The sequence below is a fragment of the Paenibacillus humicus NBRC 102415 genome (genome assembly GCF_004000905.1).
In the GTDB taxonomy this organism is placed as follows: domain Bacteria; phylum Bacillota; class Bacilli; order Paenibacillales; family Paenibacillaceae; genus Paenibacillus_O; species Paenibacillus_O humicus.
In genome coordinates this window covers 1-90303 of record NZ_BIMD01000019.1, presented here as the reverse complement: position 1 = coordinate 90303, position 90303 = coordinate 1, and the positions used below count along the sequence as shown (strand labels likewise).

The 90303-nt window shown below is 58.3% G+C and carries 80 protein-coding genes, 3 tRNA genes, 1 pseudogene and 1 riboswitch; of the genes and pseudogenes, 54 read left to right on the top strand and 30 right to left on the bottom strand.

Going from position 1 to position 90303, the window contains the following annotated elements:
- The first annotated feature begins 182 nt into the window (after positions 1-182).
- The 12 genes from PHU01S_RS13550 (at position 183) to PHU01S_RS13500 (ending at position 16454) form a co-directional block, all read left to right on the top strand.
- On the top strand, positions 183-1487 hold the full coding sequence (locus tag PHU01S_RS13550) for a putative glycoside hydrolase (RefSeq protein WP_232316984.1): 1305 nt from the start codon (positions 183-185) through the stop codon (positions 1485-1487).
- 178 nt (positions 1488-1665) lie between these two features.
- Positions 1666-3123 carry an IMP dehydrogenase gene (gene guaB / locus PHU01S_RS13545; RefSeq protein WP_048745941.1) on the top strand — a complete coding sequence of 486 codons (1458 nt, stop codon included), beginning with the start codon at positions 1666-1668 and terminating at the stop codon, positions 3121-3123.
- Between the two features lie 147 nt (positions 3124-3270).
- A complete protein-coding gene (locus PHU01S_RS13540; protein WP_232312970.1) occupies positions 3271-4596 on the top strand; it encodes a D-alanyl-D-alanine carboxypeptidase family protein in 1326 nt (441 codons plus the stop codon).
- A gap of 244 nt (positions 4597-4840) precedes the next feature.
- Positions 4841-5722: a pyridoxal 5'-phosphate synthase lyase subunit PdxS gene (gene pdxS, locus PHU01S_RS13535; RefSeq protein WP_048745943.1), complete on the top strand. Its 882-nt coding sequence runs from the start codon at positions 4841-4843 to the stop codon at positions 5720-5722.
- Positions 5723-5758: 36 nt separating this feature from the next.
- On the top strand, positions 5759-6349 hold the full coding sequence (pdxT, locus tag PHU01S_RS13530; RefSeq protein WP_127508007.1) for a pyridoxal 5'-phosphate synthase glutaminase subunit PdxT: 591 nt from the start codon (positions 5759-5761) through the stop codon (positions 6347-6349).
- Between the two features lie 76 nt (positions 6350-6425).
- The gene (serS, locus tag PHU01S_RS13525; RefSeq protein WP_048745940.1) at positions 6426-7709 is read left to right on the top strand and encodes a serine--tRNA ligase; all 1284 of its coding nucleotides are present in this window, start codon (positions 6426-6428) and stop codon (positions 7707-7709) included.
- 113 nt (positions 7710-7822) lie between these two features.
- A tRNA-Ser gene (locus PHU01S_RS13520) sits at positions 7823-7911 on the top strand.
- A 192-nt stretch (positions 7912-8103) separates the two neighbouring features.
- Positions 8104-8451 carry a hypothetical protein gene (locus PHU01S_RS13515; protein WP_021879958.1) on the top strand — a complete coding sequence of 116 codons (348 nt, stop codon included), beginning with the start codon at positions 8104-8106 and terminating at the stop codon, positions 8449-8451.
- Positions 8452-8469: 18 nt separating this feature from the next.
- Positions 8470-8643: a hypothetical protein gene (locus PHU01S_RS25785; protein WP_021879957.1), complete on the top strand. Its 174-nt coding sequence runs from the start codon at positions 8470-8472 to the stop codon at positions 8641-8643.
- A 28-nt stretch (positions 8644-8671) separates the two neighbouring features.
- The gene (locus PHU01S_RS13510; RefSeq protein ID WP_048745939.1) at positions 8672-8827 is read left to right on the top strand and encodes a small acid-soluble spore protein P; all 156 of its coding nucleotides are present in this window, start codon (positions 8672-8674) and stop codon (positions 8825-8827) included.
- 186 nt (positions 8828-9013) lie between these two features.
- The gene (locus PHU01S_RS13505; RefSeq protein WP_048745937.1) at positions 9014-10084 is read left to right on the top strand and encodes a hypothetical protein; all 1071 of its coding nucleotides are present in this window, start codon (positions 9014-9016) and stop codon (positions 10082-10084) included.
- 238 nt (positions 10085-10322) lie between these two features.
- Positions 10323-16454, top strand: coding sequence for an alpha-amylase family glycosyl hydrolase (locus tag PHU01S_RS13500; protein ID WP_127508005.1), 6132 nt, complete (start codon positions 10323-10325; stop codon positions 16452-16454).
- A 76-nt stretch (positions 16455-16530) separates the two neighbouring features.
- On the opposite strand, the gene PHU01S_RS13495 is transcribed toward PHU01S_RS13500, so the two are convergent.
- The 6 genes from PHU01S_RS13495 to PHU01S_RS13470 all read right to left on the bottom strand — a co-directional run bounded on the left by PHU01S_RS13495 (position 16531) and on the right by PHU01S_RS13470 (position 19853).
- Positions 16531-17640: a TFIIB-type zinc ribbon-containing protein gene (locus tag PHU01S_RS13495; RefSeq protein ID WP_127508003.1), complete on the bottom strand. Its 1110-nt coding sequence runs from the start codon at positions 17638-17640 to the stop codon at positions 16531-16533.
- Between the two features lie 6 nt (positions 17641-17646).
- On the bottom strand, positions 17647-18723 hold the full coding sequence (locus PHU01S_RS13490) for an SPFH domain-containing protein (RefSeq protein ID WP_049868659.1): 1077 nt from the start codon (positions 18721-18723) through the stop codon (positions 17647-17649).
- Positions 18724-18856: 133 nt separating this feature from the next.
- Positions 18857-18933: transfer RNA gene (locus tag PHU01S_RS13485), tRNA-Pro, on the bottom strand.
- Positions 18934-19020: 87 nt separating this feature from the next.
- Positions 19021-19398, bottom strand: a complete 378-nt coding sequence (locus PHU01S_RS13480) for a PH domain-containing protein (RefSeq protein WP_021881280.1) — start codon at positions 19396-19398, stop codon at positions 19021-19023.
- 130 nt (positions 19399-19528) lie between these two features.
- Positions 19529-19605 (bottom strand) — tRNA-Arg (locus PHU01S_RS13475).
- A 50-nt stretch (positions 19606-19655) separates the two neighbouring features.
- On the bottom strand, positions 19656-19853 hold the full coding sequence (locus PHU01S_RS13470; protein WP_048745202.1) for a hypothetical protein: 198 nt from the start codon (positions 19851-19853) through the stop codon (positions 19656-19658).
- Positions 19854-20070: 217 nt separating this feature from the next.
- Between PHU01S_RS13470 and PHU01S_RS13465 the strand changes: the two genes are divergently transcribed.
- From PHU01S_RS13465 to PHU01S_RS13455, 3 genes are all read left to right on the top strand, one after another.
- Positions 20071-20487 (top strand): GntR family transcriptional regulator, encoded by a 417-nt coding sequence (locus tag PHU01S_RS13465; RefSeq protein ID WP_021881282.1) that lies wholly within the window; start codon positions 20071-20073, stop codon positions 20485-20487.
- The gene (locus PHU01S_RS13460) at positions 20484-21587 is read left to right on the top strand and encodes a DUF1648 domain-containing protein (RefSeq protein ID WP_049868665.1); all 1104 of its coding nucleotides are present in this window, start codon (positions 20484-20486) and stop codon (positions 21585-21587) included. The genes PHU01S_RS13465 and PHU01S_RS13460 overlap by 4 nt, the downstream gene beginning before the upstream one ends.
- Before the next feature lie 162 nt (positions 21588-21749).
- Entirely contained in the window at positions 21750-21962 is a 213-nt protein-coding gene (locus tag PHU01S_RS13455) for an aspartyl-phosphate phosphatase Spo0E family protein (RefSeq protein ID WP_021881284.1), read from the top strand.
- Between the two features lie 58 nt (positions 21963-22020).
- Here PHU01S_RS13455 and tadA read toward each other — a convergent pair whose 3' ends face one another.
- The gene (tadA, locus tag PHU01S_RS13450) at positions 22021-22497 is read right to left on the bottom strand and encodes a tRNA adenosine(34) deaminase TadA (RefSeq protein WP_127508001.1); all 477 of its coding nucleotides are present in this window, start codon (positions 22495-22497) and stop codon (positions 22021-22023) included.
- A gap of 476 nt (positions 22498-22973) precedes the next feature.
- On the opposite strand from tadA, the gene PHU01S_RS13445 reads away from it, so the two are divergent.
- Both PHU01S_RS13445 and rluF read left to right on the top strand, forming a co-directional pair.
- Entirely contained in the window at positions 22974-25175 is a 2202-nt protein-coding gene (locus PHU01S_RS13445; RefSeq protein ID WP_049868666.1) for an ATP-binding protein, read from the top strand.
- Between the two features lie 87 nt (positions 25176-25262).
- Positions 25263-25985: a 23S rRNA pseudouridine(2604) synthase RluF gene (rluF, locus tag PHU01S_RS13440; RefSeq protein WP_049868667.1), complete on the top strand. Its 723-nt coding sequence runs from the start codon at positions 25263-25265 to the stop codon at positions 25983-25985.
- Positions 25986-26143: 158 nt separating this feature from the next.
- Here rluF and motB read toward each other — a convergent pair whose 3' ends face one another.
- Positions 26144-26983, bottom strand: a complete 840-nt coding sequence (gene motB, locus PHU01S_RS13435) for a flagellar motor protein MotB (RefSeq protein ID WP_049868668.1) — start codon at positions 26981-26983, stop codon at positions 26144-26146.
- Positions 26967-27770 (bottom strand): flagellar motor stator protein MotA, encoded by an 804-nt coding sequence (gene motA / locus PHU01S_RS13430; protein ID WP_048745204.1) that lies wholly within the window; start codon positions 27768-27770, stop codon positions 26967-26969. The genes motB and motA overlap by 17 nt, the downstream gene beginning before the upstream one ends.
- A 209-nt stretch (positions 27771-27979) precedes the next feature.
- On the opposite strand from motA, the gene PHU01S_RS13425 reads away from it, so the two are divergent.
- Both PHU01S_RS13425 and PHU01S_RS13420 read left to right on the top strand, forming a co-directional pair.
- The gene (locus tag PHU01S_RS13425) at positions 27980-28273 is read left to right on the top strand and encodes a hypothetical protein (RefSeq protein ID WP_048748768.1); all 294 of its coding nucleotides are present in this window, start codon (positions 27980-27982) and stop codon (positions 28271-28273) included.
- 254 nt (positions 28274-28527) lie between these two features.
- Entirely contained in the window at positions 28528-29757 is a 1230-nt protein-coding gene (locus PHU01S_RS13420) for an EAL domain-containing protein (RefSeq protein WP_127507997.1), read from the top strand.
- A 170-nt stretch (positions 29758-29927) separates the two neighbouring features.
- Here the strand turns inward: PHU01S_RS13420 and PHU01S_RS13415 are convergent, their stop codons facing one another.
- Complete coding sequence (locus PHU01S_RS13415) at positions 29928-30428, bottom strand: GNAT family N-acetyltransferase (protein ID WP_048748761.1); 501 nt, start codon at positions 30426-30428, stop codon at positions 29928-29930.
- 132 nt (positions 30429-30560) lie between these two features.
- Between PHU01S_RS13415 and PHU01S_RS13410 the strand changes: the two genes are divergently transcribed.
- The 3 genes from PHU01S_RS13410 to PHU01S_RS13400 all read left to right on the top strand — a co-directional run bounded on the left by PHU01S_RS13410 (position 30561) and on the right by PHU01S_RS13400 (position 36238).
- Positions 30561-32093, top strand: coding sequence for an MFS transporter (locus tag PHU01S_RS13410; protein ID WP_021882135.1), 1533 nt, complete (start codon positions 30561-30563; stop codon positions 32091-32093).
- Between the two features lie 381 nt (positions 32094-32474).
- Positions 32475-33524: a sulfurtransferase gene (locus PHU01S_RS26670; protein ID WP_246029227.1), complete on the top strand. Its 1050-nt coding sequence runs from the start codon at positions 32475-32477 to the stop codon at positions 33522-33524.
- A 344-nt stretch (positions 33525-33868) separates the two neighbouring features.
- Entirely contained in the window at positions 33869-36238 is a 2370-nt protein-coding gene (locus PHU01S_RS13400; protein WP_164763066.1) for an SIR2 family protein, read from the top strand.
- 253 nt (positions 36239-36491) lie between these two features.
- Here the strand turns inward: PHU01S_RS13400 and PHU01S_RS13395 are convergent, their stop codons facing one another.
- Positions 36492-36857 (bottom strand): DoxX family protein, encoded by a 366-nt coding sequence (locus tag PHU01S_RS13395; RefSeq protein WP_127507993.1) that lies wholly within the window; start codon positions 36855-36857, stop codon positions 36492-36494.
- Between the two features lie 141 nt (positions 36858-36998).
- On the opposite strand from PHU01S_RS13395, the pseudogene PHU01S_RS13390 reads away from it, so the two are divergent.
- Positions 36999-37387 (top strand): annotated as a pseudogene (locus PHU01S_RS13390) (winged helix-turn-helix transcriptional regulator).
- Positions 37388-37454: 67 nt separating this feature from the next.
- Here the strand turns inward: PHU01S_RS13390 and PHU01S_RS13385 are convergent.
- A complete protein-coding gene (locus PHU01S_RS13385; RefSeq protein WP_127507991.1) occupies positions 37455-38438 on the bottom strand; it encodes a diaminopimelate dehydrogenase in 984 nt (327 codons plus the stop codon).
- Between the two features lie 207 nt (positions 38439-38645).
- Here PHU01S_RS13385 and PHU01S_RS13380 point away from each other — a divergent pair, with 207 nt between their 5' ends.
- The 3 genes from PHU01S_RS13380 (at position 38646) to PHU01S_RS13370 (ending at position 42921) form a co-directional block, all read left to right on the top strand.
- Entirely contained in the window at positions 38646-39362 is a 717-nt protein-coding gene (locus PHU01S_RS13380; protein WP_127507989.1) for an ABC transporter ATP-binding protein, read from the top strand.
- Positions 39346-40944: a hypothetical protein gene (locus PHU01S_RS13375; RefSeq protein WP_127507987.1), complete on the top strand. Its 1599-nt coding sequence runs from the start codon at positions 39346-39348 to the stop codon at positions 40942-40944. The genes PHU01S_RS13380 and PHU01S_RS13375 overlap by 17 nt, the downstream gene beginning before the upstream one ends.
- A gap of 222 nt (positions 40945-41166) precedes the next feature.
- Positions 41167-42921 (top strand): methyl-accepting chemotaxis protein, encoded by a 1755-nt coding sequence (locus tag PHU01S_RS13370; protein ID WP_164763065.1) that lies wholly within the window; start codon positions 41167-41169, stop codon positions 42919-42921.
- Between the two features lie 146 nt (positions 42922-43067).
- Here PHU01S_RS13370 and PHU01S_RS13365 read toward each other — a convergent pair whose 3' ends face one another.
- The 5 genes from PHU01S_RS13365 to PHU01S_RS13345 form a co-directional block, all read right to left on the bottom strand.
- Entirely contained in the window at positions 43068-44600 is a 1533-nt protein-coding gene (locus tag PHU01S_RS13365) for a carboxypeptidase M32 (RefSeq protein ID WP_127507982.1), read from the bottom strand.
- Positions 44601-44878: 278 nt separating this feature from the next.
- Positions 44879-46291 carry a GNAT family N-acetyltransferase gene (locus tag PHU01S_RS13360; RefSeq protein ID WP_084781567.1) on the bottom strand — a complete coding sequence of 471 codons (1413 nt, stop codon included), beginning with the start codon at positions 46289-46291 and terminating at the stop codon, positions 44879-44881.
- A gap of 393 nt (positions 46292-46684) precedes the next feature.
- Positions 46685-48586, bottom strand: coding sequence for an S-layer homology domain-containing protein (locus PHU01S_RS13355; RefSeq protein WP_127507980.1), 1902 nt, complete (start codon positions 48584-48586; stop codon positions 46685-46687).
- Between the two features lie 222 nt (positions 48587-48808).
- Positions 48809-49723 carry a class I SAM-dependent methyltransferase gene (locus PHU01S_RS13350; RefSeq protein ID WP_127507978.1) on the bottom strand — a complete coding sequence of 305 codons (915 nt, stop codon included), beginning with the start codon at positions 49721-49723 and terminating at the stop codon, positions 48809-48811.
- Between the two features lie 138 nt (positions 49724-49861).
- Entirely contained in the window at positions 49862-50056 is a 195-nt protein-coding gene (locus tag PHU01S_RS13345) for a GtrA domain-containing protein (protein ID WP_021879471.1), read from the bottom strand.
- A 286-nt stretch (positions 50057-50342) separates the two neighbouring features.
- Positions 50343-50424, top strand: a riboswitch (ZMP/ZTP riboswitch).
- Between the two features lie 62 nt (positions 50425-50486).
- Here PHU01S_RS13345 and PHU01S_RS13340 point away from each other — a divergent pair.
- Entirely contained in the window at positions 50487-51344 is an 858-nt protein-coding gene (locus PHU01S_RS13340) for a bifunctional 5,10-methylenetetrahydrofolate dehydrogenase/5,10-methenyltetrahydrofolate cyclohydrolase (RefSeq protein WP_127507976.1), read from the top strand.
- A 54-nt stretch (positions 51345-51398) separates the two neighbouring features.
- On the opposite strand, the gene PHU01S_RS13335 is transcribed toward PHU01S_RS13340, so the two are convergent.
- Both PHU01S_RS13335 and PHU01S_RS13330 read right to left on the bottom strand, forming a co-directional pair.
- On the bottom strand, positions 51399-51794 hold the full coding sequence (locus PHU01S_RS13335; protein ID WP_048744951.1) for a transporter: 396 nt from the start codon (positions 51792-51794) through the stop codon (positions 51399-51401).
- Between the two features lie 38 nt (positions 51795-51832).
- Positions 51833-52156, bottom strand: coding sequence for a hypothetical protein (locus tag PHU01S_RS13330; protein ID WP_021878787.1), 324 nt, complete (start codon positions 52154-52156; stop codon positions 51833-51835).
- A gap of 413 nt (positions 52157-52569) precedes the next feature.
- On the opposite strand from PHU01S_RS13330, the gene PHU01S_RS13325 reads away from it, so the two are divergent.
- Both PHU01S_RS13325 and PHU01S_RS13320 read left to right on the top strand, forming a co-directional pair.
- A complete protein-coding gene (locus tag PHU01S_RS13325; protein WP_049868682.1) occupies positions 52570-53364 on the top strand; it encodes a TerC family protein in 795 nt (264 codons plus the stop codon).
- Positions 53365-53527: 163 nt separating this feature from the next.
- Positions 53528-55099 (top strand): ABC-F family ATP-binding cassette domain-containing protein, encoded by a 1572-nt coding sequence (locus PHU01S_RS13320; RefSeq protein WP_048744948.1) that lies wholly within the window; start codon positions 53528-53530, stop codon positions 55097-55099.
- Between the two features lie 178 nt (positions 55100-55277).
- Here the strand turns inward: PHU01S_RS13320 and PHU01S_RS13315 are convergent, their stop codons facing one another.
- Complete coding sequence (locus tag PHU01S_RS13315) at positions 55278-55601, bottom strand: 2Fe-2S iron-sulfur cluster-binding protein (protein WP_048745628.1); 324 nt, start codon at positions 55599-55601, stop codon at positions 55278-55280.
- Between the two features lie 148 nt (positions 55602-55749).
- Between PHU01S_RS13315 and PHU01S_RS25780 the strand changes: the two genes are divergently transcribed.
- Positions 55750-55902: a hypothetical protein gene (locus PHU01S_RS25780; protein ID WP_157053987.1), complete on the top strand. Its 153-nt coding sequence runs from the start codon at positions 55750-55752 to the stop codon at positions 55900-55902.
- A 7-nt stretch (positions 55903-55909) separates the two neighbouring features.
- On the opposite strand, the gene PHU01S_RS13310 is transcribed toward PHU01S_RS25780, so the two are convergent.
- Positions 55910-56482, bottom strand: coding sequence for a GNAT family N-acetyltransferase (locus PHU01S_RS13310; protein WP_049868683.1), 573 nt, complete (start codon positions 56480-56482; stop codon positions 55910-55912).
- A gap of 250 nt (positions 56483-56732) precedes the next feature.
- Complete coding sequence (locus PHU01S_RS26330) at positions 56733-56987, bottom strand: hypothetical protein (protein ID WP_021878780.1); 255 nt, start codon at positions 56985-56987, stop codon at positions 56733-56735.
- A gap of 257 nt (positions 56988-57244) precedes the next feature.
- Between PHU01S_RS26330 and PHU01S_RS13300 the strand changes: the two genes are divergently transcribed.
- The 8 genes from PHU01S_RS13300 to PHU01S_RS13265 all read left to right on the top strand — a co-directional run bounded on the left by PHU01S_RS13300 (position 57245) and on the right by PHU01S_RS13265 (position 64453).
- On the top strand, positions 57245-58237 hold the full coding sequence (locus PHU01S_RS13300; RefSeq protein ID WP_246029226.1) for an ABC transporter substrate-binding protein: 993 nt from the start codon (positions 57245-57247) through the stop codon (positions 58235-58237).
- A 167-nt stretch (positions 58238-58404) separates the two neighbouring features.
- Entirely contained in the window at positions 58405-59481 is a 1077-nt protein-coding gene (locus PHU01S_RS13295) for a FecCD family ABC transporter permease (protein WP_049868684.1), read from the top strand.
- 3 nt (positions 59482-59484) lie between these two features.
- Positions 59485-60513, top strand: a complete 1029-nt coding sequence (locus PHU01S_RS13290) for a FecCD family ABC transporter permease (protein ID WP_049868685.1) — start codon at positions 59485-59487, stop codon at positions 60511-60513.
- Between the two features lie 267 nt (positions 60514-60780).
- A complete protein-coding gene (locus PHU01S_RS13285) occupies positions 60781-61089 on the top strand; it encodes a hypothetical protein (RefSeq protein WP_048744150.1) in 309 nt (102 codons plus the stop codon).
- Positions 61090-61315: 226 nt separating this feature from the next.
- Positions 61316-61771: a hypothetical protein gene (locus PHU01S_RS13280; protein ID WP_021878775.1), complete on the top strand. Its 456-nt coding sequence runs from the start codon at positions 61316-61318 to the stop codon at positions 61769-61771.
- Between the two features lie 531 nt (positions 61772-62302).
- Positions 62303-63205, top strand: a complete 903-nt coding sequence (locus PHU01S_RS13275) for an aldo/keto reductase (RefSeq protein WP_127507972.1) — start codon at positions 62303-62305, stop codon at positions 63203-63205.
- An 83-nt stretch (positions 63206-63288) separates the two neighbouring features.
- Positions 63289-63864: a hypothetical protein gene (locus tag PHU01S_RS13270; RefSeq protein ID WP_218032450.1), complete on the top strand. Its 576-nt coding sequence runs from the start codon at positions 63289-63291 to the stop codon at positions 63862-63864.
- Positions 63865-63913: 49 nt separating this feature from the next.
- A complete protein-coding gene (locus PHU01S_RS13265) occupies positions 63914-64453 on the top strand; it encodes a DUF2062 domain-containing protein (protein WP_164763064.1) in 540 nt (179 codons plus the stop codon).
- A 73-nt stretch (positions 64454-64526) separates the two neighbouring features.
- Here the strand turns inward: PHU01S_RS13265 and PHU01S_RS13260 are convergent, their stop codons facing one another.
- Positions 64527-65225 (bottom strand): ArsR/SmtB family transcription factor, encoded by a 699-nt coding sequence (locus tag PHU01S_RS13260; RefSeq protein ID WP_127507966.1) that lies wholly within the window; start codon positions 65223-65225, stop codon positions 64527-64529.
- A 91-nt stretch (positions 65226-65316) separates the two neighbouring features.
- Between PHU01S_RS13260 and PHU01S_RS13255 the strand changes: the two genes are divergently transcribed.
- Both PHU01S_RS13255 and PHU01S_RS13250 read left to right on the top strand, forming a co-directional pair.
- Complete coding sequence (locus tag PHU01S_RS13255; RefSeq protein ID WP_127507964.1) at positions 65317-66267, top strand: DMT family transporter; 951 nt, start codon at positions 65317-65319, stop codon at positions 66265-66267.
- Positions 66268-66513: 246 nt separating this feature from the next.
- Entirely contained in the window at positions 66514-67011 is a 498-nt protein-coding gene (locus PHU01S_RS13250; RefSeq protein ID WP_049868693.1) for a DinB family protein, read from the top strand.
- 827 nt (positions 67012-67838) lie between these two features.
- Here the strand turns inward: PHU01S_RS13250 and PHU01S_RS13245 are convergent.
- The 3 genes from PHU01S_RS13245 to PHU01S_RS13235 all read right to left on the bottom strand — a co-directional run bounded on the left by PHU01S_RS13245 (position 67839) and on the right by PHU01S_RS13235 (position 70696).
- Positions 67839-68834 carry an N-acetylglucosamine kinase gene (locus PHU01S_RS13245; RefSeq protein ID WP_021878768.1) on the bottom strand — a complete coding sequence of 332 codons (996 nt, stop codon included), beginning with the start codon at positions 68832-68834 and terminating at the stop codon, positions 67839-67841.
- 21 nt (positions 68835-68855) lie between these two features.
- On the bottom strand, positions 68856-70127 hold the full coding sequence (locus tag PHU01S_RS13240; RefSeq protein ID WP_232312741.1) for a 6-phospho-beta-glucosidase: 1272 nt from the start codon (positions 70125-70127) through the stop codon (positions 68856-68858).
- A 284-nt stretch (positions 70128-70411) separates the two neighbouring features.
- Positions 70412-70696 carry a hypothetical protein gene (locus tag PHU01S_RS13235; protein WP_127507962.1) on the bottom strand — a complete coding sequence of 95 codons (285 nt, stop codon included), beginning with the start codon at positions 70694-70696 and terminating at the stop codon, positions 70412-70414.
- On the opposite strand from PHU01S_RS13235, the gene PHU01S_RS13230 reads away from it, so the two are divergent.
- From PHU01S_RS13230 to PHU01S_RS13185, 10 genes are all read left to right on the top strand, one after another.
- Entirely contained in the window at positions 70671-71534 is an 864-nt protein-coding gene (locus PHU01S_RS13230) for a MurR/RpiR family transcriptional regulator (RefSeq protein ID WP_048743915.1), read from the top strand. The two genes, PHU01S_RS13235 and PHU01S_RS13230, sit on opposite strands and share 26 nt — an antisense overlap.
- Positions 71535-71834: 300 nt before the next feature.
- Positions 71835-72749 carry an N-acetylmuramic acid 6-phosphate etherase gene (murQ, locus tag PHU01S_RS13225; protein ID WP_048743914.1) on the top strand — a complete coding sequence of 305 codons (915 nt, stop codon included), beginning with the start codon at positions 71835-71837 and terminating at the stop codon, positions 72747-72749.
- Positions 72750-72811: 62 nt separating this feature from the next.
- Positions 72812-74251 (top strand): ABC transporter substrate-binding protein, encoded by a 1440-nt coding sequence (locus tag PHU01S_RS13220; protein WP_021878764.1) that lies wholly within the window; start codon positions 72812-72814, stop codon positions 74249-74251.
- 175 nt (positions 74252-74426) lie between these two features.
- Positions 74427-75335 carry a carbohydrate ABC transporter permease gene (locus PHU01S_RS13215; protein WP_048743911.1) on the top strand — a complete coding sequence of 303 codons (909 nt, stop codon included), beginning with the start codon at positions 74427-74429 and terminating at the stop codon, positions 75333-75335.
- 18 nt (positions 75336-75353) lie between these two features.
- Entirely contained in the window at positions 75354-76214 is an 861-nt protein-coding gene (locus PHU01S_RS13210) for a carbohydrate ABC transporter permease (protein WP_048743910.1), read from the top strand.
- Positions 76215-76292: 78 nt separating this feature from the next.
- Positions 76293-77258 carry a GNAT family N-acetyltransferase gene (locus PHU01S_RS13205; RefSeq protein ID WP_127507960.1) on the top strand — a complete coding sequence of 322 codons (966 nt, stop codon included), beginning with the start codon at positions 76293-76295 and terminating at the stop codon, positions 77256-77258.
- Between the two features lie 2 nt (positions 77259-77260).
- The gene (locus PHU01S_RS13200) at positions 77261-77968 is read left to right on the top strand and encodes a PIG-L deacetylase family protein (RefSeq protein WP_127507958.1); all 708 of its coding nucleotides are present in this window, start codon (positions 77261-77263) and stop codon (positions 77966-77968) included.
- Positions 77969-78050: 82 nt separating this feature from the next.
- A complete protein-coding gene (locus PHU01S_RS13195) occupies positions 78051-79193 on the top strand; it encodes an exo-beta-N-acetylmuramidase NamZ family protein (RefSeq protein ID WP_127507956.1) in 1143 nt (380 codons plus the stop codon).
- 120 nt (positions 79194-79313) lie between these two features.
- Positions 79314-80261 (top strand): N-acetylglucosamine kinase, encoded by a 948-nt coding sequence (locus tag PHU01S_RS13190; RefSeq protein ID WP_127507953.1) that lies wholly within the window; start codon positions 79314-79316, stop codon positions 80259-80261.
- Positions 80258-81445, top strand: a complete 1188-nt coding sequence (locus PHU01S_RS13185; protein WP_246029225.1) for an anhydro-N-acetylmuramic acid kinase — start codon at positions 80258-80260, stop codon at positions 81443-81445. The genes PHU01S_RS13190 and PHU01S_RS13185 overlap by 4 nt, the downstream gene beginning before the upstream one ends.
- Positions 81446-81741: 296 nt before the next feature.
- Here PHU01S_RS13185 and PHU01S_RS13180 read toward each other — a convergent pair whose 3' ends face one another.
- Positions 81742-83325 (bottom strand): ATP-binding protein, encoded by a 1584-nt coding sequence (locus PHU01S_RS13180; protein WP_164763063.1) that lies wholly within the window; start codon positions 83323-83325, stop codon positions 81742-81744.
- A gap of 239 nt (positions 83326-83564) precedes the next feature.
- Between PHU01S_RS13180 and PHU01S_RS13175 the strand changes: the two genes are divergently transcribed.
- The 4 genes from PHU01S_RS13175 to PHU01S_RS13160 all read left to right on the top strand — a co-directional run bounded on the left by PHU01S_RS13175 (position 83565) and on the right by PHU01S_RS13160 (position 87710).
- Entirely contained in the window at positions 83565-83717 is a 153-nt protein-coding gene (locus tag PHU01S_RS13175) for a DUF1540 domain-containing protein (RefSeq protein ID WP_083436549.1), read from the top strand.
- Positions 83718-84202: 485 nt separating this feature from the next.
- Positions 84203-84613 (top strand): VOC family protein, encoded by a 411-nt coding sequence (locus PHU01S_RS13170; RefSeq protein WP_049869785.1) that lies wholly within the window; start codon positions 84203-84205, stop codon positions 84611-84613.
- 131 nt (positions 84614-84744) lie between these two features.
- Positions 84745-85683 (top strand): 3'-5' exonuclease, encoded by a 939-nt coding sequence (locus PHU01S_RS13165; protein WP_069202493.1) that lies wholly within the window; start codon positions 84745-84747, stop codon positions 85681-85683.
- Positions 85684-85874: 191 nt separating this feature from the next.
- The gene (locus tag PHU01S_RS13160; RefSeq protein WP_021881365.1) at positions 85875-87710 is read left to right on the top strand and encodes a DUF2339 domain-containing protein; all 1836 of its coding nucleotides are present in this window, start codon (positions 85875-85877) and stop codon (positions 87708-87710) included.
- Positions 87711-87831: 121 nt separating this feature from the next.
- Here PHU01S_RS13160 and PHU01S_RS13155 read toward each other — a convergent pair whose 3' ends face one another.
- The 3 genes from PHU01S_RS13155 to PHU01S_RS13145 all read right to left on the bottom strand — a co-directional run.
- Positions 87832-88614: an exodeoxyribonuclease III gene (locus PHU01S_RS13155; protein WP_049868702.1), complete on the bottom strand. Its 783-nt coding sequence runs from the start codon at positions 88612-88614 to the stop codon at positions 87832-87834.
- Between the two features lie 78 nt (positions 88615-88692).
- Positions 88693-89982 (bottom strand): ABC transporter permease, encoded by a 1290-nt coding sequence (locus PHU01S_RS13150; protein WP_127507949.1) that lies wholly within the window; start codon positions 89980-89982, stop codon positions 88693-88695.
- A gap of 2 nt (positions 89983-89984) precedes the next feature.
- Positions 89985-90303: ATP-binding cassette domain-containing protein (locus PHU01S_RS13145; protein ID WP_127507947.1), on the bottom strand; the 319-nt coding region annotated here is incomplete at its 5' end.

Genomic DNA, 90303 nt, shown 5'->3' with positions numbered 1-90303 from the left:
TCGCCAAGCACAGAGAGAAGCCTGATCTGCGAGCAATCGCCGGTCAGGCTTTTTTTTCTATTCAGAATAAGCGCATGTGTGTTGGACAGAGGCGCATTTCGGACAAACCGTCTTTGCCCGATTATTTCCCTTCAATCCGCTCATACTAATCATCACCAAATCGGTCATTGGAGGTGAAGCAGATGAAGGGGAATCGAAGCATTCGAGTCGCATTGGCGTTCGCCGGAATCATGATGCTGGGGCTTGCCATCCCCGAAGGAAATGGAATTGCACCCGGAGCGCATATGCTGACGGCTTCCGAAGGTTGGAACACCGGTATCGAGAAACACCCGGATAATCTCCAAAAGCAGATTGATCACGCCCATTCCGTTGCTGAAAATACTTTAAAGACGCTTAAGGAACCTTTCAAAGTCAGCAGCACAGCCGCGGCAGCTGGTGCGAAGGAGCCGACCGGAATCGGTCAAAGGGCGGATTCGGCCAAAGGGCCTGTTGCCGAACCCGTCAGAGGCATCTACGTATCCGGCTACGCGGCAGGAAGCCCGAAGGCGATGGGAAGGCTTCGCGATCTGGCGAAGCGGACAGAAATCAATGCCATGGTCATCGATGTCAAAGATGATTACGGCTTGCTGACTTATCCTTCGAAAGTGCGGCTGGCTCATCGAATTGGAGCCGATCGCAGGCCTCTCATGGCTCAGCCTACGCAATTGATCGACGAGCTCCATGCCGAAGGGCTCTACGTGATCGGAAGGCTGGTCGTTTTCAAGGATGCCTGGCTGGCCAGCCGTGTACCGGATTGGGCACTGCATGAGCAGAGCGGCAAGGTATGGAGGGATTCCAAGGGGAAGGCCTGGATCAATCCTTATCGAAGCGAGGTATGGAATTATAATATTGCGATCGCCCAGGAAGCCGCCGAGCTGGGATTTGACGAGATTCAATTCGACTACGTCCGCTTCCCCGCCAATGGAAAGCGGGCAGAGGCGGTCATTGATTATGGCTCGCACGGGACAAACAAATCGGAAGCGATCGGGCAATTCCTCGGCCGTGCGAGGGATAAGCTGCATGGAAAGCCGATATCCGCGGATGTATTCGGCCTGGTTACATCCTCTTCGGATGATATGGGGATTGGCCAGACGTGGCGTTCGGTAGCTTCGAGCGTGGATGCCATTTCGCCGATGGTCTATCCTTCGCATTACTCGGCGGGCATGTATGGAATTCCACAGCCCGATCTCAATCCATCCGCTGTCATCCGGAAATCGATGAGCGACGCGGCTGCCCGCAACCGCTATCTGATCCAGAGCGGAATCAAGCCCGCTCAGATCAGGCCTTGGCTGCAAAGCTTTACGGCGACATGGCTGCATCCCCACCTTGCCTATGGAGAGAAGGAAATCCGGGAGCAGATTCGGGCCGCCCGCGAAGCAGGGGTCGATCAATATCTGCTCTGGAGTCCGCGCTGCATCTATCCTTTGACCGATGAACACCAAGGATGATCGGCATCTGCCTATTGCAGGCATACATCCAAGAGACACAAGGTCTGGCAAGAGGTGGAAGCGCCTCTGAAAATGACTATGAAAGCAAGATTCCGCTAGGTTGACAGCCCTATACCCCTCTGCTAAGATGGTCAATAATATATTTCGGCAAGCCATAACAAATAGGAGGAAATCATTCGTGTGGGAATCGAAATTCGCTAAAGAAGGCCTCACGTTCGACGATGTGCTGCTTGTACCCCGCCGCTCGGAGGTGCTGCCGCGCGCAGTCCAGGTCGGTACCCAGCTGAGCGACAGCGTCAAGCTGAACATCCCGCTGATCAGCGCGGGCATGGATACCGTAACGGAGGCTGCCTTGGCGATCGCGCTGGCGAGAGAAGGCGGCATCGGCATCATTCACAAGAACATGACGATCGCCCAGCAGGCGGAAGAGGTCGACCGCGTCAAGCGCTCCGAGAGCGGCGTCATCACGAACCCGTTCTCCCTGACTCCCGAGCATCATGTGTACGACGCGGAAGAGCTGATGGGCAAATACCGCATTTCCGGCGTGCCGATTGTCAACGAAGAGGGCAAGCTGGTCGGCATTTTGACGAACCGCGACCTTCGTTTCGTACATGATTACTCCATGAAAATCAAAGAAGTGATGACCCACGAAGAGCTGGTAACGGCTCCTGTGGGAACGACGCTGCAAGAAGCGGAAGTCTTGCTTCAGAAGCATAAGATCGAGAAGCTGCCGCTCGTAGACGAGACGAATACGCTTAAAGGCCTCATCACGATCAAAGATATCGAAAAGGCGATTCAATTCCCGAACGCAGCCAAGGACAAGCAGGGCAGGCTCTTATGCGGAGCTGCCGTCGGCATCTCCAAGGACACGGAAGAGCGCGCTGCGGCGCTCGTCGAAGCAGGCATCGACGTTCTGGTCGTGGACTCCGCGCACGGGCATCATATTAATATCATCGAAGCCGTCCGCAATTTGCGGAGCATTTACCCCGAGCTGACGATCATCGCGGGCAACGTCGCCACGGCCGAAGCGACGAGAGACCTGATCGAAGCTGGAGCCTCGGTCGTCAAAGTCGGCATCGGCCCCGGCTCCATCTGTACGACACGCGTCATCGCCGGCATCGGCGTGCCGCAGGTAACGGCGATCTATGACTGCGCCACGGCGGCACGCGAGTACAATGTGCCGGTCATCGCCGACGGCGGAATCAAGTATTCCGGCGACATCACCAAAGCGATCGCAGCCGGCGCCAGCGCGATCATGATCGGCAGCCTGTTCGCCGGAACGGAAGAAAGCCCGGGCGAATCGGAGATCTACCAGGGCCGCCGCTTCAAGGTATATCGCGGCATGGGCTCACTCGGCGCGATGAAGGAAGGCAGCAAGGACCGCTACTTCCAGGAGAACGAGAACAAGCTCGTGCCGGAAGGCATCGAAGGCCGCTTGCCTTACAAAGGGCCGCTGGCCGATACGGTCCACCAGCTGATCGGCGGCTTGCGAGCAGGAATGGGCTATTGCGGAACGGCGACCATAGAAGCGCTCAAGAACGATACCTCGTTCATCCGCATTACGGGCGCAGGTCTTCGCGAGAGCCATCCGCATGACGTGCAGATCACGAAGGAAGCCCCGAACTATTCGCTCTAGGAACAAGGATTAGATTTTTCTAAGAAGCAGTCCGCGCCGCGCGCGGACTGCTCTTTTTGCATGTCGGATAAAGCAAAAACATCCCCCGCCTCGTTAACGGTATGGTACAATAAAACCTGATTAATCCATGGTGAAGGAGAGAACAAATTGAAAGCAAGATTCGCTCCGGCTCTCGTGAAGCCGGTTGTCTCCGCCATCGTGGCGGCTACTCTCATTGCAGGCTCTTATATCGCTCCGGCTATTACTCCCGCGGCATCCGCGGCACCCAATACGAGCAGCAGCAACGCCCCGGCAGTCAGCAAAGACAATCCGCTTGGCCTGGCTGCCGATGCGGCCATCCTGATCGATGCCGACACGGGACAAGTCCTCTATTCCTATAACATTGACAAGCCTCTGCCTCCGGCAAGCATGACCAAGATGATGACGGAATATATGGTCCTCAACGCCGTCAAAAGCGGCAAGCTTAAGTGGGATCAGGAAATATCGGTCAGCAAGGAAGCGGCAAGCACGCCGAAGGACGGATCCCAGATCTATCTGGCGGAAGGCGATACCCATACGGTCAAGGAACTGTACACCGCTATGTCGGTCGCGTCGGCCAATGATGCGACTGTCGCGCTGGCTTCCTTCCTAGGAGGATCCGAGGCCGGCTTCGTCACCGAGATGAATGCCAAGGCTCAGGAGCTCGGCCTCAAGACGGCTCAGTTCACGAGCGCGACAGGTCTTCTCGATACGACCGTCATCGCAGCCAAGGATATGGCCAAGCTCGCCATGATCATATTGAAGGAAACTCCGGAATTCCTGGACTACTCCAAGATTCCTTCCGTCAAGTTCCGGGAACGGGACGCCAAGCCGATGATCAACAACGATTGGATGCTTGAAGGCAACAAAGGCAACACCAACTTCAAGCAGTATGTCTATGACGGCGTGGACGGCATGAAGACCGGCTATCTCAGCGCAGCGGGTTACTGCTTCACGGGAACGGTCAAGCGCGGCGACACCCGCCTGATCAGCGTCGTGTACCATACCAAGACGAAAGGCGCCCGTTTCCTCGAGACGCGCAAGCTGTACGACTGGGCTTTCAGCAACCTGGAGCGCAAAACGATCGTTCAGCCGAAAACCGTAGTAGAATCCGCCGCGGAGGCTACAATAACAAAAGGCAAAGCGAAAACCGTAGGCCTGGTGACGGAATCCGACTTCACGCTTATGGTGAAGAAAGGCGCGGCAGTCGAGCCGAAGATCATTGCCACGTCGATCCCCAAGACGGGCGAGCTTGTCGCTCCGGTCGCACAGGGACAGAAGATCGGAACGGTTACGTATAAGTATACGGATGCCGACACCGGCACAGCGGTTACGAAAGAGATCAATCTCATCGCCGCGGAAGGCGTGGAGAAGGCAGGCTGGTTCAAGCTGATGCTGCGCGGCATCGGAGGATTTTTCTCCGGGCTGTTCAAGGGCATCGTCGATTTGTTCTAATACGAACGGTTATAGCGGGATAAGCATGCTCAGCCGAACTGCGCGGAGCGCGGTCATACGGGTCTCGCTGACCGCGGGAGGAATCCGCCGGGAACGGGCAATAACACCTGAGGCTTTCCTGCAATAGTTTCATGCATGAGTTGTCGCCGCTTGGCGTACATGATAGAATTTGGGATAATCAACTCGGAAAAGTTGTCATCGCCCCGTCTTGGGCGAACAGACTATAGGAGGCTTTCAGACCATGTTGGAAACAGGAACATCGCGAGTTAAACGAGGTATGGCGGAAATGCAAAAAGGCGGCGTCATCATGGACGTCATGAACGCGGAGCAGGCCAAGATCGCCGAAGCGGCAGGCGCTACGGCAGTCATGGCCCTTGAGCGCGTGCCTTCGGATATCCGCGCCGCAGGCGGCGTAGCCCGCATGGCGGACCCGACTGTCCTCGAAGAGGTGATGAAGGTCGTTTCCATCCCGGTCATGGCCAAAGCCCGCATCGGCCATTATGTGGAAGCGCGCGTGCTGGAAGCGCTCGGCGCCGACTATATCGACGAGAGCGAAGTGCTCACGCCGGCCGACGAAGTGTTCCATATCGACAAGCGCGAATTCACGGTTCCGTTCGTATGCGGAGCCAAGGATCTGGGCGAGGCTCTGCGCCGCATCCAGGAAGGCGCATCGATGATGCGTACCAAGGGCGAGCCGGGAACGGGCAACATTGTTGAAGCCGTTCGCCACATGCGCCTGATCACGGGCCAGATCCGCAAGATCAAAGGCCTGTCCAAGGACGAGCTGTATGCGGAAGCCAAAAACCTGGGCGTCAACTACGAGCTGCTGCTCGACGTGCACGAGACGGGCAAGCTTCCGGTCGTCAACTTCGCTGCAGGCGGCGTGGCTACGCCATCCGATGCGGCTCTGATGATGCATCTGGGCGCTGACGGCGTATTCGTCGGCTCCGGCATCTTCAAGTCCGACAACCCGGAGAAATTCGCCCGCGCCATCGTGGAAGCGACGACTCACTATACGGACTACAAGCTGATCGCCGAAGTATCCAAAAACCTCGGCGGCGCGATGAAAGGCATCGAGATCTCCAAGCTGGCGCCGCATGAGCGCATGTCCGACCGGGGCTGGTAAGCGGCTGGCGGCAGAAAGAAAGAAGGCCTTAGCGAAATGACCCAGAAGATCGGTGTACTGGCGCTGCAGGGCGCCGTAGCAGAGCACATTCGCAGTCTCCAGGCTGCCGGCGCGGAAGCGGTCGCGGTCAAGCGAGTCGAAGATCTGGAGCAGCTGGACGGGCTTGTCATCCCTGGCGGCGAGAGCACGACCATCGGCAAGCTGATGCGCAAGTACGGCTTCATCGACGCGCTGCGCAAGTTCCATGAAGCGGGCAAGCCGCTGTTCGGAACGTGCGCAGGGCTTATCGTCTTGGCCAAGACGATCCAAGGGGGCGAGGAGCCTCATCTCGGCTTGATGGACATGACTGTCGTACGCAACGCATTCGGCCGCCAGCGCGAAAGCTTCGAGACGGAGCTCGCCATCCAAAGCATCGACAATCCGGTGCGAGCCGTGTTCATCCGCGCTCCATTGATCGGCGAGGTAGGCAGCGGCGTCGAGGTCCTCTCGACGCATAACGGCGAGATAGTCGCTGCCCGCGAAGGAACGCTGCTGGCGGCATCGTTCCATCCGGAGCTTACCGATGATTACAGCCTGCACGCCTACTTCGCGAACATGGTTCAAGAAGCGGCGCAGGTGAAGCGATAATCAATCCGTCAGGGTGGACGTTATAACGTCCGCCCTGATGTCTGTTTTTCAAGAATCAGAGAGGGGTGCCCCGACCGTGCTTGACGTACGACTGCTTAGAAATGAATATGACCGGGTAGCCAAAGCGCTGACCGACCGCAAGAAACCGCTGGACCTCATCTCCTCCTTCCCGGAGCTGGACGCGAAGCGCCGCGGAATATTGCAGGAAGGCGAAACGCTGAAGAACCGCCGCAACACGGTGTCTCAGGAAGTAGCCAAGCTGAAGAAAAACGGCGGCGACGCCGAAGCCCTCATCGTGGAGATGCGCGAGGTCGGCGACCGCATCAAGGAGCTCGACGAAGAGCTGCGCGTGCTGGACGAGGAGCTTGAGGCTCTTCTGCTCGCGATTCCGAACATGCCGAATGATAGCGTGCCCGTCGGCGGCGGCGAGGAAGACAACGTGGAAATCCGCCGTCATGGCGAGCCCCGCACGTATGAGTTCGAGCCGAAGGCCCACTGGGATCTGGCTGAAGGACTCGGCCTTCTCGACTTCGAGCGTGCGGCCAAGGTCACCGGCTCCCGGTTCGTCTTCTACACGGGTCTGGGCGCCCGCCTGGAGCGTGCTCTCCTCAACTTCATGATGGATCTGCACAGCGACCAGCACGGCTACTCCGAGGTGCTGCCTCCGCAGATCGTGAACCGCGACAGCCTGGTCGGAACCGGACAGCTGCCTAAGTTCGAAGAAGATTTGTTCAAAATCAAGGACAGCGAGTACTATCTGATTCCGACGGCGGAGGTTTCGGTAACGAACCTGCACCGGGAAGAAATCCTTGCCGCGGATGACCTTCCGAAGCGTTTTGTCGCCTTCAGCGCCTGCTTCCGTTCCGAAGCCGGAGCGGCAGGACGGGACACGCGCGGCCTGATTCGCCAGCATCAGTTCAACAAGGTGGAGCTCGTGAAGCTGGCCAAGCCCGAGGAATCCTATGACGAGCTCGAGTCCATGACGCAGAACGCCGAGCGCGTGCTGCAGCTGCTGGGCCTTCCCTACCGCGTGCTGCAGCTCTGCACCGGCGACATGGGCTTCTCGGCCGCGAAGACCTACGATCTCGAAGTTTGGCTTCCAAGCGCCAATACGTACCGCGAAATCTCCTCCTGCTCCAACTGCGAGGATTTCCAGGCGCGCCGTGCCGGCATCCGCTTCAAGCGCGACGCCAAGAGCAAGCCGGAGTTCGTGCACACGCTGAACGGCTCCGGTCTTGCGGTAGGCCGTACGGTCGCCGCAGTCCTGGAGAATTATCAGCAAGCCGACGGAACGATCCTCGTGCCTGAGGTGCTTCGTCCTTACATGGGCGGCATTGAGGTTATCGGTCCGCGCGGTTGATTGACTCTCTTCATGCTTGGAGCGCCATTCCTTCCAGGAATGGCGCTTTTTTTGCCTTGAATCGGTTGCCTAGAGGGAAACGGCTATGGTACAATGCTCAGGTATTGAACGATGGAGAGATACCGAAGCGGTCATAACGGGGCGGTCTTGAAAACCGTTAGGGTGCAAGCCCACGTGGGTTCGAATCCCACTCTCTCCGCCAATTCATTTCAACTAAAGCTCAAGCCCGGACAGGAATGTCCGGGCTTTTTTATTTTTGCTGCAGCAGGAGCCGATTGTCGTTCAGCCGTCAGGAAACATTTTGCAAGCATCTTCGTCATCCGCCGTATTAGGCCGTATCGAGGCATAGAAAACCTGATTTCGATGCAACCTACGGGATGGAGGTGGAAGGCCAATGAGCAATCCCGATATGCTTCAGCTGGACCAGTCCCGCTTGGTCGAGGCCTGGAATGAAACGCTCCCGACAACGATGAATGAGACCGACCGCTGCGAAGTCCATGCCGATGAAGAGGATCCGCGATCGCTGCGGGTCACGATCTTCGGCGCCGGGCATCAGATGTACTCGTACGACTTCAAGGTTACCTATGTGGACAGCCGGGAAGTTCAAGTGACGCTGATCGATGTCGATCAGGACAAGCAGACGATCGACGAGCGCAAGGAGCTCGTACAGGAGCAGGTAGCCGACTATATCCGGCATTTGCATGAATGCGCCCAGGCGCTGCATCGCTTGACCAAAGTCTGAGCAAAGGGGGAATGGAGCTTGACGAAGCAAAAAGGACCGGATAAAAACCTGCAGAATGTGGCCAAGGATCTCGAAATGGAGCCGGTGAACGCGCATAATGCCAACCAGCTGCAGCGCCAATCGGAGGACCGCAGGCATCAGGACAATCTGAACCATGGCGACGAGACCGATCTGGATCATCAATTGACCTGACCTTAGACAGCAAAAGGAGGAGAAGCCGATGAGCAAGCCGGACAGCATTCCGGTTCCCAATCCGGATGAAGACCGCAAGGCATCCCGCGACCGGGACCACGGACAGCCGCAGCAGCCGATGTCGGGCAGCAAGACGGTCAAAAACCGCAATCATGTCGACCATCACAATCCCGAGGGCAGTTAAGCCGGAAGGAACAGCGGGTGGGATCGAGGCCGTTCCCGTAGTGCGGGAGCGGTTTTTTTGATATGCAAATCATTACTCGAATTGAATAATTTTTTGATTACTTGTTCTCCCCCTTATTCAATTCCCATCGACAATGGTAGAATACAAAGAGTAGATTTCACGCAGGATTTCAAAGGAGGAAATACATTGAACGCGAAAAACCGGCCCTGGAAGCAAACGCTCGCAGTCCTGTCCGCTGCGGCGCTTGTAGCGGCCGCCGGATGCAGCAAATCCCCATCTCCGAAGGCAGAGCTCGAATCCGCCCTTGCGAGCATCGCAGCGGCTTCCTCTTACGCTTTCCATTCGACTGTTAATTTTGACGATCTTCAGCTCCCTTCCGGTCAGGCTGCAGGCGCAGCAACCGGCGAAGCCGCCAGCCTGCTGAAGGGAATGAACATAACGATGGACGGCGTCTACCAGAAGGATCCGATGCGCACGGATGCCAACGTCCAGCTGGCGCTTCCCGGCAATCCTCAGATGAATCTGACGCTGCCGATCATCATGACCGGCAGCAAGCTGTATGTGAAGGTTCCGTCGATACCGGCCCTGCCTGCGACCGCGCAGCTGGCGGACAAGTATGTCGTCATCGACACGGACAAGCTGGCCGAGGAGCAGGGCGAGCAAGCCGCGGCGCTGGATCCTGCGGTGCAGCAGAAGCTTATGCTGGAAGCCGGAGCTGCTTTCATCAAGCCTTTTGAAGAGAAGACCTACTTCAAGAGCTTGAAAGCGAAAGACGTGCAGGGTCTTCCTGAAGGCCTGGAGCCGGACTCCGTCTCCCAGTTCCTGATCGATTCCTCCAATGCCGAGGATGCGAAGGCGACTGCGGCGCAGAAGGCGATTCCTGCCGTGCTTGACGTGGTGCTCGGCAACGAGCAGTACCTGAAGGCGCTCGGCATGGACAAGGCGGAAGCGGAAGACAGCAAGAAACAGCTGCAAGATCCGCAATCGGAGCTGTCCAAGAAGCTGAAGGAACAGCTGAAGCTCAGCGAGGTCAAGGTGCTCGGAGCGGTCAAGGACGGCAAAATGGCCTACGAAAGCGTCGACGCCAACATCGAGTATGCCGGGGGCAAATCCGGTCCGCTCAAGCTCGTCATGCATTCCACGACATCATACAGCAAAGTCGGCGAGAAGGCTGCCTTTACGGGCGCCATTCCGACAGATGCGATTCCGGTCGAGCAGCTTGAAGCGGCGCTGCAAGGATCGGCCGCCAGCAAATAAAAACAGGTCTGAAGCCTTGCTTTAATCGACCCTGGAACCGCCTCGGCCCGAGGCGGTTTTTTTATGAAAAAAATCGAAAAGAGAAATCGTCTGGAATAAAAATGGAAGCGATTACTTTTTTCATTGACAGAGGAAAAACAGGAATGATATGCTAAATAATAGAAACATGCGCAAACGTTTGCACTATCGTTATCCTTTGGCCTTATTTAGGCCCTATTCTAATCTGGGGGGAAACAAGATGAAATGGCAGCGGATCATCCGCAACCGGAGCATAGGGGCCGTCATGGCCTGCCTGCTTGTTCTGCAACTGTTGGCCGGCATGGGACAGGCATCGATTGTAAGCGCTAACAGCGAGGTGTCTGTTCCTCCTGCATCATCCAGCATCTATCAGGATCAGCCGGGCGGCACGTCCAGCTGGTATGTCGCCGGTACTGTGAACGACTGGAACAATGCCGACGCCAATTGGAAGTTCAAGCATCTGACGGGCTGCTTGTACGCCTATACGGCGGCGCTCGCTGCCGGCGATTACGAGTTCAAGCTGACCAAGAACGGCACCTGGGACGGCTTCGGCGACAACGGGAACAACTTCAAGCTTAAGCTGGACCAAGCGGAATCGGTCACCTTCTTCGTCAACGACGAAATCGGACAAGCCCGTATCTCGGTGCCTGGGGTGCACGGCCTGGCCCAATACGTTCCATCCCTGGACGATATGAAATGGCCTCGTCTGGTCGGAACCATGCAGAAGAAGCTCGGCGATCCCGCGGATTGGGATCCGGCCGGCGCGACATACCGGTTCCTCGACTACAACCTGGACGGCAGCGTGTACAAGCTCCAAGTCCAGCTGCCGGAAGGCCGGTATGAGGCCAAGGTTGCCTTTGGCCCGAGCTGGGAGGAGAACTACGGCGCGACAGGTCCAAACGGCGGCAATCTGAATATTGTCGGAGGCGACGATCTGTACGCCATCTTCAGCATCGACTACAAAGGAGATCAAAAGCTGAAGGCCGACACATTCCTTGCCGGCGGCGGTTCGAACGGCAAGATCAACAAGGACGCCATCCAGTTCGACAGCCGCTCGCTCACCTTCAAGAAGCCGTTCGGCGCCATCGCCGAGAACGGCGCGGACCTCACGCTCCGCGTGGCCGCTGCCAAGGACGACGTGCAGATGGCGCGGGTGGAGCTGACGAATGCAGAGGGCCTCGCATCGACGCACGAAATGCGCAAGGTGACGACCGTGGACGGCAAGGACTACTGGGAAGCGATCATTCCGAAGTCCGTCTTCACCGGAATCGGCATCTGGGGCTATAAATTCATCCTCATCGACGGCTCGGCCAAGCTGGAGCTCGGCGACGACAAGAACGGCACGTCCAGCCGCGGCGGGACGGGCATGGCCGCGGAGGACGGCGCCGTACCATTCGATCTGACGGTATACAAAGCCGATTACAAAACTCCGGACTGGATGAAGAACGCCGTCGTGTACCAGATCTTCCCGGACCGCTTCTTCGACGGGAATCCGGACAACAACCGCGCCAAGCTGGTGGACGGCTACCGCGGGGATCGGAACGAGAATCGGGTCGACAAGGACGCTCCGATCAAGTCGCTGCCTTTGCAATACTTTGACGGCGGAGTAGCGAACGACCCTGCTCCCGGACAAGTCGCGGGACAGTGGAGCGACGTGCCGGAAAATCCGGACCGCGTGAAGCCGGAGAACAAGCCGTATTACCCGAACGCGACTTCGGACGGCACCTGGACCAACGAATTCTACGGCGGGGATATCCAGGGCATCGGGATGAAGCTGGATTACCTGCAGTCTCTCGGCGTGACGGCGATCTACCTCAACCCCGTCGCATGGGCGGCATCCAACCACAAATACGATGCCACCGACTACAAGCATCTGGACCCGATGTTCGGCGAGCCGGTGTACAACAAGCCTGGCGATCCGGCCTCAGGCCTCAACTATGAGGAGACGCGCAAGGCGTCGGACAAGGTGTTCATCGACTTCTCCAAGGCCGTCAAGGCCAGGGGCATGCATCTCATCACGGACGGCGTGTTCAACCACGTCGGCGACGACAGCATTTATTTCGACCGCTACGGCAAATATCCGGAGATCGGCGCTTACGAGTATTGGGCGAAGGTCTACGACTTGCAAAACGCGGCAAAGGATAAAGGAGAGAGCCTCGACAAGGCGGCAGCCGAGCAGCAGGCCCGTGCTTTCTTCACGGGCAAGGTGAACCCCGCGACGGGCAAGAACTACGAATACCCGGCCGACTTCGGCTTCATCGACTGGTTCACGGTCGAGAACGTGAAGGTGGCGGACAAGGACAGCACGAGCACGCATTACAAATACGACGCCTGGTGGGGCTACGATTCCCTGCCGGCGATGGATGCCAAGACGCCGCAGCCTGGCGACGCGGACGCGATCGGCTCCTCCGAGGAGCAGCATGAATGGAACAATATCGGCTACCGCGAAGCGGTCATCGGCCACGACTTGAGCGGCAAATCCGCCGAGGATGCCGAAGCGGCCATGCAGAACGTCGTCTCGCAGCGCTGGCCTTGGATGGGCTCCGGCGGCTGGCGGCTGGACGTCGCTCCGGACGTATCGACCGGAACCTGGCAGAAGTTCCGCGAAGCCGTCAAGTCGACGGCGGGCCTCAAGGACGCAGGCGGCAACGATATCGAGGATCCGATCATTTTGGGCGAGGAGTGGGGCGTGGCGACTCATTACCTGCTCGGAGACCAATTCGACTCCGTCATGAACTATCGCTTCCGCGGCGCGCTGCAGGCGTTCCTCATCGGCGGCGATGCCAAAACCTTCAACGATACGCTTGAGTCCATCCGCGAGGATTACCCGGAGCAGGCATGGCAGGCGATGCTCAACCTGGTGGATTCCCATGATACGACGCGTTCCATCACGAAGCTGATGTTCCCGAACTACGAGGAGGAGCATCTGGTCATCGCCAAGGATGCGGACGACAAGGCGCTCAAGCAGCAGGCGCTGGTCGCTCTGTTCCAGATGGGCTATCCGGGCGCGCCGACGATCTATTACGGCGACGAGGTCGGAGTGACCGGCACGAAGGATCCGGATTCCCGCCGTACGTTCCCGTGGGAGCGGGTCGTGGAGAGCGAAGGTCCTGACGGCAAAAGCTATTCGGCAACCGGCTCTTATGCCGGACTGCTGGACTCCTATCAAAAGGCGGCCAAGCTCCGCGAGTCGGAGGCGGTGCTGAGAACGGGCGATCTGAAGGCGGTCTACGCTACCGGCGACGCCATCGCTTACGCCCGCAAGAACGACACGAAGGCCGCGCTCGTCTCCATCAACCGCGGGGATGCCGCGCAGAAGATCATGGCCGACGTGACGGGCTACCTGCCGGACGGCCTGACGCTTGTCGACGGCCTGGGCAGCGGCATCAGCGCCGTCGTAACCGGAGGCAAGCTGGAATACACGCTGCCGGCTCTCTCCGGCGTCATGATGATTTCCGAAGGCGCTCTGTCGCCTGTCGCGGAAGTCGGCGGCCTGCTGGCCAAGGCGGGCAACGGCAGCGTCGAGCTTTCCTGGAATGCCGTTGACGGCGCCGAGGGCTACCGCGTCTACCGTTCGCTGATCGACGGCGGCAAGCTGGAGCTGGCCGGTACAAGCACGGAAGCGGCATTCACCGATACGGCCGTAACCAATGGAACGAAGTACTATTACAGCGTTGCTGCCTTCCAAGGCGCTTCCGAAGGCTTGCCGGGCCCGACCGTGTCGGCGACCCCGGCCTATCCCATCACGGAAGTGTCGGCCGTATCGACCGTCGCTGCGGACGTCTATCTCGGCGTAGGCCGGACGACGGGCGAGCTGACCGTATCCGTGAAGGCTCCCGGCCTGACGGACCGGGGAGACGGCCTGCAGCCGGCCGGTCTCATCGGCAAGCTGATGTATTTCCCGGACGGCTCGGCCAAGGCCGAGGCGGCTTCCAAGCCGCTGAAGTTCAAGGCGGACGGAGCCGACGGGGACAAGGTGTACGCGGCTTCCTTCGAGCCGCTGCAAGCGGGCGTGTACCATTATTACGCCGCCTTCTCTGCCGATAACGGAGAGACCTGGACGGAATCCACGGGGCTGTCGCATGTCACGGTGTTCCCGAATGAGGACACGGATGCGCCGGCACCTCCGGCGCTCGCCGCCATTACGGTGGAATCCAGCCGGGCGGTGCTGAACTGGACGAGCGAAGATGACTCCGTCTATGGCTTCGAAATCTACCGAGCTGCCGGAGCGGATGGCTCCTTCGTCCGGATCGCCTCGGTTACGGGCGGCAAGCGCAGCTATACCGACTTTACGGTGAGCAACGATACGACCTATCGCTACAAGGTCGCGGCCTATGACATGGCGTACAACCGCAGCTTCTCGGAAGAGCAGAGCGTGACGCCGAAGCTGGTCATGGTGGATGTGACGCTCCGTCTCCATCTGCCGGATTATACGCCAAGCACGGATGACATCACCATCGCCGGCGATTTCAACGGCTGGAACGTGACGTCGACGAAGCTGAACGTGCCGAGCGGCGCGACGAACCGCAGCGTGGTGGAATATACGTTCAAGATGATGGCCGGCAAGTCGATCCAGTACAAATACGCCCGCGGCGACTGGGACAAGGAAGCTCTCACCAGCCACAAGCATCTTGCCGGGGATACGACGGATCCGGGGAACTGGGCCTACAGCTCCACCGATACGAATATGCAGCTTCAAATTTCCAATCAGGGCGGCAACCGAATGGTCGTCGACGACTACGTCCTCCGCTGGGTGGACATGCCGTTGATGGTTCTGCAGCCGCGCATTTCCTACGGGGAGGACATTCGCTACTCCACGGATGAGAACCATTGGACGCTTAGCGCCAACGTTCCGTACGGCGTAGCCTTCACGATCAACAACCAGCCGATCGCGGACGGAGCTATGGATGCACAAGGCAATGTGTACCTGAAGAACATTCCTCTGATGCCTGGAGAGAACAAGTTCGTGCTCCATATCGAACCGACTCAAGAGACTCTGAACCTGCCGTTCTACACGGATAAAGGGCGGGCAAGCCAAGCAACCAAGACGATCAATGTCGTCATTGACCGCTCTTCGGGCGAAGCGACGCCAAGCGCGAAGCCGAGCGAGGCGCCAAGTGCGACGCCGAGCGAGTCGCCAAGCGCAACGCCGAGCGAGTCGCCGAGTGCGACGCCAAGCCCGAGCAGCCCGCCTTCGACGCCGGCACCGACTGCTGCTCCCAGTGCTTCTCCGTCTCCAACGCCGGTCGGGCAGACCTTCTCGATCTTGGCTGCCGACCTCAAGCCGGATACAGGCGGCGAAGTGAACGTGACGCTGGGCGAGGCCGTCCAGACGGTGCTGATCCCTAGAGAAGCCGCCGGTCTGGCCGCAGGCTCCGTGCTGCGGATCCATAAGGGCACAACCACGATCGTGCTGCCGCAGGAGCTGTTGGCCGCAGCGGCTGCGGAAGGCAAGGGCAGCCTTGTCCTCCGTTTGGATGAAGTCTCCGGCACAGAGGCGGACGCTCTTCTGGCCGGGCTCAAGAAGCAAGGCCGATTCGGCAGCCTCGCGGCGATCGGCTCTGCCATTAAGGCCAGACTGCTCGTCCAGAACGGAGATTCCGAGCAGGCGGTATCCGCAAAGGGAATGAAGCTGAGCTTCAAAGCGGCTTCCGCGGCGGACGGGAAGACGGCCAACGTATACCGGATCGACGGAACCGGAACCGGGACCTATGTCCGCGGAACGTGGAACGGCGCCGACGGCAGCTGGACCGTTCCGGCCGACGGCAGCTCCGCTTATGCGCTGCTGCATGCCGGCCGCGAATTCGCCGATCTCCCTGCCGGACATTGGTCGGCAGCCGCCGTCCAGTTCCTGGCGGCCCGCGAGCTCGTGAACGGCGTCTCGGAGCAGCAGTTCGCTCCGAACAAGGCCGTCACCCGCGCGGAATTCGCCGCCATGCTCGCCCGAATCCTGGAGCTGAAGCCGGGCAGCGCCAAGCCTTTCGCGGATGTAGGCGAGAACGCCTGGTACGCGGATTCCGTCAGCGCCGCCTATGACGCCGGCATCATTGGCGGCAGGGGCCGTGATGCCTTCGCTCCGGGAGCGTCCGTTACCCGCGAGGAAATGGCCGTCATGCTGATGCGCGCTTATGCATACGGAATCAAAGAAGGCATTCTGACGGCTGTGCCGTCGAATCCGTCCGTTCCATCCTTCAAGGACGAGTCCGCCATCAGCGGCTGGGCAGCGAAGGATGTCCTTGCAGCCGCAGGCCTTGGACTGCTCGGAGGACGGGACAACGGCTCCTTCGCTCCGGGCGATCAGCTGACCCGCGCAGAAAGCGCGGCGGCGCTCTACCGCTTGCTGAGCCGATAAGATCAAAAAAAGAGGCTTGGGGATCATCCCAAGCCTCTTTGCCATTCATTCCATCCAGCGGCCGGCAGGTTCCGCACTATCCTTGTCCTTGGCGGCTCATCACGAGCAGTACGACTGCGGCGAGGACGGCCAGGCAAGCCAGTGTAAAAAAGGCGATTTTCCAAGGGCTGCGCGGAGCGTGGCCGGATACAAGCCCGGTCTGCCCGTTGACCATGAAGCGGTACGGCTTGGATTTGTACGTATAGGTCGCGTTCCATACCGGCAGCAGCAGATGCTTGTAGGTCTGGTTGGCGTACCGGGTGCTGATGCTCAGATTGCTGATCTCGTCACCTCCGATCTGGGAGCGGACAGCGCTTTCCACCGAGGAGGCGATTCTCGCCTTGGCCAGCTCCCAGCCCCGGGAGCGGCCGATCGAATACCGCTCGGCGACATAACCGCTGAGATAGTCCGGCTTGTAGCCGAGCAGTCCGTCCAGACGGAAGTCGCCGAGCCGGTCCAGCAGCTTGGCGTCGTATTGGCCGGAAGCGGGAATGAGGACATCGTCGAAGAAATGGTCGTAGCTGCCGCTTACGAAATGCCAGACCGTATAGCGCTCCTGCTCGGTATACGTTTCGGTTTTGCCGTCTACCGTCCGGGTGCGGGTCACAGTCCGGTAATGATAATCGCCCCGCTGGGCGGAGTAGGAGGAGTCCGTGTCCGTATCATACGTCCAATAGGGGATATAGATTCCCGTCAGCCTGGCGGCCGTGCGCTCCCGCTTGAAGGCATTGGGCAGAAACCAGCGCTTCTTCTTCCAGGACCGGAAGGAAGCCTCCGCAGCAACGCTGTCGACATGGAAGGGAATGAGCGATTCCGGACGTATGCTCGCCGTCTCCGGCTGCGGCAGCACCTTGGGAGAGCCGCAAAACGCGCATACCGTCGCCGTCTGCTGCGCGGGAATGAGGCTCTCGCCGCCGCAATTGCCGCATTTGACCGCGACCTGGGCGATGCCCCAGTCCGTGTCGGCATCGTCCTTGCCGTCCTCGAGATCATGCTCGCTGGGCGGGGTGCGGTCTTCTTCGATTTCCTGCAAGCGGCCGCAGTATTGGCATTTGAGCTGCTGGCTGCCGACATCGAACAGCATGGGACCTCCGCATCCGGCGCAAGGAAAAGCAACGACCTCCGGAACCTTGACTTCTTCGGCCATCGGAATCTACACCTTGGTTCCGCAGTTGGAGCAGAACTTCGCGCCGGGCGCGAGCGGCTGGCCGCATTCGGAACAGAACTTCTTGCTTCCGGGAGCAGAGCCTGAATCCGTCGCCGCGCCGCTCGCGGCGGAGCCGCCTCCGGAGGAGCTGGTCCCTGCGGCGCCGCTTGCGCCGCCTCCAGCGTGACTGCCGCCCGCTGCCGAAGGGCTGCCGGAGCTTTCTTCGCCTTGCTGCGACAGCATCCGGCCCATCGCCTGGCCCATCGCCATTCCGGCTCCGAGGCCGATGCCGGCGCCGGCGCCTCCGTCCGGGTTGTTGGCCGCCTCCCGGATCGCTTCGGCGGATTGGTACTTCATATAGGTGTCCAGATTGCCCACGATTCCCATGGACGATCTGCGGTCGATGGCGCGCTCCACTTCTTCGGGGAGCGACAGGTTCTCGATCGTGAGGGCGGTGAGTCCGAGCCCCATGGAGGCGAATTGGGGCTGCAGCTTGGCGGCCGCGGCGCTGCCGAGCTCGTCATACGATGCGGCGAGATCGATGACGGGAATCCGCGATTCGCCCAGCAGGTCGCTGATTCCGGACACGATGACGGATTTCAGGTAGCTCCCGACATTTTCCGCCGAGAAGGCCGCTTGGGTGCCGAAGATTTCCCGGAGAAACACCGCCGGATCATGGACCTTCAGGGCGTAGTTGCCGAAGCCGCGCAGCCGCACCATGCCGAACTCCGCATCCCTCATGATGACCGGGTTGGAGGTCCCCCACTTGAGCTGCGTGAAGTTGCGCGTGCTGACGAAGTAGACGTCGGCCTTAAACGGCGAGTTGAAGCCGTACTTCCACGATTTGAGGGCGGTCAGAACCGGCATGTTCTGCGTGCTCAGCGTATAGGTGCCGGGGCCGAAAACATCGGCGATCTGGCCTTCGTTGACGAAGACGGCCGCCTGCGACTCGCGCACGACGAGCTTGGCTCCCATTTTGATGGCATTGTCGTAGACGGGGAAACGGTAGACCATGGAGCCGGTGTCATCCAGCCACTCGATCACTTCGATGAATTGGCCCTTCAGAAAATCGAAAAGTCCCATGCGACGCCTCCGATCGGTAAGGTTTTACCCTATTATAAACGCTGGATGGGCCGATTCGACACCGTTTGGTAAAAAGAACGGAGGGAACAACAAAAAAACCGCTGCCTCAGGCACCGGTTGTAAGGGTTTGTGATGGTCGAGACGACAGGATTTGAACCTGCGACCTCTTGCTCCCGAAGCAAGCGCTCTACCAAGCTGAGCCACGTCTCGAAAACTTTGCAAAAAAATAATAGCATGGATGCAAAGGAGCTGTAAAGATGGAAGAAGCCCTTCATCCAAAGGACGAAGGGCTCACGCTCATTTGCACACGTATTCGGTCAAAACGGCTTGAAGCTCGTAAATATTGAGAGACTTGTTGAACGTCTTCGAGACCGGCGTCGGACTGCCGGATACCCAGAACTTCAGCTCGGCGTCCAGATCGAAGTGGCCGGCGGTCTCGACAGCGAAATGCGTAATGCTTTTGTACGGGTACGAATGGTACTCCGTCTTCTTGCCGGTCAGTCCCTGCTTGTCGATGAGGATCAGCCTGCGGTCGGTGAACAGGAACATGTCTCGTATCAGCTTGTAGGCTTTCTCCACGCGTTCGTTCCGGCCCAGCATATGCTGGAATTCCTTCTGCACCTCGGCAGGAGCAAGCTCGGATGCATTTCCCATCAGCCCGTCGAATAAGCCCATTGATCATCGCCCTTTCCTTCATTCCGCTTTCCCCTTCTAACGCGCCATGAGGGAAAAAGTTCCATTTATACGGGGAAGGAAATAAAAAAGAACCGCACAAGCGTACGGTTCCCGATCATTTAAGTAGAAATGGCGCGCCCGATACGATTCGAACGTACGACCTGCAGTTTAGGAAACTGTCGCTCTATCCTGCTGAGCTACGGGCGCGCATCGGATTTACTATACCATGGTTGACGGCGTCCCTGCAACCGGAGGCGTCAATCCGACACGGCCATCAGGTAGGACGGGCGCAGCGACTCCTTGCGGACCGCAATCGGATAGTTGACCCCTCTCCAGGTCCGGAATGCCGTGTTGAACACGTACAGCCGGTCATCGGCAGCCAGCAGGCGATGCGTGTCGAGGCAGTACACCATCCTGGCGTCCGCGGCGAATTGCTCCTTGCGTTTCTTTTCCATCCTCATTCATCCATCCTTCCGCTTTCGTTCCTATCAGCTTTCCCGTCGAGCGAGCCCGCCAGACCTGTTCTCTGTCTCTATTTCTATGAGGATGGGACGAGATTCAGAACTTGAAGCCGGCAAGGAGTATGGCGGAAGCTTTATTGCTTCGTATCGTTCTATCTGTTATGCTTTGTGTATAACAAACATACGGTAATAAAGGGAGGAGGATGCCGCCATGATCGTCTCCATCGACTACGAGTCCGACACTCCGCTCTATACGCAGCTATATGACGAAATCGTCCGAGGCATCGCATCGGGCCGGCTGGAGTCCGGGGAGAATCTGCCCTCGGTCCGCAGCCTCGCCGGCGACCTCGGCATCAACCTGCATACGGTCAACAAGACGTACCAGCTGCTGAAGCAGGAGGGCTTTGTCCATATCCACCGGCAAAAGGGAGCGGTCGTGCAGCCGGCCGGCTCGCTGCCAGTCACGGATGCTTTTCGAACGCGGATGGAGCGGCAGCTGGAATCGCTTGCCTCGGAGGCGTTATGCCGAAGCATGCGGGAGGAAGAGTTTCTGGAGAGATGCCGAAGCGCCTATCGGAGCATCCGGCCTCAAGCAAGAGATACGCATGAAGGGGGAAGGGAGCGATGAACATGTCTTTGTACGGATTCGGCTTGACGATGGGGGCTGTCTATGTGCTGGTCCTGGCCGTGGCGGCTTTCCAGCCTTCTCTTGCTCCGCGGAATATCCTGTTCGGAATCTCAATTCCGAAGTCGGCCGTCGACGATGATGCCGTCCGCAAGCTTCGCCGTTCCTATACGGGTCAGGTGATCGGGTACGGCCTCGCATTCGGCATCCTGGTTGCCGCGGGAATCCTTTGGAAAACAGGCGGGACGATGCCTGCCGATGACACGCAATGGCTGGCGACGCTGCCGGTCGGCGCTCTGCTGGCGCTGTTCGGCATTTCGGGAGGCCTGTTCGTCGCTTTCCATCAGAAGGCGGAGCGCCTGAAGCGCGAGTCAGGCTGGCAGGAGGAGAGAAGGACCGCCGCCAGCCTGTCGCTCCGCAAGGAACGGCTCCACTACCCGCTCTATGCCTTTGCTCCCCATCTGCTCGTTATCCTTATTTCTGCCGGAGCCGCTTGGCTGCTGTACGACAAAATACCGGACAGCATCATTACCCACTACAACGCTCGAGGAATTCCGGACCGGATTCAGGACAAATCCTACGGCACTGTGTTCGAGATGAATCTCGTCCAGCTGTTCATGCTGGCCATATTCATCTTCGTCAACTATACGACGGGGGCAGCCCGGATGAAGATCGATCCGGCCGACCCGGAGCGCTCGGAGGAGCAGCAGCGCCGCTATCGCAAGGGAATGTCCTTGCTGATGCTCCTGCTGGGCCTGGGCATGGTGATCTTCATGGGATTCCTGCAAGCCTTCATGCTGTACGGGGGAAGCCGGATGAATGGAGTCCTGATCGGGGCGGCGGGCATTGCGCCGCTTGTCATGTCGGCGGCTGCCGTCGTCAGCATGATGAAGCTCGGCAAGGGCAGGATGGAGGCTTCGAGACCGGGGGAGGATGCGAAATGGAAGGCGGGAGCTTTCTATTGGGACCGGTCGGACTCCGCTATTTTCGTCGAGAAACGGACGGGCATCGGATTTACGCTCAACTGGGGCCATCCGGTTTCGTGGGTGATCCTCGCCATTATCCTTGGATTTGCCTTGGCCCCCTTATATTTGAATCCTTAGTCCTATTCAAATGAGCCTAAAGTCCTGATCTGAAACCGGATTTGTCGAATATTTCCACCATTTATCGTTATTTTGTCGACAAGTTATTACAAACAAATCCTCCCCATACGGGTATAATAAAGAACAGCCCGACGGAAGAAGCATCCAGGTGAGGAGCGTAGCTTGAGCGACGATATGATGAGGAACGAACGATTGGAGAGGCTGCAGGAGCTGCGCAGAAGGCTATACCAGGCAGCGGAGGAACGGGGAAGCCTCACGGATCCCGAAGTTCTGGCCATCAGCGAGGAAGCGGACCGCTTGATTGTCGAGCTGCAGCAGCAGCAGCGCGAGTTCAAGCTCGAACGAATATGGAAACAAGGGCCTGCGGCCCGGTGAGCAAGAGAGCGGATGATGCCTCCCTTGAGAACCGGAGCTGCAGGCCCTTACTTTGTTCTTACCGGGTGGAACGGGATTTGCGCAGACGTCTGAAAAAATCGGTGAGCAGCGAAGCGCACTCCTCTTGCAGCACCCCGGACGTAAGCTCGGCTTCATGGTTGAACCTCGGCTCATCCAGAAGATTCATCAGCGTGCCGGCGCAGCCGGCCTTTGGATCGGGAGTGCCGTACACAACCCGCTTGACCCTGGATTGGACCAAAGCTCCGGCGCACATCGGGCAGGGCTCAAGCGTGACGTACAGCGTGCAGTCCAGCAGCCTCCACGCGGCAAGGCTCCGGCTCGCTTCGCGGATGGCCAGCATCTCCGCATGCGCGGTGGAGTCGGGGATCGATTCCCTCAAGTTGTGGCCGCGTCCGATGATCTTTCCCTCATGCACGATGACGGCGCCGATCGGCACTTCTCCGATCGCTTCCGCTTTTCGGGCCTCGGCGATCGCCTCGCGCATCCAGCGTTCATCTTCTTCCTGACGAAGCAAATCAATCTTTCCTTCCTGAAGCGGGTTTATGGACTTATTGTCCCCGATACCCGTGGCGGATGCAAGCCGCTTGTCAACAGAATCTGTGCATAAAAGGCCGAAGCAAGCTTGCCCGCCCGTTCCTGCCGTCAAGCAGTGACTTTCGACAGAGAGGGAATGTCGAATAATAGCGTTTTATGCTACGAACAAACATTCTTTTGTTAACATGTTGTGCACAATTTTGTGGATAACTATAAATTATTAGAATCTTCCCGCAAACTATCCACTGAAACGCTGTGTACAACTCCCCGAAAATGTTGATAAGTCATCATTTTTGTGGACAGAGCTGTGAATACATCCGAAAAAGAGAAGAAGAGGACGTTGAACTGTGGATCAAAAGTCCTTTTATGCCGTTTGACCCTGAACAGAAGAGGCCGCAGTCTGGGTATATGTGGTATCATCTGGATATTGATCCTCTTATAAGGATGTGTCCGGCATTGTCCGTCAAAACCAGGCTTTCCCTTATCATTTCCTTGCTGGTCAGCGTGATGCTGGTCCTGAATGTTTTCATCAACGAGCACTTTATCCGTCGGGAACTGAATTCGCAGAATGCCATGTTCTCGGAGACGGTAGGCCGTCAAACATCGGTATTGGTGGAAGACTTTCTGGAAGGAAGAGAGAAGGAGCGCGAGAAAGCGGCGACGATACTGCGCCATGCCATCGAGGGCGCGGCATCTCTGGTAGGGGGAGCGGAGAACGTGGCCAGCCTGAGGAAGGTTGCCAAGCTGACAGGAGCCGAAAAGCTGGAGCTGCTGAAGCCGGTGTCCGGAGGCTACCGGGTTACGGCTTCTAGCGACGCAAGCCGGATCGGCCAGATGGCGCTCAAAATGAGCGACCTTCCTGCGGAGTGGGCAGGCGGACCTCCTGCAAGCGGGGAGCGCTATCTCATGAAGGACACTTTTTCCGATGGAGACAAGGTGCCCGTATCGTGGGGCTATTACGCCGATTCCGAACATCCTTACATACTTGCATTGACAATCTATTCACACGGATACTCTCCGGACACGCTGATCGAGCAAGTCAGGACCTATCAGCCCGAGGTGCTTGAGATCGGCATCTGGAGCATGAGCGGGCAAAAGGGGGTTGACGCCAGCGCCTTGAAATACGGAAGCGAGCAGTACACTTCCGATTCGCGCGGCATCGAGCTGATGAAGCTGGCGGAAGCCGGCAAGGCACAGTCGGAACAGGCGGTCATCGGGGGCAAGTCCGTGCTCCGGTCCTGGTATCCTTTCGAGGAAGCGAAGAACAGCAATTACGTCATCTCTGTCGTTGTCGACCGGACGCAGATTGAGAATCTCTCCTCCATGCACCGGCGCAACCAGATCGGCAGCTCGCTGCTCATTCTGGCCGCGACGCTGATCGGGACATGGGTCATCATCCAACTGCTCCTGCGGCCTCTCAAGGGGATTCTGCACAAAGTCAACGAAGTCGCGTTCGGCAGGTTCGACCGGGATATCGAGGTGAAGCGCAGCGATGAGATCGGGGAACTGGCGAGCCGCATCAACCATATGTCGGGAAGCTTGAAATCGTATACGGACAAGCTGAAGGCGGCTGTCAATGAAAATGCGCTCATGAAAGAAGAGCTGGAATCGATCTTCAACAACACGGCCGATTCCATCGTCATCATCGGCTTGGACGGGAACCTGCTGAGGGTCAACGAATCCTTCCTCCATACATTCGGGTATTCTCCTGCGGACATTTCCTCTTTGCGCATTACGGATGTGGTCCATCCCGTCGAGCATGCCTACAAGCATCCGGAGCTTGCCCGCATGCTCCAGGGGGAGGCGCTGCCTCCCGGAGAAGAGAAGTGGCGCCACAAGGATGGGGATTACCTGACGGTGGGCGTGACGATGTCCGCCGTCCGCAACTCGCAGGGGGAGGTGTGGAGCCTGGTGGCGGTCGCCCGCGACGTCACCTCCAGAGCGAAGATGGAAGAGCTGCTGCGGCAGTCGGAGAAGCTGACGACGGTCGGCCAGCTCGCTGCCGGCGTCGCCCATGAGATCCGCAATCCTCTGACGACACTGCGCGGTTTTCTCCAGCTGCAGCAGCAGAGCGGCAGGCTGAATCTGCAGCATAACGACATCATGCTGGCCGAGCTTGACCGGATCAATCTGATCGTAAGCGAATTCCTCATCCTGGCGAAGCCTCAAGCCGCCAAGTTCGAGATCAAGGATGTTCGGTACACGCTGGGCGACGTCATCTCGCTGCTGGACAGCGAGGGCCATCTCAAAAATGCCGTCTTCCATACCCGCTTCACGACGGACAGCTGCCTGATCTCCTGCGAGGAGAACCAGCTCAAGCAGGTATTCATCAATGTCATCAAAAACGCGATCGAAGCCATGCCGCAAGGCGGCAACGTATACTTCGACATCCAAAGGGAAGAGCCGCATTCCGTCCTGGTCCGGATCACGGATGAAGGGATCGGCATTCCGGAGGATATCATCCCCAAAATCGGGAATCCTTTCTTTACGGGCAAAGAAACCGGAACGGGGCTCGGCATCATGGTGAGCCAGCGGATCATCCAGAGCCACAAAGGCCGCATGGAAATCCAAAGCAAGCTGGGCCAGGGCACATCCATCCTCATTACGCTGCCCATGTCTCCCGATCGGCGCAGCGGCGGAGACGGAGCGGCTTCTTGAGAGCGGCTGAGGGTGTGGTACAATGGTACCATTGAAGCTGCTGCCGAAGCGGCGCTTAGGCAGGCAGCAAGAGCCGAGGTGGATCGATTGCGTATCAATAAATGGATCAGCGAAACGGGGTTCTGCTCCCGCAGGGAAGCGGACAAGCTGGTAGAAGGCGGACAGGTTACGATCAACGGCGCGCTTGCCGTCCTGGGATCCCAAGTCCAGGACGGCGACGAGGTCCGGGTGAAGGGCGAGCTGGTATCCGCCCACCGGGGCCACGTCTATCTGGCTCTGAACAAGCCGGTAGGCATTACGTCGACGACGGAGTCCCACATCGAGGGCAATATCGTCGATTTTGTCGGCCATAAGGAACGGATCTTCCCGATCGGACGCCTGGACAAGGATTCCGAGGGGCTGATTCTGCTCACCAACGACGGAGATATCGTCAATCGGATCCTCCGCGCGGAAGGGCGCCATGAAAAGGAGTACGTCGTGACCATCGACCAGCCGGTCACGCCGATGTTCCTGAAGGGAATGAGCGAGGGCGTCCGCATCCTCGGCAGCATGACGCTGCCCTGCAAGGTGGCCAAGGTCGGAGAGAGGACATTCCGGATCATTCTCACCGAGGGCAAGAACCGGCAGATTCGGCGCATGTGCAGCGCTTTCGGCTACAAGGTGCGCCGGCTGCAGCGGCTGCGGATCATGAACATCCAGCTCGGCAGCCTGCCGGTCGGCAAGTGGCGCGATCTAAGCCGCGAGGAGCTGCAGCAGCTGTTCTCCGATCTGGACTACGAGCCGGCTTCGCCCGCAGGAAGCCGGAGCTGAACCGGCGGCAGGGATCAAGCTGCCGATGGAGCCGGCTGAGGGGGGGCCGGAGATGTCTGCGAGCCCCTGGCGCCGCCGCCGAGCGCTGCTCGTGCGAGCCCTGCTAAAAAGAAAAGCCCCGCTTTCTCCGGTTCGACCGGCGAAAGCGGGGCTTTTGTCTACTTGAACACTTCCGATACTTCGCTTTTGGCTGAAGGCTCGGCGTAGTTGCGGATGATGGACACCTCGACCCGCCGGTTCTTGGCTCTGCCGACATCGGTGTCGTTGGTGGCCAGAGGCTTGTACTCGCCGTAACCGACGGCGCTGAAGCGCTTGGGATCGAGGTTCGAATTGAGCAGAAGGACGTCCATGAAGCGGACGGCGCGCATCGTGCTCAAATCCCAGTTGGAGCTGAATTCGGAATTGTTGATCGGCTGGTTGTCGGTATGGCCCGACACCATGATCTCGTAATTGGGATACTTCTGCAGCATGCCGCCGATGAAGGTGCCGAGCTTGCGGGATTCGGGCTTCACCGCCGCGCTGCCGGAAGGGAACAAGGCGCGGTCGCTGATCGTAATCATCAGGCGGGACTGGTTGAGCTTCGTCTCCAGCTGGGTGCTGAGGCCGTTGTCCTTGATGTACTTGTCCACCTGGCGCTTGAGCTTCTCGAGATCCTCCTGCTCCTTGCGCATCAGCTCCTGCATCGCCTTGTCCAGGCTCTGGGAGTCCTGGGTCGACTGCGACGACTGGGAGGAGGACTGTCCCTGCTCCTTTTCCTTCTTGTCGGATACCATCGCCTGGGCGTCGATCGACTTGTAGCTCTCGAGGACGCCGTTGCCTCCGCTGAGGGCGATGTTGAAGGCGCGGCTCATCTGCTCGAACTTCTTGGCGTCGACCGAGCTGGAAGCGTAGAGAACGATGAAGAGGGCGAGCAGCAGGGTGAGCAGGTCGGCATAAGGGATGAGCCAGGACTCGTCCACATGCTCTTCGTGGTCGTCGTGCTTATGTTTCTTGCTCAATGAGCTTCCCTTCTTTCGATTCCTGCATTTGGATTCGTTCCTTCGGCGTCAGGTAGACCGACAGCTTCTGGTTGATGGCGATCGTGGAGACGCCGGACTGGATGGAGAGGAGGCCTTCGACCATCATGAGCTTGAGCTGGATCTCGCGCTTGGAAATCCGCTTCAGCTTGTTGGCGATCGGATGCCACAGCACGTAGCCGGTGAAGATGCCGAGCAGCGTCGCGATGAACGCGCCGGCGATCGCATGAGCCAGCTTCTCCATGTCGCTCATGTCCGAGAGGGCCGCGATGAGGCCGACTACGGCTCCGAGAACCCCGAGCGTAGGGGCGTAGGTGCCGGCTTGGGTGAAGATGAGGGCGCCGGCCTTGTGCCTGTCCTCCGTCGCCGCGATGTCCTCGAGCAGCACCTCGCGCACGAAGTCCTGGTCGTTGCCGTCGATGATCATGCGCATGCCGTTCTTCAGGAACGGATCCTCGATGTCCTCGACTTTGGTCTCCAGAGCGAGAAGTCCTTCGCGGCGGGTTACGGAAGCCCAGTCGGCGAACATGCCGATCAGATTTTGGCGGGAGAGCAGCTTGGGACTGAAGAAGACGAGCTTCAAGAGAGTCGGAAACTTGGCGATCTCCGACATCGGGAAGCCGATGAAGAGCGCCGCGGCCGTTCCGACAATGATGATCATAAATGCCGCCGGGTTGGCGAGATTGTGGAGCGGAGCTCCCTTAAGCACCATGCCGACCAATACGGCGGCAAAACCCAGTACAATACCGATGAATGTGGATTTTTCCATAATACACCCCGTCCAAAAATGGTTGATGACAGGCTCTCCAAGCGCCGAGGCGATGCGGAGCCGAGCCCTTTGTGTCCTATATATCGACTTCTCGGCTGGTTGCGATTAGAGAAATTTTGGCTTTTATTGTGTCACCAGGCGTTAAGGCCCCACATATCCGTGTACAATAGGAAAATAGATCCGTATTTACAGGAAGGATGGCGGAAGGCATGGGCGTAAAGCATGCGAGGGAATACAAGGAAATTTTGGAAGATCTGACGGTCGCGGTGAGCGCGATTCGCGATAGTTACTCCTTTTTCGATATGAGCCAGGAGGATTGGAGCGAGCTTGGCGACCAGGAGAAGCATGAAGTGATGGAGGCGCTGGCGGACGATGTCTTCTACGGTCTCGGCGAGGAGCCGATCCTGCATGTGGGCGAGGGCGTCGTCGCCTACAAGCCGAAGTTCCATGTCATCGAGGTGCTGGTGGACGGCAAGGAAGCCCGCATCGTGCGGCTGATCTGAGCGGCCGCTCCGCGCGAATGGGTCAGCCGAGAGCGGGCAGGAGCGCGCCGGCGAAAACTGCCGATACAATAAAACGACCAGCCGGATGCGCATCGCATGCCGGCTGATCGCGATGCGCGAAAGATGGCTGGGGAAAGGGCTGCCGGCTCTCCTGGAGCTCTTCCAAAGCTTGTCACGCAAGGGAGAGTCCGATACAATAGCAATTAATGTCAGATTATCTTACATAATTGACCGGTACAGGAGAGGCCCCAGCGATGACGATGGATTCAAGCGAGCGGCCGGAGGCGGACCAGCCGTCCCGCCCGCAGAACCCGAGAGCCTACTATCAGCCGATCCTGGCCCTGGATACCCGGATCGTAACCGGATACGAAGTCCTTGGAAGAGATTGCGGAGCCTCCGGAGCGCGCAGCCTGGGGGCTTATTTCAGCCATCCCGGCGTTTCCGAGAAAGCCAAGAGGGAGCTCGACGCCTTCATCCGGGAGCAGGCCGTGCGGGAGCATGGCCGGCTGGGACGGACCGAGAAGCTGTTCATCAATCTTCAGCCGGGGTGGCTGTCCGGCGGGTCCTCCGGGAGCGTGGACAGCTCTGTCCTTCCGATGTTGAAGCTGCTGGAGCAGTGCAAGGTTGATCCAAGCCTGATCTGCATCGAGGTGACGGAGGAGGATTTCGACGGAGAAATCGAATGCCTGGTCGGAGCGGTGCGTGAATTCCGCCGGGCGGGCTGCAGCATCGCCGTCGACGACGTCGGGAGCCGGTTCAGCAACCTGGACCGGATCGCGCATATCCAGCCGGATATGCTCAAGGTGGATATGAATATGGTATCCCGGAGCGCCCATCACGAAGGCTTCCACGGGGTGCTGCGATCGCTCTCGGCCATCGCCGACGGCATCGGCGCCTCCCTGCTCATGGAAGGGGTCGAGACCCGGCAGGATCTGCAGCGGGCGATATCGGCCGGGGCGCGCTACGTGCAGGGCTATCTGTTCTCGGGAGCGGAGGCTGCCTTCGGCAGCCGGGACCGGTATAAGCGTCTGCTGGACTCGGAGCTGCTGGACACCAAGCGGAAGCAGGCGGGAGAGGAAAGCGGACGCTGGAGGCAGGCCGAGGAGCTCGCCCGCGAGGCGGAGCGGCTGCTCCGGGACAGCGGAGGGGAGGGCGGCGAAGAGGCTTTCCTGGCGCCGCTGCTCCGCAAGCTAGATGCTGGCTGCATGCGCGCCTACCTGTGCCGGTCCGACGGCATTCAGCTCTCCGCCAACTACCAGCGGACGGAGGGCGGATGGATTCGGGAAGAACATTACCGGGGCTCGGATTGGAGCTGGCGTCCCTATTTCGTCTACAGCAGCGTGGAGCTGCTGTCCGGACGGCGCTTCGCTATCTCCAGGCCGTACACGGATCTGGACCGGGGCGGCCGGGTGCGTACCGTGTCCGTGCCGGCGGGACCGGACATGTTCCTGCTAGTGGATGTCCGGGAGGATGAGCTTGGCTGACGGGAGTACATATGGCGGCTCCAGCGAGTTTGAGCTGCTGGAAGGAATAGAGGCTGATGTCCATCCAGGCGCTGGAATGAATAGAGCTGGTATCGATCCGGGTGGCAGGATGAATAGAGGATAGTGCCGCAGGAAGAAATAGAACCGATCTCAATCCGGGCCGCAGACGGTCAGCGGCCCTTGTACACCATGCAGTGGAACATTTTCGGTCCTTCCGGCGTCCCGCGCTCGTAGGTGTCGGTCAGGCGGAACCCGGCTTTCTCGTAGGCCCGCTTCGCGCGGTGGTTCCATATGAGCACTTCGAGGTCGATTTCGTCTCCAGGCTTGCGACGCTTGGCTTCCTGGACAAGCAGCGAGACGAAGGCCGGGCCGAGCCCGTCTCCGCACAGATCGGGCCGCATCGCCAGACCGAGGCGGGTGACGCCCTGGATGGGAAAAAACTGCGCGTAGCCCATCAGCTCGCCGTCCTCCGGGTCGACCACGGCTGCATACTGCTCCTGCCTGAGCTTGGGATCGCCGATCTCGATCTCCAGCTTCCTGAGCACTTCCCAAGGATCGTTATTGTAGACGTCATAGGGGGGCTCGAAGCGCCAGCCGCATACTTCCTCGGCATGCCGCTCCGTCATGGGCACGACCTGCCAGCCCAGCCCGCCGTCGGGTTTATTCGTCATAGAGGGGTTCACTCCTTCGGCCGTGATAACGGTTGCCCGGCATGGCCATTATACCATTCCCGATTGCTCTCATGATATGATGGGGAGACAACAGGAACTCATCATGTAAAACTTGCACCTGAGGGAGCTGCGATGCGAAAACTGATTTTGCTAGGTTGCCTGTCCTATTTCGTCATAGGGCTTGCCCATGTCGTCGCCGGGGCGCTGCTGGAGCCGGTCATGAAGGAGTATGCGCTTGACTACAGCTCGGCAGGGCAATGGATCACCAACCAATTCATCGGGTTTCTGATCGGCGTTCTGGCGGCGCCGGCTCTCTCCTCGCGGATCGGCCGCAGGAGCACGCTGGTGCTTGCTATGGGAGCGCTGACAATTGCCGAAGCGGTATACAGCACTTTGCCGCCTTGGGATATCATTCTGCTGGTCGCGCCGGTGGCCGGGTTCGGCTTCGGCATGACGGAGGCCGTCGTAGGCGCCCTGATCATGGACGTATTCGTCAAGGGGAAAGCTTCCGCGATGGGCTGGCTCGAAGTCTGCTTCGGCATCGGAGCGCTCGTGATGCCCGGAGTGGCTTCCTTGCTCATCCAGGGCGGAATCTGGCCCATGAGCTTCCCGGTGCTCACCGCGCTGGCCGGCATCTGCCTCCTGCTCTGGATGACGCTGTCGTTCGGGGAGGCGGAAGAGGCGGTGGCCTATGTTCCGCGCCGGCCCGCACTCCTTGAAGGCTCGCCTGGCGAAGCGCCTGCGCCGGGCCTGGATGGTCCGGTCATGGTCAAGCAGAGGACGGATGGCGAAGACGCCGGGGGAACGGGCGCTGTGACCGCCGGAGCTGCAGGCGAAGACGGAGGACTTGCCGGAGAAGGGCTGGCTTCTTCCGCAGCGCCTGCTGCCGGATCCGGCAGAGCTTCGGCTGTTAGGGCCGATGCAAGAGGGGAGAACGGGCATCCATCCCATGGAACGGCTGCAGCGAGGCAAGGTCTCGCCCATCCGGCCGGCAGCGTCGGCGGCTCCTCGCCGGAGCCTGCGGAAGGGCGGGCAACCGACCGGCCTTTCCGTCCCCGCTATGCAAGAGGCTCGATGCCGCTGTTGACGGCAGGCATGCTGTTCTTTTTCCTCTATGTCGGCATGGAGATGGTGTTCGCGAACTATCTGCCCTCGGTCATGACCGCGCAGGCTGGACTCAAGGAAGCGGAAGCATCGGCCGTTCTCAGCCTGTTCTGGGGAACGATGGTGGCTGGACGTCTCTTCATCGGAGCGGCGACCAAGGCTGCGGGCTACCGGACTTATCTGCTTGTATCCGTTGGAGCATCGCTCGTATCTCTCGTTCTGATGTCGGGCGTATCGGAGTCGGGCTTGTCCTGGATGCTGGTGCTGGTCGCGCTCGCCGGATTGTTCATGGCGGGGATTTTCGCGGTCGCGCTCATCTACGTCAACGAGAAGCTGCCGGGCATGACGGATCGCACGACGAGCCTCATGGTCGCCTGCGGCGGCCTTGGCGGAGCGCTGTTCCCCAAGCTGGCAGGCTGGATTCTCGACGCCTATGACTGGAATGTCCTGCTGCAGATGACGGCGGCGATGGCCGCCATTCTGCTCTTGCTGCTGCTCGCGCTTCTTGCGATGCGGGGCGGCGAGCGGAAGAGCGGGAAAGGTCCGGCTGCTGCGGAGTGAGCCGGCCGGGTTGGAAGCGCAATAGATGGGGAAACTGCATCGGGGGCTGGATAGAGCGCCGAGCAGTTGAATAGAAGAGGCTAACATTGGCATTCTGCTCGGATGAACAGCCTGGGTACTTGCAGAACAAGCTCTGGAAGCGTGGTGAAAAAGTGACCGGAGGGTCGGAATGGAGTCGAAAAAGCGTCAGCGTTCTCCTTTGTCGTCTGATTTCAACTGCTAATCCCTTATTCAATGAAATCAGAACGGCAACAGCGATTGGAGACCCATACCGACCGCAGGCCACCTATTTTTCAACACGCTTCTAGAATCGCTGGAACCGATCACGGCGCAGGCTTGGATCGGAGCCAAGCCTATTCGCTTATGAGGAGGATTTCGTCCATGGGAACCATCGTATCGCCGAAATGGCTGCTGGCCCGAATGTATGAACCTGATCTCGTCATCGCGGACTGCCGGTTCGCTCTAGGCAAGCCGCTGTCGGGGCGCTCTGCCTATGAGGAAGCCCATATTCCCGGCGCCGTGTACCTGGACCTGGAGCAGGATTTGTCCGCTCCGGTCGGAACGCATGGCGGGCGCCACCCGCTGCCGGAGCCGGAAGCGCTGCAGGCGGTGTTCCGCCGCGCGGGCATCGGCCCGGACTCCCGTGTCGTCGCGTACGACGACCAGGGCGGGGCTATGGCCTCGCGCCTGTGGTGGCTGCTGCGCTGGCTCGGTCATGACGCGGTCTACGTCATGGACGAAGGCTTCGGCGCCTGGCAAGCCGCAGGCTTTCCCGTGACGGCCGAGACGCGGATCGTCGTCCCGGGCGGCTTTGCCGCCAGGCCGCAGCCGCATCGGCTCGCGGGCCTGGAGGAAGTGCGCGCCGCCTCGTCTGCGGCGGCGCCAGGGTCTTGGGCCGCCGGCGTCAGCGGCGGCCATGCCGGGACGGATGCGGCCGGCGGGCACGCATCCGTGGAGGCGGTCCAACCGGGGAATCTGGCCCCGGTTGACCGCCTCGGCTTCGAGGCCTCCGTCGTAGACGGCCTCGAAGCGGCGTTCGGCTCGATAGAGGAGCCGAACGAGGCAGCGGAAGGGGCGAGCGAAGCCGCCGCCCCGCTGCTGATCGACTCCCGCGACCCGATCCGGTATGCGGGCATCGAGGAGCCGCTTGACGCCAAGGCCGGGCATATTCCCGGCGCCGTCAATCGGTTCTGGAAGGGCGTGCAGGACGAGCAGGGCCGCTGGAAGTCCGGCGCCGCTCTGGACGAGGCTTTCGCCGGCATTCCGAAGGACCGCGAGCTGATCGTCTACTGCGGCTCCGGCGTAACGGCCACGCCGAACGTGCTCGCGCTGGAAGCGGCAGGCTTCACGAATGTGAAGCTGTATGCGGGCAGCTGGAGCGATTGGATCAGCTACTCTTCTAATCTAATCGTAACAGAAGATCAAGAATAGCCGAGGGGCGATTAGCAGTGTATTCATTCTGAAAAAAGAGCATGGTGATTTTGAAGCCATGCTCTTTTTTTAAAAACATATTAATAATTCCATAATTTAATAATTATTTTTAAATTTAATAAAAAATTTAACCGAAATATAAATTCAAACATATTCTACAATGTTCTTACACCGTAGGGGTCACAAGACAAGATAAATCCCCTGTAGATATTTGTTATAAAAAGTTGAAAACAATTGTTTTTCTGGGGAGTTAATGTTTAATAAATGATGTCGAAAAAAGACTTTTATTTCCTTGAAAAGTGCATTAGGATGGATATAATTTATATTCAAATATGGAGGTAAATATGAATTATTTAAATTTCAATGAAGAGCTATTTAGAATGACACAACTAGCTGCCGAAGGTAAACTCATTCCTCTTATAGGAAGTGGATTTACGCGAGGTTTAAAGAGTAAGCGTGGCATTGTACCTGATGGAAATGAAGCAAATGAAATTATGAAAAAAATTATTATAGCTTCTTGCCCAGAAATATCTGAGGATAGTATTCATGATTATGAATTAGATAATACGTCATCGGTTTTCTTTTCTAGAGAGGTTCCAAAAGATAAACAACGCGATTTTCTTACAAATTACTTTACAAAAGTTGTTATTGACAAAAGTGATGCTAGGCATAGTTTTGTGAATCTTGATTGGCCTTATATTTATACTTTAAATATTGATGATGCAATTGAAAAGAACACAAATTTCGAAAAAATTGTTCCATACAAAAAAATATCAAGTTCGATTTTCAAACACAAAAAGCCTGTTTTTAAACTACACGGTGATGCAAATTATGAAGTTGAATATGAGGATGCTGAAAACTTAATATTCAGTCCCTCTCAATATGAACGCTCATTAGCAAGTGAAGAGAATAAGACCATGAGAGACTACATACGTGCAGATTTCGGTACCAAAAATATAATATTTGTTGGGTGTAGTTTATTAAAAGAGTTTGATATAGGGTACATTTTAAAACTTATTCCTGAAAATGATTTACAATATAACAAGCGTATTTTAGTAAGAACATCTAAACCTGATAAGGCACAAGAAATAGCTCTCTCTAATAAGGGGATAACAGATATACTTCTTGTTGAGTCATATGATATTTTTTATTCTGAATTTTCTAAAAAACTTCAGGAGATTCAAGGGAAAGATAGATTCGGAAAATATAAATATAAGAACCCATCATTTGAAAGAGTTGAAACAAGTAATTATAAAAGGCAACTTGATCTCTTATACGGCGAAAAAATGTTTGAGATTAATGCCAATGTATTTAGCAAAGCGGAATTTTATATTCAAAGAACACTAGCAAGCAAAATTGTAAGGGAATTATCTGATAAAGTAATAGTCTGTATTAAAGGAAGACGATTTAGCGGTAAGTCCTACTTGCTCGCCAATATCACTGAAATGTTACCAGATAGAAGTATTTATTATTTTCCATCAAATATCACAGTGGATGATATATTAATTCAAAGTTTGGTAAATGAGCAAGATTGTATCTTTCTTTTTGATTCCAATTCAATTATTTATAGTGCAAGTAGATTATTGCTCGACCTTCAATCGCGGTTGATAGAAAATAGGATAAAGATAATAATTGCAACAAATTCAAGTGATGGAATATGGTCACGATTTGATAATAAAGACGAGTACTATGTAAGAAACTATTTCTCAATAGATGAACTTAAAGCATTTAATCAAAGTGCATCGAAATTGGGTTGGATAGATAGAATATCCACACAGACAAATATTGATTACATTTTTTACTTGAATAGTGTTCAAAAGGTAGGTGATTCCAAAAAATTTCAAGCGACAGGTACACTTAGTGAAAAAGAATTAGCTGCTATAATAATTGTTGCTTCCAGAGATAAAGCGTATTATGGAGAATTGCTTTCTATCGGGTTTGATACAAATCAAATTGAACAATTAACTAGGAAAATGTCTTTATTAATAGAAACTGAAGAAACTACTCGTGAAGAACAAGAGTATCATTCAGGAAGGAAATTGGTTCACAATAGTAAAGGTGCATTGATTAATTATTTAAGTTCAGGTATCGGAAATCAAAAAATTATCAACGCAATAAGCCTAGTCGTGAAAAAATTAGCAGGTAACCCTCGCTATAATGAAACATCAAAAACAATAATGTTGTATGACACATTAAATCAACTTTTTAGTTCAAAAGAGGTTTCAGGAGTAAGTTCTTTAATACTTAACTTATATTCTGAGTTAGATGTTATTCTTTCGAGTGACATGCATTATTGGTTGCAAAGAGCCAAAGCTCATTACAATATAAGGGGTAAGGATAAAGAGGCTTTATCAAGGGCATTTACTTTTGGAATAAAGAGTTACGACATGGCTAAAGAAAATGAAGATCATAAGCTCAAATGTGCACTTACCATTTCTTTAATCTGCGGTCGTCTTTGGTCATTGGAGTCGATTTTGGAAGAAAAGATAAAGATGATGGACAAGGCAATAGAATGGTATTTTAAGGCTTTTTGCTCAGGCAAGGAGTATGATAAATATATTAATAAAAACATAGAGAATGCTAGCAAGTGGCCGACTGAGAACGACTTTGCAAAATTATTAAGATATTCTATGCTACAAAAAGACAAGCTTAATCATATTAGAATAAAAGAATTGGAGAAATTAGTGAATATATCAAATCGTGCATTGATTTGATTACGTTATTGCATATTTTTTTGACACCATGAGCGATTTTTTAAAGATTGATTCTAGCGCTCAACTTGTCAAAGTAAACACGTGAAACCATTAAGAGTTGCCAATCCGGTCATAAAATCCAGCAAGACAATACAACCTTTAGACCCATCAGCTACACCAAAAAGGCCCCGCAAATTAATCTGCAGGGCCTTTCCGCCTTATCGTTCCTCCCGAAAATCTCCCCAGCTCCACTCAGGCCTTATCCGCTCTCTCCCTAGTATCCCCAGACTCTGCGGCCTAGCGCTACAAATAGAAGCAGCGCAAGGAAAACCACGTTTACGCCAATCTCTTTGAATTCTTTGCGCCTGACATGGAATATGGCCCCCAACAGCACAATAACGCCAAGCCCGCCGGCGGCCAGGGGCGTCAGGACCGATGCGGTATCCGTCGCTTGAGGCAGAATTAAGCCAAGCACCCCAAGCAGTTCGACGATACCGATAAAGACTACGAATCCTCTCGAAACGTCTTTGACCCAAGACCAGGACGATTTTGCCTTTTCATGCTGGAACGCCTTCATCCAGCCGGAAAAAATAAATCCTGCCGCCAATAGTCCTTGCACAATCCATAACGTCATATTCATGATGGGGCAGCTCCTTTATTTGTGCATTCACAGCTCCTAGGACTATAGTATTTTGTAGGCTGCTTTAGCGGAAGTAGGCACTTGAAATAGACCTGGGATACAAAAGTATACCTGGATGGAATAACGGATCGGAGGATAGGAATGACGGCTTATTGCAAATTTGAAAAGACTTTGGAAATATTCATAGGAAAATGGAAGCCTGTCATTCTGCTGCGCCTTTTTGCGAATGGCACGATGAGGTTCAGCGAGCTTCAAAAAGCGATTCCGGACATCACCAAGAAAATGCTTGCGAAACAGTTGAGGGAATTGGAGCATCACGATATCATCCATCGCGAAATCTATCCCAAATTCCTCCCAAAGTCGAATATTCGATAACGGTATACGGTCAACGCCTGACGCCTTTATTGAAGGCAATGAATGATTGGGGAATCGAGCTCATCGATCATTTGAATGCGCTGTATGGGAAAGACCCATTTGCAGATTCAATCGAGCAATATGAGAATCATCTAGCGAATAGGCATAGTCTATGAAAAGAAAAAACGGCACTGCCAGGGCAAAGTTGCCCGGCAATGCCGTTTTTTATATCGGAGGAAACGGCTACAGAAGCTCGCGCCGCAGCTGCTCGGCCGACTTCGGCGACAAATAGCCGATCGGAAGGTCGAACAGGGTTTTCGCCCCCTTATTTCCCTCTTGGCTCAAACGATGCCCCGCTCTCGCGCATGCGACCAGAACGCTTGCCGTGAATTCCGGATTGCTTTCGAGCTTCAGGCCGAACTCCATAATCTGCTTCGTTCCGGTACCGGTCACACCGCTGCGGATGACAAAACCGCCATGCGGCATGCCTTGATGCTCCGCTTGCAGCTGTTCTTCGGTAATGAAGGTTACGGTCGTATCGTAGTCGGAGAAGTAGTTCGGCATGGTGACGATCGTCTCGGCAATCGCCTTTTTATCCGCGCCTTCCTCCGCAACGACAAAACATTCCCTTACATGCTTGTCCCGCGTCGCGAGCTCCGGCGTTTGACCCGAACGAATCTGGTCGATGACTTCTTGAACCGGCACGGTATATTGAACTCCCGCCTTGACGCCAGGTATCCGGCGAATGGCATCGGAGTGGCCTTGGCTGACGCCTTTGCCCCAGAACGTGTACTCTTGGCCTTGGGGAAGAATGGCTTCCGCCAGGAGACGATTGAGCGAGAATAGACCCGGATCCCAGCCTGTCGAGATAATGCTGAGCGTGCCTGACTGCAAGGCAACGGCATGGACCTTTTCAAAGAATTCCGGAATTTTGGCATGGGTATCGAAGCTGTCGACGGTGTTGAACATACCCGCAATCGCGGGAGTCTGCTCAGGCAGGTCGGTGGCGGAGCCCCCGCATAGAATCATGACATCGATAATGCCCTTGTATTGCTCTACGGCCGAAATAGGTTCGAAGCGGACGCCTTCTCCGCCGATCATTTCATCAGGCTGTCTGCGGGTAAAAATAGCCGCAAGCTCCATGTCCGGATTTTGAGCGATCGCTTTCTCGACGCCTTTTCCGAGGTTTCCGTAACCTACGATGCCTATTTGGATTGTCTTTTGCACCAAAATCCCTCCCCATTGGGTTCATTATGTATATCCATCCAGTATATATAGAGGTTACATGAAGTGTAAATTAGTTGATGAAAAAAGAGGATTCGGGAGAAGCCCTCCGAATCCGTCCCGTTCCCATTTTGAGACCTCTCCGCGGTTGGTCCGTATAGTACGGCTAACACAAAAATCCGTTTTTTGGAAAAGATGGAGGAACTGCGAATGCGATTGCGGATCGATGGAGTCGTCAAGGAATTCGACGGCAAAAAGGTGCTCCAGGGAGCGTCCTATACGTTTGAGAAAGGGAAAATCTACGGCCTGCTCGGACGCAACGGCGCGGGCAAAACAACGCTGTTCAACTGCTTGAGCGGAGAAATGGGGATGGACGGAGGGAAAGTGCTTCTGGAGGAAGACCGTCAGGCACGGGAGCTGGACGAGCAGGACGTCGGCTACATCTATTCGCTGCCCATCCTGCCCGAGTTCCTGACCGGCTACGAGTTCGTCCGGTTTTTCATGGACATCAACCGGGGCAGGCTGCAGATGGACCGGACCATTGATGAATACTTTGACATGATGAGCATGACCGAGGAGGATCGGCATAAGCTGATCAAAGGTTATTCCCACGGCATGAAGAACAAGCTCCAGATGCTGCTGTTCCTCATCACCAAGCCGCTGGTCATCCTGCTGGATGAGCCTCTTACTTCCTTCGACGTCATCGTGGCGCTGGAAATGAAAACCATGCTGCGGGAAATGAAAAGGGACCATATTCTCATCTTCTCCACGCATATCCTGCAGCTCGCCTCCGATCTATGCGACGAGCTGGTCGTTCTGAGCAAGGGCAGGCTGTCCTCCGTGCCTGCCGATCTGCTGCGCAGCCCGGAGTTCGAGCAGAGCGTCATCGATCTGCTGAAGGACGAGAGCCATGCAGAAAACGCTTAGCACCCTGATCGCGATCCGCACCTCGTCCATGGCGAATCTAGTCGTCTACTACCTTCAGAAGCTGCCGCTTGTCGGCAAGCGGATTCCAGACAGGCTCTACGCCAAGCTGGGCGCGAAGAAAATCTTGTCGGCAGCGGCATTCCTCCTCAGCCTGCTCGGGAACTTTGCCGGCAAGCTGGCGTTTGTCGGACTATTTCTCTATTTGCCGGTGTCGGCCGTGCCGGATCTATCCGGGGATGAGCGGTGGACGCTGTTTCTTCATCTGTTTTTCCTGACCAGCTTTGTCGCGGCGGGCGTCAGCGCAGCGACCATTCTGGAGCCCAAGCGGGAGAAGTACGTCGCGGTCAAGCTGATGAGGCTGTCTCCGGCCCGATACATGAAGGCAGCACTGGCATACCGCTATGCGGCTTATTTTGTTTTTTATGTGCCGGTCCTGATCATTTTCGCTCTGGCGCTAGGGGCTGGCGCGCTGGATGCCATCCTGCTCGCAGCGGCGCTGACCCTGTGGCGGATTTTCATGGAATATCTTCATCTGCTGCTGTATGACCGCAAGGGAATCATCCTGATCAAGAAAGTCGGGCTGGTCTGGATCGTCATCTGCCTCTCGTTCGCGGCTGCATATGCGCCGCTCCTGAGCGATGCCGTACCCGCAGCCGGAGCCTGGATGCTCAGCCGGCCCATTCAGCTTGTAATGGCGGCGGCCGGCTTGCTTGCGGCCGTCCGGCTGTGGCGCTACAAGCAGTACAGAAGGACGGTCGATGCCGCCGCCAAGCGGGATGACCCGCTGCTGGACGTCGGACGCATGATGTCGGAGGCGCAGAAGACAAGCGTCCAATCAAAGGACAGCGACTATACCCTGCAATCAAGAAGCAAGCTGGAAGGACTGGAAGGCTACCGCTATTTGAATGCGATCTTTTTTGCCCGCCATCGCAGCCTGCTCGTAGCCCCAGTCAAAATGCGCCTGATCGTCATTGGAGCGGGGGGAGCCTTGCTGGCCGCAGCCGCGCTGGCATTTCGCGAGCAGCTCGACGGGCTCGGGCTGGAGCTGGCGATGGTATACCCGTATCTTTTGCTGGGCTTCAACTTCATCGCGGTCGGAGAAAAAATGTGCAAGGCCATGTTTTACCACTGCGACCTCAGCCTGATGCGGCACAGCTTCTACCGGTCGGCCGCGAGCCAGCATTTTCGCCTTCGCCTTGTCCGGATCGCAGCCTTCAACCTGCTGATCGCCGCGGCTCTCGGAACGGTCCTTGCCATCCTGCAAGCCGCAGCGGGCAACGATTGGCTGGGGATGGAGATTGTGCTGTTATGGATATCTGTCTTGTTCCTGTCGCTCTTCTATTCCGTCCATCATCTGTTCATGTACTACTTCTTCCAGCCCTACTCTACGGAGCTCAATGTGAAAAATCCGCTGTACTTCATCTTCAGCTTGTTCATTTCCATGCTGGGAGGAGCCTGCATCGTGCTTAAGCCGGCAGCGGGAACATTCGCCTCCTTGGCGGCAGGCTTGGCGCTGGTGTATCTGGCTGCCGCGCTGCTGATCATCCGCCGCAGCGGCCAACGCACTTTCCGCGTGAAGTGAAGGAGAGAGCGGCCATGTGCTTCCCCATAGGGGGAGAGTTCGCCCGCTTTTAGATGAGTTTGGGAGTCCAAGCGGGGGACATGATTCCTCGGCATTCATTTATGCCCTCTATTCTAAACATGCCCTCGGCTGATTCCGATATAAGGATGATCCCTTCATTTCCGGGGGACCTATGGAAACAGGACCGATTTCGCAAACGATATCAAAGGGAGCATGGACTGCATGTTTAGATTTAGAAGCCGCCTGGTATTCAAGCTGTCGATCATGATTTTGTCGACCCTCGTCATCCTGTCCTCCGCCTTGATCTACCTGCAGATACGCAGCACCAAGAAGGCAAGCGAAGAAGCGATAGGCAGCTTCAGCATGCACACAGCGGAGGCTTATGCGGGGCAATTCGATTTGAAATCCTATGAAACGTACCTGAAGGATGCCGGGGAGAATGATCTCTATTGGAGCCTTCGCGAGGAATTGAACCGCTACCGGCTGCAGATCGGGGCGCAGTACGTCTATACGGTGAGAATCGACGATAAAGGGCAGCCCCTCATTGTCATCGACGGTCAGCCGAAGGGATCGGACTCGGCTTCGCCGATCGGCGAAGTAACCGATGTGCCCAAGGAAGCGGTTGAAGCGATCCTGAAGGGACAGACAGCCAAAACCGGCATCATCGAGAATACGGAGTACGGCGATTACATTTCCTCTTATGCACCGCTTCTCGATTCGGCGGGAACGGTTATCGGCGCGATTGGAATCGATACGAATGTGTCGGTGTCCAATACGATCTATCGGGAAGTCATGCATAAAAGCATGCCTGTGTTCGCCCTGATGGGAATTCTGACGTTGGCTGTGTTTCTGCTCATCGCGCTGTTCATGTCCCGGGCATTGCGGCCCTTGGGAATGATCGTTAAAGGTGCGGAAGCGATGGCCCGGGGGGATCTCGCGGAGGCGAAAAGCCATCTGGATATTCGGCGGGCAAGCTCGAAGGACGAGATCGGACAAGCTTATTCGGCCATGATGAAGATGACCGAGAGATTGGGCGTCACGCTCGGGGATGTCGTCCGCGATGTCAAGATGACCACGCATGATCTCGTTCATTCCACGGATCAGTTCCGGACGGAAGCGGACCGGATGGTGGCTTTGAACGTGCAGCTCGGACAATCGATCGCGGACATGGCCGAGGGAGCGGAGCATCAGCGTTCCGGGGCGGAGGAAAGCGCAAAATCGATGGAGGAGATTACCCAGGCCATCCAACGGGTGTCGGAAGCTTCATCCAGCGTGTCGATCGCTTCCAGTGGAGCGCTGGAAACAGCGGAGCAGGGCAGAAGCTCGATTCTCTGGCTGAGAGAGCAGGTCGCATCCATCTCCGATGTGGCGGAGCAGACGACGAATTCCGTGCAGGTGCTGAACAGGTACATGCATGAGATAGAACCCGTGCTCTACGCGATAACGGCCATCGCCGAACAGACCAAGCTATTGGCTCTGAACGCCTCCATCGAGGCTGCGAGGGCGGGAGAGCATGGAGCGGGCTTTGCGGTCGTGGCCGGCGAAGTCCGGAAGCTTGCGGAGTCGTCTTCCGTGTCCGTGACGCAGATTACCTCGCTCCTGCAGCAAATCCAGCAGGAGTCGGCTCTGATCGGCGAGAGGATGGCGGAGGAAGCCGAGGAAATGGTCAGAGGGACAGAGCTTTCCAGCCAGGTGGAGGCGCTGTTTGTCGATACGGTGGATCGGTTCCATTTTGTGAACAGCCATATCCAGGAGATTTCCGCCGCTGCGGAAGAGGTGCTGGCGGGCTCCGAGGAGGCCGCCGCATCGGTAGAGCAGATCGCCCGGATTACAGCGGCAACGGCGGAGAACGCGGCCTCGATCCAACGGATGTCGACGATTCAGCTGGAGGCGGCAAAGCGGATCACCGATACGACGGAGCTGTTGAAGAAAAGGAGCTCCACTCTGGAAGCGGCTGTAGAAAGGTTCAATTTGTAACCGGATCAGGCACGCAGAGCCTGGGGGAACAATCACCTCGGCTCTGTTTTTTAATGCGGACCTGACAAAGAAAGATGGAGGATCCCTCATGGATCCTCCATCTTTCCTTGTTGAAGCGATATGCCGCTGCCTGTCTTGCGCCTGAGCTAGAGACCGTAGATGCGGCTGTACTTCTCTTCCAGGTAGTCCACCAGATAGTCGGCCTTCAGATCCTCGCCGGTGACCTGGCGGATCAGCTGCTCCGGCGTGTAGAGCTTGCCATGACGATGAATTTTATCCTTCAGCCATTCCTGGATGCCTTCGAAGCGGCCGGCTTCGATGTCGGCATAGAAGTCGGGCTTCTCGCGCAGAATCGTGTTCAGCAGCAGGGCTGCGTACAGGTTCCCGAGGGAGTAGGAAGGGAAATAGCCGAAGCCGCCGAAGGACCAGTGGACATCCTGCAGGACGCCCTCCGTATCATTGGCAGGCGTAATGCCGAGGTATTCCTGCATCTTCTCGTTCCAGATCGCCGGCAGCTCCGCCACCTCGATGTCTCCGTTGATCAGCGCCTTCTCGATCTCATACCGGATCATGATATGGAGGTTGTACGTCAGCTCATCCGCTTCCACCCGGATCATCGTCGGCTGCACGCTGTTGATCGCCCGGTAGAAGTCATGCTGGCTGACGCCTTCCAGCTGCTTCGGGAAGTGCTCCTGGAGCTTGGGATAGAAGTACGTCCAGAACGACTCGCTGCGGCCGATCATATTTTCCAGGAAGCGGGACTGGGACTCGTGGATGCCGAAGGATGCTCCGCTGGATAGGACGGTTTCTTCGAAACGCGGATCGATGTTCTGCTCATAAATGCCATGTCCTGCCTCGTGGATCGTCCCGAATACCGCAGATCGCACATTATTCTGGAGATATCGGGTCGTAATCCGGACATCCCCGGTGTTCATGGACTGGGCGAACGGATGCACCGTCTCGTCCAGCCGTCCCGCGTTCATGTCGAAGCCGAGGATCGGAAGGAAGTAGTGGTTGAATTTTTTCTGCTGGTCCACCTCGAATGCTTGCTCGAAGACGGCTGTCGAAGGCTTGTTGCCGGAGCGGTTGATCCTCTCCAGCAAGCCCACGCTGCTCTCCCTCAGCTTGGCGAACAACGGATCCAGTACCGCCACGCTTAAACCCGGCTCGAATTCATGCAGAAGCGCATCATAAGGATGCTGATCATAGCCGAAAATCTCAGCCATCTTGCGGTTGAAGTCCACGATCTTCTCCAAATAAGGCTGGAAGAGGGAAAAGTCGCTTCTCTCTCTGGCTTCTTCCCATGCATGGTTGGCTTTGGAGGTGAGGACGACATAATCGCGGTACATGTCTTCGGGAATTTTCTTGAAGCGCTCATATTCTGCAGTGCGTTCCCGAAGCTGCGCCTGCGTAATTTCGTCCAGGTCGGCCTGTACCTCGGGAGCGGACAGGAGGCGGAGCAGAGAGCCCATCTCCTCCGATACGGATAATTTGAACTGCTCCGTTCGGAAGGTCCCGATCGCTTTGGCGAACAAGTCTCTCCCTTTCTTGGGAGCAGTTACCTTCTGGTCCCATCCGACCAGACTCGAAATCATGCTTAGATGAGCGATCTTTTCTTCCAATGCTTTGTACTGTTCGACAGCTGTCCGAATGTTGGGATCGAGGGATTTCAGTTCCATGCCAAAAGCCTCCCATTAGAAACGATTGTTGTTTCCCCGCAAAAAAGACTGGTCAGTCTATTTTATTTAATCACTTTTTTTTCCTGTCATCAAGTAAATTTAGGAATCGGAATCCGAATCCGAATCCAGCATCAAGAACCCGCGTCCGGCTCGGGTTCTTGAGGTCTTCCTCGTTAATCAATCGTCGCCACTTTCCACTCGCCTTGTTTGCTCTTGAGCAGCGAAATGAGGCCGCTGTCCTTCGCCAGGCAACCGTAGGCTTCCCCTTCACGGAAAGATCAGGGCTGGAATCTCCATTCCCGCACCACTTCGCGCTCATCCCGGCTAATCTCCGCAAAGCCGAGAGAAGCATATAGGCGTGATGCCCGCATGTTGTCGCACCGATGGCCGAGCTTGATCGTGCCGCCCCATTGCTTGTCCTCGATATAACGCATAAGCTCTTTCATCCCGGAGCGTCCAAGCCCTCTTCCTTGGAACTTGCGATCCAGCATAAAAGCCATGATCCAGCAGCTTCCGTCAGCCGGATCGACAGCGTACACCGCGAATCCCGCGAGTTGTTCATCCGTGTACATCGCGAGAGGGGTGAACCCGCAATAGGCGGACTCAGCGAGCCAATAGACCGCAGGTACAGGAAATACGTCCTTCTGCTCGTCCGTGACTTCAAGCCGGGTGCAAGCGTGCCAGTTAGTTGAATCGATGGGTCGCAGTTCTACGGTCGGCCTCAAGCGTTCCCGCAGCCGATCGCACGCCTTCAAGAGCTTGATCCGAAGCTGAAGAGCCCACTCGGGCGACCGATGGATATCCATATTCTCCACGCTGCGGAGGAGACGTGCGAACGCATACAGGTCTGCAAACCTCTGAAAAAGAGGAAACTTCTGCACGCAGCGTTCATCCAACGGCTTAATCGACCGATATCCGGTTAGAAAGTGCTCGATTTTCCGCTGGGCGCCGGCATCCTCTTGCTCCGCCAGATCCCTCAGGGCGGATGCTGCATCCATTCCGTACCAGTGGATCATGGCATCGTCAAAATCGATGGCGGAATAGCGGGATTGCTCCTCGTCATAAAAAATATTGTCCGTTTCGAAGTCATAATGAATCAGGCCCATATGTCTCTCGTCAGTCGGAAGCTTGGAGAGCTGTTGACGGATGCGTTCAAGCTCGTGCCGAGCCGTTTCCTCCGAGGGATGCCGCTGCAATACGGAGGCGATGAAGGTTAGGGCGTCCATCCAGCTTGGTCGGGATGACGGCACAGCCGAATAAGACTCGGATAAAAGATGCAGCGAAGCAAGCGATCTTCCCCACTCTTCGGCATGCCGATCCGTCATGAGATCCAGCGGAATAGGGTTTCCCTTGGCTTGTTCAAATACAACGCCGAAGTACGATCCATCTGCCGTTTGGATCGTTTCGATCCAGTTGCCGTATCGGGATAGGACAGGAGCGGCAGCCGGATAGCCGGACGATATCAGATACAGGATGAAATCAAGCTCTGCCTGAATATTCTCGAGACGGTTGTCCTCTTCATGGACATAACGTAGAAATTGCCGAACGCCGTTTCTTTCCGACAAGTAGACAAAATTGCTGCTTGCTCTCCAAAACGTCAGCGTGCCGGCATCATGCTCCCAACATGAAATCAGTTGTTTGGCCGCGGAATCGGTTTCCGTTCCCCGTACCATGTTTTTTAGCGACATCATTTCCGGTTGCCTCCCATGGCCTAATGAGAGGTGCAAGGGTTACCATAGCGGCCTCTCACAGGTTGATTTGCATGTTCGTTCGTTTTCAACCACCATCACTCCTCAAGGTCGCAGTAGGGATTTAAGGTGTAAATTTAGAGCGGATTAAATCTATCCCTCGTGAAATATGGTTGAATATAGTTTCAGTAGGATCAAGGGGTAATTTAGACTAAAAAGATTTATACGAAGCGAGCCGGGGGGCGGCTGTCGTCCCCTCGAAACGGCGGCTTGCCTTGAAGCCGAGGCCGGGGAAGAGCCCTCAGGGGCTTTCCGTTCACGTCGAAAGGGACACCTCGCGAGGTGTCCCTTAGCGCTTTCATGCAGGATCCGGAGCCTGGAGCCCGGGCAGCGGGCCTAGTCTCTCACGAATCGTTCGAACGTTCTCTGGAAAATCTGAATCGACTGCTCCACCGTCAAATTGCCCATCGGGTTGAAGCGGTTCTGGCCGACGCCCTGCATCAGGCCGAGACCGACGGAGCGGTATACGTCCGCCTTCGCCCACGAGGCGATCGCCTCGTCATCTGCGAACGGGCCGGTTGGTGCGGCGGAACCCGGCGGCTTTCCGGCAACGCTCGCCAGCTTGCTCTCCAGCCGGGTCAGCAGGGCCGCGGCCTCCTGGCGGGTAATCTTCGCCAAGGGAGCGAACTCGGTCGGGGAGACGCCGCTGATCAGTCCGGCAGACACCGCCTTGGAGACGTTGGAGTCGCTCGTATCCTGAAACGGCTTCCGGTCTGCCGGAAGACTGCTTCCCGTGGTGTTTTCATAAACCCCGACGAGCATGCGCACGAAATCAATGCGGCGGATCGGCGTCTGGTACTGCGTGTCCAGGGAATAGGGGATGAGACCGGCGCCCTTCGCCTTCGCATAGGCTTCCTTCGCCCAGCCGCTCGGGGCATCGCCCGGCGCTGCCGGTCGCACGGTGACGTAGAGCGAGTTCTCCTGGCCCAAATAGTTGCTGTAGCGGATATAAGCGGCGCCCGCCTTCACGCCTCGCAAGACGCCGGAGGAATCCACCGATGCAATGGAAGGATCGCTCGATTCCAGCTGTCCCGCCATTCGGCCTGCCACCGCGCCTTCGCCCGTGGAGTAGAGGCGCAGCGGCACGCTCTCGCCCGGTGTTATCGCGATCGCGTCGCTGCCGAACCGTTTCATTTCCGTCATGCGGAAGAAGACCGTATCGTACTCGATCGACGTTTCCGCGCCGGCTTTGGAGCGGATGCCGTCTATGCGCACGTGGAAGCGGTCATCTTCCTTGATATCCGAGATTCCGCCCGGCCGGAAAATAATGCAGACCGGAATGCCGCCATAACCGCCTTTGTCGACACGGAAGTATTCGCCGGATTTGTCCGTATCCGATTTGTCCAGCGTCCATTGCCTGCCGTCGCTTTGGCGGGTCACCGTTACGGTGATGGAATCCGTGTTGTTTTTGTCGTACCGGTCCGTATTCAGCGATACCGACCAGGCATCCGATGGCGAGAAGGCTTCGGACGGGAAGTACCCGGCGGCCGGCCAGCCGATGTAATCGTACTCGACGCTGCCAGCGGTCCTTCCTTTGTCAAAAACGTACATGGAGGAGTACGGCGACCCGTAACCGCCCGTCTCGGCTGCTCGGACATAGCCGAACATCGTCCGGGTCATCGCCGGATTCAGAATCCATCTGCGGTGGCCGACCCGGTCGATGTTGCTTGGATCGCTGTCCGACATGTAGCCGAGGACGCTGCTGTACAGCGTCGGGCTGCCCATATACAGGTTGCTGCTGCCCGCTCCGGCGTAGCCCAGCTTGTAAGCCTCCTCCTCCATTCCAGCCGGCTTGGTCGGAGAATGGCTGAGCCGATCGTTCAGCGCATTGATCAGCGATGCGCTCTGCTGCTGCCGGTGCAGGCTCCAGTCCGGCTGCACGTCATCGGGGACTCCGGCCAAATACCGGACGAAGTTCGTCGCCCGCACGCCGTCTTCAATATACTCGGCTTTTAATTTGCCTTCCTGGAAAGGAGCTGTCAGACTCGGCAATTGCTCGTAAATGTCGTTCCCGCTCATATAGGCAAAGGACCTCTTCATGGGCAGGTAGCTCTGCATCCATTTCTCGACGATCTCTTCCTTCGTTCTCGCAGCGGTTGTTTTCCCTATGCTGTCTGCGGCTTCGGCTGTCTGGGGCCATACGGCCAGCATGCCTGCGGCCAGGGCGCCTGCGCAGAAGGCGGCCGTCGTCCTCGGCATCCATTCGCGAGGTTTCAAAGCGGTTTGATTGCGATTCATTTGTTCCCACCCTCTTCTCTCTACTTCATCTCATGCCCTTCACCTCGTTATCGGCGGCAAAGGAGAGAATCGGTAGACCGCAAGCCCAGTGGAATGCGATTGCGCGAAGATAGAAACCGCCAGCCTGAAGACGGCAGCGGGCAGGCGGTTTCAAAGCAGGGCATGAATGCCGGTTGTTCCCGGGCACAAGGAAGGGCAGGATAGAGACGGGCTCTCTTCCGGCTACCTTTTGACCGCCAAGCAATAGTTCACATGATCGAAGGCCTCGATCGGGTGCTCGGGCTGGCTCTCATTATAGGCGTGAAACAGCAGCTTGGTAATTTCCTCCGGATTCAGATGCTGATCAATCCGCAAGTCCATCTCTTCGAGCATCCGCTCCAGCTCGGAGCAGGAGTAGCCTGCCTGCATCGGCTCGCCCGCACGCGCGACCATCATGAGCTGCTTCTGCGCCCGCTCGCCTGCCTGAGGAGTGAAGGTCTGCTCATCCGGATAATCGAAGACGATGCCGCTGCCGGCCGGAAGCAGGGAAACGATGCCGGACAACAGCTGCCGGAATTCCTCTTTGGCGAGGTAATAGCTGATGCCGAGCAGGCTGCAGAAGCTGACCCGATCGGGATTGAACCCGGGGCTGGCCAGCACATGCCTCTGCCAGTCCGGCTCGCGAAGGTCGGCGGAGATGAAATAAAGATTGGGAGGCGGATCCATGCGCATGCCGGATAAGCGGGCCTGTTTGTCGGCGGCGGTAACGGGATGGTCGATCTCGAAGATGTCGAGCTGGGAGGCCCATTCCGGCTGGCGATAGGCGAACGTATCGTAGCCTGCGGCGAAGATCAGGTACTGCCTGGCTCCAAGCGCGGCGGCCGCAGCCAGCGCCCGCTCGGCAAATGCCGCCCGGCCGAGCGGAGTGGGCGAAAGCTGACGGTCGACAACCTGGCGGAGGGCCTGCTCCTGCGTCCCCGAGAACCCGGGCTGGAAAAACGCGATCGCCCGCGACATGTTGGCGGAGATGCTGTCGTACTCTTCATCGGTCAGCAGCTGCCTGGCGATCCGGTCGTCGAAGATTTTGACCGGATTGTGCTCGGCGTGGTAGGCGCGCGAGAACGCGCTGACAAGTGCGGTCAAGCTTTTTGATTCCATGATCATCACCTCGATTCCGTTGTATCATTGGGGGGAGTGAAGAAACAACACTTGACTTTATTGTAAATTTATGTTATAATATAAAGTTCATTTTTGCATATTTCACTGTTTCGTCACATTTGGGGCGATTTCTACCATTCAGTCATACACAAATCTTCGCTGCGCCCGATAGCTGATCAGGAACAAGGAAGCTTCCGTCATCAGCTTGGCGGCGACGAGCGGAATGCCGATGCCGGAGTGGAACAGGAGCATCATGCCGTAGTTCAGCAGGACGAGCGAGAAGTACCGGGGCAGCGATTTTGTTCGCGGCTTTTTGCCGTGAGTGAAAACCATGCGGTTGGCCAGGGCGGTCAGGACGTTCGCGGTGCCCGTAATTTCACGTCGGCGACGAAGTAAGTGACGGCATCGGAGCCTGAGCCGGTCTGGACTTTCCGGATGCTTATCGTCTGGTCGTCATCTTTTGCGCCGGAAGAACATGGCCGATCACTCCTTCAAGGGGTTGTTGCCGTTATCTTAGAGCCGCTACCTGTAATGAAGCTTGAATGGGGGTGCCGATCCGGCCGGCCGCAGAAAATGCATTTACAATCCTTCCTGATTTCAGTATCATCAAAAGTAAATTCCGACTGTGCGTGACTGGCGGAGCATGGGTCCAACCATGAGGGAGCGCATGGATACAGCAGCCGTACGCCTGGGCAGAGGTAAGGGGGGATACCCCTTGCCTCTTTGCGTTTTTAAGCGGACAAAAAAAAGGAGAGCTGCAGAAATGCCGGAGCAAACGCTGATATTGGATGGGGCCCGAGTGGCCGGGGAAATCAAGGAGCAGTTGGCCAGAAGAGTCGAGGCGCTTGCCGCAAAGGGAGTCGTGCCGTGCCTGGTTACGATTCTGGTGGGGGATGATCCGGCTTCGGAGACGTACGTCCGCATGAAAGGCAATGCCTGCCGCAAGCTCGGCATGGAGTCCAAGAGGATCCATCTCGATTCGGGAACGACGACAGGCGAGCTGGTGGACGTAATCCGCGGACTGAACGAGGATCCTGCCGTTCATGGCATCCTGCTGCAGCATCCCGTACCGGAGCAGATCGACGAGAGAGAGGCGTTCGAGGCCATCGCGATCGCCAAGGATGTGGACGGGGTCACGGCGCTCGGCTTTGCGCAAAACGCCTTCGGCTACGCAGCCTACCCATCCTGCACGCCTGCCGCTGTCGTCGCCATTCTCGACTATTACGGCCTTCCGATCGAGGGCAGGCATGCCGTCGTCGTCGGACGCAGCCCGATTCTTGGCAAGCCGGTGTCGCTCATGCTCCTGAACCGCAACGCGACCGTGACCGTCTGCCATTCCAAGACGCAGCGGCTGAACGAGATCGTAGCGCTTGGAGATATCGTCGTGGCGGCCGTCGGCAAGCCGAAGTTCATTCAGGGAGAATGGATCAAGGCAGGCGCCGTCATTCTCGATGCCGGCTACAACGAAGGGAATGTCGGCGATGCCGACTACGAGGCCTGCGCCGTCAAGGCGAGCGCGATTACCCCGGTTCCCGCGGGCGTAGGTCCGGTTACGATTGCGATGCTGCTCAAGCATACGGTGGATGCGGCGGAGAAATCGACCGTTGAGGGCAAGCTGTAGGAATGGAAAAAAGGACTGCCGAGTTTCGCTCGGCAGTCCTTTTTTTCTTCCTCATTAACAGGTGAAGGACTCGACGCTCTGCAAATCCAGGCCGGAGAACGCCCAGCTGAACCCGGTCCAGCGGAAGCCTGCGACGGATGTGCGGCCGACAAAAACGGGGTAGAACCAGAAGCCGGGCCCGAACCGGGGCCAGATGTACGTGAAGCGGAAGGAGCAGCCCGAGATGGCGCCGGGATCAACGGCGAAGGCCGAAGCAAGCGGCTTTTGCGGCACTCCTTGAGGCGGAGGCGAAGAGGGAGGCTGAGCTCCGCCCGCCCCGGGAACACCGCCCGGCGTACCGCCCGGGAATCCCCCCGGGAAACCTCCCGGCGAACCGCCCGGAAACCCGCCCGGCGCACCTCCGGGGAAACCGCCCGGAAATCCCGGGGGCGTAGGAAGCATGAAACCCATGGTCAAAACTCCTTTCTGACGATGCCGACAGCATGAGGCTACAGCAAGGTGATGGCGAGCAGATCGAACAGCACAAGCGGCAGAATCACATTGTTGTAGTACGGGTTGACCGGTCCCGGCAGGAAGGCGCGGCTGCAGCCTTCATTGGAGAGACGGATGCAAAGGATGCTCTTGTGGCAATGGACGATGTAGCCTTCAAAGACGTCTCCGTCGATCGTCTCCACCTTGACGAGCCGATTCGCATGCTGCGAGCAGAGCTGATGCAGATGGCTCTTGACCGAACGCAGCGTATGGTCGACGTGGGCTTCGCATTTGTAGAACGGCGCCGCCGCCGCTTCCGTGTGGGAATAGGATGAGCTCATGAGGATGACCCTCCTTTGATTAAACCTGGGTTATCCTATGCAGATGCCTATGGCGAGGTTACGGGCAGACAGGAAATCCGGCATTCGGTCAGCCATTCGGCTTGCTCCGGCGATGGCGGATCCGAGCCTTGCCGGGCCCGTGACATTTTCCGAATAAAAAAGAAACCATCCGGGCCCATCCCCGTACTACAACAGACCAATCATTAAAAGCTGTTCGAACACGCAAAAGATAACCGGACTCCGAAGGGGAGTAGCTGCCACAGTAAAGTCGTCAATACGAGAGCCCGCTCTCCGGCTTTACTGGCAATGCCGAACCGCATTGTTAGCGAGACCTTTGTGCATCCGAGGCTTTCATGTCCTCGGGAGACAAGGGTCTTTTTGCGTTCGGCCCGCTCATCTGGAGGAGGAAGAAGATGGATTTCGCTTTATTGATGGAATATGGATGGGTGCTGCTCGTCCTCATTGCCCTGGAAGGACTGCTGGCGGCCGACAATGCGCTCGTGCTGGCGATCATGGTGAAGCATCTGCCGGAGAAGGAACGCAAGAAAGCTCTCTTCTACGGCCTCGCCGGAGCGTTCGTGTTCCGCTTCGCGTCCCTGTTCGTCATCTCGTTCCTCGTGGACGTATGGCAGGTGCAGGCGATAGGAGCGTTGTACCTTCTGTTCATTGCCCTCAATCATATTTTCCGTAAAGTCATGGTCAAAAAAGGCGAGCGGAACGCAGAGCCGCATACCGGAGCCAAGCCCAAGAAAGCCGGGTTCTGGCCGACGGTCATCAAGGTGGAGCTGGCGGATATCGCCTTCGCCGTCGACTCCATCCTGGCTGCCGTGGCGCTGGCCGTGGCGCTGCCGGCGACGAATCTGCCGAAGATCGGCGGCATGGACGGCGGCCACTTCGCCGTCATCTTCCTGGGCGGCTTCATCGGCCTCCTGATCATGCGCTTCGCTGCCAACTGGTTCGTCAAGCTGCTGGAGAGCAGGCCGTCGCTCGAAGTCGCCGCCTTTGTCATCGTCGGCTGGGTGGGCGTCAAGCTGGCGGTGCACACGCTGGCGCATCCCGCGCTGCATGTCATCCCGCATGACTTTGCCGAATCGACAGCCTGGAAGCTGACGTTCTATATCGTGCTTGTGCTGATCGCGGCCTGCGGCTGGTTCTTGTCCGGCAAGGCCAAGACGGAACGGCAAGCGGAGACGGGAAGCTCGATGTAACGCGACATTCATTCCGAGAGGCAAGGCCGGACCCCCACAGCGGCGTCCGGTCCTTTTTTTTCCTCATCGCGGCGGCCGCTCGGGAATATTCTCGCCTTCGCCGCCATTGCTGGTAGAATGAAGGGAGAGTCTCTAGTCGGGGGAATGGGAAAGAGGGGAAGAGATGAGCGTCATACGGCTTGAAAATGTCACGAAGAAATACGAGGATGCTCTTATATTCCGCGAAATTTATTTTCGCGTGAGCCAGGGCGAGCGCGTCGCCGTCATCGGGCGCAACGGCGCCGGCAAGTCGACGCTGTTCAAGCTGATCATGGGCAAGGATGAGCCGACATCGGGCAAGGTGGAGGTCGATCCGAAGGCGCGGATCGGCTACTTCTCCCAATTTTCGGAGATGAGCGGCAGCCTGTCCGTCCAGCAGGAGCTGGAGCTGTGCTTCGAGCAGGTGGCCCTGATCGAGCGGGAGCTGCAGGAGGTGGCGGAGAAGCTGGGCACCGTCACGGATGACGGCGAGATGGACCGGCTGCTGACGAGGCAGGCGGAGCTGTTCGAGCAGATGGAGCACCTGGACGGCTGGAACGTGTCCGTGGAGATCAACACGGTGCTGACGAAGCTCGGGTTCAACGACCGCTCGCGCCATCAGCCGGTGGACGAGCTGTCGGGAGGCTGGCGCAACCGCGCCGCTCTCGCCAAGCTGCTCGTGGAGCAGCCCGATGTCGTCCTGCTCGACGAGCCGACCAACTACCTGGACATCGAGGGAATCGCCTGGCTGGAGCAGTGGCTGTACCGGTTTGGCGGCGCCATGATTCTGATCTCCCATGACCGGCAGTTCATCGACAAGGTCGTCACGCGGACGATCGAGATCGAGAATTATCATTTCCAGGAGTATGAAGGAAACTACACCGACTACGTCCGCAAGAAGAAAATGCGCAAGAAGGAGCTTGACCGCCAGTTCGAGTGGGAGGAGGAGCTCCTGCTCATGGAGTCGGAAGCGATCGACAGCCGGGCGGAGCGCAAGTCGGCCAAGGACCGGCTGTCGCGCAAGCTGGCCGACAGCAGGAAGCGGATCGAGCCTCATCCCGTCAATGTGCTCATTACCGACATTTACGAAAGGCTCCGGTTCCCCGACAAGCTTGCGGAGGTCAAAGGAATCGGACAAGCCTATGACGGCCGGATCATCTTCGAGAACGTCAGCTTCGATATCCAGAAGGAAGACCGTCTGGTCATTACGGGTCCGAACGGAAGCGGCAAGTCGACGCTCATCAAGGCGCTTACGGGGCAGGAGAAGCCGGAGAAAGGCGAGGTGAGCTGGGAGAAGGGCGTCGGGTACGCCTACTTCAACCGCATGTGGGAGGAGCTCGATCCGAAGGATACCGTCAGCCATGCCGTGAACACGTATGGGCTCGGGCTGGACGCGCCGCGCAAGAAGGTGAACAAGTTCCTGTCGATGCTCCAGTTCTCGGAGGCGGATCTCAGCAAGGCGATCGGCAATCTGTCCGGCGGACAGAAGGCGAGGGTAGCGCTGGCCAAGTGCCTTCTGTCCGGCGCCGCCGTCATCATCCTGGACGAGCCGACGAACCATCTCGATCTGACGAGCATCCAGGTCATGGAGCAGGCGCTGATTCATTTCCCAGGCGCCGTCGTGACGGTCAGCCATGACCGCTTCTTCATCGACAAGATCGGCACGAAGATGCTGGCCTTCGATCCGGAGGCCGGGGTGACGATGCAGAATCTGTGAGGCGGGGCGGAAGGCTCCGAGGGCGGTCCGCTATTTTGGGCGGCAAGGAACGAGCTGCAGCAGAAGCCCGCCCCTGGCAGGCGAGCGCATAAAGGCCAGGCGGAGTCCTCGGGGGACTCTGCCTGGCCTTTTTTGTGGACTGAACTCATGGGTCAACAAAACAATGCGGAGGCCCCGTTCAGTCCTGGGGACGCGGCCCGGGCTCCAATCCCGTCGAAGAAGCCGTCTTGATCAGCCGGAGCTCGAGGTCGTTCTCAAGTCTGATCTGGCAGGACAGCCGAACGGCCGGGTCCTCGATGCCTTTGTTCCTCAGGGTCGCTGCTTCCGCCTCTCCCATCTCCGGGGCGTCTCCGGACAGCACTTCCACGGCGCAGGTGGTGCATCGGGAGTTGCCGCCGCAGCGGTGAAGCATATCAACCCCGTTATCCTCCAGCGCGAGCACGAGCTTCGTGCCTTCGCTCGCCTGAAGAGCTTCTCTTCCCTCGATTTGAATCGTCGGCATGGGCGATTCCTCCTTTATCGTTGCGTCTCTACTACATTCAAGCTCCATGCCCCGGATACCTGCAAGAATGCCTTGAAAAGATCTCTTTCGCTCCGTCCGTCATGGAACTATTCGGCAAGGAGAGGAGGGCTGGGCCGAGGTCGTCGGCTTGCCGATGCTGCAACCGGAGGAGCGCAGCCAGCTTCGCACGACGTCCAGAGGCCTCGGGGAGACGATGCTGGCGGCGCTGGATGGCTGCAGGACGCAAAAGCCGTGCCTGGTCTCGATGGAGACGGGCACGGCTTTTTTCTTGCAGGGATGAAAGGACTTCAATCCTCGGCGGACTGCTGCCCCTCCTCCGGCTCCTCCCGCACGATGGCAAGCGTCACATGATCCTCCCAGCGGCCGTTGATCCTCACGTTTTTGCGGGCCAATCCTTCCTTCTGGAAGCCGGCCTTGGTCAGCACCCGGATAGAGCCTTCGTTATGCGGCATTACGCCTGCCTCGAGGCGGTGAAGATCGAGCTCGCCGAAAGCATACGGGACGATAAGCTGCACCGCTTCGGTCATGAGCCCCTTGCCGTTATGCTCCCGATCAAGCATATAGCCGAGCCATGCGCTCTGGAGGCTGCCGCGAGCCACCCCGGACAGCGCGATCGTCCCGATCACCTCCGACGCTCCCCGCGGCCGGATCAGCAAATGATAGCCTTGGTCCTGCTCGCGCTGCTTCATGGCGCCGGCGATTCTAACCTCCTGCGCTTCCAGCGTGTAGAACTGATCGTTCTTCGTCCCCGAATACAAGCGAAAAAAATCCTTGTTGCTCCGCTCAAGCTTCAGCAAGGCAGGCGCATCCTTCTCCTCGACAAAGCTTAGCTCGATGCGGTTCCCGTTCAGCGTCGACATTGAAATCCCCCTTGGAATGAAAAAGCTCCGAGGCTGCCCTCCCCTGCGGCAGGAAGCCGCAGCATTGGAGCCCCGCAGCATAAGCGATGCTTGCTGAATCTGAACATGGAGCCCCAATGCCCGAAACGGAACGCATGAACAGAACAGGATAGCAAAGAAACCAGGAAACGATTATTCTGCTCGTCCATGTTTTGCGTCCTTGCATGCTCGATATCTTATTTATTGAGTATAAACACGTGAAAATCTCAGATCAATCCCGGATATCCGGCCTCTCGAGCTGCAGCATCCGCATGTATTGGAGCAGCGGTCGGATATGGACGGCATCGTGATCGGATTTCCGCTCCAGGGGGTCGCCGAGCAGCCGCTTGATAGGCTTATGCGGCCGCCGAACCTTCTTCGTGTCGAATTCGGCTGCGTTGTTTGGCGTCCATGGAAGCCTCCTTAAGGTGGAATGGGTTGAATTCGGGCTGCAGCCATTGTAAGCCCTCGTTATTTCGTCAGGCATCGAATGATGATTGCGGCTTGAAGTACGGATTCTTTGCGGAGGGACGGGATCTGTTTCTTTTTGGACACAATATTTTATGGAAATAAAGCAAATAGGTTGATCTATTAATTGATATTGATTATCATTACTAACTGAGGGTTTAAATGCCTGTCTATCCGGATTGGATATCGGCAGGAGCGACTGACCAGTCATGAATGGCGAATCGGGCAAGCCGGCAATGCAGGCGGCATCGGTTCCATCATCAAGGAGGATATCCCGTGGTAAAAAGCAAACTGAAAGTTCCGGCGCTGCTGCTCAGCATCGCATTCATGTCCATGCTGCTCGCAGCCTGCGGAAGCGGCAATCATTCGAACACGGCGGCAGGCAACGACGCCTCGCCGCCGCCAGCCTCGACGGCTCCGGCCGCATCGCCCGCTCAAACCAAAATGACGGACGGGCTCGGCCACGAGGTCGAAGTGCCGGCCGATCCGCAGCGCATCATCGCTTCCTACCTGGAAGACTACCTGGTGTCGCTCGGCGTGAAGCCGGTAGCCCAGTGGTCTGTCGCCAACGGCACCCAGGAGTACCTGCAGGATTCGCTGAAGGATCTCCCGACCATTCCGTACGATCTTCCGCTTGAAGCGGTGACCAGCTTCGATCCCGATCTGCTCATCATCGGCTCCAACAGCGCCGTCGAAGGCGGCAAGTACGACCAGTACGCCAAGATCGCCCCGACCTTTGTGCTCGGCGACGAAGTGAACAACGACTGGCGCAAGGCGCTGCTGAAGATCGGCGAGGTTCTTCACAAGAGCGACGAAGCCCAAAAAGTGCTGGACGACTACGAGAAGAAAGCTGCAGACGCCAAGGCGAAGCTTGAAGCTGCGATTCCGGGCAAATCCGTTGCCGCCGTCTGGCTCGTCCAGGGCAAATTCTACGTCGTCAGCGACAAGCTGTCGAGCGGAGCGGTGCTCTACAAGGATCTCGGCCTGAAGGCGCCGGAAGTCGTCAAGGAGATTTCCGCCTCGGGCGCAGGCAACTGGAACGCCATCTCGCTGGAGAAGCTGGCCGATCTGGATGCGGATTACCTCATTCTCGTGAACAGCGACAAGGACTCCGGATCCGCCGCGTTGAATGACGCCCTGTGGAAATCCGTGCCGGCCGTCAAGAACGGCAACGTATATGAATATCCGAAATCGTCCAGCTGGCTCTACTATGGTCCGGTTGCCAGCTCGCAGATGGTCGACAATCTGCTTAAGGATATCGTAAAGTAAGAACGAATAGAGAAGAGGGAGCCGCGGCTCCCTTTTTTCGCTTGGAGCCTTGTTTATCAAAGCCTCCGAGCTCCGTTTATCAACGCGGAAGCTCGCCGCGGCCATGCGGAAGGCCGGCTGGGAGGCCGGATGGCCTGAAATTATACGCAGACTGGGGAATCGGGACTATGGCAGCAACGACACGCAAGGGAAGGGACGGCGGACAGCCTGCCGGCAAAAAGGCGGACGACGCCCTGCATAAGCTCCATTCCAGGCCAAGGACGGCAATTGTCCTGATTGCTGCCGGTGCGGCGGCGCTTCTGTTCAGCCTGGCGCTGTCGGTCTCGTTCGGCGCGATGGATATCAAGTTCCGGATGGTATGGGAAGCAGTCTTCCATTACAACCCCGACTTGAAGGAGCATCAGGTTATTCAGGAGCTGCGCCTGCCGCGTGTGCTCGGATGCATGCTCGTCGGCAGCAGCTTCGCGGTTGCAGGAGCGGTCATGCAAGGAATGACGCGCAATCCGCTGGCGGATTCAGGCCTTATCGGCCTCAATTCGGGAGCGACTTTTGCGATCGCGCTCTGCCTCGCCTTTCTGCCCGGCCTTCCGTACCGTTATGTCGTGCTGCTGGCTTTTGTCGGAGCAGCGCTGAGCGCGGCATTGGTCTTCGCTCTCGGTTCATCCGTCCGCGGAGGGCTGACGCCGACACGGCTCGTTCTCGCCGGCGTGACGCTCTCGGCGCTGCTGACGGCTCTCAGCGAGGGCATCGCGCTGTACTTCCGCATCGGCCAGGATTTGGCCTTCTGGTTCGCGGGAGGGGTCGCCAACATGCGCTGGCTGGAGCTGAAGGTCATGACCCCATGGATCGCCCTTGCGCTCGCTGGAGCCATGGGGCTCTCCCGCTCGATTACGATGCTGAGCCTCGGCGAAGAGGTGGCCCGGGGACTGGGCTTGCGCTCCGGGCTGGTTAAGGGGCTTGGCCTCGCCATCGTCGTCGTGCTGGCGGGGTCGGCAGTGTCCGCCGTCGGCGCCGTCTCCTTCGTCGGGCTGCTCGTGCCGCATCTGGCGCGCAAGCTTGTCGGCGTCGATTACCGGTGGATCATCCCGACCTCGGCGGTGCTTGGAGCGCTGCTCGTCGTGCTGGCCGATCTGGCGGCAAGGACGGTCCATCCGCCTTTCGAGACGCCGATCGGAGCGATGATCTCGCTGATCGGCGTTCCCTTCTTCATCTATCTGGCCAACAAAGAACGGAGGGAGCTGTAGACGATGGGCGCATTCATGTCCGAATCGGAGCGGCGCAAGCGCAGGAAAGCCTGGCTGGTCGCCGCCATCCTGAGCGCGGCGATCGCCGTTGTTTTTGTCGTCAGCATGAACACCGGGGTGATCCGGCTCTCTCCGATCGATGTGCTGCGGACGCTGGCCGGAGGCGGGACGGAGCGTCAGCAGCTTATTCTGTTCGACTTCCGCCTGCCGCGGATCGTCATCTCCTTGCTGATCGGAGCCGGCCTGGCGGTATCCGGCGCCGTGCTGCAGGCGCTCTCGCGCAACGCGCTCGCGGATCCCGGAATCATCGGCATCAATTCGGGGGCGGGGCTGATCGTGCTGCTGTTCATCGCTTACTACCCGGCGCCGGCTGCAACTCCGGCCTACCTGCTGCCTCTGCTGGCCTGGGCGGGAGGAGGAGCCGCCGCCGCGCTCGTCTTCCTGCTGTCGTACCGGAGGCATAAGGGGCTGTCCTCGAACCGGCTCATCCTGAACGGCGTCGCCGTCAACTCCGGCTTCGCCGCGGTGACGATCGTCGTCTCCCTGCGGATCAACCCGGAGCAGTACCAGTTCGTTGCGACTTGGATGGCCGGCAGCATCTGGGGCAAGGACTGGAGCTACGTGCTGGCGCTGCTGCCGTTCATTGCGATCCTCCTGCCCTATGTCTTGTTCAAGTCCCGGACGCTCAATGTGCTCAACCTGGGCACTCCGATGGCTACCGGGCTCGGCGCGTTCGTGAGCCGGGAGCAGGTTCTGCTCCTGGCCGCCGCGGTCGGGCTGGCCGGATCCTGCGTGGCCGTCAGCGGCAGCATCGGATTTGTCGGCCTCATCGCCCCGCATCTGGCCCGCCGTCTTGTCGGGCAGCGCTATCAGGCGCTGCTCCCGGTCACGGCTCTGTCCGGAGCGCTGCTCGTCATGGCTGCCGACACAATCGCCAAGGTGATTCTGCAGCCTGCGGAGATTCCGACCGGCATCATCGTGGCGGCAGTCGGCGCCCCGTATTTTCTTTATTTGCTGTACCGCTCGAAGTAGAGGCATGTTCAGCTTATTCAGCAGCAGCCGGCCGGAATGGTTCCGGCTTTTTTTATGCCTGCAGGTGGATTGCGAAGCAGAGCAGACTCTCTATCTTTATGAGTAGGCGTATATACCTATTAATTTTTATTATATCAATATATTAATATAAATATTTTCGCTTAATAACAAGGAATTTATCTAATTTGGAAATATATATCGACAAATTACTACCTTAGTCCTATACTAAATTCATATTTGGAAGAATAAAACAGTGGGGGTATTACTATGCGCATTCGTTTGAAAAATGCAGCAGGCGGGATTAAGGATGCAAAAGTCGGATTTAGCTGGACGACCTTTTTCTTTGGCTTTTTCCCGGCTCTTTTCAGAGGCGATTTGAAGTGGGCTGTCATCATGTTCGTCGCATCGGTTGCGGTCGGCATTTTTACATTAGGATTTGGCGCTTGGGTACCGGGAATCATCTTTTCCTTCATTTACAACAAAATGTATATTAAAGAGCTTCTGGAGAAAGGGTACCACCCTGCCGATCAGCACTCTCAAAACGAGCTGCAGTCCAAAGGCATTATTGCGGCTTAATTCGTGTTGGGGAGCGCCGATTGTCAAGCCGTCTTTAACCTATAGCGAAACCCAGGGTTGATCCGGCAAGCAGCTGCTCCTCCATTCCCTGATCGTTGAAGGCCTCTGCTCTCGAGCAGGGTCTTTTTTTTCATGAATCGGCTTAGGCAGACGATCCGCGAAGAATAAGTCGGGCCGGCGATGGAAATCATTTGGTTAGCTTCGCTCAAAGAAAGGAGGACTTCCCATGAAAATCACTTTTTTGAAGTTGATGGCGTTCATCGCCGTTGTCTTGTTCGCCGTTCCAGCCCAGGGCAGCGCCCACGCTGCCAAGGACCCCATCCCGATGCTGCAATCGCTGTCCCAAGTGTCGGCCAATCAGATTCGGATCACCTACGACCGCAGCGTGGATGTCGTCAAAGCCATGCAGCCGTCCAACTACTGGGTTCAGAGCACGACGGACGCAGCGCCGAGCGGCATCGCTACACTCGGCAAGGATGACAAAGTAATGCCGGATAATGCCCTGACTGCAAGCCAGGTTTCGATCAATCCGGTCGACGGCCAGAACAAAAGCTTCGTCCTGACCTTCAGCCAGGCCATTCCGGCAGGCCAGTCCTACAGGCTGATCATTTGCTTCATCACGGTTCCCGGAGGCGCGCCTTACAGCGGCGACAACGGAATGGCCGTATTTACGGGGAAATAGCCTGAATGGAACAGGCGGCGGCCAGCTTTAGGCCAGCTCTCTTTCCGGCTCCAGGCTTCATCCTTATCCAGGAAGAGCCCTTGAATCGTATTCAAGGGCTCTTGCCTATGTCCGGTTCCGCCCGCAGCCCTCATTTTCCATTTTTCCGCTCTTGCCGACGGGCAGCCAATTCCGTTCGCATGGGCCTATCGAATAAGCTTCATCCTTTGACTGCAGGTCGACAATCAAATTTACAAAGCCGACCCTTTCGCTGGATACTTGAATAAATCAGAGTCAATTAATCGGGATTGAGGAGCGCGTCACGCCTTTTCAAAGGAATCAAGAAAACTGCTTTTGCGCTAGCGGAGCCTAGCCGGAACATTCCGGCAGCGCCAGGAAAACCGTCCATGCCGGCGTAACAGGGCGGATGGGAAGAGAGCCGGACGGAGCTGCCGCTCGTCTTGAACGTAGAGGAAACGGCGGCGTGCGGCGCTTGAGTTCAAATGGTATGCTGGAGGCCTAGAGAGGCGTCTGAAGGGAGAGGAAACGGACATGAAAAAAAACCGAATCGGTTCATCCGGTCTGCTCGTCGGCGAGATCGGCCTCGGCTGCATGTCGCTAGGCACGGAGGAGGGCAGGGCGGTCTCGCTCGTCCATGAGGCGCTGGAGCTCGGCGTCAGCCTGCTGGACACGTCGGATCTGTACGATGCCGGGCGCAATGAGGAGCTGGTCGGCCGGGCGATCAAAGGACGCAGAGACCGTGTCATCCTCGCCACGAAGGTCGGCAACCGGCGTTACCCCGGGCAGGAGGGCTGGACATGGGATCCGTCCAAAGCCTATATCCTGTCCGCTGTGAAGGAGAGCCTGCGCAGGCTTGGCACGGATTATATCGATCTGTACCAGCTCCATGGAGGGACGATCGAAGACCCGATCGATGAGACGATCGAAGCGTTCGAGCAGCTGAAGCAAGAGGGAGTCATCCGGGAATACGGCATTTCCTCGATCCGGCCGAACGTCATCCGGGAATATGCCGCACGCTCCTCGATGGCCAGCGTGATGAATCCTTACAGCATCGTCGACCGCCGTGCCGAGGAAGAGGTTCTGCCCCTTCTGCAGGATCGGGGCATCTCCGTCATCGCCCGCGGTCCGCTCGCGAGCGGAGCGCTTGCTGCAGGCCGCCGGCCGGCCAAGGGCCTGGCGGATTACAGCCTGGACGAGCTTGGCGAGCTGCGGAGCGGATTGGAACGGCTGGCGGCTCCGCAGCGGAGCATGACCCAGCTGGCGATCCGCTACTCGCTGAGCCATCCGGCCGTCGCCGCCGCCATTCCGGGAGCGAGCTCGCGGGAGCAGCTGCTGCAGAATATCGCCGCTGCTGAGGTGCCGGAGCTGACCGAGGAGGAAGTCGGAATCATCCGGGGACTGAGCAAGGCGAATGTCTATGCTCAGCATCGGTAACAAGGCGCGACCTGAACGATTCAGAGAGGAATGAGGGAATGGGGTCTTTTTTCAGCAATATCAAGCTTGAAATCCCCCGTACCATGACGTTGGCCGAGCTCGAGGAAGCGTTGGACGCCATCATGGACGGACGGAGTTATGAACGGAGCGGGGCGCCTGCCGACCGGGCGATCCATGTGGCCTGGGATCGGAACGGCAAGTGGCTGACCATCTACGACGAGGGCAACGCTGCCGGCGATTGGGACGAGCTGGACGGCATCGCGGGGGAGCTGTCGCTTCGCGCCGGCACATACGCCGTGAGCAATACCGTACTGGACAGCGATCTGCTTCGGATGAGGCTCTTTGAGCAGGGCCGGGCATCGGATATATACATCAATGATCCGGAGCTCTACAACGAGATGATGAATGAAAGCTGCGACAGCAAAGGAGAGCTGTCCAAGTGGCTTCCGCTCCTGAAGGAGGGGCCGGACGAGCTGCTGCTGGCTGGGATTTGGGAGAAGGAAGAGGTTTTCGCCGAGGATAAATTGGCCTTGTTGGCCGATGCCTACGGATGGTCGGCTGCGGCTTCCGGCATGGGATTGTCGGAGTGGGAAGAGCTGGGGCAGGATCATGCTCCTGCCGTTCTTCGCCTTTATTTCCGGGAGGTACTCAGGAGCTGACCGCTTGCTGTCCTCTAATTCAATATGCGGATACATAGGAGGGATTTGGATGCGGCTCCGTCGCTGGAAACGAAATTTAGCCTATCACGGCATTCGCTTGCTTCGGCAGCGGCAGGGATCCCACCGGATCTCGCTTGGCGCCGTTCTGGGATTGCTGCCCTGCTGGTACCCGACCTTCGGAATCGGTCTCGCGCTGTCGCTCGGTCTGATCCGCCTGTTCCGCGGCAATGCCGTCTCCGGAATGCTTGCGGCTTCCGTCGGGACCTTCCTGTGGCCGATTCTCTTCTATGCCAACTACCTTACGGGACAGCTGTCTAGGGAGCTGTTCGCCCGACCGGCCGAGCCGGAATTGGCCGAGCTTCTCTCCGAGCCGGCCGCGGACATCAGCTACGAGGAGACGGCCGACAGCCTTGGCGCGCTGAGCGGCATCGGCGTTGATTTCCTGATCGGCTCCGTGCTCAACAGCATCGTCGTTTCCGCCGCGATGTATGGCGTGCTGCGAATTCTCTGGACCCGGTACCGTCTTTCGTTGCTGAAGCATGTGCGTGCCCGCGCCGCAGGTGCGATAGCCGTGATGGCCGAATCCTGAGTGGAACCGAAAAGACGAAAGACGGCGCCGCGGACGGCGCCGTCTTTTTTATAGGGGGATTGCCGCCATGCTCCTACGCAAGCCCTTCCAACCCGAACGTATCCGCCAGGCCTCTTCTGCCTGCCTCGGTCACACGTACCGCTCGGCCTCCCGGTATCCGCTCCAGCCATTGCAGCTCCAGCAGCTTCGAGGCGATGGCGGCGCCGAGGCTTCCCGCCAAGTGATGGCGCCGCTCGCTCCAATCCAGGCATTTCCGGGCATAATGCCGGCGCTGGCCTGCCGGAGGATCGACCCGGACTCCAAGCATGAGCAGCTTCTGCCGGCCCGACTCGGCAAGCGCGTAATCAGGACCGGAATCATTCAGGAAACCCAGGGCAAGCAGACGGTCCGTCAGCGCGACCCCGACCTTGCCGGCGAGATGGTCGTAGCAGGTGCGGGCATGGCGCATATGCCTCTGCTCGTCCGACTCGCGCAGCGACTTCACGGCCTTGGCCGGCGCGATGACGAGCATGGCCTCCAGCGCTTGGCCGACCTCCGGACCGGCCAGCCGGTAATAGCGATGGCGTCCGGAGGCTTCCTGACGGAGCAGACCGCCCTCCACGAGCTTGGCTAGATGCGCGCTGGCCGTCGCTTTCGATACCTGCGCCGCCTGGGCGAGTTCTCCGGCAGGCAGCGATTTTCCTCCCATCAGGCTCATCAGCATCGCCATGCGGGAGGCGTCTCCGATCAGAGCGGCAATTACAATCATGTCGGGAAGCCGGGTGCTGTCCATATTCCTCTCTCCTTTGCATGCATCGTTCGACGGCGGACGAATCAACCCCATGCTACCATGATTGCATCCGAAACATAAAGGAGCAGCCGGCATGAATCGTTATCTGTACGGGGCGCTAGTCCTTCTCGCCACCTTCCTCATGGGATCCTCGTTCTCGGTCGGCAAAATCGGACTCGCCCACGCGTCGCCGCTGCTGCTGGCGGGATTGCGCTTTACGCTCGCCGGCCTGCTGATGGCGCCGTTCTTATGGCGGAAGCCGCTGCCCGGCAGGCTGTCCGATTGGGCCAAGCTCGCGGCGATCGGACTGTTCCAGACGACGGGGGTCATGGGCTGCATCTTCCTCAGCATGCGGACGATTTCATCGGGGGAGACGTCGATTCTGACCTTCGTCAACCCGCTGCTTGTCATCGTCCTCGGCTCGTCCTTTCTCGGAATGCGCTATCGGCTCGCCCAGTGGCTCGGGGTGCTGATCGGAGCCGCAGGCGTGTTCATCTCCCTGGGAGGCTTCCGCATGCATGCGGCCGAAGGGACCTGGCTGGGCCTCGGAGCGGCTTTGTTCTGGGCGGCCGCCACGCTTATGGCCAAGGCATGGGGAGCTCTGTTCAACAGCTGGATCCTGACGGCGGGACAAATGCTGTTTGGCGGCGTGATGCTGCTCGCGCTGAGCTTCCTGGCCGAGCCGGTCTCTCTGGACCTCAATCCATCCTCGCTGGGCGCGCTGCTGTATTTGGCCGTCATGGGATCGATCGTCCAGTTCGCCTCCTGGTACTATGTGCTGAGCCGCAGTCCCGATCCCGGCAAGACGAGCTCGTTCCTGTTCCTTGCGCCGCTCTTCGGCGTTCTGTCCGGACACTTCATTCTGGGGGAAACCGTCCAGCCGGCTTTGTATGCGGGAGGCGTCTGTATTCTGGCCGGCATTTTCCTGGCCAATCGGACCGATTCCGCCGGCAATCCGCCGCTGCGGCGGGGGAAGGAGCCTCTCATGCATCGGAAAGGAAAGGAAAGGAAAGGAGCAATAATCCGACAAAATAGATCGGAATAATGTTGACAATGGCGGGCGGGAGCTGTAGACTCTCTGGTGGACGCCGCTGTCATCCTATAGCAGGGTCTGCCCGGCGAGATTCTTGGCCATTCCCGCAGACCGCACCGTCTTCTGATATTCTCCCCGGCACGGCAGTTCCGTACGGGGGATTTTTTCGTTCAAGCTGCCTCGGAATTATACAAACGTATGTTCCTGTGGTAAGATGAATGCATACATATAGTTTGCGGGTTAAAGGAGTTTTGTTTCATGAATGACATTTCAACTGTTCTGGATGAATTCGAATCGGCCTCGAAATGGGCACGGAGCCTTGACGTCGCCGGGCACGCTTGGAATCGCCCGATTGCGGAGGGCAAGGCCACGATCGCAGGAATCGTCTCTCATTTGCTCAATTGGGACCGTTATCTGATCATCTATACGATACCCTCGGTCTTAAAGGGAGAGGATATCCTTTTCCCCGAGTTCAACGCCTTCAACTTGTCGGCCTACGAGTATGCCGAATCCGGGGTGAAGCAGGAGCGGCTGCTCGCGGAATTCGCCGATACGCGCATGGAGCTGTGCGCCCTGCTGCGCTCTATCGGAGAAGCAGATCTGCTCCGGGCCGTATCCGTCAACGGAGCCTCCCACTGCCCGCATACGGGCAGCCCTTACTCTCTGCTCTACGTTATGGGAGAATTCGTCGACCATGACCGCCATCACCAGAAACAGATCGAGCTCGCGGCTTCAGCCCGCTCGGTGAGCAGCTAGAGCCAGCCGCCGCATGCCGGCATCGCGGCTGATGCGGACCTTGTTCCCGTAACGGCCGCTTCCAGCTTGGCCGTTACGGCGGGAATTTCGCGCCCAAAGACACCTTCAACAACCTCTTGAAGGTGTCTTTGGGCTTTGCTCCTGGCATGAGCTTCATCTCTTAGGAAAAAAATCGAAAAAATTCCTTCTCATACTCATCAATATCTTTAGCGTTGGTTAAATTTTTATCTGGGCTCGGAATATTTATAATGATCGAAAGATGCCAAATCTGAAATGTCCTTTTCTATTTAATATTCTAGATTTTGACCAACTATATTTAAATCGGTAGTTATCGAAAAGCATTATGATAGTGCTAAAGCCACACCTATTGATAGATTCGCTTTCGATTTCTATCAGAACACCAAATATACTTACCGAGGTGCTGATGCTGTAGACAGCGACTCGGTAAAATCGAACGAAGAGCAAATGGACAAATCTCTTTCCAAGATCAAATAACACAAAAGATCCCCCGTAGCCATACAGGCCGGCGGGGGATTTTTTATTGTAACAGATACAGTATTTTTGTTTCGTTGTCCCATTTGACGCTATAACCGAGCGCCTGCAGCATCTCGGCAACTGGTGTGACGAGCTTTCCGTCGACGATCTGCCCTGTAGCCAGCTACTTGTTATAGGCAGGAACAAATTCAGTCTCTGCTAAGGGTGTTGAATCGAATTCGGCAAGCAGATCTGCCGCGGTACCGGCATATTCATTCAGATCCACGGCGCCACTGATGCCAGCAACTTTTCGGAGGATCCGCCGACGTGTCGCCGTCTACCGTTGATTTCCGCTACTGCACGGAGCCCAGAACCCGCTCCCGGACCGTCTTCTCCGCAGGCTTGCCGTGCGCCAGCTCCAGCGCCCAGAGGACGGCGCCGGCAGCAGGCGGAGCTTCGAGCAGGACATAGCGGCACTCCTGCCCGGACAGGCTGCCGACATGGTGCCTGAACCGGTCCCGCATGACGGGGGAGGCGGCCTTGACCCAGACGGAGCCGGCCATGACGATATCGACCGGCTCCTCTCCGAAGTCGAGCCCGCGGATGCAGCCTGCAGCGGACAGGGCCATCTGGCGGGCGGAATGATCGACCGCCGCGAACGCCGCTTCGTCTCCCGAAGCGGCGGCTTCGAGCAGCACGGTGACGAGCTCCGTATACGGCAGGGAGCGGGAAGCCGCCGCCTCGACGACTGCCTCGATGTACCGTTCCTTGTCGTCCAAGCCGAGCAGCCTCATGACCGGATCGGTCATGGCGGTCGGCTGGCCGAGCCGGAAGAAGGCGTCGTAGACGATGCGCAGCGCCCGGCGCGCCAAGTAATAGCCGCCTGCCTCGTCGCCGGACAGCTCGCTGCCGACGCCGCCGATTTGCAGCCGCCGGCCGGAAGGCGAGATGCCTCCGGTGCAGGCGCCCGACCCGTTGATGGAGCAGATGCCGCTGCCGGATTCGCTGCCGGCCTTCACCCCGAGGAAGCTGTCGTTGTCCATCGCGAAGCGTGCGAAGCCGAGCTCCCCGATGATCCGGTTCAGGCTGGCTTTCTGGGAGGCGATATCCGCTCCGGCCAGGCCGAAGGCGGCTGCCGCAGCATCCTCTGCGCGCAGCCCGTTGCGCGAGAGGAGCAGGCCGAGCTGTTCGCCCATGACCCGCTTGGCGCTGATGTAGCCGTCCTTGAACTGCTCGTGGCTGCAGGTGCCGGAGCGGATGGAGTCGATCTTCCTGCCGTCCAGATCGAACAAATAATAATCGGTCTTGCTGTTGCCGCCGTCAACGCCGATGACGCATGCGTTCTTCATGTCATGATCCTCCCCGGCGCCTTATGCGAACTGCGGGAGATATTCCCGGTGAGCTTCCTTCAGCTCGTCGAAGCAGGAGCGGGCCGCGTTGTAATCGCCGACGAGCGGGTTCATCATGAGGGCGCGCATGGCCGCTTCCTCGCTGCCGGACACGGCGGCCGCCACCGTCTCGCGCTCGTAGGCCTTGATCATGCGCATATAATCGCGGATATGGCCGTTGTCCAGATTTGGCAGATGAATCGGCTTTGCTCCGTCCTTGCCGATGACGGCGGAGATTTCCACCGCGTCGCCGTCTTCCATGAAGCCGAGAGCGCCGTTGTTCAGCAGGTTGACGACATGAACCTCCTGCTTGTCGTTCCAGATGGCGTCCACAAGGCTGATGGCCACCTCGGAGTAGTTCGCCCCGCCGCGGGATGCCAGCAGCTCCGGCTTCGTATGAAGCTTGGCGTCGGCATACATGCCCAGCAGGTCCTCCTCGATCTCCATGCAGCGTTCTCCGCGCGATTGCCGGCTTTCCATGAGTATCTTCAGCTTTTTGTTTTTGAAATAGTAATATTCCAGGTAAGAAGAAGGGATGGCGCCGACGAGCTGCACGAGCTCCTTGCTGAAGCCGCTGGAAGGGATGTTCTTCATCGTCTCGCTGTTGAGGCCGACGTCGAGCGCTTCCTGCAGGTAGTCCTTGCCGTCGTGCTCGATGGCCGTGATCCAGCTCAGATGGTTCAGGCCGACATAGGTGAGGCTGGCGTCGGGCAGCTCCATCGAAGCGCGGATGCTCTTGAACATATTGTAGGGAACGTTGCAGAGGCCGAGCATCTTCACCTTCGTATGGGTGAGGATGGCTTCGGTCAGGATGCCGGCCGGGTTGGAGAAGTTGATCAGCCAGGCATCCGGGCACAGCTGCTCCATGCGCCTGGCGATGTCGAGCATGACCGGAATCGTGCGCATCGCCTTGAAGAAGCCGCCGATGCCGCACGTTTCCTGGCCGATCATGCCGTGCTTCAGCGGTATGCGCTCATCCAGCACGCGGGCAGGCAGCTTGCCGACGCGGATCTGGCCGAGCACGAAGTCCGCTCCGCGCAGCGCTTCGTCCAGATCCGGAGTAAGCACGACGCGGCAATCCATGCCGGCCGCTTCGATCATGCGGCCGCTGAGTCCGCCGACGATGCCGAGCTTCCGCTCGTCGATGTCCATCAGCGCGAGCTCGCTGAGCGGCAGTCCTTCCTTGCGCTTGATGATGCCTTCGATCAGTTCGGGCGTGTACGTGCTGCCGGCTCCGATAATGGCGATTTTCATCCCGTATTCCATCTCCTTTAGCCTTTGCTGGTCCAACCGGACGCTGAGAAATGCGGCTTGCCGTCTGTCCGCGCGAGCGGCTGTCGATCTCCGCCGCCAAGCCGGCGAAGCCGTTTTGCTGGGGTCTTTCCGTTATGTGGGCTATTCTAGCACAGGTTTTCCGGTACGGGAATGAAAAATTGAAATTTTTATTCGAATGATATATAAATAATTAAAATAAAATTTTAGTATCAGGATGGAGACAGCCGGATTCCTCTTTATCGTCATCCTGGATCGAGACTTCTCTATTCCGCGCGAGCCTTCAGCGGCCCGAAGTGAGATTCCAGCCGTTTTGCTTGGACAACCCTTGTTTTTCGCGCCGGGAGCGTATACGATAATGGCGCTGAACAAGCAGATTTCATCGCCAGCCAAGCGGCGGCAGCCGAGCCGATCGCATCGTCCTTTCGAGCGGCGACGGCGGACGGCCGCTTCAAGTAGAAAATAAAAAGAATGCTGCGCACTTCATAAATCTTTATTTCAACCGGAAACGGCAGGAGGCGGCCTATGGCAATCAACGACAGCGTTCTCATCAAAATCCGTGAGCGGAAAGACAGCCTGACTCCTGTCGAGCGCATGGTAGCAGAGTATATTTTGGAGAACAAGGACGAGATTCCGCATCTGTCCATCAAGAACCTTGCGCAGGGAAGCCGGACCAGCGACGCGTCCGTCCTGCGCTTTTGCAAGACAATGGGGTTCAGCGGCTACCGAAGCTTCATCGTGAGCATATCGGCCGCGCTCGGCTACAAGGAAGAGACCGGCGAGGAGCAGTATACCGACATCCAGCCGGGAGACGACCTGCAGACGATCATCTCCAATATCGGCCGCAACAACATGATGTCCATCGAGGACACGCTCAGCCTGCTCGACCGGGATGCCGTGGCGCGCGCGGTCCAGGAGCTCCGCACCTGCAGCCGCATCTTCCTGTTCGGCATCGGCGCATCGGGACTCGTGTGCGAGGATGCGGAGCAGAAGTTCACGCGCATCAACAAGAACTGCCACGCCTATCTGGACGGCCACAGCCAGCTGACGGCCGCGACGCTGCTTCGCGAGGGCGACGTGGCGATCTTTGTCTCGAACTCGGGCGGTACCGAGGAGATTCTGGACTCTCTCGACATCGCCTGCAAGAGCGGCGCCCTTACGATCGCCATTACCAAGTACGGCAAGAGCGAGCTGTCCGAGAAAGCCGATCTGCTGCTCAGCATCTCCACCCCGGAGATCACCATCCGCAGCGGAGCGATGGGCTCCCGGATCGCCATGCTGACCGTCATCGACATGCTTTTCGCCGGGGTAGCGAGCGCGGACTACCAGCAGGTGAAGCATTATCTCTCCCGCAGCCATAACATCATCGCCAGCAAACGCAGGAGATAGCGGGAATCATGTATTCAAACCTTCCCAAAAAGGGGCATTCGGGGCTTGAAGCCCCGGATGCCCTTTTTTTGCGGGATGCGGAAAACCGAATTTTATGTTAACTTAACTCCCATGAAATTCATCTTTTTGGACAAGATCTGATATAAAATATCAACATAATGTTTTATTTTAAAAATTTATTTCAAAATGTATTGACCACCCCGTTTGCGAATGCTTAATATTAGAGATGCAAGACGCAATCAACGAATCGATCCGCAGGCGCCTTGGCGCCGCGATCCAGATCACGTTAGGGGAATCAAGATGAATGAATACCTTGCCAGCTTGACGACGGAGGGAATCAATCCCGATACGCTGTCCATCGACGATTGCTCGACCGAGCAGATGCTGCAGCTGATGAACCGGGAAGATGCCAAAGTGCCGGCGGCCGTAGCGGCCGAGATTCCGCTGATATCCGAAGCCGTGGACGTCATTTACGAATCGTTGTCGAACGGGGGCCGCATGTTCTACATCGGAGCCGGAACCTCGGGAAGGCTTGGAGTGCTTGACGCCTCTGAATGTCCGCCGACCTTCGGCGTTGATCCGCTCCTTATCCAAGGGTATATTGCCGGAGGGGACCAGGCGCTGCGGACGGCGGTTGAAGGCTGCGAGGACGACGGGGACGAAGGCCGCGCGGCGATCGACCGGATCGGCGTCACCGACAAGGATGTCGTCGTGGGCATTTCCGCCAGCGGCAGCGCCGCCTATGTCATTGAAGCGCTTCGCCGGGCCAGCGAAATCGGAGCGGCCGCCATCGGGATCGTCAACAACAAGCGGACGCGGCTCAGCGAAGTGTGCGACATCTGCATCGCGCCGGTCGTCGGCTCCGAAGTCATCTCCGGCTCTACGAGGCTGAAGGCGGGAACGGCGCAGAAGCTGGTCCTCAACATGCTCAGCACCTGCACGATGGTGAAGCTGGGCAAGACGTACAACAACCTGATGGTCGATCTGAAGGCGAGCAACAAGAAGCTGTACGACCGGTCCCTGCGCATCATCCAGAACGCTTCAGGGGCGGATGAGGCGACTGCGGCACGCGCTCTTGAAAGGGCTTCCAAGGACAGCAAGCTTGCGATCATGATGATCAAGACCGGCCTGGAGCCGGACGAGGCGAGGGCGGCGCTGGACGCCAGCTCCGGCAACCTCAAGGCAGCGATACGTATCTGCGCACAGGCCAACTAAACCGCTCAGGGCCGGATGCGAACCTATAGAATTGGCTCACCAATAAAAGGGAGGATCTTGAAATGAAAAAAAGATCAAGATTTGCCGCAACCGCACTCGCGCTCGTCGTCTCTGCCGGCGTCGTATCCGCCTGCGGAAGCAACAATGACGGCGGCAATGCCGCAGCCGGCAACACCGGCTCGGAAGGCGCCGGCGCCAAGAAAGACACGATTACTGCCCTTCTGCCTCCGGTATCCGCCAACTTCCAGGCCAACTTCAACCAGATGGAAGCCGAATTCACCAAGCAATACCCGAACCTGACCCTGAAAATCGAGCCGGCCAGCTGGGAAGACATGACCCAGAAGCTGGATACGCAGGTGAACGCCGGCAGCCCGCCGGATATCGCCTTCATGGGCTCGGAAGGCATCTCCAAATACGTTCCATTGGGCATGGTGATGGACATCAAGGACGCCGCGACGCCGGAGATGATCGCCGACTTCGACGAAGGTCCCCTGAAATATATGTACAACGGCGACGGCCTGTACGGCTTCCCGGCTTACATGGAAGTCCACGCGATCGGCGGCAACAAGCCGTTCCTCGAGGAAGCCGGCATTGATTGGAAGAAGGTGCAGCAGAACGGCTGGACGTTCGACGAGTTCCGCGAGGCGATCAAGAAGGGCGTCGTGAAGGAAGGCAATACGACGAAGCGCTACGGCTTCGTATTTGCCACCGCGGGCGTTACTTCCAAGGACTATCTCGGCATTCTCGTCAAGAACGCCGGCATGCCTGCCGCCTTCGACAAGGATCTCAAATATGCCTATACCAGCAAGAACTATCTGACGCTGCTGACAAACATCCGCCAGATGATCGACGACGGCTCGATGCCCAAGGAGCTCAGCTCCATCGACGCGGGCAAGCGCTGGAACATGTTCCTGACCGGCCAGACGATGATTACGGGCAAAGGCATGGCCGTCTTCGAGAACTCGTCGCGCCTGAACAACGAGAAGATCGACAAGAACGACGGCAGCGCCGTCAAGGACAGCATCAAGACCGATTACGTCGTGCTTCCGGTGCCATCCTTTGCAGGACAGCCGGCCGTAGCCAACTCCATCGTCGACGGCTACGTTACGTTCCGCGGCAAGAAAGAGCCGACGGCCGAGCATAAAGCGAACGTCGCCAAGGCAGCCTACTTCCTCGCCAGCGGCCAGGTTGCGGCAACGACCAACGGCGAGCTGTTCTCCGCTCCGATCACGAAGAGCTCGCGCAAAGCGGCCGAAGGCATGGAGAGCAAGCAAAGCCCGGAAAACAAGGCGGCGGTAGAGCATCTGCTGTCGACGGCCGCTCCCGCCCGTCCGGACATCCCGGCCGAGCTGGGCGCCAAGGCGATCAAGCTGGAGACGGAAGTCATCGTGCCGAAGCTGCAGGCGCTGCTCGCGGGCGAAACGACACCGGAAAAAATGTACGAGGACGTGAAAAAGGCCGCCATCGATACGTTCGGCGCGGACGGAGTCGTACAGGATTAGCCTCCAGCTCGGATAGCCGCCACAAGCGGCTATCCGATCTCTTTTATCGGATCGGAAACAAGGACAAGCGCAAGCTTTATCCCTCTACTCCAGGCAAGCGAACGCCCGCCGGTCAAGGCGGCCAAGTCGATCTGCTTGGAAGCCTACCAGCGGAAGCGGAAAGGAGTCCTGCATCATGGCAAGAGAAGCTTCAACCATCAAGACCAAGTACCGCTTGAACAAAGGGGACGGAGCCTGGGCCTACGCCTTCATCGCCGTTGCTCTGGTCGTCTACGCCATGTTTACGGCCTACCCTGTCGTCAGCGCCTTCATCATCAGCTTCCAGGACTACAAGCCGCTCGGCTCGTCGTATGTCGGCCTCGACAATTATGTCTCCGTCTTCCAGAGCAGCCTGTTCTGGAAGTCGATGGGCAATACCGTGCTCTACACGGTGCTGACCGTCCCGGTCGCGCTGATGCTCAGCTTCGGCGTGGCGATTCTCATCATGCCGCTCAAAAAATGGATGCAGACCAGCTTCAAAGCGATCTACTATCTTCCGGCGGTCGCCTCCGGCGTCGCCCTGTCCGTCGTATGGCTGTGGATTTTCGATCCGCTGCAGTCGGGCATTCTGAACCAGCTGGTCGGAGTGTTCGGCATCAGCAACCAGAACTGGCTCGGCGCAAGCGCGACCTCCATGTTCTCCCTCGTGCTCATGTCCTGGCTGTCCAGCCACGGAACGAGCATCATCATCTACGTCGCCGCCCTGCTCGGCATCGACAGCAGCTATTATGAAGCGGCCGATATCGACGGAGCCTCGTTCCTGCAGAAGATGTGGCATATCGTCCTGCCCTGCCTCAAGCCAACCACGCTGTTTCTGCTCGTGACCGGAGTCATCGGCTCGTTCCAGGTGTTCCAGAACGCTTACCTGATGACCGGCGGCGGACCGGACCATTCCACGACGATGGTCGGCCTGCTGATCTTCGACACGGCATTCAAATACTTTGAATTCGGCAATGCCGCGGCGCAGTCGCTCGTACTCGCTCTCGTCATCGCCGTCATGGCCTTTATCCAGTTCAAGTTCCTGGGCAAAGACGTGGAATATTAAGCAGGAGGAGGCCGGGATATGGGCTTATACAACACTCACTTAGGCAACACGATGCTTCGCAACGTCCGCAATGCCGTCATCATCTTCCTCCTTCTGCTGTTCGCGCTGGCGACGCTGTTCCCGATCTACTTCATGTTCATCTCCTCCTTTGGAGATCCGGTGGAGGCGGGTGCGGTCAGCTATTCCTTGTGGCCGGAGAAGATTACGCTCGATTCCTACAAGTTCTTCTTCGATTACAGCGAGTATTCGTACCGTTGGCTGGGCAACTCCCTGCTCGTCGCGACCGTGACGATGGCGTCCAACGTCGTGTTCGCCACGATGGCGGGCTACGCCTTCGCCAAGATCCGGTTCCGGGGCAGCAAGGCGCTGTTCGGAGTCCTGCTCGTCGCTATGATGATTCCGTACCAGGTGACGCAGGTTCCGCTGTACATCCTCATCGTCAACGTCTTCAACATCTCCAACTCGTATACGGCGCTGATCGCGCCGAGCCTGGTCACCGTCTACAACATCTTCCTGGCCAAGCAGTTCATGGGCTCCATACCGAAGGAAATTCTGGAGAGCGCCAAGGTGGAGGGCTGCAGCCAGTGGCAGATCTTCACCCGCATCGTCATGCCGCTGTCCAAAACCGTCATGGCCGTCATGGCCATCCTTACGTTCATGGAATCGTGGAATACGTTCTTCTGGCCGTTCCTCGTGACCAACACGATGGACATGCAGACGATCCAGGTCGGACTCAAGAACTTCCGCTTTGCCAATACGACGTACTTCGCCCCGATGATGGCGGGCGCGACCGTCTCGGCGCTGCCGATGTTCATCCTGTTCTTCAGCCTGCAGCGCTACTTCCTGGAAGGCGTCACCGTCGGGGCCGTCAAAGGTTAACGAGCCGGCGGGCGGGAGGAAACCCGCCGGGCTGAAGCGATGCCGGCCGGGAGGCCGGCAAAGGAGGCGGAAAGCATCATGATCGTCGCTTGGGACAACACCTATGAAGAGGAAGCGGTCGCGCTCTGGAACGGGGAAGCCGTGCGCGACGGCTACAAGGAAATGAGCGGGGAGCGGTTCCGCTCCTCCATGACCGGGCATCCGAGCTTCGATGCGGGGACGGCTTTCGTCCTGCTGGAGGAAGGCCGGGTCGAAGGCTTTGCCGTCGGCTGCGCGGGCGATGATCTGCCGCTCGGCGACGTCGCCGGTTATATCACCTGCGTCGTCGTCCGCAGCGGCCCGGAGGCGGATGCCGCCCGGAGCCGGCTGCTGGATGAGCTGGAGCGCCGGTTCCGCGAGCTGGGCAGGAAACAGGCGGAGGTCCTCTTCTTCAATCCGATGAGGCTGCCCTGGTACATCCCGGATACGCCGGGACATGAGCACAACAACGCTCCCGGCGTTCCGGCGGGAAGCTCCCTTCACCGCCTGCTCCTGGAGCGCGGTTATGCCGAACGGGCCCTTCAGAAGGCCATGTATTTGCCTTTGGCGGATTTCTCCGTGCCCGATGAAATCCGGGCCAAGGAAGAGCGGGCCGCATCTGCCGGCTACCGGGTGGAGCGGCTCGACGCCGCGCGGCATTCCGGACTGGCAGAGATGCTGGAGGCGCTCGGCAACCCGCTGTGGAAGCAGGAGATCGCTTCCGCCGCCGCTTCGGGCGTGCCGGTGCTGCTCGCCGCCCGTGAAGGGCGGGCGGCAGGCTTTGCCGGGCCGGTCATCCGCGAGGACTCCGGGCGCGGCTACTTCGCCGGCATCGGGGTCGAGCCCAGCCATGAAGGACATGGACTCGGCACGATCCTGTTCTTCCGCCTCTGCGAAGCGTTCCGCTCCGCCGGCGCGGAGTACATGTCCTTGTACACCGGAAGCGGCAATCCCGCTTTGCGCATCTACGAAAAAGCCGGTTTCCGGACGGTGAAGGAATTCGCCGTCATGAGAAAGGAGCTCTGAGCATGAGCGAGAGAAAACCATTGACGATTCTTGGAATCGGCGCGCATGTAGGCGACGTCGAGCTGGTGGCGGGCGGCGTGCTCGCCAGCCATTTCCTGAAGGGCGACCGCATCGCGACCCTCGCGTTGACCGCCGGAGAGCGCGGCGTGCCGGACGGGCAGGACGTGAACGAGTACCGCGAGCAGAAAGTCCGCGAAGCCCATACGTTTGCCGGCATGCTCGGCGGCGAAGCGAGGGTGTTCGAGATTCCCGACGGTGAAATTCCCGACGACGAGGCGATCCGCCTGCGGGTGTGCGACGTCATCCGCGAGGTGAAGCCGAACATCATCATCACCCATCCCTGCAACAGCATGCACAAGGACCATGCCACGACACACCGGATCGTCAACGACGCGCGGTTTTTTGCCGGGCTGAAGGCGATGGAGCGGGAGCATCCGGCCCATTTTGCCGGCAAGCTCTATTACGGAGAGAACTGGGAGGACGCGGTCGGCTACGTCCCTTACGTCTATGTCGACTTCGACCAGGCGGCGTTCGACCTCTGGATCGAGGCTTTGTCCACCCATTGGTTCGTCACCGGCAGCAAGTCGTTCAATTACATGGACTATTACAAGAGCCTGGCGCGCGTGCGCGGCCTCGAAGCCCGCAAGGAATACGCGGAGACGTTCATGATTCCGCCGGAGACGATGCGCCTGCGCCAATTCGAGCTGTAGGCAGCCGCGAACCAGGGGAGCGGCTTCGGCCGGATAGCGGGATGCGGCGGATAAGCGGCATCTGCCGCAGAAGGAGGCAGCGATGACAGCCATTCAGAACGGCATCGACAGAATCTCGGATTACGACGGCCTGCTGCGCGGCAAGCGCATCGGCCTGATTACGGCTCCGACCGGACTCGATGCGGAATTCCGCTCCACGATCGATCTGCTGCATGAGCGGTACGGCCTTGCGGCCCTCTTCTCTCCGGAGCATGGCGTGCGCGGGAATCTCGGCGCCGGCGATCTGGTGGATGCTTATGTCGACCCTCAGACGGGGGTTCCGGTCTACAGCCTCTATCGCAAAGATTCCAAGAGGCTGACCGAGGAAATGCTGCGCGAGGTCGATATCGTCGTGTATGATATCCAGGATGTAGGCACGCGCTACTATACGTTCATCTATACGATGCTGTACGCGCTGGAGGATTGCGCCGCCGCGGGAATTCCCTTTGTCGTGCTGGACCGGATCGATCCGCTGGACGGCGTGACGGTCGAGGGCAATGTGCTGAGGGAGGAGTTCAGCTCCTTCGTCGGCGGGTATCCTTTGGCCGTCCGCTACGGCCTGACGGCCGGGGAGGTCGCCTCGATGGCCAATGCGGAGCGCGGCTGGAACGCCGAGCTGCATGTGGCGGAATGCCGGGGCTGGAAGCGCGGCATGCTGTTCCCGGAGACGGGACGCGCGTGGATTCCGCCTTCCATGGGCATTCCGAGGTTCCATACCGCGCTGCTCTATCCCGGAACATGCCTGTTCGAGGGGACGAATCTGTCGGAAGGCAGGGGCACGACGGCGCCTTTCGAAACGATCGGGGCTCCCTTCGTGGACGGCGAAGTGCTCGCCAAGGAAATGAACGGCTTGAAGCTCCCCGGGGTGCATTTCCGCCCGGTGCATTTCAATCCGTATATGTCCAAGCACCAGGGCTCCCTGTGCGGCGGCGTGTATGTGCATGTTCTGGACGTGAGGGCGCTTCGTCCGGTGGAGACAGGCGTACGGCTGCTGTTCAAAGTCAGGGAGCTGTTCCCGGCCTTCGAATACCTCGCTCCTTACCGCAAGGGCGGCAGGCCGTTCATCGACCTGCTCGGCGGGGACGAGGGGTATCGGACGGAGAGTCCGGACGCCTTGCTGGAAAGGTTCGCAGACGAGAGCCGTCTGTTCGCGGAGCGCAAGAAGGCTTATCATTTGTACGAATAAGCCTGAAATCAGAGCCAGGAGAGTTTCGCCTTGTTTGGTCCTAAATAGATGGATCCTTGCAGAGGCGGGCGCTCACTGCGCTGGAGTTATTGCACAGACTTGAAGCTTGGGGGAAACAGCATGAGCTATGTGGCGGGACTGGACGGAGGCGGCACCAAGACGGCCGTGTCGGTGGCGGACGAGAGGGGCGAGGTCATTCATTCCTTCCCTGCGGGACCGCTCAATTACAATGGCCACGACGAGCAGCGGGTCGAAGCCTCGATCCGGGAAATCTGCCGCGGGCTGGAGACGGCTTGCGGCTCGTTGGCCGCCGTTACCGACCTGTGCATCGGCGCGGCCGGGGTGAGCAACCCTTCGGCCGGAGGCCGCCTGCAGGCCGCCCTCCGCGCCGGCGGCTACGGCGGCGCGCTGACGCTCGCCGGCGATCATGAAACGGCGCTGGCCGGCGCGCACGGCCGACTGCACGGCATCGTGCTGATCGCCGGCACCGGCTCGATCTGTTACGGACGCAGCGTTGGCGGAGCGGCCCATCGCGCCGGCGGCTTCGGCCATCTGATCGATGACGAGGGCAGCGGCTACAGCATCGGCCGCGGCATGCTGTCGTCCGTCGTGCGCGCGGCCGACGGCAGGATCGGGCCGACCGCGCTGACGGAGCTCGTCTACGGAGCGCTCGGAATCGGCTCGGTTCCGGAGCTGATCGGCTACGTCTATGCGCCGGGCCGCAGCAAGGCGGAGATCGCCGCTCTGGCGCCGCTTCTCGGCGAGGCATGCGATGCCGGCGACGAGGCCGCCCTGCGGCTCGCCGCGGACAGCGGAGCCGCGCTGGCGTCGCTTGTGCCGGCGGTCGCAGCTGCGCTCGGTATGGAGGACGGAGAGCTCGCTCTGCTGGGGAGCGTGCTGGAGCGGAGCTCCTATGTGAGGGAGGCCTTCCGGTCGGAGCTGTCCGTGCGGCTGCCTCGGCTCAGATGCGTCGAGCCCAAGCGCGACGCCGCGTATGGAGCGGTGCTGCTGGCGCTTGAGGCCAGACGATGCAGGCTGGATTCCGGCAGGGGAGGGGAAGGGCGATGATGACCTGGACGCCTCCCCGTCCGTACGCGATCGGCGTCGGACTGATGTCGGGCACTTCGCTCGACGGGGTGGATGCGGCCGTCGTACGGCTTGAAGGCAGCGGCCTGGATGCCCGCGCCGAGCTGCTTCATTTCCATACCCGCGCTTACGGAGAGCCTCTTCGGGAGAGCCTCCGCAAGCTGTGCGATCCCGCGGCATCCGATGTGGAGAGCCTTTGCGGCATGAACGTCTACATGGCGGAGCTGTTCTCAGAAGCCGTGCTGGAGGCGGTGCGGGATGCCGGGCTATCCATGTCGGAGGTGGACTTCGTCAGCTCGCATGGACAGACGGTGTGGCATATGCCGGAGCCTCCCTCCGGCCGGCCTCATCTATCGCGATCGACGCTGCAGATCGGCGATCTGTCGGTGCTTGCGAAGCTCACGGGGGTCGTCGCTGTCGGCGATTTCCGTCCTGCCGACCTCGCCGTCGGCGGCCAGGGCGCTCCGCTGGCTCCCTATGGCGACCTTGTGCTGCTCCGCCATCCGGATCGGGGCCGGCTGCTGCAGAACATCGGCGGCATCGGCAACTGCACGGCGCTTCCCGCCGGAGCCGGGCCGCAGGATGTATTCGCGTTCGACACCGGGCCGGGCAATATGGTCATCGACGCCGCGGTGCATCGCCTCACCGGCGGCGCGGCCAGCTACGACGCCGGAGGGGCCATGGCGGCGCGCGGCACGCCCGATGCCGAGCTGCTGGCGGAGCTGCTGGAGCATCCGTACTTCCGCATGCCGCCGCCCAAGTCGACCGGCCGGGAGCTGTTCGGCGCCGCATACGCCGACGGCTTCCTGGAACGGGCGGCTGCCCGCGGCCTTGGCGCCGAGGATATCGTCGCGACGGCGACGGCTCTGACCGCCCGCTCCATCGCCGATGCCTGCCGGCAGCTCGTGCTGCCCCGCTGCGAGGTGCACGAGCTGGTCGTCAGCGGAGGCGGGGCTTGCAACGCGACGCTGCTGACAATGCTGTCCGGCTTGCTCCCGGAGCTGTCCGTCACGACCTCGGGCTCTCTGGGCATTCCCGACGATGCCAAGGAAGCGGTCATCTTCGCCCTGCTCGGGCATGATTTCCTGCTCGGCCAGGCCAACAACCTGCCGAGCGCGACGGGAGCATCGCGCCCGACCGTCTTGGGGAAGCTCGCGCTTCCTTGACTGGATCCAACGGCTGTCCTAGTGGACGGCCGTTTTTTTGCATTTCCTTTACCGGGAAAAATATTTATTTCTGGAAAATATAAGACGAAAAGAAGATAGGTTCTCATTCTTATTTTTATAGACGAAATAAAGAATTCCCGGCTTCATCGGGCTCATTGAGGGCATTTTGTATTTGCTTAGCAGTGATGGAGCTTTCGACTCCAAATACAGCACGTTTGCGAGGATGTGAAGCACGAAAGAGGGTCGCGGACTATTCCGCGACCCTTTTTCCCGTTGCGGCAGCATTCGGAGTTCGGCTACCGGCCGCTGCCGGCAAGCGGAAGCTCCAGCGTGACGACCGTGCCTTTTCCCGCCATGCTGTCGATGGCGAAGCTGCCTTCATGCGCGGCCATGATGCGCTTGACGATCATGAGACCAAGGCCGTTGCCGCCCGGCTTGGTCGTATGGAACGGCTCTCCCGCCCGCTTGAGCTCTTCCGCGTCGATGCCTGCTCCGATATCCGAGATCGAGATGGTCTGACGGCCGTCGGCCGCCTCCAGCGTAATCGAAATTTCCCCGCCGCGCGGCATGGCTTCGGAGGCGTTGCGCAGCACGTTGAGGAACACCTGCTTCATCTGGTCGCACTCGCAGAGCAGCAGCCCGGAGCTGATATATTCGCGCTTTATGGAGATGTTCTCCAGACGGCATTGGAATTCGAACATTTGCAGCGTCTCTTCCAGCAGGCCGGAGCATTCTCGGATAGCGAGCTGGCGCGTCTTCGGCCTGCCGAGGACGAGAAAGTCGTCCGTGATGAGATTGATCCGTTCGATCTCGCTCATGAGCAGGGAGTAATGGGCAGGATCAAGCTGGCTCGAAGTGAACTGGAGCATGCCCTTGATCGCGGTGAGCGGATTGCGGATTTCATGCGCGATGCCGACGGCCAGCTGGCCGGCAAACACAAGCTTCTCGTTGTGGCGGAGCTGCTCCTCGGCCCGCTTCGTTTCCGTCGTCTCCCGCAGCGTGCCCGCCGTACGGATCATCCGCCCGTCGCCGTCTACGATGGGGACGATGTCGAGGATGAAATGCTTCGGGACGCTGAAGCGCTTGTCCGAGAGCTCGAGTCCTACGATGTGGTTTGCGCCTTCGTCCAGAAGCTGGCGGAAGCAACCGCCGATGACGGGCAGGCTGCGCGCATCGAGGCCTTCGCGCTTGTCTGCGAGGCTGAGCATGCGGGACACGGAGTCGTTCAAGGTCAGAATCGTTCCGTGCTCATCCGTGAGGACCACGCCGAAGTGGCTTGTTTCCAGCAGCGCTTGCGTCAGAATCTGCTGCTGGGTGTTCTGCTTGCGCAGCAGCAGCTCCCTCTCGATGGAATCGGCCATCGTGCCGAGCAGGGCGAGCAGCTGGGGATGGGCGTTGTCGGCTACGGTCATGATCGAGATGGTGGCGTATATGCGGCCCGAGCCTTCCGGATCCGGCAGAGGCGCCGTGTAGCAGGCCATCTGCTGAAGCGGAAGATGATAATGCTCGGCTCCGATCACCTGCACGGGCTCGTTGCGCTCCAGGCACAGCGTGATAGAGCTGATGGCGGCCTCTTCCCCGTAACGGACGCCTTCGACAATATTGAACTCGTGAAGCGAGCCGATCATGGCCGGATTGCCGCCGAAGCCGAGCACATGGCCCTCCCCGTCGGAGACGGCTACCAGCATCGGGTCCTGCGGCAGCAAGCCGAGGAACCGTTCGGCCAGATCAAGCGACACCTCGAGCACATCGGCGTAATCGGATTTCCTTTGACGAAGGGCGTCGACAGCAAGCCGGTCCTTGAAATCGGGTATAACGGAGGAATCCAGCCCCATGGCATGGTAATATCGTTTCAATTCCTCGAAATCAAGCAGCTCCATTCTCTGTTCTCCTGTCTGAACACTCGTTACTTTGAGAATACCATAAACGGGCCGTTCAACTCTCCGGAAAATTTGTAGCCTCGCATTGCGGACTCTATGGAAAAGGGTTATCATGGCAGTAGGTGTACGTGCATGAGAACGCAAATAAGCCCGAAGAATCGCTGGAATCGATTCATATCAGGCTGTTTGAGGTAAAGGAATTGTACACCCTGACAATTCAACCATGGAGGTGAATCATCATGGCAAAAGACGTTCTGTGCGAAGTGAACTCCTGCAAGAACTGGGCTGACGGCAACAAATGCAACGCTTCGTCGATCTACGTGGTCAGCCACCGTGGACAAGCCAGCCAATCCGAAGAGACGGATTGCAAGACGTTCGAACCTAAACTGTAATAACGAATATGATTCTCTTGGGGCAGCCGTTGCGAAAAGGACAGCCGCTGCGTTATGCTCTCCTACTATAAAATAACCAATAATGATAATTGTTATCAAGTGGTTGAGAGAAAAAAGTTTTCAGCCCTTATCGGCGAACAGGAACCGCAGCATCGGGCATGGCCGAACAGCGACTAGCGGCTGCGATCCGCACGGGTACCGGCGATGGATCTCCGGCATCAGCTCTCGGCGGCTTGAACGGGCTGAACCCGGCGGTGCGGATGGATAAAAAATGGCTCGGCCGGCGTCGTGAAATTTGCTATGATGGAAACAGAAATGGAAGGATATGGGCTTATTGGAGCCGTCTGCTGCTTGCCGGTTCGCCGGATCAAATGAGAAAGGGGAGATGGGGAATGGATGAATCGCCGGTCCGCAAGAAAGAAACGGAGGGGTACAGGCCTGACGCGGTGCGGAAGGCTTTTGACATGAACGATGGAGGGAAGACGATGAGCGACAACGGGAAGACGTTGGGATCGGCCGCAGCGGCAAGTCCGGTCAAAAACAAGGTCGGCAGCTATTTCGTTCCGGTACGGAATATCGAGGCTTCCCGCAGCTGGTACTGCAAGGTGCTGGGTCTGATGGAGGCGGATTGCCCGATTCATTTCGGCCATCTATGCCCGCTGCCGATGCAGGGAACGGGATTGATTCTCGACACGATGCCCAAATGGGGAGGCAGCGATCCCGACGGAGCTCCTTCGATCCAGACGCCGGCGTTCATGCTTCTCACCGACAAGCTGGAGGAATCGCTCGCATATATGAAGGAGCTTGGCGCCCGGCTCGTGACGGAAATCGAGCATGACCAGTGGTTTGTCGTTCTCGACCCGGACGGCAATAAGCTGATGATCTGCAGGGAATAAGCAAGAAGCCCCGCTGCTGCCGCACGAGGCAGGAACGGGGCTTCTTGCCGCTGCCGGAGGATGCTCCGCTGTCCTTCACCGTCCAATATCGTGTATGATGGGAACAATGGATATTGCAGCGGAGGTTGAGCATGGATTATATCGTGTTGGATATTGAGTTCAACGGGCGGAAGTTCGCCAGCGACAAGCCGATGGAGGTTATCGAGATCGGCGCGGTCCGGCTGAACGAAGCCTTGGAGAAGATCGACGAATTCACGGCTCTGATCAAGCCGGTTTATTTTGCCAAGCTGAACAGCTTCATTCGGGAGAAGACGGGCATTCCGCAGGAGGACATCGATGCGGCGAGCGGGTTTGTTCCGGTCATCCGCCATTTCCTGGCTTGGCTGGGCAAGAGCGAAGCCTGCACGTTCGTGACGTGGGGCGGCGAGGATATGAAGCGGATCGTGCTGGATACCCGCATGCACAAGCTTGACGATGCCTATTGGCTCGCGGCTTCCTATTATGATCTGCTCAAGATCTATTTGCGCGCGCGCAGCCTGACCAATGATGTCAGCGTCGAGGCGGCTTTGGCGGAGCTTGCCATCCCGGCTGAGGGCAGCGCCCACCGGGCTCTGGACGACGCCCGCATGACGGCGGAGATTTTCCGCCGCATCTTCCCGGACATTCAGCATGATACGGACGCGCGGCAGTACAAGGACACCTACTCCAACGCCAAGGAACGGAGAATGGTGAAAAATGCGATCCGCGGCCTCGCCGTGCAGAAGGTGCAGCCGACCTGGGAGCTGGTGGCCGATAAGCTGGCCAAGGCGAAGGTGGACATGGACAACGCCAAGAAAGCGGCGGAGCTGCAGGATTACTACGAGGCGGAGATCGTGAAGGCGCCGAAACGGCCGCAGACTCCGCGTCAAGGCATGCGTCCGGCGGGGGAATCGTCCTCCGAAGCGGCAGACGGTCCGGAAGTGCAGGGAGAGCGGGAAGCTGCGGTCGTACCGGAAGAACCGGCGGTTGACTGCGAGGCGTCTGCAGGTCCATCCGCGCCATCCCGCAGCGGGAGAGGCGCGGACGCTTAATATACGTTTGTGCAGCAGAATGCCGGCGATCCATCGCCGGCGTTTTTTTATGAAAGCATAATGGATAATGAAGGAGTTCGGACCGATATAATCCTGAAATGGGATTTGGAATGGGCTTGATAGGTGTAACGTAAGTTGGAGCGGCTTCGCAGCAAGCCGGCCTATTTTAGCGTTCAAAAGGGGATCAGCAAATGAAGCTTGAAGAGAGAGTTGAACGACTGGAACGGCTTATTCAGGGCTTGGCGCTCGAGCTCGCGGAGCTGCGGCGGCGGCAGGCTGCGGACTTGCCGTTGTCGGGAGGGGAGCGGCGGGACGGCGCTGCGGTGCGAGCATTCGATGAGACCGAGGCCGCCGAGCAGGCAAGCGAGGGGCAGCAGTTCCCCGAGCATCTCCTGCAGACGGCGCCGGCCCAATCTCATGCAGGGGGCGGGCATCGTTCCATGCCGGGATCTGCTCCGAGGCCTGCCGGTCCTTCCGGACATGCGGCAGCGGGAGGGACTTTGCCTTTGCAGGCTGCTCCTCGCCCGCCCGCCCCTCCAGTCGACTGGGAGCATCTGCTCGGCAGGGTCTGGCTGCCGCGGATCTTCATCGTCGTACTGCTGCTCGGCGTGCTGTGGGGCTTCGCCGCAGCCGTCAATGCGGGCATGATCACGCGCCCGGTCCGCTGCTGGCTCGGCGCTGCGGCGGCGGCATGCATGTTCGCGGCCGGCATCCGGCAGATGCGGCACAAGCGGGAAGCGCTGGGCCAGGCGCTGCTTGGCGGAGCGCATTCGCTGCTCGTCGTGACGTTGTTCGCGGCGCATATGCTGTATGGATTCATGTCCGTTCCGCTGGCCTGCGTCCTCTACGGCATCGCCATCCTGCTGTTTGGCGCGACAGCGCTTGCCTACCGCTCGCAGTCTCTCATGCTGCTCGCCATGGCTGCCGGATGCTTGATTCCGTTTCTCCTTGACTACGATGCTCCCCATGTCTCCATTCTTGTTGCTTATGAAGGGCTGTTCGCAGCTTCCGCGCTGCTTATCGGCTGGAAGCTTCAGTTCCGCTGGGTGTACGCCGCTTCCTATCTGCTTCTGCAGCCTGCGCTCCTCGTCGCCGCCCTTCTCGGAGCCGGAGATGGAGCGGAATGGTGGTTTCTCGGCGCCCAGCTCTTGCAGCAGGCTATCCTCCTGACAGCGTACCTGTTGGAGAAGCGGGAGGCTCCTGTCTACTCCGAGCGGAGAGGACTTGTGTTCACTTCCTTTGCGATTACGGCGGGATGGGCTTATCTGCTGCTGATGCCGAAGCATGAAAGCCAATATCTGATTCTGGTCGGGATCGGTGCGGCTGTCTACAGCCTTCTGGCTTGGTTGCAGCTATCCAAGAAAAAGGAAGCGGCCGAGCTGCTTGCCGTCACGGCGACGCTCGGATGGATGCTGCTGCTGCTCGAGTCGCTGCCGGGCACTTATGCGGGAGCGGCACTCGCAGTCGAAGGGACGCTGGCTCTGGCGATCGGCCTGCGCATCCGCGCTCCTTACCAGCAGGGAGCGGGGACGATCGTGCTCTTCATCGGCGCGATGCGGATTATCGGGAAGCCCATCGATGCCGTCGCATCGCCGGAAACCTTCAGCTGGATCATCCTGCTGGCGGACTTGCTGGTTCTGCACCGAATATTCCTTCCGTATAAACAGAGCCCGCGAGCAAGGCAGGCATCCGGAGCACTGTTATGGCTGACCGGAGTTCTTGGCCTGGCATTCCTGACCCAGCTCACGCTGGCAGCGTCGAGGCCGCTGGAGACGGACAGCCAAAGGCTGATCTTATCCGCGGTATGGGTCGCCTATGCGATTGCGCTGATTATCGCCGGAATCATGCTGCGGCGGCCGAAGGCTCGATTTGCCGGCATGCTGCTCGTGCTGCTCACCCTGCTGAAGGTCATCTTCATCGACGTTCCTGGCGTGACGATCGCCGTCCGAGCAATTCTGTTCATCGGTCTCGGGGTGGTGGGCATCGCTGTATCGCGAGTGATGTACAGCAAGCAGAAAAGTCAGTAGCAAAAGAGGGTCCCGCTCGGGACCCTCTTTTGCGTGCCTATGGCCTTCCATGAGCTCTTGCAGCTGCCGTCGGCTCCTGAAGCTTCCCGCTGCAGAAGCGTGCTGCTGCAGCTCCTGACGTCTAGATCTCCGCCTTGGCGCTGCCCGGCTCATCCGCCAGCTCCAGCACGACCGGACAATGGTCGCTGCCCAGCACGGCGCTGTCGATGGACGCGTCCTTCAGCAGCGGACGCAGCCGCTCCGAAGCGAGGAAGTAGTCGATGCGCCAGCCGATGTTCTTCTCCCGCACCTTCGGCATGAAGGACCACCAGGTATAGGCGCCTTCCGCATCGGGATGGAAGTGGCGGAACGTATCGACGAATCCGGCTTCCAGCAGCGTCGTCATCCGGCCCCGCTCTTCCTCGGTGAAGCCGGAGTTGCCGCGGTTGGCGCGCGCGTTTTTGAGGTCGATATCCTGATGGGCGACGTTGAGGTCCCCACACAGGATGACAGGCTTCACGGCGTCCAGACCTTGAAGATAGCGAAGGATGCGCTCCTCCCACTCCAGCCGGAACGGAAGGCGGGACAGGTCGCGCCGGGAGTTGGGCGTATAGACGTTGACCAGGTACCACCCTTCGAACTCGAGGGTGAGGATGCGGCCTTCCTCCTCGAAGTCGTCCTCGAGTCCGTACCGGACGGACAACGGCTTGATCCGGGTCCAGACGGCCGTTCCGGAATAACCTTTGCGAACGGCGTAATTCCAGAACAGATGATAGCCTTCGGCATGGTCCAGCTCGATCTGGCCTTCCTGCAGCTTCGTCTCCTGCACGCAGAAGATGTCGGCATCCATATGATTGAAATAATCGGCAAAGCCTTTCTTGACGCAGGCTCTCAGCCCGTTGACGTTCCACGACACCAGTTTCACTTGCATTCTCTCCCCGCTTGCGGCATGGCTTATCTGTCCAGTGTACCATGGCCGGGCTCCGGGCGGGGAGGGAGGAAGCTATTGGATCGCGAGGTAGCGGGCCGTCTCGGCCCGGTAGGCGGCCAGCGCAGGAATCAGTCCGGCTGCGATGCCGGCCGCAAGCACGATGCCGGCGATGCCAAGATGAGACCACTGGAATCCGACCGTCACGGCGATGGATACGCGGGAGCCGATATAGCCGGACAGGACGGCCGACAAGCCATAGGCTCCGGCGATGCCGAGGGCGCAGCCGAGCAGCATGACGATGGAGGATTCCAGCAATACGATGGCCATTACATGGCGGCGGCCGGCGCCGATCGCGCGCAGGATGGCCACGCTGCGGCGGCGCTCCATCGCCGAGCCGTACAGGGAGAGGCAGACTGTGAGGCCTGCCATGCCGAGGATGACGTATCCGATGCTGCGCAGAGCCTGCTCGCCGCTGCCCAGCATGTCGAACAGCTTGGCCAGCGTCTGGCCCGGCAGCACGGCCTGGGCTTCTTTTCCGGCGTTCGTCTGCTGGTACAGCTTCATCAGCCCGATGTAGCTCTTGGGCTTGACGAGGACGGCCGTCACTCCGCGGGCAGCCTCATCCTCGTCGGACACAGCCGGACCAGGCGCGGACGAAGCCTCGGCAGAAGTAGAAGGCTCTTGTCCTCCGTCGGCCGCTCCGCCTTCCTCTTCATGCCCATGCTCATGGCTGATCCAGTAGCTGTCCATGCTGACGTAGATGCCCTGGTCGGAAGGAGCCGCTACCGGCTTCAGAATGCCGACCACCTCATAGGGATGCTCTCCATGCTCCTCCGGCTCGGCGGAGGCGGCGACTCCATGCTCGGAGACGAAGCGGTCCCCGACCTTGAGCCCTTCGCGGGAGGCGACCTCCGCTCCTATCACCGCCTGGAAGGGACCGCTGAACAACCGCCCGTCGCGAAGGCTGAAGTAAGGCGGATCGGCAGGGCGGCCCTTGAGGTCGAAGAAGCCGGCGCTTGTCCCGACGATCCGGAATCCCCGGTACTGGTCTCCGAGAGCGAACGGAACGGCGGTCTGCACTTCGTCATCTCCGGCCAGCTTCTCATAGTAGGCATGGCTGAGGTTGTCCAGCGGGCGGTCCATCAGAAATATGGTATTGAACACGAGCTGGTTGGCGCTTCCCTTGGAGCCGATGAGGAGGCCGAACGGCTCGCTTGCCCGCTCGATGCCGCCGCGCACGCCCCTGGAGAGGATCAGAACCGCCAGCGTGACGGCGATTCCGACAAGGACGACGGCGGCCGTCAGGGCGGTTTGGACTTTGCGGGCCATCAGATTGCGGATAGCCATGCTCAGCAGGGACATGGCTAGGCTCCTTTCGCCGGCGAGAGCGGCCCGCGGGACAGCTCCCGCATGGATACGGAGCTGTCCATGCGTGCCGCCTGCTCGGGGTCATGGGTGCAGAGCAGGAGTGCGGCGCCCGTATCGGAAGCGGCGGCAAGGAGCAGCTCCATGACCTGCGCCGCCGTCGAGACGTCCAGGCTGGCTGTCGGTTCGTCGGCCAGCAGCAGCTCGGGGCCGTTCACGAGCGCCCGCGCGATGGCGACGCGCTGCTGCTCGCCCTGGCTCAGCTGGGCGGGCCGGTGGTGGAGGCGATGTCCGAGCCCGGCCTGCTCCAGCAGCTCG

Coding starts and splice junctions, on each gene's coding strand:
- PHU01S_RS13395 (WP_127507993.1), bottom strand. CDS start 36,857: ATGAATATGACGTTATGGATTGTGCAAGGACTATTGGCGGCAGGATTT.
- motA (WP_048745204.1), bottom strand. CDS start 27,770: ATGGAAAAATCCACATTCATCGGTATTGTACTGGGTTTTGCCGCCGTA.
- PHU01S_RS13420 (WP_127507997.1), top strand. CDS start 28,528: ATGACGATGGATTCAAGCGAGCGGCCGGAGGCGGACCAGCCGTCCCGC.
- PHU01S_RS13510 (WP_048745939.1), top strand. CDS start 8,672: ATGAGCAAGCCGGACAGCATTCCGGTTCCCAATCCGGATGAAGACCGC.
- PHU01S_RS13480 (WP_021881280.1), bottom strand. CDS start 19,398: ATGGGCTTATTCGACGGGCTGATGGGAAATGCATCCGAGCTTGCTCCT.
- PHU01S_RS13240 (WP_232312741.1), bottom strand. CDS start 70,127: ATGAAAATCGCCATTATCGGAGCCGGCAGCACGTACACGCCCGAACTG.
- PHU01S_RS13160 (WP_021881365.1), top strand. CDS start 85,875: ATGAAGCTTGAAGAGAGAGTTGAACGACTGGAACGGCTTATTCAGGGC.
- PHU01S_RS13280 (WP_021878775.1), top strand. CDS start 61,316: ATGAAAATCACTTTTTTGAAGTTGATGGCGTTCATCGCCGTTGTCTTG.
- PHU01S_RS13200 (WP_127507958.1), top strand. CDS start 77,261: ATGAGCGAGAGAAAACCATTGACGATTCTTGGAATCGGCGCGCATGTA.
- PHU01S_RS26670 (WP_246029227.1), top strand. CDS start 32,475: ATGGGAACCATCGTATCGCCGAAATGGCTGCTGGCCCGAATGTATGAA.
- PHU01S_RS13550 (WP_232316984.1), top strand. CDS start 183: ATGAAGGGGAATCGAAGCATTCGAGTCGCATTGGCGTTCGCCGGAATC.
- PHU01S_RS13315 (WP_048745628.1), bottom strand. CDS start 55,601: ATGCCGACGATTCAAATCGAGGGAAGAGAAGCTCTTCAGGCGAGCGAA.
- PHU01S_RS13515 (WP_021879958.1), top strand. CDS start 8,104: ATGAGCAATCCCGATATGCTTCAGCTGGACCAGTCCCGCTTGGTCGAG.
- PHU01S_RS13310 (WP_049868683.1), bottom strand. CDS start 56,482: ATGTCGACGCTGAACGGGAACCGCATCGAGCTAAGCTTTGTCGAGGAG.
- PHU01S_RS13270 (WP_218032450.1), top strand. CDS start 63,289: ATGACGTTGGCCGAGCTCGAGGAAGCGTTGGACGCCATCATGGACGGA.
- PHU01S_RS13415 (WP_048748761.1), bottom strand. CDS start 30,428: ATGACGAATAAACCCGACGGCGGGCTGGGCTGGCAGGTCGTGCCCATG.
- PHU01S_RS13460 (WP_049868665.1), top strand. CDS start 20,484: ATGAACATGTCTTTGTACGGATTCGGCTTGACGATGGGGGCTGTCTAT.
- PHU01S_RS13465 (WP_021881282.1), top strand. CDS start 20,071: ATGATCGTCTCCATCGACTACGAGTCCGACACTCCGCTCTATACGCAG.
- PHU01S_RS13190 (WP_127507953.1), top strand. CDS start 79,314: ATGAGCTATGTGGCGGGACTGGACGGAGGCGGCACCAAGACGGCCGTG.
- PHU01S_RS13215 (WP_048743911.1), top strand. CDS start 74,427: ATGGCAAGAGAAGCTTCAACCATCAAGACCAAGTACCGCTTGAACAAA.
- PHU01S_RS13500 (WP_127508005.1), top strand. CDS start 10,323: ATGAAATGGCAGCGGATCATCCGCAACCGGAGCATAGGGGCCGTCATG.
- PHU01S_RS13175 (WP_083436549.1), top strand. CDS start 83,565: ATGGCAAAAGACGTTCTGTGCGAAGTGAACTCCTGCAAGAACTGGGCT.
- PHU01S_RS13375 (WP_127507987.1), top strand. CDS start 39,346: ATGCAGAAAACGCTTAGCACCCTGATCGCGATCCGCACCTCGTCCATG.
- PHU01S_RS13365 (WP_127507982.1), bottom strand. CDS start 44,600: ATGGAACTGAAATCCCTCGATCCCAACATTCGGACAGCTGTCGAACAG.
- PHU01S_RS13150 (WP_127507949.1), bottom strand. CDS start 89,982: ATGTCCCTGCTGAGCATGGCTATCCGCAATCTGATGGCCCGCAAAGTC.
- PHU01S_RS13470 (WP_048745202.1), bottom strand. CDS start 19,853: ATGGAAAAGAAACGCAAGGAGCAATTCGCCGCGGACGCCAGGATGGTG.
- PHU01S_RS13185 (WP_246029225.1), top strand. CDS start 80,258: ATGATGACCTGGACGCCTCCCCGTCCGTACGCGATCGGCGTCGGACTG.
- PHU01S_RS13330 (WP_021878787.1), bottom strand. CDS start 52,156: ATGAGCTCATCCTATTCCCACACGGAAGCGGCGGCGGCGCCGTTCTAC.
- PHU01S_RS13325 (WP_049868682.1), top strand. CDS start 52,570: ATGGATTTCGCTTTATTGATGGAATATGGATGGGTGCTGCTCGTCCTC.
- PHU01S_RS13260 (WP_127507966.1), bottom strand. CDS start 65,225: ATGGACAGCACCCGGCTTCCCGACATGATTGTAATTGCCGCTCTGATC.
- PHU01S_RS13210 (WP_048743910.1), top strand. CDS start 75,354: ATGGGCTTATACAACACTCACTTAGGCAACACGATGCTTCGCAACGTC.
- PHU01S_RS13230 (WP_048743915.1), top strand. CDS start 70,671: ATGGCAATCAACGACAGCGTTCTCATCAAAATCCGTGAGCGGAAAGAC.
- PHU01S_RS13220 (WP_021878764.1), top strand. CDS start 72,812: ATGAAAAAAAGATCAAGATTTGCCGCAACCGCACTCGCGCTCGTCGTC.
- PHU01S_RS13255 (WP_127507964.1), top strand. CDS start 65,317: ATGAATCGTTATCTGTACGGGGCGCTAGTCCTTCTCGCCACCTTCCTC.
- PHU01S_RS13350 (WP_127507978.1), bottom strand. CDS start 49,723: ATGGAATCAAAAAGCTTGACCGCACTTGTCAGCGCGTTCTCGCGCGCC.
- murQ (WP_048743914.1), top strand. CDS start 71,835: ATGAATGAATACCTTGCCAGCTTGACGACGGAGGGAATCAATCCCGAT.
- PHU01S_RS13410 (WP_021882135.1), top strand. CDS start 30,561: ATGCGAAAACTGATTTTGCTAGGTTGCCTGTCCTATTTCGTCATAGGG.
- PHU01S_RS13285 (WP_048744150.1), top strand. CDS start 60,781: ATGCGCATTCGTTTGAAAAATGCAGCAGGCGGGATTAAGGATGCAAAA.
- PHU01S_RS13340 (WP_127507976.1), top strand. CDS start 50,487: ATGCCGGAGCAAACGCTGATATTGGATGGGGCCCGAGTGGCCGGGGAA.
- PHU01S_RS13355 (WP_127507980.1), bottom strand. CDS start 48,586: ATGAATCGCAATCAAACCGCTTTGAAACCTCGCGAATGGATGCCGAGG.
- PHU01S_RS13195 (WP_127507956.1), top strand. CDS start 78,051: ATGACAGCCATTCAGAACGGCATCGACAGAATCTCGGATTACGACGGC.
- PHU01S_RS13165 (WP_069202493.1), top strand. CDS start 84,745: ATGGATTATATCGTGTTGGATATTGAGTTCAACGGGCGGAAGTTCGCC.
- PHU01S_RS13320 (WP_048744948.1), top strand. CDS start 53,528: ATGAGCGTCATACGGCTTGAAAATGTCACGAAGAAATACGAGGATGCT.
- PHU01S_RS13345 (WP_021879471.1), bottom strand. CDS start 50,056: ATGGTTTTCACTCACGGCAAAAAGCCGCGAACAAAATCGCTGCCCCGG.
- PHU01S_RS13245 (WP_021878768.1), bottom strand. CDS start 68,834: ATGAAGAACGCATGCGTCATCGGCGTTGACGGCGGCAACAGCAAGACC.
- PHU01S_RS13170 (WP_049869785.1), top strand. CDS start 84,203: ATGAGCGACAACGGGAAGACGTTGGGATCGGCCGCAGCGGCAAGTCCG.
- PHU01S_RS13370 (WP_164763065.1), top strand. CDS start 41,167: ATGTTTAGATTTAGAAGCCGCCTGGTATTCAAGCTGTCGATCATGATT.
- PHU01S_RS13335 (WP_048744951.1), bottom strand. CDS start 51,794: ATGGGTTTCATGCTTCCTACGCCCCCGGGATTTCCGGGCGGTTTCCCC.
- PHU01S_RS26330 (WP_021878780.1), bottom strand. CDS start 56,987: ATGCCTGACGAAATAACGAGGGCTTACAATGGCTGCAGCCCGAATTCA.
- PHU01S_RS13180 (WP_164763063.1), bottom strand. CDS start 83,325: ATGGAGCTGCTTGATTTCGAGGAATTGAAACGATATTACCATGCCATG.
- PHU01S_RS13490 (WP_049868659.1), bottom strand. CDS start 18,723: ATGGGACTTTTCGATTTTCTGAAGGGCCAATTCATCGAAGTGATCGAG.
- PHU01S_RS13290 (WP_049868685.1), top strand. CDS start 59,485: ATGGGCGCATTCATGTCCGAATCGGAGCGGCGCAAGCGCAGGAAAGCC.
- PHU01S_RS13235 (WP_127507962.1), bottom strand. CDS start 70,696: ATGAGAACGCTGTCGTTGATTGCCATAGGCCGCCTCCTGCCGTTTCCG.
- PHU01S_RS13425 (WP_048748768.1), top strand. CDS start 27,980: ATGGGCGTAAAGCATGCGAGGGAATACAAGGAAATTTTGGAAGATCTG.
- PHU01S_RS13295 (WP_049868684.1), top strand. CDS start 58,405: ATGGCAGCAACGACACGCAAGGGAAGGGACGGCGGACAGCCTGCCGGC.
- PHU01S_RS13205 (WP_127507960.1), top strand. CDS start 76,293: ATGATCGTCGCTTGGGACAACACCTATGAAGAGGAAGCGGTCGCGCTC.
- PHU01S_RS13275 (WP_127507972.1), top strand. CDS start 62,303: ATGAAAAAAAACCGAATCGGTTCATCCGGTCTGCTCGTCGGCGAGATC.
- PHU01S_RS13495 (WP_127508003.1), bottom strand. CDS start 17,640: ATGGCCGAAGAAGTCAAGGTTCCGGAGGTCGTTGCTTTTCCTTGCGCC.
- pdxT (WP_127508007.1), top strand. CDS start 5,759: ATGACCCAGAAGATCGGTGTACTGGCGCTGCAGGGCGCCGTAGCAGAG.
- PHU01S_RS13400 (WP_164763066.1), top strand. CDS start 33,869: ATGAATTATTTAAATTTCAATGAAGAGCTATTTAGAATGACACAACTA.
- PHU01S_RS13380 (WP_127507989.1), top strand. CDS start 38,646: ATGCGATTGCGGATCGATGGAGTCGTCAAGGAATTCGACGGCAAAAAG.
- PHU01S_RS13360 (WP_084781567.1), bottom strand. CDS start 46,291: ATGATGTCGCTAAAAAACATGGTACGGGGAACGGAAACCGATTCCGCG.
- PHU01S_RS13250 (WP_049868693.1), top strand. CDS start 66,514: ATGAATGACATTTCAACTGTTCTGGATGAATTCGAATCGGCCTCGAAA.
- PHU01S_RS13265 (WP_164763064.1), top strand. CDS start 63,914: ATGCGGCTCCGTCGCTGGAAACGAAATTTAGCCTATCACGGCATTCGC.